At 52.2% G+C, this 115,343-nt stretch carries 102 protein-coding genes, 5 pseudogenes and 2 riboswitches (2 of these 109 cut by a window edge); of the genes and pseudogenes, 41 read left to right on the top strand and 66 right to left on the bottom strand.

What is annotated here, in order from left to right; all coding sequences use genetic code 11:
• The 12 genes from MYS68_RS10950 to MYS68_RS10895 form a co-directional block, all read left to right on the top strand.
• Positions 1–416 carry the 3' end of an ATP-grasp domain-containing protein gene (locus MYS68_RS10950; RefSeq protein WP_248925873.1) on the top strand. It extends 844 nt beyond the left edge of the window, so the window shows 416 of its 1,260 coding nt (coding positions 845–1,260); its start codon lies off the left edge, out of view; the stop codon is at positions 414–416.
• Positions 413–1,261: a Rossmann-like domain-containing protein gene (locus MYS68_RS10945; RefSeq protein ID WP_248925872.1), complete on the top strand. Its 849-nt coding sequence runs from the start codon at positions 413–415 to the stop codon at positions 1,259–1,261. Before MYS68_RS10950 ends, MYS68_RS10945 begins: the two co-directional genes overlap by 4 nt.
• A complete protein-coding gene (locus MYS68_RS10940) occupies positions 1,246–2,052 on the top strand; it encodes a class I SAM-dependent methyltransferase (protein WP_248925871.1) in 807 nt (268 codons plus the stop codon). The genes MYS68_RS10945 and MYS68_RS10940 overlap by 16 nt, the downstream gene beginning before the upstream one ends.
• Before the next feature lie 35 nt (positions 2,053–2,087).
• Entirely contained in the window at positions 2,088–3,227 is a 1,140-nt protein-coding gene (locus MYS68_RS10935) for a cysteine synthase family protein (RefSeq protein WP_248925870.1), read from the top strand.
• A gap of 22 nt (positions 3,228–3,249) precedes the next feature.
• Positions 3,250–4,440, top strand: coding sequence for a staphylopine family metallophore export MFS transporter CntE (gene cntE, locus MYS68_RS10930; protein WP_248925869.1), 1,191 nt, complete (start codon positions 3,250–3,252; stop codon positions 4,438–4,440).
• Positions 4,441–4,515: 75 nt separating this feature from the next.
• Complete coding sequence (locus MYS68_RS10925; RefSeq protein WP_248925868.1) at positions 4,516–5,208, top strand: class I SAM-dependent methyltransferase; 693 nt, start codon at positions 4,516–4,518, stop codon at positions 5,206–5,208.
• A gap of 33 nt (positions 5,209–5,241) precedes the next feature.
• Positions 5,242–6,867, top strand: coding sequence for a nickel ABC transporter substrate-binding protein (gene nikA / locus MYS68_RS10920; protein WP_248925867.1), 1,626 nt, complete (start codon positions 5,242–5,244; stop codon positions 6,865–6,867).
• Between the two features lie 11 nt (positions 6,868–6,878).
• Positions 6,879–7,826 carry a nickel/cobalt ABC transporter permease gene (opp1B, locus tag MYS68_RS10915; RefSeq protein WP_248925866.1) on the top strand — a complete coding sequence of 316 codons (948 nt, stop codon included), beginning with the start codon at positions 6,879–6,881 and terminating at the stop codon, positions 7,824–7,826.
• Positions 7,823–8,668, top strand: a complete 846-nt coding sequence (locus MYS68_RS10910) for an ABC transporter permease (RefSeq protein WP_248925865.1) — start codon at positions 7,823–7,825, stop codon at positions 8,666–8,668. Before opp1B ends, MYS68_RS10910 begins: the two co-directional genes overlap by 4 nt.
• A gap of 6 nt (positions 8,669–8,674) precedes the next feature.
• On the top strand, positions 8,675–9,472 hold the full coding sequence (locus MYS68_RS10905; protein ID WP_248925864.1) for an ABC transporter ATP-binding protein: 798 nt from the start codon (positions 8,675–8,677) through the stop codon (positions 9,470–9,472).
• A gap of 17 nt (positions 9,473–9,489) precedes the next feature.
• Positions 9,490–10,338, top strand: coding sequence for an ABC transporter ATP-binding protein (locus MYS68_RS10900; RefSeq protein WP_248925863.1), 849 nt, complete (start codon positions 9,490–9,492; stop codon positions 10,336–10,338).
• A 71-nt stretch (positions 10,339–10,409) separates the two neighbouring features.
• Complete coding sequence (locus tag MYS68_RS10895) at positions 10,410–10,916, top strand: GNAT family N-acetyltransferase (protein ID WP_248925862.1); 507 nt, start codon at positions 10,410–10,412, stop codon at positions 10,914–10,916.
• Positions 10,917–12,035: 1,119 nt separating this feature from the next.
• Here the strand turns inward: MYS68_RS10895 and MYS68_RS10890 are convergent.
• A complete protein-coding gene (locus tag MYS68_RS10890; RefSeq protein WP_248925861.1) occupies positions 12,036–14,606 on the bottom strand; it encodes a helix-turn-helix domain-containing protein in 2,571 nt (856 codons plus the stop codon).
• A gap of 326 nt (positions 14,607–14,932) precedes the next feature.
• Between MYS68_RS10890 and MYS68_RS10885 the strand changes: the two genes are divergently transcribed.
• The 5 genes and pseudogenes from MYS68_RS10885 (at position 14,933) to nadB (ending at position 18,660) form a co-directional block, all read left to right on the top strand.
• Positions 14,933–15,358 carry an NIPSNAP family protein gene (locus tag MYS68_RS10885; RefSeq protein ID WP_248925860.1) on the top strand — a complete coding sequence of 142 codons (426 nt, stop codon included), beginning with the start codon at positions 14,933–14,935 and terminating at the stop codon, positions 15,356–15,358.
• A 34-nt stretch (positions 15,359–15,392) separates the two neighbouring features.
• Complete coding sequence (locus tag MYS68_RS10880) at positions 15,393–15,674, top strand: NAD(P)H-dependent oxidoreductase (RefSeq protein ID WP_248925859.1); 282 nt, start codon at positions 15,393–15,395, stop codon at positions 15,672–15,674.
• 94 nt (positions 15,675–15,768) lie between these two features.
• Positions 15,769–16,086 carry an NIPSNAP family protein gene (locus tag MYS68_RS10875; protein ID WP_248925858.1) on the top strand — a complete coding sequence of 106 codons (318 nt, stop codon included), beginning with the start codon at positions 15,769–15,771 and terminating at the stop codon, positions 16,084–16,086.
• Between the two features lie 328 nt (positions 16,087–16,414).
• Positions 16,415–17,007, top strand: a pseudogene (locus MYS68_RS39075) (HD domain-containing protein).
• A gap of 39 nt (positions 17,008–17,046) precedes the next feature.
• Entirely contained in the window at positions 17,047–18,660 is a 1,614-nt protein-coding gene (gene nadB, locus MYS68_RS10860) for an L-aspartate oxidase (protein ID WP_248925856.1), read from the top strand.
• Between the two features lie 2 nt (positions 18,661–18,662).
• Here the strand turns inward: nadB and MYS68_RS10855 are convergent, their stop codons facing one another.
• A complete protein-coding gene (locus MYS68_RS10855) occupies positions 18,663–18,848 on the bottom strand; it encodes a hypothetical protein (protein WP_248931158.1) in 186 nt (61 codons plus the stop codon).
• Between MYS68_RS10855 and MYS68_RS10850 the strand changes: the two genes are divergently transcribed.
• The 10 genes and pseudogenes from MYS68_RS10850 (at position 18,801) to MYS68_RS10805 (ending at position 27,293) form a co-directional block, all read left to right on the top strand.
• Positions 18,801–19,142 (top strand): beta/alpha barrel domain-containing protein, encoded by a 342-nt coding sequence (locus MYS68_RS10850; RefSeq protein ID WP_248930875.1) that lies wholly within the window; start codon positions 18,801–18,803, stop codon positions 19,140–19,142. The two genes, MYS68_RS10855 and MYS68_RS10850, sit on opposite strands and share 48 nt — an antisense overlap.
• Positions 19,115–19,425: pseudogene (locus tag MYS68_RS10845) on the top strand (3'-5' exoribonuclease YhaM family protein); the annotation flags it as partial. The gene MYS68_RS10850 and the pseudogene MYS68_RS10845, both read left to right, overlap by 28 nt.
• A 1,039-nt stretch (positions 19,426–20,464) precedes the next feature.
• Positions 20,465–20,862: pseudogene (locus tag MYS68_RS39070) on the top strand (CocE/NonD family hydrolase).
• 256 nt (positions 20,863–21,118) lie between these two features.
• Positions 21,119–21,490: pseudogene (locus MYS68_RS10830) on the top strand (CocE/NonD family hydrolase); the annotation flags it as partial.
• A 295-nt stretch (positions 21,491–21,785) separates the two neighbouring features.
• The gene (locus tag MYS68_RS10825; RefSeq protein WP_248925854.1) at positions 21,786–22,769 is read left to right on the top strand and encodes an aromatic ring-hydroxylating oxygenase subunit alpha; all 984 of its coding nucleotides are present in this window, start codon (positions 21,786–21,788) and stop codon (positions 22,767–22,769) included.
• A 726-nt stretch (positions 22,770–23,495) separates the two neighbouring features.
• Positions 23,496–23,717, top strand: a pseudogene (locus tag MYS68_RS10820) (SF0329 family protein); the annotation flags it as partial.
• A 603-nt stretch (positions 23,718–24,320) separates the two neighbouring features.
• Positions 24,321–24,593 carry a hypothetical protein gene (locus MYS68_RS39065; protein WP_420852109.1) on the top strand — a complete coding sequence of 91 codons (273 nt, stop codon included), beginning with the start codon at positions 24,321–24,323 and terminating at the stop codon, positions 24,591–24,593.
• A 36-nt stretch (positions 24,594–24,629) separates the two neighbouring features.
• Positions 24,630–25,343, top strand: coding sequence for a response regulator transcription factor (locus MYS68_RS10815; protein WP_248925853.1), 714 nt, complete (start codon positions 24,630–24,632; stop codon positions 25,341–25,343).
• Entirely contained in the window at positions 25,340–26,389 is a 1,050-nt protein-coding gene (locus MYS68_RS10810) for a sensor histidine kinase (RefSeq protein ID WP_248925852.1), read from the top strand. Before MYS68_RS10815 ends, MYS68_RS10810 begins: the two co-directional genes overlap by 4 nt.
• 685 nt (positions 26,390–27,074) lie before the next feature.
• Positions 27,075–27,293 carry a hypothetical protein gene (locus MYS68_RS10805; protein ID WP_248925851.1) on the top strand — a complete coding sequence of 73 codons (219 nt, stop codon included), beginning with the start codon at positions 27,075–27,077 and terminating at the stop codon, positions 27,291–27,293.
• A 482-nt stretch (positions 27,294–27,775) separates the two neighbouring features.
• Here MYS68_RS10805 and MYS68_RS10800 read toward each other — a convergent pair whose 3' ends face one another.
• The 7 genes from MYS68_RS10800 to MYS68_RS10770 all read right to left on the bottom strand — a co-directional run bounded on the left by MYS68_RS10800 (position 27,776) and on the right by MYS68_RS10770 (position 36,630).
• On the bottom strand, positions 27,776–29,239 hold the full coding sequence (locus MYS68_RS10800) for a carboxylesterase family protein (RefSeq protein WP_248925850.1): 1,464 nt from the start codon (positions 29,237–29,239) through the stop codon (positions 27,776–27,778).
• A 149-nt stretch (positions 29,240–29,388) separates the two neighbouring features.
• On the bottom strand, positions 29,389–29,985 hold the full coding sequence (locus MYS68_RS10795; protein WP_248925849.1) for a 3'-5' exonuclease: 597 nt from the start codon (positions 29,983–29,985) through the stop codon (positions 29,389–29,391).
• A 55-nt stretch (positions 29,986–30,040) separates the two neighbouring features.
• Positions 30,041–30,883, bottom strand: a complete 843-nt coding sequence (locus MYS68_RS10790) for an SPL family radical SAM protein (protein WP_248925848.1) — start codon at positions 30,881–30,883, stop codon at positions 30,041–30,043.
• A gap of 1,001 nt (positions 30,884–31,884) precedes the next feature.
• Positions 31,885–32,307: a gamma-glutamylcyclotransferase family protein gene (locus tag MYS68_RS10785; protein ID WP_248925847.1), complete on the bottom strand. Its 423-nt coding sequence runs from the start codon at positions 32,305–32,307 to the stop codon at positions 31,885–31,887.
• Positions 32,308–32,351: 44 nt separating this feature from the next.
• Entirely contained in the window at positions 32,352–33,569 is a 1,218-nt protein-coding gene (locus MYS68_RS10780) for an MFS transporter (RefSeq protein ID WP_248925846.1), read from the bottom strand.
• 99 nt (positions 33,570–33,668) lie between these two features.
• Positions 33,669–34,673 (bottom strand): thiamine pyrophosphate-dependent dehydrogenase E1 component subunit alpha, encoded by a 1,005-nt coding sequence (locus MYS68_RS10775; protein ID WP_248930873.1) that lies wholly within the window; start codon positions 34,671–34,673, stop codon positions 33,669–33,671.
• A gap of 131 nt (positions 34,674–34,804) precedes the next feature.
• Positions 34,805–34,897: riboswitch (cyclic di-GMP riboswitch) on the bottom strand.
• Positions 34,898–35,223: 326 nt separating this feature from the next.
• Positions 35,224–36,630, bottom strand: coding sequence for an S-layer homology domain-containing protein (locus MYS68_RS10770; protein WP_248925845.1), 1,407 nt, complete (start codon positions 36,628–36,630; stop codon positions 35,224–35,226).
• A 399-nt stretch (positions 36,631–37,029) separates the two neighbouring features.
• Between MYS68_RS10770 and MYS68_RS10765 the strand changes: the two genes are divergently transcribed.
• Positions 37,030–37,662, top strand: a complete 633-nt coding sequence (locus MYS68_RS10765; RefSeq protein ID WP_248925844.1) for a hypothetical protein — start codon at positions 37,030–37,032, stop codon at positions 37,660–37,662.
• A gap of 109 nt (positions 37,663–37,771) precedes the next feature.
• On the opposite strand, the gene MYS68_RS10760 is transcribed toward MYS68_RS10765, so the two are convergent.
• From MYS68_RS10760 to MYS68_RS10705, 12 genes are all read right to left on the bottom strand, one after another.
• Positions 37,772–38,056, bottom strand: a complete 285-nt coding sequence (locus MYS68_RS10760; RefSeq protein WP_248925843.1) for a hypothetical protein — start codon at positions 38,054–38,056, stop codon at positions 37,772–37,774.
• Between the two features lie 153 nt (positions 38,057–38,209).
• Positions 38,210–39,715: a response regulator transcription factor gene (locus tag MYS68_RS38820; protein ID WP_248925842.1), complete on the bottom strand. Its 1,506-nt coding sequence runs from the start codon at positions 39,713–39,715 to the stop codon at positions 38,210–38,212.
• Positions 39,712–41,472, bottom strand: coding sequence for a cache domain-containing sensor histidine kinase (locus tag MYS68_RS10750; RefSeq protein WP_248925841.1), 1,761 nt, complete (start codon positions 41,470–41,472; stop codon positions 39,712–39,714). The genes MYS68_RS38820 and MYS68_RS10750 overlap by 4 nt, the downstream gene beginning before the upstream one ends.
• A gap of 45 nt (positions 41,473–41,517) precedes the next feature.
• Entirely contained in the window at positions 41,518–42,333 is an 816-nt protein-coding gene (locus MYS68_RS10745) for a carbohydrate ABC transporter permease (protein WP_248925840.1), read from the bottom strand.
• The gene (locus MYS68_RS10740) at positions 42,330–43,181 is read right to left on the bottom strand and encodes a carbohydrate ABC transporter permease (RefSeq protein WP_248930872.1); all 852 of its coding nucleotides are present in this window, start codon (positions 43,179–43,181) and stop codon (positions 42,330–42,332) included. The genes MYS68_RS10745 and MYS68_RS10740 overlap by 4 nt, the downstream gene beginning before the upstream one ends.
• Positions 43,182–43,303: 122 nt before the next feature.
• Entirely contained in the window at positions 43,304–44,623 is a 1,320-nt protein-coding gene (locus tag MYS68_RS10735; RefSeq protein ID WP_248925839.1) for an ABC transporter substrate-binding protein, read from the bottom strand.
• Positions 44,624–44,848: 225 nt separating this feature from the next.
• Positions 44,849–45,613 (bottom strand): SDR family NAD(P)-dependent oxidoreductase, encoded by a 765-nt coding sequence (locus MYS68_RS10730; protein WP_248925838.1) that lies wholly within the window; start codon positions 45,611–45,613, stop codon positions 44,849–44,851.
• A 47-nt stretch (positions 45,614–45,660) separates the two neighbouring features.
• Positions 45,661–47,166 (bottom strand): tripartite tricarboxylate transporter permease, encoded by a 1,506-nt coding sequence (locus MYS68_RS10725; protein WP_248925837.1) that lies wholly within the window; start codon positions 47,164–47,166, stop codon positions 45,661–45,663.
• Positions 47,167–47,172: 6 nt separating this feature from the next.
• Entirely contained in the window at positions 47,173–47,637 is a 465-nt protein-coding gene (locus tag MYS68_RS10720; RefSeq protein ID WP_248925836.1) for a tripartite tricarboxylate transporter TctB family protein, read from the bottom strand.
• Between the two features lie 25 nt (positions 47,638–47,662).
• On the bottom strand, positions 47,663–48,673 hold the full coding sequence (locus MYS68_RS10715) for a tripartite tricarboxylate transporter substrate binding protein (RefSeq protein ID WP_248925835.1): 1,011 nt from the start codon (positions 48,671–48,673) through the stop codon (positions 47,663–47,665).
• A 243-nt stretch (positions 48,674–48,916) separates the two neighbouring features.
• Positions 48,917–51,193: an AraC family transcriptional regulator gene (locus tag MYS68_RS10710; protein ID WP_248925834.1), complete on the bottom strand. Its 2,277-nt coding sequence runs from the start codon at positions 51,191–51,193 to the stop codon at positions 48,917–48,919.
• A gap of 93 nt (positions 51,194–51,286) precedes the next feature.
• Positions 51,287–51,739 carry a DinB family protein gene (locus MYS68_RS10705; protein WP_248925833.1) on the bottom strand — a complete coding sequence of 151 codons (453 nt, stop codon included), beginning with the start codon at positions 51,737–51,739 and terminating at the stop codon, positions 51,287–51,289.
• Between the two features lie 335 nt (positions 51,740–52,074).
• Here MYS68_RS10705 and MYS68_RS10700 point away from each other — a divergent pair, with 335 nt between their 5' ends.
• On the top strand, positions 52,075–52,377 hold the full coding sequence (locus tag MYS68_RS10700) for an alpha/beta fold hydrolase (RefSeq protein WP_420852108.1): 303 nt from the start codon (positions 52,075–52,077) through the stop codon (positions 52,375–52,377).
• A gap of 893 nt (positions 52,378–53,270) precedes the next feature.
• On the opposite strand, the gene MYS68_RS10695 is transcribed toward MYS68_RS10700, so the two are convergent.
• The 6 genes from MYS68_RS10695 to MYS68_RS10670 form a co-directional block, all read right to left on the bottom strand.
• Positions 53,271–54,902: a sensor histidine kinase gene (locus tag MYS68_RS10695; protein ID WP_248925832.1), complete on the bottom strand. Its 1,632-nt coding sequence runs from the start codon at positions 54,900–54,902 to the stop codon at positions 53,271–53,273.
• On the bottom strand, positions 54,899–55,597 hold the full coding sequence (locus tag MYS68_RS10690; protein ID WP_248925831.1) for a response regulator transcription factor: 699 nt from the start codon (positions 55,595–55,597) through the stop codon (positions 54,899–54,901). Before MYS68_RS10690 ends, MYS68_RS10695 begins: the two co-directional genes overlap by 4 nt.
• 16 nt (positions 55,598–55,613) lie before the next feature.
• Entirely contained in the window at positions 55,614–56,324 is a 711-nt protein-coding gene (locus MYS68_RS10685; RefSeq protein WP_248925830.1) for a hypothetical protein, read from the bottom strand.
• Between the two features lie 228 nt (positions 56,325–56,552).
• Positions 56,553–58,826, bottom strand: a complete 2,274-nt coding sequence (locus MYS68_RS10680; RefSeq protein ID WP_248925829.1) for an ATP-binding cassette domain-containing protein — start codon at positions 58,824–58,826, stop codon at positions 56,553–56,555.
• A gap of 152 nt (positions 58,827–58,978) precedes the next feature.
• Complete coding sequence (locus MYS68_RS10675) at positions 58,979–59,377, bottom strand: SRPBCC family protein (RefSeq protein ID WP_248925828.1); 399 nt, start codon at positions 59,375–59,377, stop codon at positions 58,979–58,981.
• Positions 59,374–59,703 (bottom strand): ArsR/SmtB family transcription factor, encoded by a 330-nt coding sequence (locus MYS68_RS10670; protein WP_248925827.1) that lies wholly within the window; start codon positions 59,701–59,703, stop codon positions 59,374–59,376. The genes MYS68_RS10675 and MYS68_RS10670 overlap by 4 nt, the downstream gene beginning before the upstream one ends.
• Before the next feature lie 262 nt (positions 59,704–59,965).
• Between MYS68_RS10670 and MYS68_RS10665 the strand changes: the two genes are divergently transcribed.
• Entirely contained in the window at positions 59,966–60,616 is a 651-nt protein-coding gene (locus tag MYS68_RS10665) for an SOS response-associated peptidase (RefSeq protein WP_248925826.1), read from the top strand.
• A gap of 63 nt (positions 60,617–60,679) precedes the next feature.
• On the opposite strand, the gene MYS68_RS10660 is transcribed toward MYS68_RS10665, so the two are convergent.
• Positions 60,680–61,396 (bottom strand): hypothetical protein, encoded by a 717-nt coding sequence (locus MYS68_RS10660; RefSeq protein WP_248925825.1) that lies wholly within the window; start codon positions 61,394–61,396, stop codon positions 60,680–60,682.
• A 194-nt stretch (positions 61,397–61,590) separates the two neighbouring features.
• Between MYS68_RS10660 and xerS the strand changes: the two genes are divergently transcribed.
• Together xerS and MYS68_RS10650 are read left to right on the top strand one after the other, a co-directional pair.
• The gene (gene xerS, locus MYS68_RS10655) at positions 61,591–62,673 is read left to right on the top strand and encodes a tyrosine recombinase XerS (RefSeq protein WP_248925824.1); all 1,083 of its coding nucleotides are present in this window, start codon (positions 61,591–61,593) and stop codon (positions 62,671–62,673) included.
• A gap of 293 nt (positions 62,674–62,966) precedes the next feature.
• Positions 62,967–64,739: an ABC transporter ATP-binding protein gene (locus MYS68_RS10650; RefSeq protein ID WP_248925823.1), complete on the top strand. Its 1,773-nt coding sequence runs from the start codon at positions 62,967–62,969 to the stop codon at positions 64,737–64,739.
• A gap of 271 nt (positions 64,740–65,010) precedes the next feature.
• Here MYS68_RS10650 and MYS68_RS10645 read toward each other — a convergent pair whose 3' ends face one another.
• The 18 genes from MYS68_RS10645 to MYS68_RS10560 all read right to left on the bottom strand — a co-directional run bounded on the left by MYS68_RS10645 (position 65,011) and on the right by MYS68_RS10560 (position 83,369).
• Positions 65,011–65,889 (bottom strand): aldo/keto reductase, encoded by an 879-nt coding sequence (locus MYS68_RS10645; protein WP_248925822.1) that lies wholly within the window; start codon positions 65,887–65,889, stop codon positions 65,011–65,013.
• 21 nt (positions 65,890–65,910) lie between these two features.
• Positions 65,911–66,894: an aldo/keto reductase gene (locus tag MYS68_RS10640; RefSeq protein WP_248925821.1), complete on the bottom strand. Its 984-nt coding sequence runs from the start codon at positions 66,892–66,894 to the stop codon at positions 65,911–65,913.
• A 635-nt stretch (positions 66,895–67,529) separates the two neighbouring features.
• A complete protein-coding gene (locus MYS68_RS10635) occupies positions 67,530–68,762 on the bottom strand; it encodes a pyridoxal-phosphate-dependent aminotransferase family protein (protein WP_248925820.1) in 1,233 nt (410 codons plus the stop codon).
• Positions 68,759–70,126: an allantoate deiminase gene (gene allC, locus MYS68_RS10630; RefSeq protein ID WP_248925819.1), complete on the bottom strand. Its 1,368-nt coding sequence runs from the start codon at positions 70,124–70,126 to the stop codon at positions 68,759–68,761. The genes MYS68_RS10635 and allC overlap by 4 nt, the downstream gene beginning before the upstream one ends.
• Positions 70,127–70,151: 25 nt before the next feature.
• A complete protein-coding gene (locus tag MYS68_RS10625; protein WP_248925818.1) occupies positions 70,152–71,510 on the bottom strand; it encodes an allantoinase in 1,359 nt (452 codons plus the stop codon).
• Between the two features lie 65 nt (positions 71,511–71,575).
• Complete coding sequence (gene uraH, locus MYS68_RS10620; RefSeq protein WP_248925817.1) at positions 71,576–71,935, bottom strand: hydroxyisourate hydrolase; 360 nt, start codon at positions 71,933–71,935, stop codon at positions 71,576–71,578.
• Entirely contained in the window at positions 71,932–72,909 is a 978-nt protein-coding gene (gene pucL / locus MYS68_RS10615) for a factor-independent urate hydroxylase (RefSeq protein ID WP_248930871.1), read from the bottom strand. The genes uraH and pucL overlap by 4 nt, the downstream gene beginning before the upstream one ends.
• 5 nt (positions 72,910–72,914) lie before the next feature.
• Positions 72,915–73,448 (bottom strand): 2-oxo-4-hydroxy-4-carboxy-5-ureidoimidazoline decarboxylase, encoded by a 534-nt coding sequence (gene uraD / locus MYS68_RS10610; RefSeq protein WP_248925816.1) that lies wholly within the window; start codon positions 73,446–73,448, stop codon positions 72,915–72,917.
• Between the two features lie 225 nt (positions 73,449–73,673).
• Entirely contained in the window at positions 73,674–74,819 is a 1,146-nt protein-coding gene (locus MYS68_RS10605; protein ID WP_248925815.1) for an MFS transporter, read from the bottom strand.
• A 48-nt stretch (positions 74,820–74,867) separates the two neighbouring features.
• Positions 74,868–75,446, bottom strand: a complete 579-nt coding sequence (locus MYS68_RS10600) for a PadR family transcriptional regulator (RefSeq protein WP_248925814.1) — start codon at positions 75,444–75,446, stop codon at positions 74,868–74,870.
• Between the two features lie 142 nt (positions 75,447–75,588).
• On the bottom strand, positions 75,589–77,130 hold the full coding sequence (locus MYS68_RS10595) for an MDR family MFS transporter (protein ID WP_248925813.1): 1,542 nt from the start codon (positions 77,128–77,130) through the stop codon (positions 75,589–75,591).
• 31 nt (positions 77,131–77,161) lie between these two features.
• Positions 77,162–77,833 carry a polymer-forming cytoskeletal protein gene (locus tag MYS68_RS10590; protein WP_248925812.1) on the bottom strand — a complete coding sequence of 224 codons (672 nt, stop codon included), beginning with the start codon at positions 77,831–77,833 and terminating at the stop codon, positions 77,162–77,164.
• 16 nt (positions 77,834–77,849) lie between these two features.
• Positions 77,850–78,530 (bottom strand): hypothetical protein, encoded by a 681-nt coding sequence (locus MYS68_RS10585; RefSeq protein ID WP_248925811.1) that lies wholly within the window; start codon positions 78,528–78,530, stop codon positions 77,850–77,852.
• Between the two features lie 12 nt (positions 78,531–78,542).
• Positions 78,543–79,166 (bottom strand): YhbD family protein, encoded by a 624-nt coding sequence (locus tag MYS68_RS10580; RefSeq protein WP_248925810.1) that lies wholly within the window; start codon positions 79,164–79,166, stop codon positions 78,543–78,545.
• A gap of 86 nt (positions 79,167–79,252) precedes the next feature.
• Positions 79,253–80,605, bottom strand: coding sequence for an FAD-dependent oxidoreductase (locus MYS68_RS10575; protein WP_248925809.1), 1,353 nt, complete (start codon positions 80,603–80,605; stop codon positions 79,253–79,255).
• 53 nt (positions 80,606–80,658) lie between these two features.
• Positions 80,659–81,273: a PadR family transcriptional regulator gene (locus tag MYS68_RS10570; protein WP_248925808.1), complete on the bottom strand. Its 615-nt coding sequence runs from the start codon at positions 81,271–81,273 to the stop codon at positions 80,659–80,661.
• A gap of 61 nt (positions 81,274–81,334) precedes the next feature.
• Complete coding sequence (locus MYS68_RS10565; RefSeq protein ID WP_248925807.1) at positions 81,335–81,844, bottom strand: ADP-heptose synthase; 510 nt, start codon at positions 81,842–81,844, stop codon at positions 81,335–81,337.
• Positions 81,845–81,938: 94 nt separating this feature from the next.
• Complete coding sequence (locus tag MYS68_RS10560) at positions 81,939–83,369, bottom strand: NAD(P)/FAD-dependent oxidoreductase (RefSeq protein ID WP_248925806.1); 1,431 nt, start codon at positions 83,367–83,369, stop codon at positions 81,939–81,941.
• A 52-nt stretch (positions 83,370–83,421) separates the two neighbouring features.
• Positions 83,422–83,520, bottom strand: a riboswitch (purine riboswitch).
• A 275-nt stretch (positions 83,521–83,795) separates the two neighbouring features.
• Between MYS68_RS10560 and MYS68_RS10555 the strand changes: the two genes are divergently transcribed.
• Entirely contained in the window at positions 83,796–84,293 is a 498-nt protein-coding gene (locus MYS68_RS10555; RefSeq protein ID WP_248925805.1) for a hypothetical protein, read from the top strand.
• Between the two features lie 720 nt (positions 84,294–85,013).
• On the opposite strand, the gene MYS68_RS10550 is transcribed toward MYS68_RS10555, so the two are convergent.
• The 8 genes from MYS68_RS10550 to MYS68_RS10515 all read right to left on the bottom strand — a co-directional run bounded on the left by MYS68_RS10550 (position 85,014) and on the right by MYS68_RS10515 (position 94,561).
• Positions 85,014–85,313 carry a hypothetical protein gene (locus MYS68_RS10550; protein ID WP_248925804.1) on the bottom strand — a complete coding sequence of 100 codons (300 nt, stop codon included), beginning with the start codon at positions 85,311–85,313 and terminating at the stop codon, positions 85,014–85,016.
• A gap of 27 nt (positions 85,314–85,340) precedes the next feature.
• On the bottom strand, positions 85,341–87,647 hold the full coding sequence (locus MYS68_RS10545) for a thiamine pyrophosphate-dependent enzyme (RefSeq protein ID WP_248925803.1): 2,307 nt from the start codon (positions 87,645–87,647) through the stop codon (positions 85,341–85,343).
• Between the two features lie 38 nt (positions 87,648–87,685).
• Complete coding sequence (locus MYS68_RS10540) at positions 87,686–88,696, bottom strand: 2-oxoacid:acceptor oxidoreductase family protein (RefSeq protein WP_248925802.1); 1,011 nt, start codon at positions 88,694–88,696, stop codon at positions 87,686–87,688.
• Between the two features lie 159 nt (positions 88,697–88,855).
• The gene (locus MYS68_RS10535) at positions 88,856–91,003 is read right to left on the bottom strand and encodes a DNA topoisomerase III (protein ID WP_248925801.1); all 2,148 of its coding nucleotides are present in this window, start codon (positions 91,001–91,003) and stop codon (positions 88,856–88,858) included.
• 154 nt (positions 91,004–91,157) lie between these two features.
• Entirely contained in the window at positions 91,158–91,640 is a 483-nt protein-coding gene (locus MYS68_RS10530) for a hypothetical protein (RefSeq protein WP_248925800.1), read from the bottom strand.
• Between the two features lie 29 nt (positions 91,641–91,669).
• On the bottom strand, positions 91,670–91,990 hold the full coding sequence (locus tag MYS68_RS10525; protein ID WP_248925799.1) for a putative quinol monooxygenase: 321 nt from the start codon (positions 91,988–91,990) through the stop codon (positions 91,670–91,672).
• 6 nt (positions 91,991–91,996) lie between these two features.
• Positions 91,997–92,986, bottom strand: a complete 990-nt coding sequence (locus MYS68_RS10520) for a helix-turn-helix transcriptional regulator (protein WP_248925798.1) — start codon at positions 92,984–92,986, stop codon at positions 91,997–91,999.
• A 204-nt stretch (positions 92,987–93,190) separates the two neighbouring features.
• Positions 93,191–94,561 carry a dipeptidase gene (locus MYS68_RS10515; protein WP_248925797.1) on the bottom strand — a complete coding sequence of 457 codons (1,371 nt, stop codon included), beginning with the start codon at positions 94,559–94,561 and terminating at the stop codon, positions 93,191–93,193.
• A 304-nt stretch (positions 94,562–94,865) separates the two neighbouring features.
• Here MYS68_RS10515 and MYS68_RS10510 point away from each other — a divergent pair, with 304 nt between their 5' ends.
• A complete protein-coding gene (locus tag MYS68_RS10510; protein ID WP_248925796.1) occupies positions 94,866–95,384 on the top strand; it encodes a TlpA family protein disulfide reductase in 519 nt (172 codons plus the stop codon).
• Positions 95,385–95,388: 4 nt separating this feature from the next.
• Here MYS68_RS10510 and MYS68_RS10505 read toward each other — a convergent pair whose 3' ends face one another.
• Genes MYS68_RS10505 through MYS68_RS10490 form a run of 4 tightly spaced genes read right to left on the bottom strand, consistent with a single transcriptional unit; the run spans position 95,389 to position 100,372 of the window.
• Positions 95,389–96,612, bottom strand: a complete 1,224-nt coding sequence (locus MYS68_RS10505; RefSeq protein WP_248930870.1) for an ABC transporter permease — start codon at positions 96,610–96,612, stop codon at positions 95,389–95,391.
• Positions 96,584–97,309: an ABC transporter ATP-binding protein gene (locus MYS68_RS10500; RefSeq protein ID WP_248925795.1), complete on the bottom strand. Its 726-nt coding sequence runs from the start codon at positions 97,307–97,309 to the stop codon at positions 96,584–96,586. Before MYS68_RS10500 ends, MYS68_RS10505 begins: the two co-directional genes overlap by 29 nt.
• Positions 97,309–98,280: a hypothetical protein gene (locus MYS68_RS10495; protein ID WP_248925794.1), complete on the bottom strand. Its 972-nt coding sequence runs from the start codon at positions 98,278–98,280 to the stop codon at positions 97,309–97,311. The genes MYS68_RS10500 and MYS68_RS10495 overlap by 1 nt, the downstream gene beginning before the upstream one ends.
• A 40-nt stretch (positions 98,281–98,320) precedes the next feature.
• A complete protein-coding gene (locus MYS68_RS10490; RefSeq protein ID WP_248925793.1) occupies positions 98,321–100,372 on the bottom strand; it encodes an alkaline phosphatase in 2,052 nt (683 codons plus the stop codon).
• 63 nt (positions 100,373–100,435) lie between these two features.
• Here MYS68_RS10490 and MYS68_RS10485 point away from each other — a divergent pair, with 63 nt between their 5' ends.
• The 4 genes from MYS68_RS10485 to MYS68_RS10470 all read left to right on the top strand — a co-directional run bounded on the left by MYS68_RS10485 (position 100,436) and on the right by MYS68_RS10470 (position 104,415).
• Positions 100,436–101,581: a type III polyketide synthase gene (locus tag MYS68_RS10485; RefSeq protein ID WP_338043565.1), complete on the top strand. Its 1,146-nt coding sequence runs from the start codon at positions 100,436–100,438 to the stop codon at positions 101,579–101,581.
• Positions 101,582–101,651: 70 nt separating this feature from the next.
• Positions 101,652–102,179 carry an isoprenylcysteine carboxyl methyltransferase family protein gene (locus MYS68_RS10480; RefSeq protein ID WP_248925791.1) on the top strand — a complete coding sequence of 176 codons (528 nt, stop codon included), beginning with the start codon at positions 101,652–101,654 and terminating at the stop codon, positions 102,177–102,179.
• On the top strand, positions 102,176–103,996 hold the full coding sequence (locus MYS68_RS10475; protein WP_248925790.1) for an acyl-CoA mutase large subunit family protein: 1,821 nt from the start codon (positions 102,176–102,178) through the stop codon (positions 103,994–103,996). Before MYS68_RS10480 ends, MYS68_RS10475 begins: the two co-directional genes overlap by 4 nt.
• Entirely contained in the window at positions 103,981–104,415 is a 435-nt protein-coding gene (locus MYS68_RS10470) for a cobalamin B12-binding domain-containing protein (RefSeq protein WP_338043564.1), read from the top strand. Before MYS68_RS10475 ends, MYS68_RS10470 begins: the two co-directional genes overlap by 16 nt.
• Here the strand turns inward: MYS68_RS10470 and MYS68_RS10465 are convergent.
• From MYS68_RS10465 to MYS68_RS10445, 5 genes are all read right to left on the bottom strand, one after another.
• Positions 104,363–104,845, bottom strand: a complete 483-nt coding sequence (locus MYS68_RS10465; protein ID WP_248930869.1) for a C40 family peptidase — start codon at positions 104,843–104,845, stop codon at positions 104,363–104,365. The genes MYS68_RS10470 and MYS68_RS10465 overlap by 53 nt on opposite strands.
• Before the next feature lie 158 nt (positions 104,846–105,003).
• The gene (locus MYS68_RS10460; protein ID WP_248925789.1) at positions 105,004–106,383 is read right to left on the bottom strand and encodes an ATP-binding protein; all 1,380 of its coding nucleotides are present in this window, start codon (positions 106,381–106,383) and stop codon (positions 105,004–105,006) included.
• 15 nt (positions 106,384–106,398) lie between these two features.
• Positions 106,399–107,085, bottom strand: a complete 687-nt coding sequence (locus MYS68_RS10455) for a response regulator transcription factor (RefSeq protein ID WP_248925788.1) — start codon at positions 107,083–107,085, stop codon at positions 106,399–106,401.
• Positions 107,086–107,317: 232 nt separating this feature from the next.
• Positions 107,318–107,632, bottom strand: coding sequence for a type II toxin-antitoxin system RelE/ParE family toxin (locus MYS68_RS10450; RefSeq protein ID WP_248925787.1), 315 nt, complete (start codon positions 107,630–107,632; stop codon positions 107,318–107,320).
• Positions 107,629–107,892 carry a type II toxin-antitoxin system Phd/YefM family antitoxin gene (locus MYS68_RS10445; protein WP_248925786.1) on the bottom strand — a complete coding sequence of 88 codons (264 nt, stop codon included), beginning with the start codon at positions 107,890–107,892 and terminating at the stop codon, positions 107,629–107,631. Before MYS68_RS10445 ends, MYS68_RS10450 begins: the two co-directional genes overlap by 4 nt.
• 379 nt (positions 107,893–108,271) lie before the next feature.
• On the opposite strand from MYS68_RS10445, the gene MYS68_RS10440 reads away from it, so the two are divergent.
• From MYS68_RS10440 to MYS68_RS10430, 3 genes are all read left to right on the top strand, one after another.
• Positions 108,272–110,023 (top strand): ABC transporter ATP-binding protein, encoded by a 1,752-nt coding sequence (locus tag MYS68_RS10440; protein ID WP_248925785.1) that lies wholly within the window; start codon positions 108,272–108,274, stop codon positions 110,021–110,023.
• 43 nt (positions 110,024–110,066) lie between these two features.
• Positions 110,067–111,848, top strand: a complete 1,782-nt coding sequence (locus MYS68_RS10435; protein WP_248925784.1) for an ABC transporter ATP-binding protein — start codon at positions 110,067–110,069, stop codon at positions 111,846–111,848.
• A gap of 213 nt (positions 111,849–112,061) precedes the next feature.
• The gene (locus tag MYS68_RS10430; RefSeq protein WP_248925783.1) at positions 112,062–112,757 is read left to right on the top strand and encodes a GntR family transcriptional regulator; all 696 of its coding nucleotides are present in this window, start codon (positions 112,062–112,064) and stop codon (positions 112,755–112,757) included.
• Between the two features lie 40 nt (positions 112,758–112,797).
• On the opposite strand, the gene MYS68_RS10425 is transcribed toward MYS68_RS10430, so the two are convergent.
• The 3 genes in view from MYS68_RS10425 to MYS68_RS10415 are tightly spaced (each overlapping or abutting the next) and all read right to left on the bottom strand, a layout consistent with a single transcriptional unit that may run on beyond the window.
• Complete coding sequence (locus tag MYS68_RS10425) at positions 112,798–113,970, bottom strand: Ger(x)C family spore germination protein (RefSeq protein ID WP_248925782.1); 1,173 nt, start codon at positions 113,968–113,970, stop codon at positions 112,798–112,800.
• Positions 113,957–115,057, bottom strand: a complete 1,101-nt coding sequence (locus tag MYS68_RS10420) for a GerAB/ArcD/ProY family transporter (RefSeq protein WP_248925781.1) — start codon at positions 115,055–115,057, stop codon at positions 113,957–113,959. Before MYS68_RS10420 ends, MYS68_RS10425 begins: the two co-directional genes overlap by 14 nt.
• A protein-coding gene (locus tag MYS68_RS10415) for a spore germination protein (protein ID WP_420852212.1) crosses the window boundary here: on the bottom strand, positions 115,054–115,343 show its 3' end. 1,261 nt of this gene lie beyond the right edge of the window; the window shows 290 of its 1,551 coding nt (coding positions 1,262–1,551); the start codon falls outside the window, past its right edge — the gene reads right to left on this strand; it ends in the stop codon at positions 115,054–115,056. Before MYS68_RS10415 ends, MYS68_RS10420 begins: the two co-directional genes overlap by 4 nt.

Here is a 115,343-nt window from a genome sequence, read left to right as displayed (position 1 = left end):
CGCGTATCGTTGAAATTAATCCTAGAACCGCCGGAAACTATATCGTTGAGCTTATCGAGCGGGTGACCGGCATCAATCTGCTTGAAACCTTTGTCGATCTCTCGTTAGCGCGCAAACCTGTCATCGAAGCTAAAGATTGCGGTATTACCAGCGCCGCCGTCATGTTCCTCGTTCCGCCTCAAGGCGGCACCATTGCTCGGGTTCGAGGGAGAGAAACGCTCGAGTCGGACGCCCATATCGCCCGTTATAAGTTGGAAAATTGCGAAGGCAAATATGTTGCGCGCCCCATAGATAATGCCTGCTACTTAGGCCACGTCATTACGGAAGATAAGAAAGGGCATAACGCCAGAGCTTATGCGGAAGAAGCGGTCGGACGCATTGTTCTTGAGTTCGAGCCCAGCGAGGTGGCCCGATGAAGCCAATCCAAATATCAAGTCTGAATTCCGTCGCTGAATTGCGGCAAGCCATACTGGAAGGTCGGCTTGGCCCTAAGCCGGAAAGCTTGACGGTTACGGGTTCATCTTATATTTATCAAACCACTCAATTCCCGTCTTCTACAACGAAATATCACAACTACTATTTGCTATTGAGAGTGGAAGCCTCCTTCGGCGCCTGTTCGCATACACCCGACCAGTTGAATATGGAAGCGGCGGCGCAATTATCGGGGCTGCCGCTCGATGCGGTGCTGACGGATCAACGACTGCCCGTGCAAATAGCAGCGATGGACGCTTATCTGGGCGCCGTCTATCCGCATCAAGAGCACTGCTCCATGGCGGTGGAAATTTCTGCAGGAACTCCGATCCATAAAGCCAAGCAGCGTGACGCGCTGATTGCGGAAATCGCGGATATCCAAGCCGGGCAAAAAGTAGCTTTAATCGGAGTCGTCAATCCTTTGGTCGAAGCCATCAAGCAGCATGGGGCCGTTTGTTTGCCATGCGATTTGCAGCTGAAGGAAACCCAATGGGGCGAACCCGTTGAGAGGGATATGAATGTCGTCCTGGATGACGCGGATCTTGTCATTTGTACGGGCATGACGTTAAGCAACGGGACATTCGATCACATTTTAACAAAGGTCAGGGAAAGAGAGATTCCGTTAACCGTCTATGCACAAACGGGAAGCGCGATTATTGCTCGATTTATCCGTCAAGGGGTGACTTCGCTTGTAGCGGAACCATTCCCTTTTACCCAGTTTAGCGCGGCCGCTTCACAGCTCTATCGCTACACAAGCGGAAAGGAGCATGTTTCATGTCCATCGAATTAAAGCTGGATACGGATAACCTCCTGCATACGAATCCTTCGCTTTATGTTGCCTTTTATGGAGAGCAGGACCTGAGCATGGCGCATTTCATACATAAGTTATTTTCCGAATACAAGGTTGGGAAGAAGATACTGGATATCGGCTCGGGAACAGGCCGGGATGTCGCCTATCTGAACAGCGTGGGCTACGAAACCGCCGGTTTGGATCAATCGGAGGAAATGCTCTCGTGGGCGAGAGAGCGTTATCCCGGATTACCCTTTATTTATGGCGATCAATCCGACTTTTCTCTACATCAGCAGTTCGATGCCCTTTATTGCGTAGGCAGCACTTTCTTATACAACTTCACCAATGAAGCGGTGCTCTCCAGCTTGCGCTGTTTCCGTAATCATCTTCACCAAGGGGGCCTGCTGTATCTGGATATGCGAAATGCCGCCTTCTTCCTTACGAAAGAGGGACAGCGCTGGCTGACGGAAGAGCTGGTTGAACAGAGAACCGTGAATGAGAACACGTCGGTTACGCTTCAGACCAGGTTCAGCATCGATCCGGCGAACCAAATACTTCATCGGGACTATTGCTGGACGATAACCGGCTTTAAGCCGGTCAAAGAGCATCTAAGGCATCGGCTGTTATTCCCGCAGGAGCTCATCCATTATCTTACGGCCTGCGGTTTCCGGGTTGTCCAGCTTTTCGATCACCCGTCCCCGCATACTCAAACCTATGAGTGGAACGAGCCGCTGACCTTCCGTCAAGACATGCTGGGCAGACGCATGCAGGTTATTGCGCAAGCTATATAGCGGGCGGGAGCCCGGGGTAGAGGAGGAGAGAGCTTATGATATCCAGTATTTTGGAAACCATCGGCAACACGCCTCTAATCACGATACCTAACAGCAACAAGGCAGACGAGGGCCAAGTGTTGTTCAAATACGAGCGGTTCAATCCCGGAGGGAGCATCAAGGACCGCGCGGCGATGCATATCATCAATGAAGCCGAGCGGAGAGGTTTGCTGAAGCCCGGTGGCACCATTATTGAGTCTTCCAGCGGCAATTTTGGAATTTCCCTTGCCATGATAGGCGCAGCGAAAGGCTACCGCGTCATCATCCTGGTTGATCCGAAGACGACGAGCAGCAATCTGGCACTGCTCAAATGCTTTGGTGCGGAAGTCATAGTGGTCACGGAAAAAGACGACTGCGGCAGCTATCATAAAACGAGAATCTCGCTCGCCAACAAGCTTGCCAAGGAGATCGAAAACGCGTATCGCCCGGATCAATGCTTTAATCTTCTTAACAGCGAGGCGCATTATAAAAGCACGGCGCGTGAAATCATGAATGCCTGCTCCAATAAAATTGCAGTTTTTATTACCGCAGTTAGCACAGGGGGACAGCTAGGAGGGATATCCAGGTATCTCAAGACGTTCGCGCCTCAGGTGAAAGTCATTGGCGTGGATGCCGTAGGCTCCGGCATATTTGGCGGCCATGCGGATTCTTATCGAATACCCGGCATCGGTCTGGGTTGGACGCCGGTTAATCTGAATATGGAATACATCGATTGCGCTTATAAAATAACGGATGAGCAGGCGTTCGTCACGGCTCGGGCATTTGCCCGAAACGAAGGCATCCTCATGGGTCCCTCCAGCGGAGCCTGTGCACTGGTCGCCCTCAAGGTTGCCCAAGAGCTTACGCCAGAGGATCGTATTGTTTGCATGGTTTCGGATGGAGGGGATCGCTACATCCAAACTCTTTTCAACGATGAGTGGATGGAGCAGCAAGGCTTCAAGACCTCGATTGACTTGGAAACGCTGCGTGAGATGGCGCAGCAACTGCAGCCTTGGAGCGAATGCCCTGCGAATGTTGCCAATTACAGATCGGATTTGGCTTATACGCTGGATGTTCCGGAATCTACGCTGCGCATGAACGAGGAGATACTTGCCCAGAGCTATTTCTTTCAAGAAAGCTCCCTTATTATCGATTAAACTTGCAGGGGGTTGTCTGCATTTGAGTGTTTACCGAGCCACTTCGTGGCCTTTTCTTCGACTTTATGCGCTCGCCTTTCTATTTTTCAGCGCCAATTCGGTCTTGAATGTGATCGTGCCGCTCCGGAGCGAGGCATTGGGAGCCAGCAATACGATGATTGGTTTGATTATGGGCACTTATATGCTAACCTGTATGTTTTTTCGCCCATGGGCAGGTCATTTCGTACATAAGTACGGTGCTGTTCGGGTGCTGCGTATTCTGCTGCTTGTTAACGGGCTAGCTCTTTTGTTATATACGTTCACCGAACTGGAAGGCTTCTTTATTGCCCGGCTTATGCAAGGTGTTTCCACCGCTTTCTTCTCCATGGCACTGCAGATGGGAATCATCGATTCGCTCCCGGAGGAGGAGCGTTCCCAGGGAGTATCCTTATATTCCCTCTTCACGTATATGCCTACCATCGTAGGGCCCTTGATCGCCCTGGGGATTTGGGAATGGGGAGGAATGAAGGGCTTCACGGCAACGATGATCGTTATTACGGCAATGACAGGTTTGTTCGGCTACACTATGGCCGCGCAGCTCCCCTCCGGGAGGAGGGAAGAGGAGCAAGCCGGAACAGGGATGCTGGAAGCGCTCCGCCGGATTGCGGATCATCCTTCGCTGGTCGTTTGCAGCTTGTTAATGCTCGTAGCGTCCGTCGTTTTCGGGGCGGTATCGGTTTTTATTCCGCTGTATGCGAGTCAGGTTGAATACGGCAACGCCGGCATCTTTTTAATGATTCAAGCGGGAGTTATTGTTGGTTCGCGGTTTGTACTGCGCAAGCGAATTCCTTCGGATGGAAAATGGCATACCCGATTCATCGTCGGCATTTTGCTGCTGGCTGCTGCCGCATCGATGCTGCTTTCTTTATCGGCGTCCATGGGACAGGTGATTTTATATGCAGCAGCCGTCCTGATGGGAATCGCCCAAGCTTTGTTATACCCGACATTGATGACCTACTTGACCTTTGTGCTTCCCTCGGCCTCGCGAAACATCCGGATCGGTTTGTTCATCGCATCGGCGGATCTCGGCATTTCCTTGGGGGGCTTGACAGCAGGAGTCATTGCGGATCAAATATCTTACTCTGCGATGTACGCGGTGTGCTCGGGGCTTGTTGCGGTTGCCGCATGTGCGGCCGTCGTTTATAACCGGCGTATCCATCAAGCTGCGGCGTAGCAAAAAGTAATGGATCGTTTTTCACGTCTTTATATCGTAATACTTACAAATAATTCCGAAAGGCAGGAAAAGCATATGAGTGAAAATCAGCTATACGATGTATGGTGGACGGAGAAAGAGGTCGGCGAGCAGCTCATGGAGGATGATCATCAGGCTCATTGGCGGAAGGTGCTCGGTTACGTGGAGGAGGAGGATCTGCGGAATTGCGAGGTCCTCGATTTCGGATGCAATCAAGGAGGCTTCCTTCGCTTTCTGTACGGACAAAGACCTTTCAAGAACGGCATCGGCATCGATCTGGCACGCCGTTCGGTAGATATCGCCAATGAAAGAAAGGGCAGCCTGCCGATTCAATACGAAGCTACTTCGACCCCTGAGCAGTATCGCAGCCGGTTTGATCTGGCCATCAGCATATCGGTTATCTATTTGATCTCGGATCTCAAGGAGCATGCCTGGAAAATCCGGCAAGCTCTTAAGCCGGGCGGCGTGTACTATGCCACCTATTCGGACTACTCAGGCAATCCGAGCCTGCCCTCCATGCGCGAGAAAATCAATCGCCATGGCGCTCTGTCGATGAATGAGCATACGCTCGATGACATTGCCGGCGCTTTCCTGGGGCAAGGCTTTCAGGTCGGGATCCGCAGAATGCAGCCCCATGGCTACATCGCACTGTCCGATAAAGAGCGGTGGTTTGGGAGTTTTGCCGACAAGATGCTGTACGAGTACGAGCAGGCGTACATTTTCCGTTTGACGGCCCCTGCTGAAAAATAAACTGTTTACCGGTTGTGAGAGGAGATTTCTAACATGTTTGCAGTTCCGAAGAACAAATATTTGCTGCATTTCACCTTAGCTGTTGCCTTTGCACTGTCCGGATGCTCGTCCACCGGTTCTGATTCCAGCTCCAAAGATCAAGCTGCGCAAGGAACCGTGGAGAAGTCCGTCACGATAGCATGGAACACAGATGTCGGAACGCTGAATCCGCATCTATACGCTCCAAGCCAAATGTTCGCGCAGGCGATGGTGTATGAGCCGCTCGTCGACTATGTCGAAGGGGGAAAAATCGCCCCCCGCTTGGCTGAGAAATGGGAGGTTTCACCGGACGGCCTCAGCTACACGTTCCATCTTCGCCAAGATGTCGTCTTCTCCGACGGCTCAAAGTTTAAAGCAGACAACGTCAAGAGGAATTTCGACGCTATTATGGCCAACAAGGAGCGTCATTCCTGGATGGGGGTCGTGCCTGTCCTGGAGAAGACGGAGAAACTCGATGATTATACGGTAAGACTGGTCCTCAGCAAGCCTTATTATCCTCTGCTTCAAGAGCTCGCTTTCGTTCGGCCTTTCCGGATTCTTGCGGACGCCGGTTTCCCGGACAGCGGCAAAACGTCGGAAACGATCGCGAAGCCGATCGGTACCGGTCCGTGGGTGCTCAGCGAATACAAAAAAGACGAATACGCGGTATTCCGCCGCAACGACAATTATTGGGGGCCGAAGCCGAAGCTGAGCTCGGTGAAGGTACGCATCATCCCCGATCCGGAGACGATCGTCACCGCGTTCGAGAAGAATGAACTGGACATGATTGTAGGCAGCGGCATCATCAGCATGGACAGCTTCAAATATTTAAAACAGTCGGGCAAGTATGCCACGGGAACTTCCGAACCGCTTACCACACGCACCTTCGTCATGAACAGCGTCAAGGCTCCGACATCCGAATTGGCTGTTCGACAAGCCATCCAGCACGGCATCGATAAGGAAAAGATGGTGAACAGTGTCACGTTAGGGCTGGAGAAAAAAGCCGATTCGGTGATGGCACGCAATTTTCCTTATTCGAACATCGACCTGAAAGCTTTTGAATATGATCCGAAGAAGGCGGAGCGATTGCTGGAGGAAGCCGGATGGAAGCTTCCTTCCGGGAAAACCGTGCGCGAGAAGGACGGTAAGCCGCTTTCGCTTGACCTCGTCTACGTCAGCACGGACGCCGTCCAGAAGCCGTTAGCCGAAATCATTCAAGCTGAGCTTGCCAAAATCGGTATCCAGGTTCAGGCCAAGGGCGAGGAGCTGATGGTCGGCAACGGCCGTTTGAAGACCGGCGATTATCATTTGAATTTTTGGAATACATACGGAGTGCCGCTCGATCCTCACAACTTTGTAACGTCAAGCACCCAAGCCAAAACCGGTATTCATGAAGCGCTCCTGGGAGTGCCGGCGAAGCCGCAGATCGATGCTTTGGGCAAAGAAGCGCTCAGCAGCACCGACGAGAAGAAACGCCAGGAGTTGTATACCCAATTTCTGACGAGTATTCATGAGAGCGCCGTGTTTTATCCGATTTCTTACGATACGGTGGTCGCTATCCATAATAAGAAACTGAGCGGGCTCAAGTTTGGAGCGACAAAGTACGATTTTCCGTTTCAGCAGCTCGACATCGTCCCTTGATGGATCGGCAGATGATCATCTACATTTGCAAACGGCTTCTTGGGCTTCCGCTTATCTTTCTCGGCATTTCTCTGCTCGCTTTTATTCTCGTCCGGCTCGTTCCCGTGGAGCCGGCCGAGGTCGTTCTGCGAATGTCCAACATTCCGCCCACCGAGGAAGCGATCGCCTCGATGCGTCAGGAGCTCGGCACCGATCGGCCTCTCCCGGTTCAGTATGCCGCTTGGCTATGGAAAGCGCTGCAATTCGATTTCGGCAAGTCCTTCGTCGGCAAGAAGCCGGTATGGGATGACATTCAAGAGAAGTTCCCTTCGACTCTACTGCTGGCAGGATCGGCCATCTTATTGTCGCTGCTCGTCAGTCTGCCGCTTGGTGTACTGACTGCCATCTTCAAGGGCGGGTGGATCGATCACTTGAGCCGCGTGCTATCGCTCATTGGCACTTCGATGCCTCGTTATTGGCTGGCCTTTCTGCTCGTTTATGCGTTCTCGGTGAAGCTGGACTGGTTTCCGATCCAGGGAAGGGGCAGCTGGCAGCACCTCGTGCTTCCAACAGTTACATTGTCGGTAGCCAACATCGCAATGTTCTCGCGCCTGCTCCGCTCCACGATGCTGGAGAACATGAAGGAAGATTACGTCCTCTACGCACGGGTTCGAGGACTTCGCGAGACGGAGATTGTGCTTCGCCACGTTCTGCCGAATTCCTTGCTCCCGCTGATCACTTCGGTCGGAGTCAGCTTCGGTCATTTGCTCGGCGGAACGGTGATCGTGGAGCAAATTTTCAGCTGGCCCGGACTTGGAAGGTTTCTTATTGAATCGATACTAAACCGGGATTATCCGGTTATTCAGTGTTATGTGCTGCTCATGGCCGTCGTGTTTGTCCTTACGAATCTGGCGGCCGACGTGTTCAGCCGGATGCTTGATCCCCGGCTGCAGCAGAAGGAAGGGGCTAACGGAGGATGAATACTTTAACCGCCCACCGATATGTCATTCGGCGAAAACGGCATGTTTCCGTCGTGATCGGATGCAGTCTGATCCTTTTGATTATTGCGGCAGCCGGTGCTGCGGCGCCTTGGATCGTGCCGAACGATCCGAATCAGATTGACCTGATGAACAAATTCGCCTCTTTTTCGGCCCGGTATCCTTTAGGAACCGATCACTTGGGCCGGTGCACGTTCTCCCGGCTGCTGATGGGAATACGCACCTCACTTTCCATCTCGGTGATGGCGATGGCGTCAACCATACTGATCGGCGCGCTCGCGGGCACGATAACGGCCCTCAAGGGAGGCAGGCTCGACGCCGTTTTTATGAGGATCTGCGATATCCTGCTGGCGTTCCCTACTCTTGTACTCGCCTTCGCCATATTGGGCATTCTCGGTCCCGGGACGGGGAATCTCATTCTTGCGTTGGTGCTCTCCCAGTGGGTCTACTATTCGCGAATGGTGCGAAGCATGGTGCTGAAAGTGAAGCTTAAGCTTTATTATCAATCGGCAAAGGTTGCCGGTACGAGGCGATGGACTCTTATCTGGCGTCACGTGCTTCCCGGCATATCGGCGCAGCTCCTCGTTCTCGCCACTCTCGAGTTCGGCTCGGTCATTCTTGAGGTTACCGGGTTGTCATTCCTGGGCCTGGGCGTGCAGGCTCCCACCGCGGAATGGGGGATGATGATGAACGAAGCGCGCCAGCACCTGCGCCAGCATCCCGAGCTGATGTGGCTTCCCGGTATGGCGGTTACCCTTGTGGTCGGCTGCAGTAATGTACTCGGGGAGACGTTAAGAGATTATTTCGATCCGAAGGAGCAGTAATATTTTATGAGCAATCCACTACATGAATCGATCCTTTCGGTATCCGATCTTTCCGTCGATCTTCGGGCAGAAACCGGGACTATACGGATTTTGGACGGCATCGATTTGCGCGTCCGATCCGGTTCCGTTTTGGGCATTGTGGGGGAGAGCGGAAGCGGCAAGTCGATGACCTGCATGGCTTGCATGGGGCTATTGCCTACGGGTGCTGCGATTGCAAGCGGCAGCATCTCGCTCGCAGGGCGCGAATTGCTCGCGCTCTCCTTGGAGGAGCGCCGTCTGCTTCGCGGAACCCGGTTATCGATGATCATGCAAAATCCAATGGCTTCGTTTAATCCGATTCGAACGGTCGGCGAGCATTTCACGGAAACGATCCGGGCACATGCCTCCATCGGACGCAATGATGCCAGGGAGCAGGCCGTAGATTGCCTGAAGCGGATTGGCCTGCCCCGACCAGCCGAGCTGATGAAGATGTACCCATATCAGCTGAGCGGGGGAATGCTTCAGCGCGTCATGATCGCGATAGCCCTATCGGCGAGCCCGGACGTCCTCTTCGCGGATGAGCCGACAACCGCGCTCGATCTGGCCAGCCAGCGCCATGTCCTCGGCGAGCTGGAGCAGCTGTGCAGATCGGAGGGAACAGCGCTTGTCATTGTCACTCACGACCTCGGGGTGATCGCCGAGCTGGCTGACGAGGTCTCAGTCATGTTTCAGGGCCGGATCGTTGAGTCGTCCGAGGTTTTCCAGCTATTTGACCGTCCGCAGCATCCTTACACGAAGGTGCTGCTTGAGAAGCAAATCGGGTGAGGGGAAGGGGGTAGAGGATGAAGCTATTGGATGTAACGAATCTAAGCAAATCTTACGTGAAGGAACGCAGACTATGGGGAGCTTCGCAACGGTTCACGGCGCTGCAGCGGGCATCGTTCAGCCTGGAGCCCGGAGAGTGCCTGGGCATCGTCGGAGAAAGCGGATCCGGTAAAAGCACGCTCGGCAAGCTCATTCTCGGGCTGGAGCAGCCGGACGAAGGTGCCATCCGGTTTCAAGGGGCGGATTGGCTGAACGGCGCCTCGGGTGTGAGATACAAGCTGCGCCGCGACCTGCAGGCCGTGTTCCAAAACAGCGGCGATGCGCTGAACCCGAGAATGACGGCCAGGCAAATCGTGGCCGAGCCGCTGCTGAATTACGAGCGCTTGACCAAGAGGGAGATTGAACGAGCCTGCCTGGATGGACTTGAAGCGGTAGGGCTGAGTGCGGCGGATGCAGACAAGCTGCCGCATCAATTCAGCGGGGGACAGCAGCAGCGGCTTTGCATCGCCCGCGCCTTGGCGCTCCGCCCCAAGCTGATCGTGCTGGACGAGGCCGTGAGCAGCCTCGACCGGATGCTGCAGACTCAAATCCTGGAGCTTCTTCGCCGGTTAAGGTCGGAACACAAGCTTTCGTATATATTCATCTCGCATGATCTCAAGGCCACCCGCTATTTGGCGGATCGTCTTATCGTGATGGATCGGGGAGAAATCGTCGAGCGATTGGATCGCATTTCGAATATTGGTTCCTTGTCCCATCCGGCATCAAAAAGGTTGCTGGAAGCGCAGCTGCCGGAGCATCCGTCCGGGCGAAAGCGAATTGCGGAGAACGACCAGAACCTTCAATATCGGGAAGCGATACCCATTTGAATTTAATTGCATCTCAATTCATCAATTCTTCAGTTGCCGAAAATGAACTCGAATGAAAGGAGATATGACGTTTGATCGATACAGTCTCATATCGCATACTGCCCGCAACATTGGCCCACGTGGAGGATATAGCGGCTTTCGTTCTTCCGACGATGGAAAAATTATATCCTCCGGGAGCTTTTAACCCAGACCCGGACGATTTGAAACGATTCGCAGAAGTCTATGTGAAGCCGCCGGATGCGTGCTTTTATGTAGCTCGCGATAACGGCGGCACCATCATCGGCACAGCAGCCGTCCGACCCTATGACCGCCGGTTCCCCTTCATGAATGAAATCTTCGGCTCCCGTGCCGTATGCGAGGTGACCAAGGTATATATCGACGTCCATCTGCGAAGACAGGGAGTCGGCTCCGCTCTGTATCGCACAGTGGAGTCCTTTGCACGGCAAGCGGGCTACGAAATGTCTTATCTGCACACGTCCACCTATTTGCCGGGAGGTTTTCCGTTCTGGGTATCCCGCGGGTATCAGATATGCTACGATGAAACGGATCTGGTCAAGCATTTGAGCAAACTTCTATAAACAAATCTATTATCGGCTTGAGTTTAAGGGAATGTTGAGCCCCAGATCAGAAAATTGCTTAAAGTTATGTTACAGTCGCAACGGTTTGCCGTGCGTGAAGCTGCGTCCGGAGAAGAAGGCGTATTGGCGAGGATCTATTATCCATAGCTCCCGATATCACCGGAATGGATGTCTGCTGCGTATCAGAGACTCGTTCAGAGTACCAATTATCGTGTTTACAGCTAAGGATCGGGAAGAAGATAAGTAGCTGTGCTGATGATTTCGTGACCAAACCATTCAGCATGGGGGAGCTTGTTACTAAATTTGCGCAGCGCTTAGGCATGTGGCAAAATCCGTAAATGAGCCTTTTTTTCAATTAGACGTGAAAGCTTGCTAGTATCACATAGAACTGCTTCGTCCAGGGAAATAGGAGACCAAAGTCATTATTCCCTTTTTTCAAGGGCTTAGCGGTGGTCATTAGGTGTTTTCAAAACGTAGATGATAGCTACTCCTACTGTGGAGTTGTATTATTATGTCTCGAATAGCATGGTTTACGAGACAAACTGAATATAACAAATACAAGCAGCTCCCCGATGTAAGCTGCTTGTTACGGTGTTAGCGTTCGAGCTTGGGACGGTAGGCAGAAGCTGCCGGGGCGGTCGCTGCGGTCAGCGGAAGAGTGACCAACCTGAGGCACATTCGCGGCAATCGCAAGAACGCCTCGAGCACGGAGCGCGAACCCACAGCGACGGCTACACGGAGTGTGAACCAAATGCGCAATCGGGAGCAATCTACCGAAGTGGATGCGATGAATGGGTTGTCGGGCGGACCCGGCTGCGTGGCCAGACGGATCATACCGTCGTTCATGACAGCGAGTAACGTCGAAGTACGAATCAACAGACGAATGCTCGGAGCGTAGAGGAGCTGGTAAACCGGCGCAATCTATTCATGTATCCGAGCAGCAGAATATCCAGGATACGACGAACCGGAAATCCGTCACGAACTAGTCCAAAACCAGTCCAATGAGCGGTCGGCTTCCGATGTAACGAACCGGCGCACGGCCGCGAATTAAGTGAACGAGCAGAACGTGAGCGAAACGGTGAATCGCAAATCGGCAACAAATCAAGCGAGGGAGCCCCCCTATACCTCCAACGCATAAGAAACGGCCTGCTCTCTCGTCATTCCTCTTCCAATCGCAATGGCCTCGTTAAACGGCTCATCGCCGCATTCTAGTCTGCAGGTTCGTTTCGCCTGTTCGTAAATCAATTGAAACTGGGGCTGAGCCGCGGAGCCAAGCTTCGCTCGTAATTTCTCGGAGACTCCGATAAGCGTAGCGGCCGCCCGGTATTCTTCCAGCCCGCACAACGAGCTTACAAGTCCCTCGACTCCTCGATCGAGGAACCACGTTCCCTGATACGTTTGACAGATGGCGATGCTTCTCTTAAAGAGTGCCAACGCCTCTCTGGGCTTCCGCCGGTTTAAAGCAATATATCCCAATGCCCGCAGAGGTCCCGACAACTCCAAATCGTCTTTTACTTTCTCGAATAGCATGGCACTTTCGACCAGCAAGGGTTCAGCCCGTTCCCAAAGCTGTTGCACCACCAGAATGTTGCTCAGAGAGCTTAAGGATGACGCGAGGCTCCAATCGTCACCTGAATCCCTGGCATGAAGCACGCTTTCTTCCGCTAGTCGGATCGCTTCGTCTGCTAAGCCCGAACGCGATGCCAGCTGAGCCAGCATGCGAAGCTGAGATGCCAGGAGCGCCGGATGTCCGAGCTTGCGAGCTTCATCCGCGCTTTGTCTGGCCAAATCTTCGGCTTTCTCGACATCTCCCATGACCCATAACAACACGCTAAGACCATGCTTCGCTTTAACCACGTGTTCTTGAACGGAAGCTTGGCTGTGCTTCGTCAGAGCCGTTTGAAGCTGCGCGGATCCTTCCTGCAAAGTTCCTTCATGCAGCCAGTAATAATAGAGGCAGGATGCCATTCGTATTGCAGCTCCCACCTCCCGCGGATGATCGCAGGCTATTCGCAGCGCGGAGCGAATGTTGGCGTATTCCCGCCGAATCGCAACGAATGCGGCATCCCGGTCTCGACTGCGAAATCCCCGTTCCGCTCTCTCTACGAACCGACAGTAGTACTCGACGAAGCGACGGATCATCCGTTCGCGTTCCTCATCGGTGGAGTGCCGCTCCCATTGTTCGCATCCAAATTGTTTAATTGCCTCGATCATCGCATATCTGCGTCTAGGTCCGCTGCTTGACGAATCAACAGATAGAAACGATTTATTGTATAGGCTAGCAACCAAGTTCAAGGATTCCTGACGATCGAACTGTCCGAGGGAAGGGTTTGATTCTTCATCCGTGCATATATGTTCGACCGCTTCTAGCTCAAATCCCCCGGTAAAAGCACTCAGCTTCCGCAGCAGCTGCCGCTCTTGCTCCGTAAGCAGGGCGAAGCTCCATTCCAGGGTGGCCCGAAGCGATTGATGACGGGGGGCGGCCGTTCTCTTCCCAGCCGTAAGGACGGCGAACATATCGGACAGCCGCTCGTCGATTTGCTCGATGCTAAGCACGTTCGTCCGGGCGGCAGCCAGCTCTATGGACAGCGGGATGCCCTCCAGGCGTTTGCAGATCCGTCCGACGATCTTCACGTCCTCTTCCGTAACGCGGAATGTGGGTGATACGGCGCTCGCGCGCTCGATAAACAGCTGAACGGACTCGAAGGAAAGAATGGCATCATGACCTATATGATCCCGCAGCTCGTTATCCGTGGGGAAAGTGAGCGGCGGAATCCTCCATACGCGCTCCAAGCCGATGTTCAAAGGCTCCTGGCTGGTAGCCAAAATGTCGACCCTAGGGGAGGCCGACAACAATCGCTCGATGAGAGAAGAACAGAAATCGATCAAGTGCTCGCAGTTGTCGAATACGAGAAGCATGCATTTGTTCCGGATATGGTCGAGCAAGCACTCGATGAGCGGCCTTTCCTTCTGTTCCTTGACGTCCAATACCGACGTGATGGTTCTCAGCGCCGAGAGCGTATCCATCGCCGATGCGAGCTCGAACAGCCAGACGCCGTCGGGATAAGAAAGACAGGCGTCTGAGGCGACCTTATACGCCAGACGCGTCTTGCCGCTTCCCCCGGGACCCGCAAGCGTGACGAGAGGGGAGTCGGCAAGCCATTGCCGAATCTCCCCGATCTGTTCGAGGCGGCCGATAAACGAGGACATTCTGCTTGGTAGATTCGTTGTCCCGTATGGCGAGGCTGCATTTCGCGGCGATTCATCGGTCCTGTGAACCGGCGAACCTTCCGATCGGATTCCGGAGTGAACGTTAGAAACGCTACCTGCAGAAGCATCCGCGAGAATCGCCTCGAACCATTGTTCGTCAAAGAGGGGATACATCCGGTTATTTCCTGACCTGTCGTCATGGAATCGACGGACTGTCTCCCACAGTAACTGAGCCTCCGCGCGCTCGGAACCGCGAAGAAATTTTTGTTCAACTACAAAGAGTTGAATCAGCAATTGCAGATTATGAGCACTGGGCAGCCGTTCACCATTTTCCCACTGCTGAATCGTCCTGGTCTCCACCCCGATCCGCTTGGACAAATCAATCTGCCGCAGCTTCGCCTTTCCGGCCGGGCCCGGTCTCTGCCGCAGTTTGCGAATCATCTCTTCCGGCCATACCCTTTCCGTTTGATTACCCGCCATTTATTCTCCTCCCGATAACACGAACTTACACGAACTCTTCGTACGAACTCGCCTGCATTCTCAGCATAAACGTTATCGTGCTAAGATTCAATCATACCGAACATGCCGGATAAGCGTGATCTTTTTCCTCGGAATCGCGGCCATGGGCATTATCTCTGATCGAGATTTTGGACCGCCATATCGGCGATTTGGAGGAACAGATGGACCGGATTCGGGCCTATCGTGACGGCAATACAAGTAGGTAAACGAAATGTTTGAATAAGCGACGATCAGCAGAAAATCTGGAGACGTCTATAGAAGTGAATCCGTACGAGGAGGTGAGAACAATGTTATACGAACTGCGAATCTATCATATTCATCCCGGCAAGATGAAGGCGATCCAGGACCGGTTCCGTGACCACACCATTGATTTGTTCGCGAAGCACGGCATGAACGTGACGCAGTTCTGGGAAGACTGGGACGAAGGCGAGAATCGGCTGTATTATCTGGTCGAGCATGAAGATATGAACATGCGCAACCTGAACTACGATCGTTTCCGCAACGATCCGGAGTGGTTGGAGATTAGACGGATCTCCGAGCTTGACGGTCCGCTCGTGGAGAAGCTGGAAAGCCTATTTATGAAGAACGCGGCCTTTTTTACTATCAAGTATATGAATTCAACCAGGAATGGCGCATACCGGCATGAAAACAATAGTGATCGTAACACACCCAAACATCGAGTAGTCAAATTGGAATCAAGCCTGGCTGAATGAACTGCACAAGCATAAGGACATTACGGTCCATGAGTTGTATAAGGAATACGTGACGCGGGAGCAACGACTGATCGAAGACCATGACCGGATTATTTTCCAATATCCGCTTTATTGGTACAGCACGCCGCCGCTGTTCAAGAAATGGTTCGATTCCGTCTTGCTCTACGGCTGGGCGTACGGACCGGACGGTTCGAAGACGGCGGGCAAAGAAATCGGCGTCGCCATCTCGACGTACGGCACACACGAGTCGTATCAGCCGACCGGATCCAATCGCTTCACGCTGGAAGAAATTCTGCGGCCTTACGCGGTGAAGTAGGATTAAGAATAATTCATAATGTTATATCACACTTATGTTGATAGGCAATGATCAACGAAAAAGCTCTACGATTTACAGAAAGCGAGGGATGGGCATGCTTTACGAGTTGCGCATTTATACCATGCATGAGGGGAGAATGGAAGCGATTCTGCAACGTTTCCGCCAGCATACACTTGGTATTTTCGAGCGGTTGGAAATGAAGGTGTACGATTTCTGGATCGATCAGACGGGGCTTCCAAAGTTATATTACGTGATGGAATATAAGGATATGGAGGAACGGCAACGGCTGTGGGGGGCGTTTCTACAAGACCCGGAATGGATCGAGGTGAAACGCAGATCCGAGGAAAGCGGGCCCATAATTGAGAAGATTGAAGGAATATTTATGAATCGGGCCGATTTTTTTATACGATAGCGCGTTTGGCACTTGCCCCTCAACGGGACAATACAGGAACGGAGTTTACAGCCTAGCCGGCGGGCTCCGTTTTTGAGTTAGGGAGTCGTCTCCCGTCGAATGAGAATTACTGTCACTTATACTACGTGTCCCTTATATTTATGAGTGAAGTTAGAATCGACACGATAATAAGAAAATACCAACATATGGTATAATGAGTGATAGTACCAGTTCATGAAAGAATAATTTTGTCGATCGAAAATACTGGAATAAGGGAGAGCAGTATATGAGTTACCAATAATCGAACGGAATCTATCCCTTTAAGAATTGAATAATAGGTGGTAGCTAAATGGATATTGAAAGGCTTAATAAACAAATAGAGTTTATTGTAGAAATTGACAAAGTGAAACAAATACTTAGGAACACGATTCTAATGGATGCTTCAAGGAGAGAGAATGATGCTGAACATACATGGCATATGGCTGTAGGAGCTATGATATTGTCTGAATATGCCAATGAAAGTAATTTGGATATGTTAAAGGTCTTTAAGATGATTTTGCTCCATGATATTGTGGAAATTGATGCTGGAGATACATTTGCTTATGGTAATGTGAACTGGCAGGAAACAGCTGAAAAAGAAAAAAAGCCGAAGAAAGAATATTTGGAATATTACCAAATGACCAAGCTAATCAGTTAAAGGAAATCTGGAATGAATATGAAGAAGCAGAAACTCCTGAAGCAAAATTTGTCCAAGCAATGGACAGCTTTATGCCTATCCTCCATAACTATAGAACTAGTGGCCTACAATGGAAAAAGTTAGGTGTCACAAGAGAAAAAGTATTATCAAGAAATAGAAGAATTGAGAACGGTTCTGCCCTCCTGTGGAGTTATATTGAAAATATTGTTAATGATGCGGTTGAGAAGGGTTTTTTGGAGCCTTAGAATATGTAATTCCCAATTGAACTAAAAGGTGTGGTTGCGATGTTTCCTCGGTATTTGGTCGATTTCGATTTGCAGCGGCTTCCCCGCGTCCGGACGGATGTCATCGTCATCGGAGCCGGGATCGCAGGACTGTTCACCGCGATTAAGGTTAGCGATACGAAGAAAGTAATCATGATTACGAAGAAATCTCTGCTCGACAGCAATACCCGTTATTCGCAGGGAGGTATCGCGGCGGTCATCTCCGACGAAGATTCGCCGGAGTATCATATGCAGGACACCTTGGTGGCGGGTGCGGGACTTTGCGACGAACAAGCGGTCAATGTGCTCGTGCATGAGGGCCCCGACGGCGTCAAGGACCTGATTCGAATGGGGACGCAGTTCGACATCGAGAATGGCGAGCTGGCGCTGACCAAAGAAGGCGCTCACAGCCATCGCCGCATTTTGCATGCACATGGGGATGCGACGGGTGCAGAGATTGTGCGTTCGCTGTCGGAACGGACAAAACAGGATCCGAACATCGAGCTGTGGGACGACCATTATGTTATCGACTTGATTACTCAGGACGGGGAGTGCTGCGGGGCGCTCGTGCAGAAGCCGGACGGGCAGCGCGTGTTCGTGGAAGCGGATGCGACGATTCTATGTTCCGGAGGAGCAGGCCAACTGTACCGTTATACGACGAATCCCGAAATCGCCACAGGGGACGGCATCGCCATCGCGCTTCGCGCTGGTGCGGAAATCCGGGACGTCGAGTTCATTCAGTTCCATCCGACGGCATTGTGTTACCCAGGCGCACCGCGCTTTCTCATTTCCGAGGCTGTCCGTGGGGAAGGAGCGATTCTGCGGAACATCAAAGGCGAGCGATTTATGGATAAATATCATCCGCAGCTGGAGTTGGCCCCCCGCGATGTCGTCGCCCGCGCGGTCTTAACCGAGATGGAAGAAACAAAGGTCTCGTTCGTTTACATCGATATTACGCATGAAACCGAAGAACTGATCAAGCACCGGTTTCCTACAATCTACGAATTTTGCCTGCTCTACGGGCTTGATTTGACTACGGACTGGATTCCGGTCGCTCCTGCGGCGCATTATATGATGGGCGGCGTGAAAACGGACCTGCACGGGGAAACAGCCGTCAAGCGTCTGTTTGCTTGTGGCGAAGTATCCTCGACAGGCGTTCACGGCGCCAATCGGCTGGCGAGCAACTCGTTGTCGGAAGCGATCGTCTTCGGCCGCCGCATCATCGAACGGATCGCCGAGCTGCCGCCGCTGAACCGTACGCCGAGTGAATTGCAGGTTGCGGTTCACCGGAAGGAGTCGCCGCAGCAAGCGGTCGTCGAGAAAAAGCTCAAGCTGCAGAAAGTCATGCTTCGTCAAGCGGGTATGAAGCGCGACGCCGCCGGGCTGCAAAGAGGGCTGGACGAGCTCGAGCGGCAGTCGGCCTTCTTCGAATATGCTTTGATTAAGCGCGAGGAGTATGAATTTGCCAATTTGCTCATCTGTGCAATGCTAACTACGAAAGCGGCGCTGCTGCGCCGGGAAAGCCGCGGCGGCCATTTCCGCGAGGATTATCCGCAGCGAAGCGACGCCTGGGTGAAGCATATCGTCTACCGGCTGGAAGAAGGCCATTTGGAGGAGTGCATTCAAGATGCTTGAGATCAACCGCGAACGATCGAAACGCAGCATTGCGGAATGGCAGGAGGAAGACTTCGGAACGGCGATATTACGACCATGACGATCATTCCGGTGGACCGTCCGGCGAAATTCATGTCAAAGAAGACGGGCTGGTTGCCGGCTTGCCGGTAGCCGAGCTCGTATTCGGCGTCGTAGATCCCGCTTTTCATTTATCAGCTCTCGTTCAAGAAGGAGCGGCTGTCCGGAAGGGTACGATGGTAGCCGAAATGGTGGGCTCCGCCCGCAGCATTTTGCTTGGGGAGAGACTCGCCCTCAATTTGAAACAGCGCTTGTCCGGCATCGCCGCAAGAAAACAATGCTTGGCGAAGATAAATGTTTGTCTCCTATACAGGGAACAGACAGAAGAAACTAACATGTTTTTCTTATTCAACGGTGTGTTCTCAAATTCCTTGCTATCTAAATATCGGAACCAAGCGGGAGGATGCTGGGGCATATTTCGATAGCGGCAAACTGGATTATTGAAGCTGCTATGGTTTTGGGTATGGATACTTCGTGTGAGAAATCGTTTTACTCCAACACCTGGTTCTTTCGCATCACAATCTCGGGGAATGGGGTAGCCTAGTACAGCCACAAATACCTGAGGCTATAGCACTGCATTATATTGATACGATGGATGCAAAGCTTCAGGTTGTTGAGGATGCATTAGATTCGACGCCTGATTCGGAAGAATGGACACAGCCACTTCGGATCATTGAGAATAAACAAATTTACCGGATGAGAAAGTAATTCCAGCTGCGGTGGGATCAATACCTTGTAACTCTTGAAACTGATTAAATTAAAGTCACCTATAATCGGGTGTCTTTTTTAGTTCAGCAGGATCTCGATAAGCAGCTGAAAAATAAATTCGGGAAGAGCATTGCAAAGCTAACTTTGTATCTGATCAAGAGCAACTATGCCCAGCTGATGGATGTCGGGTGACAAGAACTTTATCCCATTCCCGAAATTGACAAGAATTTTTATCTCATTCCCGACGGATCACGACGGTGGCCGGCCGGAAAAGATCGGCTATCGTCGTTGCGCTAACTGGCAGTTTTTATTGAATAAGTTGTAAATTTAACATTTTAAAGTAAGATCATTTCTTTGTAATGAGAAATGGAGGTTTGTGATCGTACGCAAGCGGTGATTTTTGCCATTCAAAACGGTCTAGTCGGTATAACACCGTCCGCTCCTACGACAAGCTTACCTTCCGACAAAGGATAAATGGCAAGCGCTTCTTCTACGGTCAAGTTCATGGCGATCCCCCCCATCTCATAAAAATCGGATCTCGATTATTATCGTATAAATATAACACACAACAGTAAACAACGTGACATATTCGGGTATTTTTTAGATTGTAAACCAATGAAAACGATTCGCATTTGTTTTATAATCCAATTACATGTTATCTTAGTTTACATCATTTCGGATCGGTTATATGATTTGGAGGAAAGTTGACAACACAATTAAGGATGATTCAGAAATGAAGGGGAAGCTTATTCGGGTCTTAGGGTTTTCACTGATCGCTTTCTAATGGCGTTCATGGCTGCTTGCGGCGGCGGCTCCAGCCAGCCGGTGGCCAATTCCGGCGCTCCGGCTGAGGCCCGAAACAGGAAGCGGCGAAAGATAAGCCATACAAAGGTGAAAAGCTGGTCGTCGGGATTTGGGGCGGCGGCCATGTCGATGTGATAACGAAAAACGTGCAGTGAAAAAAAATGCGAGAGGGTGATAGTGATGGCTGCCGAGCGATTTGCCGGAGTTATCCTTGAATGTGACCGGGCCTTGCGCCATGCGCGACGGTACTGTACACTACGCCGATATTTACCGTCCGGACGAAAACGGGATATATCCCGTTCTGCTGATGCGGCAGCCTTACGGCAAAAAGATCGCCTCAACGGTCACTTATGCGCATCCCATCTGGTATGTGCAGCGGGGTTACGTCTTCGTCATTCAGGACGTTCACGGCAGAGGGGCGTCGGAGGGAAGTTCGAACCGTTCGTGCGGGAATTGGAAGATGAATACGACACGATCGAGTGGGCGGCGGGCCTTCCGTACAGCAGCGGACGCGCCGGCATGTACGGCTTCTCCTATCAGGGCTTCACCCAGTGGGCGGCAGCCTCCGAAAATCCGCCTCACCTGGCGGGATCGCTCCCGGGATGTGCGGTGCCGATCTGTACCGCGGCATGATTTACCCACAGGGCCGGTTTGCGATATGGGAGCATTTGCCCTAGGCTTACCAGCTGGCCAGGGATACGGCGAGGAAGCAGGGCGGCGACCCGAGACGGAAGAATCTTGTACGCTTGTAAGTCGAAAGGCCCCCGACGATCTGCTCTTACATATGCCGGTCAGCGACAGACATACGGTATTGGCCCGATATTTTCCGGCTTACCAAGAATGGTGCGAGCATCCGGAGTACGACCAATATTAGGAAAAGCGCAATTGGCTTCCGAAGCTTGCGGATAATCCTGTTCCGGAGCTGCACATCGGCGGCTGGTACGACCCGTTCCTGATGGGCACGTCTGAAACGTTCGATGCGCTGCGGCGAGCCCAGACGGTTCACCGGTTACTGATCGGGCCGTGGGATCATATACCGTGGGGGTGCCGGGTCGGCAGCATCGATCACGGTCGGGGCGCCGACGGGAACATCCATCTCAAGCAGGTGCATTGGTTCGATTATTGGCTCAAGGACAAAGGGATGCGGGTGCCCCGGACGCAGCACAGGTCGAATACTTCGAGCTGGGAAGTAACTGGTGGCGGTCGATCGGTCCGATCTCCCCTTTCCGGGGCGGTTCGGAGGAAAGCCGCTGGTATATAACCGGATCATGATGCGGATGCGGAAGGTAAGGCTGATGAAAAAAATTCAAATTTTAGCGTTGGCGAAATGGACTATACATCTACCGTTATGCAGCCTTTTATTTATGAAGGTGACGCAGCCACGCATGGCATTGGCTATTTAGCGCCGGAAAGATGGGAAACGTTGGCCAAACAACTTACGGATATCGGCGTTTTGAAAACGATGCCTGTTGTGACGAAAGCTTATACCACAGAATTTTTCCCTGGTAAACTAAAGTAGGACAAAGCGAAAACAAACAAATGTAGGGGGAATGAAAATGTCAATCGAAATAGTTCGTGACCCGGTATTGACTCATGAATGGCATGGGGTATACAAAGCGGATGATTTAAAAGATAAACCGGTTCAGGTTAACATCATGGGGGAACTGATCGTTTTATTCCGTACGAAGAATGGTGTCCATGCATTCAAGGATTTATGTGTTCACAGAGGATCGGCATTATCGCTCGGAACGGTAGAAAATGACACGATAGTATGTCCCTATCACGGCTGGTCCTATGATTCGGAAGGTAAATGTGTATGCATACCCTCACAGTCAAAAGATAAAAAAATACCCGATCGGGCAAAAGCTTTACCCTATTCATGCCGGGAAGATTACGGATTAATTTGGGTTAATATTGGCGAACCTTCATCTTTCCCTATGTTTCATGAGTATGATGACTCCAACTTCCGTTCCACCGTAAGTGGACCATACACGGTACAAGCTGCCGCTCCTAGAATCATCGAGAATTTTCTCGATTTCGCTCATCTGATGTGGGTCCACAACGGTATTTTGGGAGAAAAAGAGTTTTCAGAAATTCCGGCATACAAGGTAAATGAAACCGAGCATGGCCTTGAAACTGAAGAAGTAAAAATTTATCAAGCAAATGCACAGTGGGGAGGAGAGGCAACAAGTATCTATGTAAAATCTGCATTACGTCCTACTACAGCAAAACTTCGGAAGACAAATGCGGACTCGGGGGATGTAGTTGCCATTCTGATTAATACCGTTCCGATTAAACCGAATTTGACCCTGGTTCATATGGTAACCTCCAGGGATTTCAGCAAGGATGAAGCTACCGACCGGGCATTCCTTGAAAATAATGCCTTAGTCTTCGGACAGGACGTGGCCATCCTAGAAAATCAGAAACCTGAAGAATTGCCTTTGGATTTGCAAGCTGAGTTGAATCATCCTTCTGACCAGATGTCCATCTCCTATCGCCGCTGGCTTCGAGAGTTGGGCGTACAATTCGGTATTGCATAGAATGTAATAAACCACATAGCGCTTGATAGATAAAGGAATGAGGTATCGCGGGCTGGGGAGATTATCCTTCCCAGTCTTGTCAACTGTCGCATGTAAGCCTATGCAATGAGGTCAGGTTCCTTGTAAAGCTTCTCAAGCCTAATCAGCCATATGACATAATTCAGATGAATTAATACAAAAGCCGGCAATCCCATTGCTCCAATCAGCTCTGAGTGTAGTCAAAACCGGCGGACAATTGCTGACGCTTGGCGTAAGCGAGAGGCCGATGCCGATTATTCCGGCGGTGTATCATTAATAACTTCTGCGGCCCATGTCGGGTGACAAGAACATTATCTCATTAAATACCGCGTAAATCGCGGCTTTTTGGTTTTATGGGATAAAGTTCTTGTCAAAATTCAATGACAAGAACTTTATCCCATTCCCGACGAAGATTACATAACATCGTAGTGACGAAGAATTACGCTTAAAAGCTTATTGCGATCAGTTTCCTTTAATTAAGCATTTGAACCGAATGCCGGGATAGTTCGATGTCAATGTGGAATTAAACGGATATTTGATGGAGGAAGGACTGCCGCGCTAGGATCGAGAATCCATTACGATCTCGAACATAGAGGAGGGAGGATTGGGTTTAAGTTTGCTTTTTGATCGATGTGCTGGTTATTGTAATATGGATAATAGAACGAGTGCCTCAATAGGTATTTTATAATATAAACATAGGAGGATGAAATGGCCTGGAGCAAATTGAAGCAACATCTGGAGAGTTTTCTCTGTCCTGCGTTATATGGAAGGGTCGAGTACCTTTCAACCAGCTACCGCTATTTACCAGATAAAGCAGGACTTTGTTATATTGCTGTAGACAAAAAGAACGTACTCAATATGAGTGATACCTTAATCAGATGGTATCAGACGGAGTTGGAAATTAAGAATGATTCAGATACCCAGATTCCTAAGGTTTTAAAGATGATAACCGCCAATTGTCGGTTATTTAATTGTCGATATTTGTGGGTTGATCAGATAAGGATATAAGTTCTTGTCTTTTAAGGATATATGTTCTTGTCGTCCGACAATATATGAGAAGTCAATGGCAATAAGGATTTAACGGGATTCACATACATATGTACAAAAAACCAGTTTATTCATTCATTTACTTCAGAAAAGGCAACAAATGCTTGCAATCTGCCTCCTCGCTCTGTATCATTTCAATTTCCGCCGCCGTCACAACATGGACTTAACGAAGATTTAACATCTCCTATCGTACAATGAAACTATCCGGATCGAAGAAGGAGGCGACAACATGAACCCCATTATTTATTGCGTAGGTGCTGTGATTGTGCTGGTTGCAGGAATTATTTATTTCGTTCGCAAGAAAAGGTCATAAAGGACATGCTCTAGACTAGTGAATTCAATCAAAGATCTACCGGACATGTTGCCAGAGAGCTTTGGCAATTCTATTCAACCTATAGAACAAGAAGCTCGTTGTGAATTTAAGAAGGCAATTAACATCAATTTAACAACGGAGTTGTATAGTACACATGAAGGGAGTTATTTACAATGGAGCGTCAAGTAGTGCAGCAGAAGCGCAAAGGTATTTTCTGGGTTGCAGTTTCATTTCTCATATGTCCGTGCCACTTGCCATTTACCCTAACTTTGGGACTCAGCTTGCTTGGGGGTTCGGCAATGGGCGTAATACTCCGGGAGCATCTTGTCCTCGCTGGCGTGGTGGTGACGCTTGTCTGGGGGGGAGGAACCTGGTACGGATTCCGCAAGCTTCGTACAGCGACCTGTAGCATCCCTGTTAAGAAGTCATCCAGCATGCTAAAATAGAAATAACATTCAAATTGCTCGACAAGGGGGGTGGGGATGATACGGATTTTGCTGGTAGAGGATGAAGTGGATATGGCGCATGCGCTGGCCAAGGGCTTGCGTCGGGAAGGGTATGCAGTGGATATCGCAGAGGATGGCGCGGCAGGGTGGGAGATGGCGGAAGCGAATCGCTACAATCTTGTGCTGCTGGATCTTAATCTTCCTGTTATGGATGGCGTCGAGGTCTGCAAGAGACTCCGACAATCACAACCCCGTCTTTCTATCGTCATGTTAACTGCTCGTCACGGGTCGCATAACATTATCAATGGGCTTGACGTAGGGGCAGACGATTATATCAGAAAGCCCTTTCATTACCATGAGTTGCTGGCCCGGATTCGCGTGCAACTACGGCGGGAAACTCCACTTAAGGTTTCTCGCCTTGCTTATCGGGATCTGTTACTGGACTCGGCTGCTCGAACTGTCATGCAAGCGGGGAGGTACTTGCCGCTGACCCGCAAGGAATTTGCGATCTTGGAATATATGTTATTGAACGCAGAGGCAACGATATCAGCGGAAACTTTACTTGAGCACATCTGGGATGCCCATGCTGACCCGTTTACTACGACCGTACGTGTTCATATAAATTCATTACGCCGGAAGCTTGCCACCGGAATACTTGCCGATCATACGGAACCCTATATAATAACGGTTCAAGGTGAGGGATATCGTCTGCATTCGGGGGCTCATGTAGAGGCGGTGTGCTTCGAATGAAGAGATACCGCCTCTCTTTGCGTACTCGATTAGCGCTCTACACCACCTCCGTTCTTATGATGCTATGTTTGATTTTTGCCGGCTTGCTTGCTATCTTTTCTCACTCCACCCCGATCTTGTCGAACATGCTGTTCAGCTTTGCTTTCACTGTAATTGCGGGGATGGTTAGCTCGTATTGGGTCTCAGGGCTTGCTTTAAGACCTGTTCGCGAAATGAGCGAAGCAGTTGCCGGAATCGATAGCCGCACCCTTCATACCCGGTTACGTTTGGAAGAATGGGAAGAAGAACTGCGCGACCTCGGCCTGTCATTCAACTCCATGCTGGATCGGTTAGAGGCTGCATTCCGTCAACAGAGCCGATTCATTAGCGATGCGTCGCACGAGTTGCGCACTCCGTTGGCCATACTGAGAACGCAGCTGGATGTGCTTGTTCTATCTCCGGATGATCCTGCAGATAGGGAAGACTTCCGACTTGCTGCGGATCGCATGTTAAGCCGTCTGGAATCGCTTGTTGAGGACTTGCTTCTTTTGTCCGACGGCAGATATGCCCCGGGAGATGACGAGACTTTCGATTTGCGGCAGTTGCTGCATGATATCATAGTGGAAATTAAACCGATCTCACGAACGCTTGGGGTTTCTATACGGCTGGAAGTCCTTTTGCAACAACCTACGGACAACGTGGTCGGCAGTCGACATCTATGGTTCCATGTTTTTCATAATGTGATCGAGAATGCAGTTCGCTACAACCGACAGGGCGGTGACGTCAACATTCTTTTAACTTCGGAGGCCGAGAACTTGGTAGTACGTGTGAAGGACACGGGCATAGGCATTCGTGCTCACCAGAGAGATCTCATTTTTGAACGGTTTTATCGAGTAGAATCGTCGCGTAATCGCAACCAAGGCGGCTCGGGGCTCGGACTCTCCATCGCGAGGCATCTGGCCGAGATGATGGGTGGGCAACTGGAGTTAGAACACACCGACGAAAACGGGAGCAGATTCAGAATAACACTTAGATCATTTGCTAGGCCAGAACAAGTTACAACTTAGCAGCATTACATGAAAAAAGAAAATAAATGAAGATTTATTAATTCAACGCACAAAATTGTGTAGTTGTTTCCTCCGACGTACACAAAAGAAGAACAACCCCATGTAGACGATTTCATTCTTACATGGGGTTGTTCTTCTTTTTGTAAATGAAAATCGGATGGACTTATTTTTTTTTGATCCATAAAAAACACATATATAGTGTGTAACAATATATAATGTCCAAGTGTCGGGTGACAAGAACATTATCTCATTAAATGTCACGTAAACCGCGGATTTTTTTATTTATGGGATAAGGTTCTTGTCAAATTTCAATGACAAGAACTTTATCCCATTCCCGATTTTGACAAGAACATTACCCCATTCCCGAGATCACTTTGAAGGGAAGGAGGTTACCTAGCACAAGGCATTCTGATTGAATTATCGGGCAGAGTGGTGGAACGGGTATTATTATCGCTCTCTAAAGTGATCCAGACGGTAAACCGTAAGATCGTAAGATTCAACCTGGAAATGGATTTACTTCATTGCTGAGAGACATATTTATTCAGGAGTCTTGACCAGTTACAGAATCACTTAACCAGTGAAGCCTATTTTGTAGAGATGTTCGGGGCGCAAAGTCGAGTGTGTTATAGAATGATAATGATATTGTTAAGCTATATCTTTTGCAATTGCAATATGGAAGAATTAGATGACAGAAATCGAGGCTAAAGAAATTGCTTTGAAATTCATAAGCAACCATACTTCAGAGCATTATACATTACATTTTATTAGCATTAACAGGTCTCCTCGTAATCCATATCACTGGTCTGCTGCCTTTGAAGTAAGACCTACAAATGGAGGAATGCTGGAGGGACCAATATTTGTAATAATAGATGAAAAAAGTTCTGAGGCTTGGTTTTTTGGTTAATTAAATAATTATTGAAGACATTACTTAATTTCCCTTGATTGGCTTCGTGCCTTTCAAGGTTTTTTTCTATGGTGGGGGGCTACCAAGTGCCGAATGAATCCATCATTCAACCAATAACACATCTAACCCTTGTAATACCCGTATAAAGATTTCTCCATTTCGGTTGTACGCACATCAAATGCTTTAATTTTATACCCTAATAACGCTATTCCAATACATCTACTGACTGCTGACTACTGGGAGGACTGGTCGGTTTGAACTAAGATGTGTAGATGTCAAAAGACAAGAATATGTAGTCATTAGAATCCGCGTAAATCGCGTTTTTTTTATTTATAGATATATATTCCTGTCCAAATCGAAGGATAAGAATATATATCCTTTACCGAAATGGACAAGAACAAACATCCTTAACCGATCAAGCGGGGCCGGGGCAGCACGTGAGAGTTGGATCGGTGCGCGACCCCGTGCGCGTAAGGGGCAGTTCAGGGCCGTTCAATGCCCGCGAAGATGCGCAGGACTTCGGCCGCATGGGCGGTGGGGTCGAATGGTGGGTTGCCAATCCCATGTGTGATAGGTTCCGTGGTTACGGAATTCCAAAGCCGTTCGTGTTTCCCTGCGGCAAAGTCGATGAGGGCGTCGCGGACGAAGGTGTCCCGGATCGCTTGTTCGTCGCTATGTCGGGGGCGTTGCTGGCCAACGATGCCGTACATCTCCGTGCCGTGTACCGCTGGTGCACCCTCGACAGGGCCAACGGAGAGCAGGTGAGCGTTGCCGCCTGCAGCGGCGTGGGCGAGTGCCGCACGGGCGGCGGGCAGGGTATAGATGTAGTCGGTCAAGAGCGCCCCGCGTACTTCGACCGGAGTACGTCCGTTGACGTCGTAGGCGGCGACGATATCCCGAGCACGGCTTCGAGGGATCCGAGACTTCGTTACCAGTTCGTCAACAAGGTTGTCGATGCTGCCCGGGTCGAACTGCTTGGTATCGTTAATAACCCACCAGTCTACCTCGTTCGTCGCCGTGCTAAAGAGAATGTCAACATCGCGCTGACGCCCGGATTCGAGAACTCGCAGCGGTGTGTCGATGAGAACACCACCGGTCTGAGAGTGATCGTTCACAATGCCAATCGTCGTGTTGTCGATGCCGTTTCGGTCGCCGATGTCACGTGGGCCAACCTTGAAGAGCGTCTCAGAGAGGAGCTTTCCATCCAGGGTGAGCAGTTGTTCGGGATCGTCAGCGATGCCAAGTTCGGTGAGAAACTTGTTCGCTAGTTCTTCAGCCCACCAGGCCGGAACGATCCGAGAGGCGCCGCCGGAGAACGCAGCGAGGCGATGGTAGAGTCCGTCAGCTGCCGGCGCTGCGAGGAGCGCTATCGAGGAGAACGCCCCAGCGCTGTGGCCGGTGACGGTGACGTTCTGAGGGTCGCCACCGAAACGAGCGATGTTCTCCTGTACCCATCTTAGTGCGGTGATGATGTCCTGTAGGCCGAGGTTGGTGGCGTCCGCGAACACTCCACCGTATTGGGAGAGGGAGAGCCAACCGAAGGGACCGAGCCGGTAGTTCAGGGACACCCCAATGGCGCGGCCGGTCGCGGCGAGACCTGAGGCGTTCGAGGTGGTCTGGGTGTTCGCGCCGCGTTCGAAGCCGCCACCGTAGATGTAGACGACCACGGGGAGCGGTTCGTCGCCAGCGTCTTCGGGTGCCCAGACGTTAAGGTTCAGGCAGTCCTCGCTGAATCCGTTGTCGGCCTCCAACCAGCTATTGTCGCCGGGTTGCAGCGGGGCGGGTCCCTTCTGGTCGTACGGCAGGGCCGGGTTGAACGGCAGCAAAATGGGTCGGCGGAAGCGTTCTGCACTGGCGTAGGGGATGCCCAGCCAGGAGCGGACCGCTTGGCCAGCGGCATCGGTCATATGTTCGGTGCTTCCGTTGAGGGTATGGTCAGGTTTCATTTGTAATAGTCCTTTCATAGTTAAGATGATATGATCATTTTAAGTCATTGTTTATAATAATAAAAGGTGAAATCAAGACTATAACTGACATATTTCGGACATTTCAATCAGCCCATCGGCCTTGGATTGAAGTTGGCATTGCCAACTACCTATTTTTGATTTATTTTATATTTCCTGAAAGGCGTATACCCACCTGAATACAGTGATCCCGCTTGAAATCCCAGGGATTTCGCAAAAAGCAGCGGATCACATTCCTTTTGCTGTTCCATTAAATTTAACATAATTTGGGCACATGCCCGGGCATCATCGAGCGCGTTATGGTGATTTAGACGAATTCCGAAATAGTGAGAAATAATGTTTAATTTGTGGGAGGATAGCTCTTGTAGCAGCTTTTTCCCAATTCTGTACGTACATAAATATTGTATCTCTGGATAGCTTTTTTCAGCGGCATCTAAACAATACCTCAGCACGCTTATATCAAAAACAGCATTATGTGCAATAATAATTTCTCCGGATATTAGTGGTTCAATGGTTGTCCATAGTTCTCCAAATATAGGTTGCTTGTCAACCGTGGAAGGTGTAATACCATGGATGGCCATATTCATTCGATTAAAGGGCTGTTGTGGATCAATTAGCCATTCATATTCACCAGTTACAATCCCATCCCTAACTTGAACTAAACCCAGAGAGCACGCACTCGATCGGTTTAAGTTTGCGGTTTCAAAATCAATTGCTGTAAAATTCAAAAGTTCATTCTCCTTTATCTTCCTAATACCTTAAAAGTAGGATAAAACCCGCCTATTAAAATACTTTTCCTTTTAAGGGATAAACCTTATCTGAAGAAATAAATATCATTTCTTCCGGAAAAAACTTTTTAAAATACTTTTCCACTCTAAGATGAATATCCATTTGATACCATCCGGACAACCCGTTCTCTTTAAACAAAAATGGCATGCCTAAGCGCTCAGAACGTTTCCCCCTTGTTCCATCTCCAATGTTAAGTGTGTCGATGTAGATCCGATCAACGATGGACTCCAGTGTTTTAGGAAAATCGGGTGTGAATGGAAGTACAGGCGAAATGGAAGCTTGGGTAGCGATTCCTACGTTATTCATTTCTTTTAATGCCTTCAAGCGTAACTTAATACCTGGAGCATGGGGAGCGAACAATCGTTTCATATCTTCCCGATCTGTTTCTATAGTCATAGAGACAAGGACCTCGCATTTTTGATTTAGTTCAAGTAATAGGTTAAGATCCCTTACTACAAGAGGACTCCGTGTTTGTATCTGAAGGAAATCTGGAGGGTATTTGACCATTTCCTCTAAAATAGAGCGTGTTAGCTCTGTCTTCCGTTCCAGTGGTTGATAGGGATCTGTTGCAGTAGACATAAAAAGATTAATGGACTTATTTCTCCGGCGGAGATTGACCATCTCATTCCGATATTTGTCGGCCGCATTTGTTTTGATGCTTACCCATTCTCCCCATGGAGTATCACTGTACTTCTGAATAGGCATTTCTCTAACGTAGCAATACCTACATCCAAATGCACAACCACTATAAGGATTTAATGAATGTGTGAAACCAACACTTGAATCTCCTTGCATTTCAGTTAAGATTTTTTTTGCTGTTATGCTATTAACCCGCATGTTATCCTTCCTTATTTTGGGCAATGATCTCACATTAGGATTTCATGTTACTTCTAGCCACTACCTGTTTTGTTTCGTTCCAATATTATGATATGATCATTTTAGGTCATTTGTCAGCTTTTCTGAAGGCAAAAACGGGAAATTTAATGATATTTTACGGACATTTCAATTCATCAAATACTTTTAAAGGAGGTTCGTGTAATCGTTCATTCATTCAATCAGGAAAATAATATAAGACCTCTTAAATATAAACCCGTGCTTTCTTACCCATACGATCTGGAGATTTTTAGTGTATCTTCTCTCAAAGAGCGAACACCAGAGGAACGTATGAAAATTACTTATCGTTATGAATTTTATATGCTCATTTGTGTCACGGAAGGAAATGATCTTCACGATATGGTAAAACATAGTTTTGACCTGACGAAACCCAAACGTAAAGTGAAGAAATAATACCGCAACGTCCTGCTCAGATAAAGGCACTTGGTAAGCGTCATAATATAATGGAAATTTATTGGAGTTGATTTCTTGATGAATAATGAATGAAAGAAAGATACTTATTAAGTAAGCAACGGGAGCTATTCTTGCATCGTTTAACTCGGAACTTGAACATGATACATTAGAAGTCGCTATTTTAGCGGCTTTTTGTTTTATCTGTAGGAGTGTTACCGCGCGAAAGATATCGTCCGCGAAACAAGTGCCTTACTTGAGGCGGTAGAGTAGAAGAAAGAATGATTTGTGTGCAGTAACATAAAACTCCGAACTTTGTGCCGCGTGACAACCATGATTGATTTTCATACATCTGTACAAAATACGGGTTTTGTGAAATAGTATTAATAAGCTCTGTTTGTATGACTCCTCGGTAGAGTTTGCAATTGCGTGTTATAAAACGCAAAAAGTTCGTATTTTCAGGTTCCCAACGAAACCCTGAAATACGAACTTGATATCAAATCAGTAGCATTATGACTGAGTTATCACATGGCATAAAGTTAGGAGTATTATGTTTACTGTACACTAATCGTTTCACATTTAAATACGCCTCGCTGCCGCTCCACGCTTCGCCACGAGCCGGTCGCGATTTCCGGGAAGCAACTCGGATCGTGCCTTACATATACATATACCCAGCCTTCACGATTTCCGTCGATATCAACGATGCGCATGCGCTCGTATTCGTTTCGCGGGTCCCCCGGTGCATAAAAGTTCTCCAACTGATCCAACGCCGGCAGCCCGGCTTCGCTTACAGTCATCCATTCACCCACGATAACGCCATCAGCGTGGCTCTCGGACAGCATTAGCGCAGGGTACGGTCCGACATTGTACAGCGTCCCTCGGACAACGCCCGGCTCAACAGCTATTAGATAAGGAGCGACAATATGATGGTTAGCTTCCCCTTTTAACAACGTGCCATAAACAAATAGTCTAATCATGGCCCAATCCCCTTTCTTGAAATACAAATTGGTTGACGGAGAAGTCAAGCCTCCGCCGCATTGCGATCCTTTGGAAGCAGTAAGGCAAACACACCCAGCAATGGAAGGAAGGCGCACAGCTGCATAACGAATTCAATACCTCTCGCATCGGCGACCCAGCCGAGCACGCCTGAGCCAAGACCGCCGAGACCGAACGCCAAACCAAAAAACAGTCCGGAGATGAGACCGACATTACCCGGAAGCATCTCTTGCGCATAGACGACAATGATTGAAAAAGCCGATGAAAGAACGAACCCGGCGCAGATGACGAGCACACCGGAACCGAACAAGTTTGCATACGGCATCAGAAGACAGAACGGCGCAGCTCCAAAAATGGAAAGGAATATGACGTTCCGGCGGCCATATCGATCTGCAATCGGTCCTCCAAGCAGCATTCCGATCGCAGACGCGAACAAAAACATGAATAAAAGCAATTGCGCATGCGCAATCGACAAACCGAAGTTATGAATCAAATAAAACGAATAGTAGCTAGTTATGCTGGAAATATATACATACTTAGAAAAAAGTAAGAGCACAAGGAGCGCAATCGCCCAAGCGATCCGGTTCCGTGACAATGTTGCGGTGCGGTTTGCACGGGGTGCCCCGCTCTTCGTACTGGCGTGCTTCGTCATGTTGGCACGGTACCAGCCTGCTACGTAAACCTGGATCACAATGCCGGCCGATGCCGCAATTGTAAACCAGATGACACCAAACTGCCCCAAAGGGACGAATAATACCGCCGTCATAATCGGGCCAAGTGAGTTGCCGATCGTTCCTCCTACTTGAAATATCGATTGCGCGAGTCCGCGTCTGTTCCCGGCGGCCATGTGAGCAACACGGGAAGACTCCGGGTGAAATACGGCAGATCCGATCCCGATGGCGATAACAGCGAGCAAAATGGCGCCGAGGCTCGATGCCATGGACAGTGCAACGATACCGGACAATGTGAAAATGACCCCTATAGGCAATATACTGGGCCGGGGATGAGCATCCGCCAATTTCCCGACCATCGGTTGTAGCAGCGAAGCGGTCATACTCATGCAAAAGGCGATCAGCCCGATCTGCTTATACGTCAAATGCAGCGACTCTTTCAAAATCGGAAAAAGCGCCGAAACGGTCGACTGCATCGTGTCATTCAATAAATGCACGATACTGATGGCGATCAGAATCGGGAAAGCGGTCGGCGCTACAGCAGGTACCGATTTCGATTGAATGATAGACATAAATTCACCCCTCTCCACAGGAATTCTACATTGTCAGCAGAACAAAATTTAGACAATTCGTTCAACTCCTTCCTTCAATGACGGACATATTCCGTCCTCCTATTCTGCATAAACATGGTCCAGGGTGCTTTCTGGGATAGGATTTGGGGCATGTTCGGCATAATCCAAGGCCTCATCGACTTCTTTCACGATTTGGTCAAGCATTTTGTTCTCAGTTCGTTCATCCAGTAATCCGATTTCCTTCAGATAATACTTAAAGATGATAAGTGAATCTTGCTTCTTGATCTCTTCCACTTCTTCACAAGAATGATAAGTCCGATCGTCGTCTTCGCTTGTATGAGGAGCCAAACGGTGATGGACTGCCTCGATTAGCGTTGGTCCTTCGCCGCATCTGGCTCTGTCGACCGCATTTTTCGTAACCTTGTATACTTCCAGGGGATCATTTCCGTTCACACGGAATACGGGAAATCCATACCCTGTCACCCTATCGGCGATACTTTCACTTGTCACTTGCTTCGAATAAGGATGTGAAATGGCATTTTTGTTATTCTCGCAGAAGAAAATGACCGGCAGCTTGTGCATACCTGCAAAGTTGACTACCTCGTGAAATTCACCTTGATTGCAAGCCCCCTCTCCTAAAGCGGTTAATGCAACGAAATTTTCACCCTGCAAACGCCCTGTTAATGCCATACGAGCAGCGTACGGGGCGACGACATTGGAGGTTGTAAGCTTATGATATTTTCTGCTGCCGTAACTTCCGGGCATTTGCCTGCCGCCACTATTCGGATCACCGGCCCTTGCGAACGCTTCCAACAATAATTCCCTGGCTGTCATTCCGAAAACAATGGCCATCCCCATATCCCGATAATAAGGACACAAATAATCTTTCCTGCTATCCAGCGCATACGCAGCTCCAACCTGTGCCGCTTCATGGCCCTGGCACGATACTGGAAATTGGATTTTTCCCGCCCGATGAAGAAGCCACATCTGCTCGTCGACTTTTCGCGCTAACATCATATCACGGTACATGTAAAGAACCTGCTGATCTGATAAACCCAGTGAACGATGTCGACTCGCAATCTCCAGGCTTACATCATTTCTCATCATGACTGAGTCCTCCTCCCCATTAATAAACCCCAATGCTTCGGTCTACCGAAGGAAACGCTTTTTGGGAATGCCAAATAACCTCCTATCTTATCGGAATAAATATGAATAAGACGGAGGTTTCCGTCGTATTCGGCAACTGGCTGGCATCATGGAATATTTGTTCCACCTTAGCCCCTGTAGCTTTGCGTCCCCGTTTTTCAACTGGTTTGCCATTGTCGTACGGTTTATTTAATTGTCGATTTCTACATTTTAGCACTACATCTAAAATCTACTCTTTTCTTTCGTGAAAATCGATAGGCACTAAGACCTGAAATAATTAATGGATAATTTATTTAATTCGCCAGATTACGACAACTTTATTTCTCAGAGCATGACTGAAAAGTTGGTGCTGAGTGTGTATGAGCCTCCCCATAAAGTCACTTAAAATATAAAGTTGTAAACAGTTATGCTGTCTTTCAACCCTAAAAATAAAAACATCTGCCCAACATATTCGTGGACAGATGTCATGATTAGAATTCGACATGTAATTTATTCGAAGAATTACGTTTTACTTACTACTTGGGAATCTTTCTACCACTGCTTTTACATTGTTGACGATTTCAGCTGCATCCGTTTGGGACAATTCATCCTTTGGTTTAAACAGGTTTTCATCAGATAATTTAACGATTCCCAAAGAAGCCGCTAATTGAACGTAACTCTTATTCGAACTATCCACTTTATCCAAATCTTTGATGTCGATTACTACCGGCTTAATCATAGGCAGCTTTCCACTCGACTTGAGCGTTTGAACGAGCAAGCTTACGAACGATTCGCGAGTCATTATCGCATTTGGATCAACTTTAATTGCAATATCTGAGCCAGCAAGATCGAGAGCTTTCGAAATCAATTGCGCCCCTTCCCCGTAAGAAACGGCAACGGATGGCTTCTGATGAGCCTTAAGATATTCGGAAGCTTTCCCGATAATTTCGGTGGCGACAGTTCGTGTTAATTCGCCTTTCGGATTTATTGTTCCTTCGTCGGAAAGATTAATGAAGCCTAACACGATGGCCAATTGAACGGATCCCGAATATTCGACGTCGATTTGGTCATTATCCTTGATGTCAATCGGTTGAATGTTAATCATCGGCAGTTTCCCGCTTGTTTTGAGCGTTTGCATGAGCAGGTTAATAAACGACTCGCGGGTCATTTTCGCATCAGGATCGATTTTTATTTGGATGTCGGTGCCATCTTTGCCCAGCAGCTCCGCAATGAGTTTCACTCCTTGGGAGGCAGTCATGATCTCCGACGCGGAATTGTTGGAATGAGCTTTCAAATACTGAATGGCATTGAAGATTTCTTCAGCTGCTTGTTCGCGGGTCATAATTTGTTTCGGATTGAATGTACCGTCTGCATTCAACTTGACAATGCCATAGGAAAGGGCTCTCTGGATGGAGCCCGAATACTCTTCGCTCACTTGGTCTTTGTCTTTCATGTCGACTAAGACCGGCTTAATCATCGGTAAATGACCTATTCTCTCTATTGCCCGAATGAGTTGATGTGTGAATTCTTCTTTATTTTTCGATTGGTTGGGATCGAGGGATTTCGGCAAGTCGAGATTGTGGACGGCGGCCGTTATGAATGAGGCTGCATACCAGGCCTTATCGTCCGCATTTGTGAAATAGTCTGTTGCTTTCAGTTCTTTCTCGAATCTTACCGCATCAAGGTTCAATCCGAGTGTGGATACAAAGAGTTGAACGCTTTGAGCTTCAGTAAGGGGCGCATTTGGCGCGAACAGACCTGGTGCAACTCCTGAGATAATACCGCTTTGTTGAAGAGAGATGATTTTATCTTTTGCTGCAACATTGGTTAAGTCGGTGAAATCCGTAGACGAAGCGGCGAAGCTGTGCCCAACAAAAGCAAGCGACATGACGGCTGTAGCAACTGTAAGATTGACCATTTTAAAAACTTTTTTCATATTGTCCACCTCGTGTCGTGTTAGTTGTTTCACAAATTGTGATTGATACAAACACTAAACGGACTAAGGTTGGATAAGGTTGCATGTTAGCTATTTCGATTGATGGTCCGTCGCATCTGACGTTCCGCCCATTTTTCGCAATTTTGTTTATTCATCGTGCACCTTCATTTGTTTACGTAATAAATATTATGTTAATAATAAAGCTTGTCTATCCTCTTGAACTGCCTTGCGATCTTGGGTAGTAATCCGTCTCGCCACTCTTATTCCCTATCCTTTTACAAAAATAAACGGAACTTTTTTAAGAGGACAGGGATTATCAGTCTAATGTCGAATAATTCGATAATGAGAGCGGATTAACCTAACGGGCAGTATGATAAGAGTGATGGAGGGAGAAATGTTATGAGTGCATTAGAAAAACTACCTGAACCGGAAAGCTTAAAAAAGCTAATGGCTGTTCAAGCAGCTCTAAATACAATTCTTTGTGAGACTGAATGGCTTCGCTATCATAGCGTTGTTCAAGAATGGAATAAAGGCGTTTGCATGGCAAAAATAAATAATGGAGCAGGTGATCATGTTATTATTTTATTTTCCGCTGAAGGCACCATCATAAAGGGATTTGATCATGAATCCATACTAAGTCCATATGCACAAGACGAACATAAGGTATGGCCAGGGATTTATGATAACGTTCCGATCGAAATATTGCCACTACTTGAACATGAAGGAATTGAAAAAGAAGCTGTGACTTTTTGTATATGGCGTAAAAATAGTGATTCTAGCTGGCAGCAGGGAAAAGTTAAAATGCCAAGAGGAGCTAATGATGGTTCAGATTTTTTGATAGGAGCGATTTACCAAACACCGGAGGATTTCGTGCAATTTGCGAAAGATTATTTTGAATTAGCGCTGCCAGTTGATGTTGTTGAAAAAGTTTATGAGGGCGTCCCTATAACGGTGGAGATGATTCAAATGCTAAATCCCAACTGTGATGCAGAAGAAGTTTATCGGGAGTTAAAATCATTGAGGTTAATTTAGCGAAAAACAGATTGAACTAACGGAATCGATAGTTCAATCTCCAACCAAGACCAGGCTGCCGACATGGATCGGCAGCCTAGCTCCGTCTTTGAGCATTGACGCAACCCATCTACTTTGCCCCGGGTGACAGCGACGCCGGTACTCCCCCATCCTCCCTGTCTTCGTGTCCGGATAAACTTTCCACTTGTATCAAAGCAAGATCTAAATCGAACATTTTGGATATGCCCCTTGCACAAATCAAAGCTTCTTCCAAGGTTTCCCACGGATCTACAAAACCTTTGGCTTTCGTGTCGTCGTTATATAAACCCTCAACCTCTATGTAATATTGGTTATCGGCTCCCTTGTAAATCCTTATGCTGCTCAGACACTTTAGATTGTAAAAAGATATCCTCAAGACGAATACCTCCTGTAACCGGCGTTGTTTAAGGGTAACAATGCATAGATATTTATTATACATATCTCTGCTGAACAATCTCTGAACAAAATTCCAATGTAAGGGTTTTCGTAAATTCCAATAAAATAAGCGCTCTACTATGAGCGCTTAATGTCAACCGGTATGATTGCCTAAGTTTTTCTTAAAATCCGACGGATAAACGCCGTTCGTATCCTTGAACAGCTTCGTAAAATGCCTCGAGCTGTAATACCCGACCTTTTCCGCAACCTGCTGAACCTGCAGTCCCGTCTCGGCGAGCAATTCCTTGGCCTTATACATCCTCAATCGCGTCAAGTATTTGACAAAGGTGCAGCCGGTCTTTTTATGAAACAACGAGCTCAAGTAATTCGGGGTCACATTCAGCTCCCCGGCGATTTGGCCGATCCCGATATCTTCCATATAATGCTTTTCGATATAGGCTATGGCTCGCTCGACCAGGTCCCCCCCACCCGGCTCCGTTCCGGTCATCCGAAGGAGGGTTTGTTCGCCGAACTGCCGCAGCTCGCCGGCAAGCTTTTGCCGGGACAAGGGACTGGAGACGGAGGCGGAAAGCGCGGCGCCGAGAAAATCGCGGATCGCTTGAACATGATGGTCCCGAAGCTGAATTTTATTCAACAAGGCTTCCAGTTCATCGACTGTCTTGTGGTAATTCACGTAAAGCTTGTCGTTAAAATGCTGCGCAAGCAGTATCAGCAGCCTGCCAAGCACGGCGAAATCCGTTTCTGTCAAAGAGGATAGCTCGCGCGCGGACCACATTCGGCGAATGCCGTAAAGAGGTCTGAGCGACGCGCAGCTTTGCAGCTGCTTAAGCTCGTCGACGAGCGACAGAAAACCGGAGCACTCGCCGGTTAGAAACGCGGTAACGGCCGACTGCTTCGATTGAAACTGCGCCAAATTTTCGATCAAGCTCTGAAAGCAGTGCGCCAGTCTATCTTTGTGCCCGGCATTTTTGGCGGCATCCCACGCTCCGATCACTGAAAGCTCTCCGCCCGGCAGCGAAACAATCGCCACCCTCATTCCGCACGTAAAATGCTTTCCAAGCTCATCCCGCAAGACAGAGCCGAGCTCCCGCTGCAAATCGGCCAGGCGGGAAGCCGGACAGCAGCTGTCGATATAAAACACCATGCCTTGAAAATGCCCTTGGTAAAACAAGCTGTCGCCGCTTCCCCTCTCGACGTCAGGAGCTGTCAGCTCATGTATCATGGAGAACAGGTTGTATTCAAACTGGCGGTTTAACATCCGTTCGGATTCCGCATGATCCTGATAAATCCGATATAATGACGACTCAAGCTCCCGAGGGTCAACCGGCTTGAGCAAATATTCGGATGCCCCGAGCTTCACTGCTTTTTGTGCATATTCAAAATCGGAAAAGCCGCTGAGAATAAGCCATTTGGTTAGCGGCGAACATTCCTTCCCGCGCTGAATGGCCGTCAAACCGTCCATCACCGGCATGCGGATATCCACGATGGCGATGTCCGGCAATTCGGCAGCGACAAGTGCGACCAATTCCTCCCCGGTTGCGGCCTCACCGGCAACGTGCCAGGAGGCGCCCATTTCCGAGATCATGCTGACAAGGCTCGCGCGTATGAGGCTCTCGTCATCGGCAATGACGATATTCACAGTGGGCTCACATCCTTCCACGGAATGATGATCGAGGCGGTCGTGCCTTGGCCGATCGCGCTGTCGATGCGAAACATGCCGCGGCCGTATGCCAGCTTCAAACGCTCGCGCACGTTGCTGAGACCTACGCTTTCCCCGCCCGCAGCGGCATCGAATCCGGCTCCGTCATCGGCAACTTGAATCTCCAACACTTCCTCTTCCAATGAATCCACTGAATGATCGAACCTCCTGAACCGTCTGCTTGCGGCAACCGTCAAGGTGCAGGGCCGGAACAAAGGTTCGATGCCGTGAATGATCGCGTTTTCAACAAGCGGCTGCAGCAGCAGTTTCGGCAGCTTGATCTCCTCCAGGCCGGCCTCAAGCTCGATCCGAAACTGCAGCCTCTCTTGAAACCGGATGCGCTGAAGCTCGCAATATTTGGCAATGAAGTCGAGCTCATCCCGAAGCAGGGACCAGTCGTTATGTCCCAAAATGTAACGGAGCAAGCCGCTTAACGACAAGATGGCTTTTTCCAGCAGCTGGCTCTGCCCCGTCCGGTTGAGGCCGATAAAGCCGCTTAACGTATTGTACAGAAAATGGGGCTGGATTTGCGATTGAAGCGCGCGGTAATCGGCCACCCGTTGTCCGAGAACGGCCTTGTATTCCCGGTCGATCAGCTCTTCCAGCTGAGCGATCATCGTGTTGAGGCTTGCCCCGAGCTGGGCGATTTCGTCATGTCCGCGCGCCCGATAACGGCTCGTCAGATCCCCGCGCTGCACTTTTTTCATCACGTGAATCATTTGTTTGAATGGAGTAACAATCCAGTGCGATACGGTGAAAAACAGCAGCAGCGCAATAAGCAGCCCGCCTGCGGCAAACAGCAGCCCTACCCAATAGATCCACGAGAGCTGGGCGCGGATGACCGAATCGGGAAACAGCACCGCGATGCTCCAATTCGAACGGCTGATCGTTTTTTTCACGACACTGTAGGTTTCTCCCCCGCTTGTCACTTTCTCCCCTTGTGCGGCCAGCTTGGCGAGAACATCGGAAGACAGCGGATAGTTGGAATAAAGCAGATTATGATGATCGTCCATGACCGCCACGATCGAGCGGTTGTCAAAACGGACGCCGTTGATCATTTTGGCCAGCAAAATCGTATCTGCATCCGCCATGATAACCGCGAGCGGCTTCTGCGAGTCGGGGTCCTTGATAAGACGCGCGACGGAAAAAACCTCACGCTGCAGCGATGTGCTGATGTAATCCTGAACATGCGCGCTAATGAATGCAACGTTTCCGTCGCTTTCCACGGCTTTACGGTACCAAATCTGCCGGGAGAACGCGAAGTCCGGAGTCGACTCCGTCGTACCTGAAGGAGACGTAACGTAAACCGAGCCGTCGAAGGGCAGCAAAATAACGCCTAAAATATCTTTACGGGTGTTATTCAGGAATTTGGGCAGCGTATACGCAAGTGCGATTTCCGCCTGCATTTTGGAGTAGGCGCTGGCCTCGGCGTATTGGCGGCTTGCTTTGAGTTTAAGCGCCGCCATGACGTCGTTGTTCAAATACGGCGCGATCGTCATGCGGTCCAAATCGTCCAAATACGTCTCAATATTGTAAGTGAGCGCCGTCAGCGTATTATCGGTCAGGGCTTTCGCCTGCTTCGCAATGATCGAGCTGTAATAATCGGGAAGCTTCATAACAATGAGGGCTACCGGAAAAACAATCGTTGCCAGGAACAGCAAGGTCAGCCTGAAGCGGATCGAGTGCAGCCATTTCATACCCGGACGTCCTCTCCCTGAAGCGATGGTATGGTATAGTCCATTTTATCCTTTAACCGCTCCCGAAGACAATCCGTGAATAAAATAACGCTGCAAAAAGAGATAGACCGCCGAAATGGGAATCGCCGCCATAAAAGAGCCGGCTGCGACCCAGCCGATATTGTTGTTGTATTGTCCGAAAAAGCTCGCCAGCGCCACCGTCACCGTACGCATCGAAGGCTGCTGCAGGAAAAACACCGAAAACTGGTAATCGTTCCATATCGCCACACCGCTTAAGATGATGACCGTTGCGGTGATAGGCTTCAGCAGCGGCAGCAAAATCCGGTAAAACAAGCCGAGCCGTCCGGCTCCGTCGATCATCGCCGCTTCGTCGAGCTCGCGCGGGATCGTGCCGATGAATCCGGTGTACAAAAAGATCGTCATCGGCAAATTAAACGTCACATGCAGCAAAATGATGCCCCAAAAATGGTTCATCGCGCCGATATCCACCATCAGTTTATACAGCGGCACCAATATCGTCAGCGGCGGTACGATAAGCGCCGATATGAACAGCGTATAGATGAATTTGTTCCACGGCGTTCGGTGGCGGGATAACGGATACGCGGCGACCGATCCGAGGATGACGATCAGCAGGACGGCAAACCCCGTCACCGTTGCATTATTGATAAACGCGGTGCCTAAATTCGCTTCCCGGAACGCGTTCGTAAAGTTATCGGTGTACCAATACCCGGGCATAATCCATTTTGAACTGGGGTCGTCCGCCGCTTTCATCGAGGTGGTGATCAAAATGTAAAACGGCAGCACGTGTATGAGACAAATGATCAACGCCGCGGCATTTAACCACACCCGTTTGCGCATCATGACGTCACCTCCCGGCGCCGCAAATACATCAGGGCGAATATGCTGACGACCGAAATGATCGCGAACATCAAATTGCCGATCGAAGCCGCGTAACCGGCATCCTGCCGGCCAAAGTACAGCTGGTACATGAGCGTGGAGAGAGACGCCGACGCGTAGCCCGGACCGCTGTTCGTCAGCGCGGTAATCACGTCGAACAGCTTCAGCCCGCCGATCAGATTAAGCACCATGCTGACCGTAAAGGAAGGCGCAAGCAGCGGCCAGGTGACATGGCAAAATCTCGCATAAGATCCGGCTCCGTCAATCGTTGCAGCCTCGTAATAATCTCTCGGGATCGACTGCAATCCCGCCAAAAATATGACCATCGCAATGCCGAGGTATTGGTACGTATTGACAAACGTAATGATCCAGACGTTGAGATCCGAATCTCCGAGCAAATTGGCGGGTTTCTCCTGAAACAGCAGCAAAATATCGTTGATCGCCCCGCCCTGGTATTGGAAAAAGAAATACCAAATATATCCCATTATTAGCGGGCTGATGATGACCGGCAAATAGACGATTGTCCGCGTAAGCCCGCGGGTTGCCAAGCTTCGGTTTAAAAACAGCGCGTAAGCCAACCCGACGATATTTTGCAGGATCGTACTGCCGATGCCGTATATAAACGTATTCCAAATAACTTTGCCGATGTCGGGGTCGGTGGTCATTCTTTCGTAGTTCGCGAAGCCGATCCATTTGTATTCCTGGGAATACCCGTCCCAATTCGTAAAAGAAATTTGTATCCCCTTCAGAAAGGGGTAAAAAATAAACAGCGCAAACAAAATGAGCGCCGGCGCATAGAGCAGATTCAGCATGGCCGGCGAATGGAACAGGCGGCGGACACCGCTCTTCGTCCGTCCGGCCGATGGCAGCTCTGCCGCAGCCATTTCTGTCTTCGTCAAGGTAACGGTCTCCTCCTCCCTATCGTCATCGGGGGTTATTTATTTCTTAGTCTCTCGACTTCCTGCTTCATTTTCTCGGAATACTGCTTCGGCGAGACGTTGCCGGCGAGCAGCGACGTGCCGGTTTTGCACATCACGTCCCACATGCCGTTAGGCAAGTACACGCGGTCAAAGTACGGGAATACGCGGATGCCGGAATATTTGTCGTAATACGGGGTGAATTCGTGTTTTGCCGTCACACCTTTGAGTCCCGGGGGCAGCTTGGTCACATTCGCGAACTTCGCCATATTTTCCGGCTTCGCGAAAAACGCGATCAGTTTCTTGGATTCCTCCAAATGCTTGCTGTCCTTCCATGCGCCCATCGTGTAACGCTCTCCGCCCGAGAAGTTAGGTGCATCGCCGGCCACCATCGCCGGGACAGGCATGAAGCCGATCTGCAGATCCGGTTTGATCTTGTGCACTTCGTCCGCGAACGACGGGCCGAGCAAGGTGAACGCAACTTTGCCTTGTGCGAACTGCTTCGGCAAATCGCTGTATTTGGCCGTAAGCACGTCTTTATTGATATAGCCCTTCTTCTGCATCTCCAGAAGCTTTTCCGGAAGCGGCGTCCATTTGTTCCAATCCATTTTGTTGTCGAGCAAATTTTGCGCTTCATTTTGCTGCGGGCTGATCAGGAGCGACGTCGCGAAATAATCGAAAAACTGCCCGATCATCCAATCGTCAACGCCGGAAAAATAAAACGGAGTCACTTCGCCTTTGCTTTCGTTTTTGATTTTCTCGGCGGCCGCCATCAGCTCGTCGAACGTTTTCGGCGGCTCGATGTTATACGATTTCAGCAGATCCTCGTTATAGGTGAGACCGTCTTTCGCCTCGCTCATGACGAGCGCATGCACCTTGCCGTTTTTGTCGGTTACGACGTTTTTGATCGTGTCGGTCATCTGGGAGACCCATGGCTGATCCTTCAGATCGGCCAAATATTTGCCGTAGCGAATAATCGCCCAGCCATGAGTATCGAAAATGTCCGGCAAATCGTTCGCCGCCATTTTCACCTTGAGAATATTTTCATATTCGGAGCCTGGGAACTGCAGATCGACCTCGAGATTCGGATTTTCCTTGGTGAAATCGGCCGCAATTTGCTTGTACACCTCTTGAACCGGCTTGTCGCTGGTCGAGCCGTATACGGTGATTCTCGTTTTGTCGCCGCCTCCGCTTGAGTTCCCACCGCTGCCGGGATTGCCGGCCGGAGCCGGACTGTTCGTCGCCGCCGCGCCTCCCCCCTGCCGTTCCGAACACCCCATCAATCCCAGGGATAAAGCGAAAATGATGGCGAACATGCTTAAAGCCGTTTTTCTCATCTTGTCAATTGACCTCCTCTAAGGTAACGGTTATGATTACGTCATTATCGTAGCAATTTTGGTTGCGCTTACATATGTAGCAAATCTACGATGGCCGCGCTCATTTTTAATATCCGCGACTATGTCCCGGTGCCCTCATCTTAAAGAAAATGCGCGCGCGCATCAAGTGCAAAAGAAAAAAACGCCAAGCCGCATGGTCGCGACTTCGCGTTTTTTTTCGATTCGTTACCGCATATAGGCGCCGCCGTTAATTTCGATCGTTTCTCCGGTAATAAAACCGGAAAGCGACGATGCGAGGAACAACACGGCGCCCGCCACATCCGCCGGCTCCCCTTGGCGGCCGAGCGGCGTGCCGGCTATCGCCGCCTGCCGTCCCTCCTCCGAGGTTAGCTGCGCATGGAAGCGGGTACTGCCGATAAAACCGGGCGAAACGCAGTTGACGAGCACGCCGTAAGGAGCGGCCTCTTTGGCCAATCCTTTCGTATAGGCGATGACGGCCGCTTTGCTTGCCGCATATATGCTGGCGCCCGGCCCTCCCCCATGATGGGCGGCAACGGAAGACATATTTACGATGCGGCCGCTTCTCTGGGCGAACATGCCGGGCAGCACCGCTTTGGACATAAATACGGTGCTTTTCAGATTCAGATCGATGACCCGGCTATAAAGCGATTCGGTCATTTCCGCGTTGGCCAATCTCTCAAGCATATGCCCCGCATTATTTATCAAAATGTCGATCGTGCCCATCTCCGAACCGATCTGCTTCACCAGCACGGCGATTTGCTCCGCGGAAGTAACATCGCCTTGAAAAGCCTGCGCTATGCCGCCTGCCTGCCTGATTCGGCTCACCACATCTTCCGCTTTCTCGCGGCTGCTGTTATAATTGACGGCCACTTTGGCACCGGCCTCGGCCAATACTTGCGCAATGCCCGCGCCTATGCCCGAACTGGCACCCGTTACAAGCGCCACTTTTCCCGATAAATCGATTTGCATGTTCAGATCACTCCTCCGCAAATGTTCGTTTTGTTTCTACTAACGAGCTACAGCTCCACGTCGGCGGAATACCCCCGGCCTTTTTTTCTGAAGCCCGATATGGTGCCGAAGAGCAGGATCACAATTGCCAGACCCAGTATCATTCCGGATATCGGCCTCTCGAACAGCCTCAGAAATGAACCGTCCAGAAGTTTTAACGATTGCAGAAGCGAGCTCTCCATCATTTTGCCAAGCACAAAGGTCAGCACGATCGGAGCCATCGGAATATCCGTTTTTTTCATCAAATAACCCAATATGCCGAAAACGAGCATAACTCCGACGTCAAACAAGCTGTTGTTCGCGGTATACGCCCCTACGACGGAGATGACCAGGATGAGCGGATAAAGCAGCTTCGGCGGGATCATCGCAATGCGGGCCCACCAACCGGCCATCGGCAAATTCATAAACAGCAAGGCGATATTGCCGACGAACATGCTTGCCACAACGCCCCATACGAATACCGGATTATTTTCGAACAAGGTAGGTCCCGGTGTTAAACCGTGCATCATGAACGCACCCAAAATGATGGCGATTGTCGGCGAACTCGGAATGCCCAGTGTAAAAAGCGGAATTAATGCCCCGCCGCAATAGGAATTGTTGGCCGTCTCCGGACCGGCTACCCCTTCGAGCGCACCTTTGCCGAACCGGGACGGGTCTTTGGCCAGCTTTTTTTCCAGTGAGTAGGAAAGAAGCGCGGGGATGACGGAATTCGTGCCGGGAATGAGGCCGATGATAAAACCCAGGACCGTTCCCCGTCCGATCGCCTTCATGCTGGGACCCCACTCCTCCTTGCGCGGCAGCATTCCCTGCAGCTTGGGAGGTTTTTCGGAGGAAGCCATATTCTCAATTCCGATCAAAATTTCCGATAAGCCGAACAAGCCCATAGCGACAATGACAAAATCGATTCCGCTCATGAGGTTGGGAATGTCGAAAGTGAAACGCAGCGTACCCGACATCGGATCGATGCCGATCATCGCCAGATTCAGGCCAAGCAGCGCGGATAATAAGCCGCGAACGATCGATTTGCCCATCAGCCCGATGACGCTGGACAAACCCAGCACCATCAAGGCGAAAAATTCCGGCGGACCGAAGCGGAGCGCCCATTCGGCAAGCGGCGGCCCGATGAACACAAGTCCGAGAATGGAAACCGTGCCCCCGATAAAAGAGCCGAGACCGGCGATGCCTAATGCCGCCCCCGCCCGTCCCTGTTTGGCCAGCGGGTTACCGTCCAGGCATGTAACGACCGATGCCGCTTCGCCCGGCGTATTGATCAGCACCGAGGTGATCGTTCCCCCGTACATCGCTCCGTAATAGATGCCGCAAAGCATGATGATCGCGGAAACCGGTTCCATGCCGAAGGTGATCGGCAGCAGCACCGCGACTCCGGTCGTCGGACCGAGGCCCGGAAGCACGCCGACCAGCATGCCGATCGATACGCCGATAAGGCAGTACAGCAAATTCCATCCGCTTAAAGCGGTTGCAAATCCTTGTGCAATCACATCAAAGTCCGGCATGCGTCATCACCCGATCCAATCCCATATTTGGCCGCCCGGCAGCGGCACTTCAAGCCATTCGCTGAAGGTGAAATAAATCAGCAAGCATGCCGACAAGGCGATGGCCACAGCACGCGGCCACAGGTAAGAACGTATCAAAAGCAAAGTCACCATCAAACTTCCGGATATAATAAAACCGAGCAAATCCAGCGTCAAAATAAAGATGGCAACGGAAACAAGCACCATCAGAACGTGGAGCAAGTCCTTTCCTTTGGGCATCGCCATCGACCAAACGATAGGTCGGCGGATCGAGCCGAGCATGTACAGGATGGAAACGATAAGCAGCGACCCGCTTAGCCATCTCGGAAACAAGCCCGGTCCCGGACCCAAATTGCTATAATAATCAAGCTCCCACGATTGCCAAAAGATCATGGCCGACCACGCCATCACGACAAGCGACATATAAAAGCCCAAATTTTGCTTCCAACTCATGAAAATGACCTCCGGCGGAATGGAACTATTTTTTGGACAGGCCAAGTTCAGGAATGAGCTTGCCGAATTTATCGTGGTTTTCCTTCAAATATTGGCCAAAGCTTTTGCTGTCCTTGGCAACGATGGTGAGCTCGTTCTTTTTCATAAATTCTTTAAATTCGGCATCCTCCATTCCTTTCATAAAAGCATCGGAGAGCAGCTGCACGATCTCATCCGGAGTATCCTTCGGAACGCCGAGTCCTCTCCACGTCCCGATATAGCTGAATTCGATGCCGGTCTCTTCCTTTAGCGTCTTGACACCCGCCAGCACCTCGGCCGGCTTGTCGTCCAGCACGGCGAGCGCTCGCAGCTTGCCCGACTCCACTTGGGATTTCACCTCGGGCGGGCTGACCGGCACCGCATCCACATGGCCTCCGAGCAGTGCTGAGATCGCAGGCGCCGCTCCTTCAAACGGGATGTGGTTATATTTTGTCCCGGTGCCTTTCTCCAAAGCGGCGGCGGCCAAATGCCAGATCGCCCCCGTCCCGGAGTTCCCCAGCTTGAGCTGCCCCGGATTCGCTTTTGCATAGTCCAGAAACTCTTTCATCGTTTTCCACTGGCTGTCGGAACGTACCGTGATCGCTGCCGGCTCGTAGTTCATCATTGCGATCGGTTTGAAGTTTTGGTACGTAATCGGCGACAAACCGAGGTGCGACAAAGTTGTAAGCTCCACCGTAATCACCGTTACCGTGTAGCCGTCGTTTTTCGCATTCGAGCCTTCCGTCATTCCGACCGAGCCGCCGCCGCCCGTTTTATTGACGACTGTAATCGGCTGCTTCAAAATTTTTTCCGCTGATTTGGCCAGCGCCCTCGCCGTCGTATCGGTGCCTCCGCCGGCTGCGAACGGAACGATCAAGCTGATCGGCTTTGTCGGAAAGTCGATTTTTTTACCCCCCTGCGTTCCGGTTGTTTGCGCCTTTCCGCCGCATGCGGTGAGTACGGTCAACCCCGCAATAACCGTCATGGCGAGTGCTGCATTCCACTTCCACCTGCTCATACCTCTACCTCTCTTCTCCAAGTATTCGTTTGAAAGTCGGACCGTTTGCCCGCTCGCAGCGCTCCAAGCTGCAAGATCAGTCTATGGCTGTCAGACGCTCCCGGCAATCTGCCGTTTTTACAGCAAATCGGCAAATACGCCAAAAGCGCTTGTTTTTGGCCGATCTGCAAACTTTTAGTTCGATCTGCATGCTTGTGCATGCCGGAAAAGCAAAAAAATTGGGGACAAGCCCCAATTTTTGGATTAATACGGTTTGCTGATCTCCCGGAATTTGCCGGGCGTCATTCCCTTCACCTTACGGAAGCTTCGGATAAAGCTCGTTTCGTTCTGGTAGCCGACGTGCATCGCGATGTCCGCTATTTTACGTTCCGTTTCGATCAGCAGGCGGCAAGCTTCCTCAATGCGCAGGTTGGTCAAATACTCGTACACCGAAAAACCGGTTTCCTGTTTAAATATGCTGCTGACGGACGAGGTGCTCATCTGGATCGAATCGGCGATGTGCTGCAATCCGATATTTTCACTCAGACGTTCTCTCATGTATTGAATCATTCGCTGCACAATCGAGTGTTCCTTGCGGTTCAGCCGGTTTTTGAGCGCGGTCGCTGTGTGAACCGATACATCAAGAAGGAGTGCGGTGAGATCCTCAAGATCCATCATTTTCAGCTGATGGGACGTATAATCCTCCAGAGCGGCCGGCTTTAAGAGATCGTGTGTTTGGCTAAGCTCCGCCAGCAATTCTATCCACCCGTCGGCAAAGGAATAAACCGAATCCGGGGAATGGCGCATTTCCAAAACCGCTTCGGACCATCGTTTGATGCTTTCGGCAAGTTCCTGAGATTCGCCCGACTCCGCGCAGCCGAGCCATTCGCGTTTTACCTTTTCCGCTTGCGCCTCGGTAAAATCTTTATGCTGCATAACGGGATGGGCGCAGATGGTTTTCCCGAAGCCCGCATATAAGCGGTAAGCCAAAGCGGCTGCGGCTTCGGAATAAGAGCGGTGCAGCCCGGAAATCGACGGGACCGGCGTTCCAAGGCCCGCGGAAAGCTGCATGTGCAAATATTTTCGGGACATTTCAATGACTTTATCGAACTGGGCCTGTGCGGACTGTATAGAATCCGGCTGGCTTCGTTTCGGCTGCACGATCAAAAGCAGGTTCTCTTTGTCAAGAGTGATGCCGATGGAGTTCCAATCGGGCTCGAAAATTTCATGAATGAGATTGTTCAGCGCATATTTCAGAAGAAGCTGGTCTTCTTCGCTGAATTCAGCCGACCAAGCCTTGTAACGGTTAATTGAAACGATGGCCGCGGTCAGCGGCGCTTCGGTCCATTCCTGGAAATATCTTTGCCATTTGAATTGAATTTCTTTGGCCCCTATGCGGTGAAACAACACATCCTGGACATACTTGGCGCGAATTTCCGGCAGACTCTCCCTGCTGATCGCGGAGTTCAAGTCAAACTCCCTGATCAGCTTATGAATGTACTGCTCAATATCATGTAAATCTCCCGGCGCATGCGACTTCCCATCCTGCCCGATCAGCTCGCGTATTCTTTTGACCGGACGGGAGGCCGTGAAGCTGTAATAATAAATGGCTACGCACCCGATCACAATCGAGAGAAGCGAAAGCATAACGATGATGTTGCGCACCAGCCGAGCGTTCTTGAGCAAATCCTCCAAAGATATTAACGAAACCCAGCGCCAGCCCGTCATATCGGAAAACGCCTGGTTGGCCAGGTACACCGTCTTCCCCAGCTTCACTTCCTTAAAAGGCTGAATATCGATGGCTTCGATCACCTTGTGCATGTCCGTCTCGGTAACAGGCAAATTGGTTTTCGGATAAATCAGTTCCCCGTCCAGGTTGAAGATATACTGGGGTGCGTTTAACTGGGTATGGATGCTCGTAAACAGCCGGTCGTAATCGATATTCAAAACGACAAGCCCGACGAGCTTATCTTCGAAGCGGATCGGACGGTACAACGAAATCAGGTCTATCCTGGCAGGTGACGCTTCGGATCCGTCTCCGGTCGACCTTTTTTTGATCAGCAACGGTTTTTTCTCCATATCCTTTATCCACGCAAGCCAGCTTTGATCATTGATCTCCTCGAACGCTTGCTCCTGCCCCGCTTTCGAAGAAATGACCTTATGATTTGTCAAATCAGCTACATAGACCGAGTGAATATCCTCTTCGAAAGCGCTTGCTTTCAAGTAAGACAGAAGGCTTGCCGCAACCTCCGGCTTCCGTTCGCCGGAAGATGAAACGAAGTCTGCGACCAGCGGGTGGAAAGAAAGCTGTACCGCCTTATGATCGTAATTACGGAAAGCCCGGTTCGTTACATCCAAATTGATTCGCAAAAGCTCTGCGTTAGGCTGGTTTAATTCTTTGTCCAGCTTGTTGCGGTAATCGTAATATAAAAAAAGGCTCGCCGAGGAAATGAACGTGGAAATCAGCAAGGTGAGCAGGAAAATGAGCCTGATTTGTTTGTTGGTGAATAAAAGCTTTGCGTTGAACTCTCTTTGCAGCATATGCAGTGTCCCTTCTGCCGTCGAGTAAACGGATGGAATGCATCGTTCACATCCTTCGGCCAAAACTTTCGACACAATGGGACAAATTTCCTTCTATCTGACATAAGTAATAAAATCGACGTTTACCGGCTCCTCGCCTTTGGCACGCAGCAAGGAATTGATTTGTCCCCGGTGATATTGTCCGTGCAGAGCCAGATGCGTCAAAATATCGCGGATGGAGGTCGTATACTGCCTTCCCGTTTGATTTCTGTATGTAATCGTATCATTCACATTGGCATCCGTGACGGTTGCGAGATAAGCGTTAAAATCTTCATGGTTGCGGCTGACCAGCTCCGAACAGGCGGAAATATCGAGCTCCGGCCATATCGGAATATGCGAGCTGTCTTTACCTTGCAGTCGGGTGAACCATACCCGCTCCGAATGAAGAATATGGGCGAACAGCTTGATCGCCTTCTCGTGTTCCTTCGGCTCCACGCTCCGCAAGCCTTCGAGAATGCGCAAATTAGCCCAATGAATATGGTCGAACATCTTTTGAATTACGTCCATTCATCATGCACCTCCGCCAAATTATGCAGCCAAGCAATCCTTTCCCCCTATTCTACATAAAATCGGGGCTGTTACAAGAAGAAAAATGTAGACATAACAAATAATATGTAAACATATTACGGGAGGCGACGTATCCATCCTTTCGGGCAAATGGGGGTACCGCCAGCCAATTAACGTAAAACTCACGCTAATACAGTTTTTACCAAAATAAAAGTCGGTAATCCTTAGCGCATGAAGATCAATTGTACTTCGTGCATAGCCCATTTTCGGACGTTTTGGTGCAGTAATGCAACGCAATTCAGCGCCTTCTGATACAGTACGTGAGGAGAAATAAGATGAGTACGTTTGTCTTGGTTCACGGTGCATGGCACGGTGCATGGTGTTGGGAAGAAGTATTACTTGCATTGAAGGAACACGGGCATAAGGTGATCGCGCTTGATTTGCCTGGACACGGTTCAAATGACACCTTTTCTTCTGACGTTACGCTTAAAGATTATACTGACACCGTATGTAATGTATTGGATAATGAATCCGAATCTGTAATTATGGTTGGACACAGTAGTGGCGGAATTGTGATAACTCAAGCCGCAGATTTCTACAGGATTTCAAAGAGAAATGTATTCTGCGACGCCGTGTAAGAAGGTCATATCTATGGATACAGATCACTCGCCGTTTTTCTCACAACCAGAGACTTTAGTGTCACATTTACTTGATTTAGAATCGACTGAAATCTAAATTCCGTTGACCTTCATTAGTTGAATAAATCCACGATCATAAAATGTATTAGCTTTCGTTTTTATCATTAAATTGCCATCACAAATTGCTTAACGTACGAAATCCGCGTTTGGTTGGCGGGAGCCCTTTTTGTATTCAGCTATCGTATCCGTCGTATCATGAGGTCAACCAGCATTTGCTGGTTGACCACTTTTCTTTCTGGGTGGATGAACGGTAACCAGGACAGAACGAGCGTATCCGTGGGAGACATTTATCCCGTAGCTAAAACTGTTCGCCCCCTACTTGTATATTCCACAGTGTCCTTATCCATCCTAAAGGATCAAGAATAAGCAAAAGATGCCGAAAATTCCTTAGCGTAAGGATTTCGGCATTTTTCATGGTAAATAATGTCATATCGTGGGTTTTACGTCATTCAGCTGGCGGTACCCCAAATGGTTAGATAAGCAACAATATGTGCTGCTTCAAAAAAATAAGGCAATCGCCTTTTTGAAAATAATAAAAAGAGAACGCCGAATGAAAAGGACATTCTCTTGGATATTCTTGCCTTATGCGTTTTTGATTTTCGCCTTTGCTTTTCACAACGCAGCTTGGCCTACAGTCTTTAGTTTTCGCGAGTCCGAGGCGCTCCCCCCTGCTCCACGCATCCTCGCAAAAAAAGTGCAGCGTGTCGGGCATAGGTTTTTTTACGCGAAGGTAAAAAATCCATGCCCGACAGACGCGACCCTAGCAGCGAGCATGACCTCCCAGCGGGCGGGTCCAGGGCGCCTGAGCGCCTGGGGTCCCCCTTTAGGGGGATTTAGGGGGTGCCCCTCAAATAATATACCACTTCCCCCTCTTCATTGACGGCGCTCACCGACATCCGATGATGCTCGGCAATTTGCCGGACGATGGCAAGACCAAGCCCGAATTGTCCGTCCTTTCCGGTTTTGAACGGTTCGAACAAGCTTTCGGCCGTTTCCTCATCGAGGGAGGGTCCGTCGTTGGCGATGCGGATAACGGGACTTGCAGCAAAATGCTCCGCGCCGGATTCGGACGTCAGCGAAGCGGAGATGCAAATGCGCGATTGTGCATACCTTAGCTGGTTGTCGAGCATATTTTCGAAAGCGACAATCCACTGCTCGCGGTCTCCGCTCAATTGAATCGAATCGTCCATCGACAGCTCCCATTCGATCTCCGGGCGACGGTAACGGAGCCGTTCGATCACGTCTTCGACGATCGGCTTCACCGGAAACGGTTCGAAGTTTTTAACCCGGGAGGAGAGGTAGTTCCATTTGTTAAGCAGAAGCAAATCGCGGATGCGCTTTTCAAGGCGTGCCGCTTCCTTCATCATGATGTTCAGGCTCTCCTGCAGCGTTCCTTTAGGAAAAATGCCGTCCTGGATCGATTGCGCGTAACTGCGTATGACCATAACGGGAGTTTTCAGTTCATGGGATATATTTTGCAAAAAGAACTGCTGCGCTTTATCCTGGCGAAGCAGCCTTTGCCGCATCGTTTCGATCGCCTGGGCGAGACGGCCGATCTCGTCCTTACGGCGGGTTTCGAGCGGCTCGTGCCAATCGCGTTCCGCAAGCCGCCCCACATGGCGTTCCATCTGAACGAGCGGCCGCGTCAAATAGCGGGCCAGCGCGATGCAGGGAAGCAGGCTGACCGCTATTACCCCGACCATCAGCACGAGCAGCCGCGCGAACATCGACATCACCAGGTCGTTTCGGTAATTGCCCCAGGCGTAGGAGACAAGATAATTCGGTTTTCCGTCGAGCATTTCTTTTTTGATGACGTAAAGCAGATTTTGATCGTTCACGCTCAGCGAATATTTTTCGAGAGGTGCGGCCTGCTCCTGCGCATTTTTTTCTATCGCTTCCATAAACGCTTCGGGGGGCTCATTGGTCATTCCCTTCGCCGGCAAACCGGGCTCGTTGTCGCCATTGATGACAAAATGCTGTACCACAGGAACGGCGGGTTGCGCCTTGCTGACAAGGATTCCCTTGCCGGCAGCCAACGGCCGGGGAATTTTTTGCTCGATAATCGCCGATTCGGCATCGCCATTTTGGGGCATGAACTGGACGACCATGCGCGTTACAGGTTCCTTTTCCGCATCGGCGGAATTGGTTTCGGACTCGCCGGAAACACTCGCCGGTCCCGCTTCCAGTGGAAATGCGGTCTTTGCAGCAGGCTTGACGGCGATTTCCGAAGGCACGTCGGGTTGGATGACGGGTTTACTCTCTACTGCCATGACCGAAAGTGGGCTTGCTTTTCCCAGCAGCTTTACGTTAGCCTGCGAGTCCACCAAAATATCGTACAGCTGCTCGGTAAAAAAGCTCTTCAGCATCCAGGGGAGCAGCAAGGAAACCAGCATAAAAACGAGCAGCGTCAGCGCGGCGAACAACCCCCAAAGTTTGACGGCAAGCGGCCATTGTCCGATTCTCATGTTTTCACCATCCTGTACCCGTAACCATAAACGGTTTCCAGCCTGATATCCGGCAGCTTGCGCCGGACTCTGCGCACCATGTCGTCCACGACGCGGTCCGAGCCGAAATAATCGATGCCCCACACCGCGTTCAGCACCTGCTCCCGCATGAGCAGCTGCCCGGCGTTTGCGGCAAAATAAAGCAGCAGGTCGAACTCTCTGGAGGTGAGGTCCACCGTCCGGCCTTGCTCGTCTTGTACGGTTCTGGCCTGTTCGTCTATGATATATGGCGGCACGATCAAACGCGGTCGAACGTTTACGGCCAGATTCGAATCCGCATCAATGTTTTTTCCGTACACCCGTCCGAGCAGCTTGCCGACACGAACGACAAGCTCCCTGGGCAAAAACGGTTTGGAGACATAATCGTCGCTGCCCATCTCCAGCCCAACGATCCGGTCGATATCGGCGTCTCTGGCGGAAATGAAAATGACCGGCATGAATGGCCGGTCCGCTTTAATCTCGCGAAGAAGCTGGAAACCGTCTATTCCGCCGGGAAGCATGATATCGAGGACCCACAAATCCGGGCGTTCGGCAATGGCGGCGCGCGCCGATGCGCCGTCGCCGAACGTTCGGACCTGCCAGCTCTCCTTGCTCATATAAGCGGCCAAAAGGCCGCTCAAATGCTCTTCATCCTCCACCAAAAATATGCGGTACATCCGGTTTCCTCCCAAGTTATGGATTTGTTTTGTCTGCTTGTTCTTCTGCCACTTTCAGCTTCTCCTGAATTTCTTTTTGCTTCTGGGTCTCCTGTCGATAGTCGTTGAGCAGATCGGGCAGCAGCGCGCGGATGGCATCGGCGTCTCCCGCTTCTACCGCTTCTCCCAGCTTGATTTGTCGCTGAATGTGTGCAGGCAGTTCCTTCATTTCCGATTTACCGTCCACATCAGTTGCCTTTTGAACCTTGATGATTTGCGGAATATCCCCGCCCTCATTTTTATCGGGAATTTTGATTATCTGTTTTTCAGACGCTTCAGCATCAGCCGGGTTGACCTCATCAGCTTTGTCCTTCGCTTCTCCGACAATGACGCCAGTGCCCGAGCCCTGGATCCTTATAGTCTTAGACGCCTTTAATTTCGGAAAGGTTTCTTCCACCTGCTTACGTTCTTCCAAAGCGGCATTCCATGCTCCCGACTGATCGGGCGCGTATGCGCCTACGAGAAGCTTCCAATAATTGCGCGCATGCGCAGGGTTAGCGAGCAGCCCATCGTTCATCACGTTTGCGTAAACGATCGGCTTTTGCGCCGGAACGGCTTGCACCGCCGAGGTCTCCTTGGATGCAGTTGCGCCTTCCGTTTCAGCTGCGGCCAGGCTGCCGGTCGAAAGCAGCATCATGGCGGCAAGTGCTCCGATCGGAGCGAGTCGTTTCATTGTTTTTGGATTCATGGATCATCAATCTCCCTTCGAGTTATATGTTCAGGTTCGCTGGGTCAGCGTCCCTATGGCATTAAATATATAAAACGATTATGGACACGTTATCGCCGGATTGTGGGAAAATATGTGATCTACGTCTATGGACGCAAAAAAGCCTTAACCTGCAGCAGCAAGTTAAGGCGAATAAAGGAACTCCCGGAAACCCGGGGTCCTTTTCGCATATGACGAATCCGTGCATGACTACACTGGATTTGAAGTATTCATCAAATATTTTCCCGTGATCGACTGCTCCGCGTGGATGATCTGTGCGGGTGTGCCCTCGAACACCACTTGACCGCCCCTGCTCCCTCCGTCCGGTCCCATGTCGATGATCCAATCCGCTTGGCTGATCACATCGAGGTTGTGCTCGATGACGATCACCGTATTGCCGGCATCCACGAGGCGGTTCATGATCTCCATAAGATGTCCGATATCCGACATATGCAGGCCGGTCGTCGGCTCGTCCATCACGTAGATGCTGCCGTTCTTATGCAGCTCGCTTGCCAGCTTGATGCGCTGGCATTCCCCGCCCGAGAGCGTGCTGAGCGGTTGGCCGAGTGTAATATAGTTCAGCCCCACATCGCTCATCGCCTGGAGCTTGCGCACAACCTCCTTGAGCTGAAAAAAATCCAACGCCTGCTCCACAGTCATCTCGAGCACTTCCGCAATGGACTTGCCGTTCAACTTGTACGCGAGGACCTCTTCCTTGAACCGTTTGCCTCCGCATACTTCGCATGGCAGCTTCACACTTTCGAGAAATGCAAGGTCCGTATACACAACCCCCAGTCCCTGACAGTTCTCGCACGCCCCCTTGGAGTTGAAGCTGAACAACCCTTGATTCACCTTGTTCGCGGAAGCAAACGCCTTGCGTATATCATCCATAATGCCCGTATAGGTCGCGGGATTCGAACGTGTCGACACGCCTACCGCCGATTGGTCGATGACGATCGCATCTGGATGCCGGCTGAGGAATACTTCGTTAATCAGCGTACTTTTGCCCGAACCGGCGACACCCGTAACTACCGTGAGCACTCCGGTTGGAATATCCACACTTACGTTCCGCAAGTTATGCAGTGTGGCATTCTCGATGGACAGCTTACCGGACGGCTTCCTGCAATCGTGCTTCAGCTGAAGCGGCCGCTTCATGTGGGTGCCTGTCAGTGTATCTGATTCCAGCAGGCCTTGGAAGCTTCCTTCATACACGATGGTACCGCCGCGGCTTCCGGCGTGAGGTCCGACGTCGACGATATGATCCGCCACCTTGATCACATCGGGATCATGCTCGACGACAATCACGGTATTGCCTTTGTCGCGCAGCTTTTGAAGCAATTCGTTTAACCGGTGAACGTCTCGGGGGTGCAATCCGACGCTGGGTTCATCGAAGATGTAAGTGACATCCACCAGACTGCCGCTCAGGTGCTTTACCATCTTGACGCGCTGTGACTCGCCTCCGGACAATGTATCCGTCTCGCGGTCGAGCGTCAAGTAGTCAAGTCCGATATCCACCAGATGCTGCAGCCGCTCCGTCAGCGACTTGACCGCCGGCGCGGCGATCGCGTCGTCAATCTCCCGAATGACGCGGATGAGCTGCCCAACCTCCATGGAGGACATCTCCGCAATATTGAGCCCATTGATCCTGCAGCCCAGCGCGGCTTGATTGAGTCTCGCGCCGCGGCAGCTGGAGCAGGGACCTTCGGAGATGTATGGCGCAACCGCTTTTTGTGTGCGCTCGGACTTTGACTTCAGATCCTGCTTGATGTATTTGTTGGTGAACTTCTCGATGACGCCTTCCACCGTAATATTCATTGCCTTGCCTGCGAAATCCATCTGCACTTTCCTTGCCTTGCCGTACAGCAGCTGCTCCAGCTCTTCCTCCGAATAATCACTAAGTTTCTTATCGGGATCAAAGGAACCTGACTGCACCACCATGTTCCATTCCCAACCATTCACCGAATAGTCCGGCAGCATAATGGCCCCTTCATTAAGCGACTTTGACATGTCCACCGCCTTGCTCATGTCAACGCCCAGCCTGCGTCCGATCCCGTTGCACTCGGGACACATGCCTTGCGGATCGTTAAATGAGAACATGTGGGCTTGTCCGACATAAGGCCGGCCCACTCGGGAGAAGAGAAGACGGAGAATGGGAGAGATATCGGTAATCGTGCCCAACGTGGAATGGGAACCGCCGCCCAGCCGCTTTTGATCCACAATAACAGCCATGCTCAAATTCTCGATCGCATCTGTATCCGGCTGCGGAATGCGTGGCAGGAAAGTGCGGACGAACATGCTGAAATTTTCATTCAGCAGACGCTGGGATTCCGCGGCGATGGTATCGAAAACGATCGATGACTTGCCGGAACCGGATACTCCGGTGAAAATCACGATCTTCCGTTTTGGAATGCACAAGGATACGTTCTTGAGATTGTTTTCCCTCGCACCCGAGATTACGATATACTCCCGATTAGATTCGCTCATGCTTACCATCCTTCCGCTGGTGTTATTTCTACTTATATTTTCACATTGAAGATCATCCGAATCAACATAAACCGGCTGCATACAGTTTGCAGCCGGTTTATGTTGATCCAGGTCAGGCACGGTTCAATTAACATATGCAGTATCGAAAGCGGTTATTGTTCCAACAACTTTTCAAGCTCGCCGCACCAATTGGTCCAGCCATACTTAGCTCCTCCGAGAGCTTGAGCGTTTGAGATTCCGGTTTGTTCGAGATGAAGGTTAACCTTTCCGTCACCTAAATCCTGCAGCGTCCAGGTGACCGTGTGCTTCTCATCCCCGGTGCCCCAAGTATAGGACAACCGGTTGGGTGCTTCCACGATAAGCACTTCGCCTTCAACAATGCCATCCCAATATTCGGTTGGCTGCGCGCGAAACTGAAAACGGTGTCCTACGATGGGCTTAAAATCATTTTCCATGGTCCATTTGGCAAGCTTGCTTGAATCGGTTAAAGCGGACCAAAGCTTCTCCATTGATGTCGTGTACTGAAAATCCAAAGTTAATGTTAAACTCATTTTTCCTCCTCCTCCAATAGCTCGTTTAATCGCAGCATATTTGTACTCCAGAACTTGCTGTAGAAAGCCACCCAATCTTGAATTTCTCTAAGTGGAGAGGCGTTTAACCTGAATAGCGTTTCTCTGCCGACTTTTCGGTCAAGTACCAATCCGGCTTCTTTAAGAATGCTCAAATGTTTGGATACCGCGGTCCGGCCCATTGGAAGCTGTGCCGTCAATTCATGAAGCGGTGTCTCCCCCGCCTCTGCCAACAGACGAATCAGCCGGCGCCTGGTTGGGTCTGCAATCGCGTCAAACACATCCCGAAAATGGTTGTTTTCGTTCATAACACCCCCTCCTATATATAGGTTTACCAAGGGGCAGCCGTAATTTCACGACCTGCTAAAGTATGCGGCACTGCGAACGAAGCGCCCACGGGCGGGAATTCCCAATCAGTCACTATTTGGTGTCGATTTGATTATATGCCACCACTTGGTGTCGTGTCAACGCAATTATCTTACGATCACCTCATGTTTTTTTATCCCCTCTACATCATTTTGGCCGAAATGGAAAACAATAACTAAAAATCATGATGTGGTGGTGGCGTGGATGTGCAATTCGATTTCTATCGGGGCAGACGTTCGGCAGTTGACCGAGCAGTTTCGCATCGATAACGTGTTGTTTTATTCGGCAGGCCGGCGGGAAATCAGCCCTACCGAGTCGCTTTCGGCGATCCTCGTCCGTAAAAACGAACGTCAGCTCGACGAATTTCGCTGGGGGCTGATGCCGTTTTGGGCGAAAGACTCCGTATGGCTCGACAGCCGGGCGATCCTGGAGAAGCGGGCGTTTCAGCGCATTTTGAAAAAGCAGCGATGTGTCATCCCCAGCAGCGGATTTTATATTACGCAAACCGAGAACAAGCGGACCGTACGGGTCAAGCTGACGATGCGCGGCGGAACGTTCGGCATCGCCGGGCTTTACGACGTATGGCGCTCATCTTCCGGCGACGAGCTTCGCACCTGTACGATGCTGATGACCGAAGCCAATCCGCTCGTCGCGCCGTACATGAACCGGATGCCGGCTATTCTGGGGCCGGAGGAGGTGGAGCTTTGGCTCGCTCAGGAGCTAAAAGAGCCGCTCGAGCTGCAGGCGCTGCTGAAGCCGATGGATGATCGCCGGATGCTGTCCCAAGCGGTCGCTTCGACGAACGGCAAATTTTCCGATGCCGATTTCGACATGCCCCACCCCGAGCTGGCATGACACGACGATAAAAAATGGAGCAACGCGGAACAATTTCCGTCTGCTCCATTTTTCTTTCTGCAATCAGCGATCAGGCTGAAGAAACGAGAACGCCCCGTTCCGCCATTCATAGCGGTCTTCCCGGTGTTTTCCCGTTGCATTGTCATATACGGGCACGACAAAAGCATCTTTCGAAGTCATTGGAAATGAGGCCGCATAAGAACGGTCCGAACTCATCAGCTCAGCTACCCCTCGCACCGGCAGCGGAGCGATTCCGTCCGGCTTGACCGTAAACAGCCGGTATGCGTATAAATTGCTCGATGCGTATTGGCCGATGGCGAAGTCAAGGGCTCCATCATTGTTGTAATCCACAAATGGGATCTCAAATTTCTTATGAAAGCGGAGCGGCGTTTCGCCGAAGGCATCGTTCAGACTGAGCGAAGAATCGGCTTTTCCTTGCGCATCAATGAGCTCGAGCAGAAACTTCCCTTCCCACTGCCAGCCTTGAAACGGTCCGGGCTCCTTCTCTTCCCGGTATACGCCTTCCGTCATGCGAACCAGCAGCGTAAAACCCCGAAGATCGCGGCTCTCCTCCAGTTTGTTTTCAGACAAAATATACGTATCCGGTTTGTCCTGCGATGGCGCAGAGGCAGGCGCCATGGCGGAACTTGGCGCCGCGCTTTCCGAAGAGATTGCGGAATTCGAAGCCATTTCCCGTATGGCCAGATTGTCGTTTTCGCAGCCGGATGGCAAAAAGATCAGCAGGATTATAAATGTAACGTTAAACACCAGCGTCTTCATATCGTCCCTCCCTCGAAGTCTTCGTTTGTAATATATGACGGCGGCAAGCCGCCATAGTTGCAATCGTCACTGCAGCGAAATGCAATATGTTCGGACAGATGGTATGATATTGTTGAGGCCGGTTTTTTTTGCCTTTTTTATCAAGATTACATAACAATAATTATGTTAACTATTTGCTGGACGAGGTGCTTTCCATGAACGTCATTAAAGTCAAAGACCGCCAGGAGCTGGAAAAAAGATTGCCCTCCATGCCGTGGTATGTGGAAAAGTTCATCAATTACAAGCTGCCGGATCTGTCCCCGTCCTCGCTGCTCGAATACGTGCGGGATTATGATACGTTTTTCTCCTGGCTGCTTGCCGAGGGACTAACTGAGGCGTCCGTGATCCGGGACATCCCGATCACCGATTTGGAGCGGCTGCATATGGACAGCATCGACAACTTCAAGATGTTCCTATCCACCCGCAAGGAAAACGCGAACACCCGAACGACGATTTCGCGCAAGCTCTCTTCCCTGCGTTCGCTGTTCCATTATTTGAGCCAAATTGCCGAGGACGAAAACTTTTATCCGCTGCTAAAGCGCAACGTGATGGCCAAAGTGGAGATCAAGCGAACGCATAAGCCTAAGGATTCCGCCGCCAAGCTGGAGGGCAAGCTGCTGCAAGAGGAAGAAATTGCCGAATTTATCCATTATATCAAAAACGGCTATCCGCAGGACGTGGCCAGCAACAAGCAGGCGCTGTATTCGTACGAGCTCAACAAGGTACGGGACGCCTGCATCGTCAGCCTTGTGCTCAATTCCGGCTTGCGCGTATCGGAAGTGGTGAATTTGAACATCGACGACGTGGACATCAAGAAAAAACTCGCCTACGTTTACCGCAAAGGGAAAAACGACGACACTTTCAAAACTCCGGTCTATTTCCGGCAGGAAGCCATCGACGATATTCAGCAGTATTTGCTGCTGCGGCAAAGCCGGTACCGTCCGGCAAAACGGGAAAAAGCGCTGTTTCTCGCGATCGCCAACGGCAAACATGAAGGCGAACGGATGACCAAACGCGCTATTCAGGAGATGGTCGTCAAATACGCCAAACGGTTCGGCAAGCCGTATTTGTCGGTGCACAAGCTGCGGCACTCCTTTGCGACCGATTATTATTTACGCAACGATTTGTACAAGACGCAAGAACAGCTCGGTCATGCTTCTCCGGAAACAACGCAAATTTACGCTCATTTGACGGACAAAACGATGTCCGAAGCGATTGACCACCGCAATCCTTCTTAAACCAGCGACACGTATAAACGCCAAATACGCCGTTCCCCTCCGTGGGTACGGCGTTTTGCATTTAGCGAATTCGGATGATTTCATTTTTTTACTTATAATGGAAAGTTGGCGGATGAACTGATTATAATAAAATGTTACATATTACGAACGGTGTTCCGATGTTACCATAAAATCAATAAAACTTTGGAGGGGATTCCACATGAGAACAAATGCAATAACAGTGATGATGGGCGATATGTCGGCGGAAGAAAATACCGTGTTGTTTCAAAGAATCGTTCACTGGAGGCATATTCGTGGAAAAACTGAAAAAGTTTACAGGTTACTACAAGCCTTATAAAAAAGCGCTCATTGCGGATTTGTTTTTTGCTTCGCTGGCATCGGCAATCGTGCTCGCTTATCCGATGCTGATTAACCAAATTACGGAAAAAGCAATAAGCGAGCATGGCATCGACACACCGCTCGTGTTAAAAATGATCGGCATTTTTTTATTCCTGATGATCGTGGAATATGCCAGCAACTTCTATACGGACTATTTCGGTCATGCGATGGGGGCCGACATGGAAGCCGATATGAGAACCGATCTGTTCGGTCACGTCCAAAAGCTGTCTTTCAGCTACCACGACAATACGCGCACCGGGCAGCTGATGTCGCGTATCACAAGCGATTTGTTCGATATTTCGGAGCTTGCGCACCACGGACCCGAAGATATCATGATTTCCTTGGTCCGAATCGTCGGTTCGTTTTGTATATTGGTCAATATCAACGGGTCTCTGACGCTGACCATTTTTTTGATCCTGCCGTTTATGTTTGCTTTTGCTTACCGCTACAGCATTAAAGTGAAAAACGCGCTGAAAAAAAACAAGGAACTCATCGCAGATGTCAACGCGCAGATCGAAGACAGCCTTTCCGGGATCAGAGTCGTCCAGTCGTTCGCAAACGAACATATTGAAATGGAAAAATTCAGGAGCAGCAACCGGCGGTTTCTGGAAAGCCGGAAACGCGGCTATTTGGCGGAGGCGCTTTTTTTCAACGGCTTGACCGGATTTATCTCGTTCATGACCGTTTCAGTCGTCATCGTGGGCGCCCTGCTGATCAGCTATAACCGTCTGGCGCTGACCGAGCTAATCACATTTCTGCTTTATATCGGCACGCTCATCGATCCGGTGAAAAGGCTCGTGAACTTCACGCAAAATTTACAAAACGGGGTCGCCGGCTTCGAGCGGTTTATGGAACTGATGGCCATCCGGCCGGACATTACGGACGTCCCGGATGCCGCAGAGCTCCACGGCGTCAAAGGCAAGGTGGAGTTTAAGGGCGTAAGCTTCCAGTATGCCGGTGACGCGAGTTACGTTTTAAGCAATATCAACATAACGGCAAATCCCGGCGAATACATTGCGCTTGTCGGGTCGTCCGGAGCCGGGAAAACGACGCTTTGCAGCTTGATTCCGCGTTTTTACGAAACCAGTGAAGGCACAATCAAAATTGACGGGACGGATATCAAACATGTCAAGCTGAGGTCGCTGCGCAGCCATATCGGAATCGTCCAGCAGGACGTGTATTTGTTCTCCGGTACGGTCAAGGAGAATATCCGGTACGGAAAGCCGGGAGCAACCGATGCGGAAATCGTCGAAGCCGCCAAACATGCGAATGCGCATGAATTTATTATGTCGCTTCCGGGCGGATACGACGCTCAGATCGGGCAGCGCGGCGTAAAGTTATCCGGAGGCCAGAAGCAGCGCATCAGCATTGCCAGAGTGTTTTTGAAAAACCCTTCGATTTTGATTTTCGACGAAGCGACATCCGCCCTGGACACCGAAAGCGAACGCGTCGTGCAGGAAAGCTTTGAAAAGCTCGCCCGAAATCGCACGACCTTCGTCATTGCGCACAGGCTGTCAACCATCCGGAATGCGGACCGCATTATCGTGCTTTCGGAGCAGGGTATTGCCGAGGAAGGCACGCATGCGGAGCTTCTTAAGAAAAACGGGATTTACGCCAGGTTCTATAACATGCAGTTTGAGCAGACTCCCTTGGCGACGCATCCGCCTCGGAACACTTCGCGGGGATAAAGCGTAGTAAAGACGCTAAGCAGCGGCGGCACGCTGATCTTAGCGTCTTTTTGAGTTTTGGAGCTGCAAGGTCCCTCAATCTAAGAAATACCGATCCCTCTCTCCTTTTCGGCCCACCCTCTTTGCGCTCCGGCAAAAATCGTTCCGCCGGTAGCGATCAAAATCGCTCCGGTTAACACAAAACCGCCATCGAATAGCTGGAGCTGCAGAGCAGCACGCCGATCCATAAAATCCAGATCGTTTTTTCCAAGGTTCCATGAATAGCGCGATTCTAGGCGATCGATGTCGGCGAGCCGAACGGGCTTTCGTACGAATCGAGGCTGCTTAAAATTTGCGTATATTCATCCTTGCCCATCTCGCCCAAACGGTTCACCGCGCTGACGATTTTCGGCAGCAGATGAATGTCTCCGGCGCTGGCGAAGCCGGCCACGCCTTCGAAGGATAACACGAAATGGACGCAGGCGTCGATGATCTTTTGCTCGTCGAACGGTTCGTACCACGTCGCGTAGCGGCGTTCCTGATGTTCCGCCCAAGGGCCTTTGGCAATCGCTTTGATTACGCGCAGCGCCACTTGCCGACGGCGGGTTTCCTCCAGCAGCTCGTCGAATGACGCCCGGTATTCGGGGATCGAATACAGCCGGTAGTTGAGCGGACAAAGCACGGTCTCGAACGGAAACCGGCGAAGCGCTTCCAGATGCGTCGCCGGCGCCAAATGGCCGTGGCCGGTGATGCCGATCGCCCCTATGATGCCTTCCTCTTTCGCCTCGATGGCGGCTTCCAGCGCTCCGCCGCTTCCCGTGCATTTATCGAGCTCTTCGATCGTTCCGACAGCATGGAGCTGGAGCAGATCCACACGGTCGACCTGAAGCCGCTCCAGCGAGCGGTATATTTGCTCCTTCGCTTTGTCTTTCGTCCGCTCTCCGGTTTTGGTCGCAAGAAACAGCTTGTTATGATATTTCTTCATGAGCGGCCCCATTCTCAGCTCCGCATCGCCGTAGCTGGCCGCCGTATCGAAATGGTTGATGCCGCTTTCCAGTGCGAATTCGATCGAGCGGTCCGCCTCTTCCTGCGTCACCTGGCCGAGCTTGGCCGCTCCGAACATCACGACGGAGCTGTAATGATTCAAACGCCCTAGCTTGCGTGTTTGCATGTCAACTTCCTCCCCGCTTCATTATTCCGCTTGTGAAATGCCGCACAGCTTGTCGATTTCCGCCAGCTCTTCGTCGGTCAGCTTCTGCTCCGCATAAGGCAGTGCATCCATAATATGCTGCGGCTTCGATGCGCCGAGAATAGCCGATGAAATGACGGGACTGTTCAGCACCCACGCGAGCGCAAACTGCGCCAAGGTGCAGTCTCGCCTTTCGGCAAACGGCTTCAGCTTATCCACCAGCTCGAAGTTGTCCGTCTGCGCCATCAGCGACTGCAGCCGCTTCTCTCCGGCGGCGGCACGGGTGCCTTCCGGAGGCGCTTCGCCGAGCCGGTATTTGCCGGTCAGCATCCCTCTGCCGAGCGGGCTGTACACGATGACGCCGACTTGCTCGGACCGGCAAAACGGCAGCAGCTCCTGCTCGATCTGGCGCGCGATCAGGCTGTACTGCGGTTGAACGCTTTCAAATCGTTCCAGACCCTGCAGGGCGCTGATGCCATGAGCTTTGGCGATCTGCCAGGCGCTGAAGTTCGAGCAGCCGATGTAGCGCACTTTGCCCTGCCGCACCAGGTCGTCCAGCGCGCGAAGCGTCTCCTCAAGAGGTGTATTTTCATCGAAGCGGTGTACCTGGTACAAGTCGATGTAATCGGTATCAAGACGTTTCAGACTGTTTTCCACGGCGCGCATAATATGATAGCGGCTTTGTCCCGCATCGTTAGGACCGCTGCCTACGCGGCCGTGAACCTTGGTGGCGAGGATGATGCGGTCTCTTTTCCCTTTAAGCCATCGTCCCAAAATCGTTTCCGATTCTCCGGATAGCGACGGGTCGCCGATATCCATTCCTCTGCCGTATACATCGGCGGTATCAAACAGCGTAATGCCTGCGTCCAGAGCGGTATCGAGCACCTGAAACGACATCTTCTCGTCGATCCAGCGGCCGAACGCCATGCAGCCCAGACTGATTTCCGACACTTTCAAGCCGGTGCGGCCTAACTTGCGATGATTCATAGCGGACTCACTCCTTCATAAAATGCTTCGCCCATGGGCGCATCCTCTTTTATTATAGTACGTCCGGCGCGCCGCCGAAATTAGTGAAATGTTTGAGAGAAGCTTACCTTTAGGTAAGTGGGGGTTGAAGTTGGTTTCCGTACTGGCGAAACATATAGATTTAGTCTGGATTGCTTGATATGGCGGAAGATTCGTGTGGAAAAAAAGTTGATACCTACAAAAAGTAAAACAGCCGCCAACCAAGACCTGCAAAATAAAGTCTCAGACTGCGGCTGTGTTTTGACAACCATAATGATTCGATTATGATGTAATTTTATTTAACGCCAGTTCATTCGTTAATTTGTGTGATTTTTCAAATACACTAGTTGGATCTGACGCAAAAAGAAAATTTATATCTAATTTTTCATATATATTTTTCGATTATACCATCATTAGGTATGAATGTATTTGATTTTTCATGTAAATTGGTCCGTTTTACGATCACTGCGTAACTTGTATACGACTTTTCATACAGAAACCACACGTAGAATCGTCGTTAAAATCAAATCCGGAACCGGAAATTCTGTTTGCTGCATTCGCGGTCTGTGCATGTAACGGGCAACAGCGGCACGGATGTCTGTTTTAGAGTAAATTGCTTATACGGTTTCCCTTCCATATACGGACAATGCCGATTGCACCGCTTCGCCCGCGGGCACGCGGTGGCCGTGATGGAGCAGCACGGCTTCAAGCGCTCCGAGTACGTGAAGCACGTTTTTTTTGCTGCAGCTGTAGCCCATCGTGCCGATGCGCCAAATCTTCCCTTTAAGCGGCCCGAACGAGCCGGCGATCTCGATGCCAAAGTCGTGCAGCAGCATCGAACGGACCGACTCCCCGTCCACATCGTCCGGGATGTTCACACAGGTGACCATCGGCATTTTGCAGGACGTATCTCCGAAGAGGCTGAGCCCCATTGCGGAAAGTCCCGTCACGAGAGCCTGCTCGTGCTGCATGTGACGGGCGAACCGACGCTCCAATCCTTCTTCGAGCACGAGCCTCAGCCCTTCGCGCAGCGCATACAGCATGGACGTCGCTTCCGTATGGTGGTTCAGTCTGGCGGGGCTCCAGTAATCCTGCAGCTGGCTCAGGTCAAAATAGTTGCTGCGGATAAAATCGTCCTGAGGCCGCCCTGCCGCCGGTTCGCGCAAGCCGCGCTCGATGCGCTTGCGCTTCTCCACCTGTACCGCCGCGCGGTCGTTGTACGTGATCGGCGCCATGCCGGCCGGCACGGAAAGGCATTTTTGCGTGCCGCCGATAACCGCGTCGAGCATCCATTCGTCGGCGGCGACATTCATCCCGCCGATCGTAGCGACCGCATCGACGGCGATCAGGACGTCCAGCTCGCGGCAGGCGCGGCCGATTTCGGCGAGCGGCTGCACGCAGCCGGTCGACGTTTCGCCGTGTACGATCGCGACAAGCCGCGGCCGCACCTGCTTGATCCGGCGGATTACGTCGTCCGGCTCGAACACGTGGCCCCATTCCTGCTCCATCGTCGCCACTTCAGCCCCGAGCCGCTCGGCGATTTCGACGAGCAAATGGCCGAAACGGCCGTAGATCGGCACAAGCACGCGGTCTCCCGGACGAATAAGTCCGGTCAGCACCGCCTCGATGCCTGAGCGCGACGTGCCGTCGATCGGGTAAGCCCAGCGGTTTTGCGTGCGGAACAAAGCTCTCAGCATGTCCATCGTCTCATTCATAAGACCGGTAAATTCCGGGTCGAATTGGCCGAGTATCGGCATCGACATCGCCCGCAGCACGCGCGGGTCCACCTCCACCGGACCCGGCGTCATGATGGTGCGCGGCGAAGGGGATAAATCCCGGTATATTTTCATATGGCTGCTTCCCCCTCATACGCGAGCATATACAGCAAATCGGCCAGCACGACGATGCCGGCCGCCAAATCGTTCTCACTCGTAAATTCATGCGGGGAATGGCTGATTCCGTTGTAGCTCGGGACGAACACCATCGCTGCCGGGCATATCGCGGAAACGATCTGCGCATCGTGCCCGGCTCCGCTGTACATCGACCTGTACGGCAGTCCGCGGGAAATGCACAGCTTGCCGAGAAGAGCGGTCAGCTTGGCGCTCATCGGCACCGGCGCGGCGCTCATCCACTCTTCGCCATCCACCGTCACCCCATACCGGGCGGCGATTTGTTCGAAGCGTTCCCGCATGCTGCGGCAAAACAGCATGAGCGCTTCCGCTTCGGCATGGCGAATGTCGACGGTAAACGAGGCGGCGCCCGGAACGACATTGGCGACCCCCGGGGAGGCTTCCAGCTTGCCGACGGTGGCGACAAGCGGATCTCCCGCCTGCAGCGCCGCTTCCCTCACGTACAGCGCCATCTCGCAGGCAGCGCTCAGCGCGTCCTTGCGGTAGCTCATCGGCGTTGTGCCGGCATGGTTCGCCTCCCCCTTCACGTGAAACGTGAAGCGCTTTTGACCGACGATGCCTTGAACGATGCCGATCGTTTTGCGCTCGCGCTCCAGCACGGCGCCCTGCTCGATGTGAAGCTCGATAAAAGCGCGAACATCGCTGCGCCGGCTTGGGCGGTAACGCTTTAAACCAAACCCCGCGCCGTTCATCGCGTCTGCAAGCGTTACGCCTTCCGCGTCAACGATATCCGGCGTCTTTCGGGTATCATAAAGGCCGGTGACGTTGCCGGAGCCCCAAAAGGTGAGCGGAAAGCGGCTGCCTTCCTCCTCCGCAAACGAAACGACCTCGAGCGTGCGCCGCGGCGGTCCGTACTTTCGCTGCAAATACGAGACGGCGATCAATGCGCCGACAACGCCGTAAGCGCCGTCGTAAAGCCCGCCCCGGCGTACCGTATCGATATGCGAGCCGGTCAAAATAACGCCGCGATCGAGCGGATCGGTCCCTTCAAGCCGCCCAAACAAATTACCGGCGTCGTCGTAATATGGCCTCAGCCCGCAGCCGTTCATCCATTCCTCCAGCGCCGCTTGCGCATTTTGCCAAGCCGGTGAATAAAGCAGTCGGCTCGTCCCCCCTTCGGGATCGGCGCCAAACTGCCCCAAACGGTTCAGCAGCGCCGTCGCCTGCCTGGCGAACAACCGCTCGGGCGGACTGCCATCAGTTCCTGCTTCATCTTCCGAATCGAGCGCGAGTAGCTCCTCCAGCGGCGGATCTTGTTTGCCCAGCAGGCGAGCGGATATGCGATCGGCATCATTTGTCGTCATTGTCTTACCGCTCCCTTCCTGTTTTCTATACAGGTATCCAACTCCCTGTCCCGCTCGCCACCTCTCCGCTGCCCGCATCGTATACCCGCTGTCCGCGGCTGTACGTCGCTGCGACCCGGCAGCCAAGCTGCCTGCCGACGTACGGACTGCATTTGTGGCGCTGCTTCAGCATCTCCTCCGCGAGCGTATACGGGCTGCGCAGATCGAGCAGCGCCAAATCGGCATCGGCGCCTGGCGCGATCTCGCCTTTGCGCGGATGCAGCCCGAACCGCCGAGCCGGGTTCAGCGCCAGCATTTGCGCGATTCCAGGCAGCGGCAGCCCCCGCTTCAAGTGGCCTTCATCCACCATCAGCTCGAGTGAGCTCTGAGCGCCGGCAATGCCGCCCCACGCCTCAAAGGCGCTGCCCCGCCGCTTCAGCTCGGGCGGGCAGGGCGAATGATCCGAAGCGATCATGTCGATGCGCCCGTCGATCACTTTTTGCCAAAGCCGGTCCTGGTCGGCCTTCGTCCGCAGCGGCGGCGCACACTTCGCGAGTGTGCCGAGCCGCTCGAAATCGTCCTCGCACAAGGTCAAATAATGCGGACACGTTTCCACCGTCACCGGTATCCCTTGGCGCTTGGCCTCTTCGATGATATCCACCGCCTCGGCCGAGCTGATGTGGACAAAATGCAGCGGACACCCGGTTTTCGCAGCAAGCTCTAAAGCTTTCCCGACCGCCGCACATTCAGCGGCGATCGGGCGGGAAGCGGCGTAATCGCGCATCCCGGTGCGACCTTCCGCCACAGCTGCAGCGGATAAACGGGAGACCATCGTCTCGTCTTCGGCATGCAGCGCCAGCACGCGGCCCAAGGCGGCGATGTGGCGCATGCCTTCGTACAGCGTGGCGTCATCGATGCGCTCGAAGCGCCCTTCCCCGTCGCCTCCGGGCTCCGACATAAAAGCTTTGAAGCCGATAACTCCCGACCGGGCCAGCGACTCCAGATCATCCAAATGGCCGGGCATAAGTCCGCCCCATAACACAAAATCGACGGTCGAGCCGGCTGCCCTTGCCGCTTCCAGTTTCCTGTACAGCGCATCGGTCGATACCGTCGGCGGCAGTCCGTTCAGCGGCATATCCGCGTACGTCGTGCAGCCTCCGGCGGCGAGCGCCGCAGATCCGCCGGCAAATCCTTCCCAATGTCCCATCCCGGGTTCGTTGAAATGAACGTGCACGTCAACCATGCCGGGCATAATATGAAGGCCGGACGCATCGATGCGTTTAGCTGCGGATTCGGAAATTTGAGGCTGAAGCAGCGCGATCTTACCGTCCTTTATTCCGATATCGATCCGCGCGACCTCGTCTTTCAGCACGACGCTGCCGCCGGACAGGATCAAATCAAGCATGCGGGCCACCTCCTGAATGCTTTGCCCTGCTACAGATGTTTCGTTTGCGATGGATTCGTCTGAATCTAGCTCCCCCGGTAAGTGCTGTACCCGCCGGGGGCGACAAGCAGCGGAACGTGGTAGTGCTCCGTCGGATCTGCGATGACAAAGCGTATCGGCACCTGATCCAGAAACGGCGGCTCCGCCAGCCGGACACCGCGCGAGCGAAAGTAATCGGCGACATAGAAAACGAGCTCGTACTCCCCTGCAGCCATCTCCTCCGACTCAAGCAGCGGACCTTTCAAACGCCCGTCTCCGCCCGTCACCTCTTCGCGCATCAACGTGCGTCGGCCCGCTTTTTCGAGGTGCAGCAGCTGCAGCCGCATGCCGGGAGCGGGTCCGCCGGCGGAGAGGTCCAGCACATGGGTCGTCAGCCGCCCGCTCATGACAGCCTCGTTGCCGCAGCTTCCCCTTTGGCGGCAGCGCCCGCCAAATCCCGCTGCGTCATCGAGAAGCCCTGGAAGCCGTATGGCGGCCGCGATTCCGTATACACGGCGGCCTCCTCGTCCGGCGCCTGAGACATGACGGTCTCCCACGTGCGATTGTTCGACTCGAAGCTCACTTCCGCTAGCTGCGGGAAGCGCTCCAAAATCCGCAGCCCGATATGATAGATGAGACTTTGAATCGAAGCGCTGCTCAGCTCGTGGAACACAGTCTGGGCAATATCGCGAATTTGCTCCGCAGCGACGTACATGTCTCCGCCTGCATCGAGCGCATTCTCCGCATTCTCATACGTCCAATTTATGTTCAAAAAAATAAACAACGGCCGATCGGACGTTTCCGGCAGCGTCGTATATTCGTCGCGGACGAAGCCTGCGAAAGAGCTGCCCTTCAGCTTGATCAGCTGCAAATCGGAGATCGTCCCCCGCAGGCTCCTTACGATGTTTCCTTCCGGCGCCCGCTCGACGTCGACCTCGAACGTGCCGTGATCGTTATGCGAACGGCGGTAAACAAGACCGCTTTCGGCGAAGGTCCCGCCCGTTTGCGAAACTTGTACACCGTCAAACGGGATGCGGTCCGCGATCAAATGCACGCCCGTCATTTGCGGATAACGGTCCAAAAACTTGCAGGCGATAAAATAGAGAAACGATTCCACCGTGCTGCCTTTAAAGTCGGCCGCATGGCGCAAAATGAAATTTTTCATCGAATCGGTGGCGACCACCATCGTATTGTCCGCTTCCGTAAAGGAAGGCAAAAAAGCATCCCCCCTGACGGCGATTTTTACATTTAAAGCGAAAATGGCGTTTTCGTTTCCGGCAAAGCTGGATTCCGGGATCGGTTTGACGCGCAGCGGTTTGGCGTAAGTGCGGTAAACGAGCACATCTCCTTTGCCGTAATACATGGTGCGGTTGTTTGTCATCGGATTCACAGGGATCCCTCCTCGTTAATATCGGCGGCAATCGTATCGGCCAGGCGGAAACGGGCGATTTTGGCGATCTCGCTCAGCGCTTTCCGGCGTTCTTCCTCCGGACTCGAACCGAGTCTTTGCAGCATGGAGGCCATAATTTCCCCCTTGTTCCGCCCGCGAACGGCCATGATAAAAGGAAAGCCGAATTTCGCAGTATATTCGCGATTGCACGCGGTGAAGCGCTCATATTCCTCGCCGCTGAGTCCGGTGAGGCCGGCTTGGTGCTGCTCGCTGACGGAGGCGGCGCTCATTTGCAGCTTGCTGGCCAAATCGGGATGAGCCCGAATAAGCGCCAGCTGCTCCTCGTCCGAAGCCAGCTCCACGGTTTCCGTCATCCTGGCATGCAGGTGTTCCATATCGGCGAACGGGCGATGACCGTAACAGCGCTCCGCGACCCAAGGCGAGTGCTCGAAAATCCATCCTAATGCGGAAACGAACGAATCCGGCTTCATCCCATTGATTTGCTCGATCGTATATTTTGGCGATTCCACAGATCATCCCTCCATTCCCGCGATGGTTGTTATTCGTTGTTCTAACTATAGGTTAAATTTCATTTTAACGTCAATAAATATGACATACAATTGTGCATCATCACAAATTAGCCGGATTATTTTGTGCCTTCTTCGCCGAATAACTGATAAATGTTATATAATATGACATTGTAAACATTAAAAAAAGCCGGACCCTTAGTCCGGCTTATGTATCATTTGCACTATTTACGCTTTTGCGCGCACCGCTAACATCTGTCTTACAAATGCCGCAAAAATCAATAACGAAACAACGACCGACACGCTGCTGACCGTAAACAAAGCCTGATATCCCGTATGCTGGGAAACCCAGCCCAGCACAATGGAGCCAAGTCCGATGCCGAGGTCAAAAGCGGTCATGAAGGAAGCGTTGGCGACCCCCTTCTTTTCCGGGTGGGCCAGCCGCAAGTTCGCCGCGGATAAAGCAGGCTGCGCCGAGCCAAACCCGATGCCGTATAAAATCGCCGAGCAGACGACGCCAAGCAGCCCTTGCGAAACGCTTAATACGAGAAGCGCCGCCGCCGTCACGACAAGCGAAGGAACGATGACGGCCGTTTCGCCGTACCGGTCCGAAAGCTTACCCGCTACAGGCCGGATGACGGTGAGCGCCACTGCGTATACCGTAAAGAAAATGCCGGAATTCACCTGGATCGATTGGGCGAACAGCGGTACGAAAGTCGTGATCCCGCCATAAGCGCAGGCAAGAAAAAAGATCGACACCGTAACGGAAAGCAGCGATTTATCGAAAAAAACCATCCGTTTTGCCGCTCCGCCCGGTTGAAACGGGATTTTCGCCACAAACGCCATCAGCAGCGCGGCTGCCGCTAAAATCGCCCCGGACAGAAACAGCCCGTGGAACGAGTAACTTTGCTGTATCCAGATACCCAGCATCGGCCCGACCGCCATCGCCAGCGTCATCGCCATGCCGTACCAACCCATCCCCTCTCCCCTGCGGGAGACGGGGATAATATCGGTGATCGCCGTCCCGACGGCCGTTGTCGAAACGGCCCAACTCATGCCGTGAATAATCCGCAGCACGATCAAAATCGCAATGCCGCCCACCCAGCTGTACGTATACATCGATAAGATAAATAAAACGAGTCCCGCCAAAATAAACGGCCTGCGGCCGTAACGGTCAAGCAGCCCCCCGACGATCGGACGAAAAACGACGGCAGCCAGCGTAAACGTGCCAACCACGAATCCGATCTGCGCTTCGCCGCCTCCCAACTGTTTAATATACAGAGGAAACGTCGGAAGCAAAAAGTAAAACCCGGTAAACAGGAAAAACATCCCCAGCGTCATTTGAATAAACGGCTTCGTCCATAAACGTTCCACTTGCATTCCTCCCGAATTGAAATAAGCAGTTGCCTGTCTCGGCCAAAGTTAACGGCTCTTACCGCCGTTTTCCTGAGGATCCGGCGGATCGCCGCCGCTCTTGATCCGTTCGATCTCCTCCGTCAACCAGGCGATGTCCGCCAAAGCGACATGCTTGCGATGCTCCAGCATACGCATAACATAAATAAGGATATGCTCGTCGTTGTGTTTTTTGGAAAACATTTGCAGGAGCGAATTGACGTACTTCAGATTATACCGGACATACTCCATGTATTGTTCCAGGCAGGCGATTTGTATGTCCTTCGGAACATATCTGAACAATGCCATCTTCAGGTGAAAAATGAGCTCCGTATCCAGGTTATGTTCGAGCGGGCTCAAAATCAGCACATGAAATCGTTCGCGCCCGGCATCCGTAATCGAGTATATTTTCCGCGGCCTGCCTCCCTGCTGCTCCTCTTCCAGCCGAAGTGTGATCCAGCCGTTCTCCGCCATTCTGGAGAGCAGCGGATACAGCGTTCCCGAGCTGATTTGCCGGATCGGACCGACCGTATGCTTCAGTCTCTCCTGCAGCAAATAACCGTGTTTGTCCCCGGACATAAGCTGGCCCAACACAAAGAGTTCGTACATTTTCAACCTCCTGTCATATGTCTTATCGATATGTCGTCACGATAGATTATATGTCGTCGCGACATAAAAAGCAATAAGCCGGCATCCAAAGCATTAAGCTTAGGATACCGGCTTATCGTTTTTTTTGTAGAGTGAGAAGCCATTATTGCCCGCCGCTCCATTCCGCTTTTGCTCCCGCCGGTTTGCCTGTTTGGTTCTTAACCGGAAACGTCATCCGGGCATCCCCCATAAACAGGACCGCGACGAAGGCGAGCACGGCCGGAATAAGCGCCCACAGAAACATGGTCGTGATGGAGGACGACAAAAATTGGACAATGTGATCCATCATTTCCTTCGGAATCGCCGCCCTTTTCTCGGGAGAAAGCAGCTCGCGCGTACTGCCGAACGATTCGCCGGCCGCTCCTCCGAACGCGCCGCCCAGCTTGCTTGCCAGCAGGTTCCGCTGGACGATTCCGAACACCGTTAGTCCCAATGTCATGCCAAGCGAACGGACGAACGCCATCGTTGAATTCGCCGAACCTCTTTGGCGCATGTCGAAGCTGTGTATGCCCGCCATCCCGAGCACCGAGAACGAAAAGCCGACGCCAAAACCGGCGACGATCATGTAAACGGTGAGCAGCCACTTCGGGGTTTCCGGAGTGATCGTACTGAGCAGCAGTGTGCCGCAAATAAATACAATTGCAGAGAATATCATAATATTTCTGAAAGATGTTTTTGATGATAAAATACCTCCGATTTGCGACGCCACCACCGAACTTAACGTCATCGGCAGCAGAACGAGGCCTGAATTGGTCGCCGTCCCTCCCGTTACGCCCTGTACGTAAATCGGGATATACATCGAGAAGGTGATGAAGCCCGCGCCGTAAAACAGACTTGTCAGCGTGCTTGCCGCAAACAGACGCTTGCGGAACATCGCATAGGAAATAATCGGTTCCTCCGCTTTTGTTTCCGCGTACAGGAACACCGCCAATAGCAAGGCTGCTGCTGCAAACAATCCGATGATAAATGAGGAGTTCCATGCATACTGCTGCCCTCCTAGCTCAAGCGCGAACATAAGGCAAACGACCGAGCCGACGAGCGTCCCCGCCCCCCACCAATCGATCCGCTGCTTGGAGTGTTCCATCGATTCATGATAGAAAAAGATAATCAAAGCGAGCGCAATTAGACCGATAGGAAGGTTGATGTAAAAAATCCAGCGCCACTGCATATAGTCCGTGATATATGCGCCGAGCAGCGGGCCGAGCAAGCTCGACGCCCCGAAAACCGCTCCGAACATGCCGCCCATACCGCCCCGTTTTTGCGGAGGGACGACATCAAACATGATCGTAAAGGCGATCGGCATCAAAGCACCGCCGCCAATCCCCTGGATGGCGCGATAAATGCTCAATTCGACAATATTCTGCGCCGTACCGCATAAAACGGAGCCGAGCAAAAACAGGGAGATGCCCAGTACAAAAAATCGTTTCCTTCCGTACATATCCGAAAGCTTGCCGAACACCGGCATTGCGGCCATCTCGGCTACGAGATAAGCGGAAGTCACCCAAACGAACTTGTCGAGACCCCCGAGTTCGGCAACGATCGTACCCATTGCAGTTGCAACGATCGTGTTATCGATCGCCGCCGCGAAAATCCCAAGCAGCAGCCCGGCAATGACAAGACCTAATTTGTTTTGTGGCAGTGCCATCGTAATTTTTCTCCTTTTCAATAAATGGAAATTATACTTTTTCTTCCTGCAGAACGATCGAAGTTCCGTCTTTTTGCAAGCTGATCCGGTACTCCACATGCCCGATATGGCATCCCGGTCCGATAACCACCTTGTTCCCTCTGACGATATCCGCCTTCGTATGCTCCAAATACAAATCGTCCCCTTCGATCGTCTCCGCCGTAAGTCCTGAAGGGCCTTCGCCGGTGAACCACATCTTCACCGCCAGCCATTTTTTAAGGCGAACGGTGATGCGCCCGCCACCGACTTCCTTGGCGCGGCATGGTCCGAACGGATTGATGTTGACCTCATCGGCATTTAACAGACCATTGATCTCAAAAGCTCCGTTCGCAAGGAACCGGTCTGCCTCGCAAGTCCCTTCCGCCTGCAGCATTCCGTCCAGCTTGACCGTTTTTCCGCGCACGGCCCCTTTCACCTGAAGTTGTCCGACGACCCGCAGCTCACCGCCCTGTAAATCTCCGTCAATGGAAGCATCGCCAAGCAGCCGGTACCGCTCGGCTTGAACCGCCCCCTTCACGGAACAATTCCCCGTACAGTGAAACGACTCGCATTCCACCGATCCTAGCACATGACCTTCGCCCATAATGGCGACTTGCTGAAAAACGCCGCCTGAGACCGATCCCACACCCGTAATTTTCATCTTTCTATTTGCAGTCTGCACCATTGCCATTTCCTCCCGTTCAGCCTTTGATTTGCTTGTTTACTTTAGCCCCCGTCTGCACGAGCAGCTCCGTACGGTACTCCACACGTTCGATCCGGCAGCCGGGTCCGATCACAATGCGGTTGCCGCGAACGACATTGGCGGTCGTATGTTCCAAATGAATGTCGTCTCCTTCGATCGTCCCCGCTTTTAACCGGTTGTCCCAAGAAGGAGCAATCCATTTAAGCAGCCCGCTCCATCGGTTTTTCTTCAATTTTTTCACACGGATCAATTCTCCGCCGATTTCTTTCGCCTGCCCGCGTCCGTACAATCCGATATCGATCGTTCCGGCATTAAGCAGACCGTCAATGGCAAACCCTCCTTCGACGGCGAACCGTTCCGCTTCACAATCGCCGTTTACGTTAATCATCCCATTTAGTCGGATATCGTCTCCCAGCAAACAGCCATTCAGGTTTGAAATCCCTTCAATGAGGACCGACTTTGCGGTTACGCTGCCCTCCCCGGTCATTCTGCCCTTCATCTCAAAACGGGAAGCCACCAGATTCCCTCTGATCGTACCCATCCCGTTTAACTTGAACGTTTCGCACATAAGGTCGCCATCGACCTTGCCGACTCCTTCGATCGTCACCGAGCGGTATTTGCCGCCGGATGCGTTCGCCATGCCATTCAAATTCAAATCCGGATAATCCGACGCATTCATCGGCCATGCCTCCTAAAACAGCTTTATTTTTAACTCCTCCATACATTCCGAAATGGATAACCTCGCCACGACTTTCACGCCGCTCTCAAAATACAGCTCGCCCGGGACGGACTGCAGCGCGAAGGCGGATACGCCCATTTTGCGAAAGAAAACGAGATCGCATGGTTTGCCCTGGAATTTCCCGAGATGTTCGCGAATCGTACCCAGCAGCAGCTCTCCTTCTTCGAGGCTCATCTCCCCGGCTTGCAGCAGCTTGTCGATCACATAAAAATGCAGCATCTGATCGAACGTAAACGGCGCGTCATCCCATTGCTTGCTTGCGTACCGGTCCATCACAATTTTCGAAACAATGTTACGTTTAATAATCTCATCTTTTCGCAAACTGAAGTCATACAAATGAGGCGATAATTTATCGGCCAGCTCATCCAACGACAAGTCTTCCTTCAAGTTGATGATTTTTTCAATACGGGCCAAGATCAGCTCTTTCGGAAAAAACGTCTCCTGCCCGGTAAATGTGGACTTCCGGATGAACCAATCTTCCGGAATCAGCTGCTTCCGCTTCCAGCGGTACAGCTGGCCGTACGAGATGCCCGTCAGCTCAAGCAGTTCTTTTTTGGAAATCAATTCACGTTCCATATTATCTCCTCCGTGATTAACGTAACATAACACTGTTACGTTGTAAAGAGGCGTTAAGCCGTCACAAGAGTAAATCTTGCGTTTTGTCAGTCGGATGACTCCCGATTCGCTCCGCGGGAATGGCTTAAGTTCGCCGCCATTTTCTTTTTTAGCGGCGGAAGATGATTAACCATGCGCATCCCTGTTCTCATGCATGCCAGCGCAATGCGTCCTACTACCGGTTTATGCATGACCGTGTTGTCATCCATTTGTTTTCTGGAATCGATGACCGCCTCGAAGCCATACTTGATCATTTCAGTCTCGTATTCGCGGAGAGCCTGTATCAACGATTTTCCCCCGCCGCGGGCTTCGATCAATTTGCGGCAAAGCGATGCGGCATCCCGCAAAGCCGTATTCGCCCCGATTCCCCTGCCTGGCGTCATCGTATGAATGGCGTCGCCGAGTAATGTGACGGAGCTCGTCGGCCAAGGCTCGATGGGCACAGAGGTGCGAATGTTTACCGTGAAAATGGTGGTCGGATCGGATAAACTGAACATTTTGCGAAGCTTCGGATCCCAGCTCTCCGTCATCCCGAGCACCATCCGTTTCAGCTGTTCCCCGTCCTTGATCTCCAGCGGATTGGCCGGAAAGCTGCGGCGGGACGCCCAAAATCCCCACATGATGTAATCCCGGGTGTTGTCGTACAGCAGACCGGGCCACCTGGAGAGCAGCTCAGCATCGTTGCCGCCTATGCCGTTTTTAACGCCGCCGTGGTCCCATTTGAACTCCATCGCGTGCAAAATACATCCGTACGCTTTCGGCGCCATAATCATCGTGATGCCGTTGAACACTTTATGCGTCAGCAGCGATTTGGTTTCTTCGGTTATCGGCAGCTTGCCCCCGATGCTTATAATACCCGTCTCCTCCAATTTGGCGTGCGGCAAAAGCTGTTTGCGGACGGGCGAATTGGAGCCGTCCGCACCGACCAGGAGGTTGCCGGAGGCGCTGGTGCCGTCTTCGAAAAATGCGGTAACCGTGCCATCCTCGTTTTGCTCGTAGCGGGTAAACTTTTTATCAAAATGGACGATGTCTTCAAGTCCTGTCAGCAGTACCTGCCTCAGCGTCATCCGGCTGACCGACTTTTCTTCATTTACCGGGTCGTGTCCGGTTTCCAGCTCCAGGCTCAGCACTTCCGAGTATCGTTCGGTGAGCATATTGAAAAATTTGGGCGCCCGCGCACAGGTTGCGACGAAAATGTCAAACAGCTCGGACGGAAGGCATTCCTTCAAAGCGCGGCTCCCGTCGGGGCTGATCCCGACGCGGTAACCTTGAAGCCCGCCTGTGCGGGTCCGATCTCTTTCGTAAACTTCCACCTGGATGCCTGCTTTTTTCAGGCCGTGTGCGAGACATAACCCGCCGGTGCCGGCGCCGATGATCAACACTTTGAACTGATCTTTCATAGTAAATCTTTCTCCTCTCCATGAATGAAGTAACCGCAGCAGGCAGCTGCCATTCAACCGTTTTTTAAGCGGTTCGAAACTTCTTCGAGCCATTCCTTGCTCCAGCTCAGCGCCCCGGTCCGAAGATCGCCAACAAGGGAGCGCACCCAGTCGAGCTCTGCCACAGTAATAGCCCGTTTGTATTCCACCTCCAAAAAAAACAATCTTGGTATAATGTCTTGATGTGTGACAAATACTTCATCCAGACGGGACAATTCCTTTGTCAAGGCTTCCATTCTTTTTTCAAGCTGCTGCAAAGCATCCTCGCTGGTAAGAGCAGCAATAGTCGAGAGAGCCGCGGGAAACTCCGGAAATTCCTCCTGGGGCGTGGAAAGCATCTCCCTCACCCAAATTTGAAGTGTGGATTGGCCTTCTTCCGTTGCCTCATAGATCGTCCGGTCCGGTTTTCCCTCTTCCCGGGAAGTTTCCCGAACGGAAATAAGTCCGTCCCGCAGCAGGCGTTCGATCGTTTGGTAAATACTCGTACGTTGGCGTACGTTAATGACTTCATCCTTTCCTCGTTCTTTGATCAGCTGCTGCATGCGGTAAGGGTGCATCGGCTCTTCAACAAGAAGGGCGAGTATTGCCATAGCTAAAGGGGAACGTTGAGATTTTTTAATGTTCTTCATAGTCATAATAATACTATTCATAATATGACTATGTCAATAGGCAAAAAAAATCCCAGTTCTTTTACAAGAACTGAGAATCTTCCTCCAATGCAAATTCAAAATCTTCAATGTCGAACACCTGAACCGGTATCGCCGCTTCGATCACTTTGTCGGTAAACTCGAGCTGATCGGTCAGGACCGGTATTTGTTCCTTAAGCGCCGTCAAAATCAGCTCGGTTTCGATCGGATCGATCGCCTCTCCGTATTCGGCGTTGTCAATCGCGTTCACCACAATAAACGATACTTTATCGTTAATCGGGAGCGGCGGACTTTCCCGCCAAGGCGCAGCCAGTGCGCGCTCCAGCTTTTTCTTGTTAAACGATTCTTCGAAAAAAGCGATCAATTCGCCGATTTTTTGCTTGACATGAGCATCATCTCCCGGATTCGGCATGACCGGGTCGTTATGCTGCTTCATTTCGTACAATTCCATGATCGTGGAATAAGGGATTACGTATTCCACGTCCGTAGGCGGAATGAGCAGTTGCCCGTATATCGTCACCATTACGGCTTCAATCACAAATCGCCGAGGCATCGAAGCGCCCCTCCTCTTTCGCAATGTCTAGATTCTTCTAGTATCATAATACCACAAGAGGGTCGTGTCCACTCTTTTTGTGAAAATCCGCCAATTACATCCGCTCGATTACGTTTCTTGCGATCCACACACCCGCGGCTCCGGCTTGTGCGAGACCTCTTGTAATTCCGGCTCCGTCACCGCCGCAGAACAGACCGGCAATCTCGGTTTCGAACGACGCAGACAGCTTCGGCCGTGCCGAATAGAACTTCGATTCCACTCCGTAAAAAAGCGTATGTTCCGAAGCGATACCCGGCGTCACTTTATCCAGCGCCTCCACCATCTCGATCAAACTTTTCATCGTATTGTAGGGCAGCACAAGCCCGAGATCCCCCGGAACCGCTTCATGCAGCGTCGGCTCGAGAAAACCTTCCTTGATCCGATCCGCCGTAGACCGTCGTCCCCGCATAATATCTCCGAACTTTTGAACGATCACACCGCCGCCAGATAAGTCATTCGCTCTTTTGCATATTTCTCTTGCATATTCGTTCGGTTTATCGAAAGGTTCGGTAAATTTATGCGATACGAGCAGGGCAAAATTCGTATTGCGCGAGCCGAGCGCCGGGTCCTTGTATGAATGGCCGTTCGCAGCCATGACGCCGCTGTGGTTTTCCACGACGACGTGGCCGGACGGATTGCTGCAAAACGTGCGGACCCGCGTACCGACCGATGTATTAAAAATGAACTTGCCTTCGTACAAATGTTCGTTGATTTCGCGCATGACGACATCGGACGTTTCCACCCGCACGCCGACGTCGACCTGGTTATTGTACATTTTCAGCCGCCGCTTCTTCAGAATGCCCGTCAGCCACGCCGATCCGTCGCGCCCCGGGGCGATCATGACGAAATCGCTAAAGTGCACGTCTCCGCTTTTCAGTTGGATTCCCTTTATCTTGTGTCCGTCCTTCGTTCGCTCGGTCACGATGTCTTCCACTTCCGCTTTGAACGTCATGTCGATACGGGTCTTCAAATATTCATAGATCGATTGCAAAATCTGCAGGTTCTGCTCCGTGCCGAGATGCCGCACCTGGGCGCGCAGCAGCTTCAAGCCTGCCGCATAACCGCGCTGCTCGATATTTTTAATCGCGTCTGTCGTCGGATCTGTGATTGATTCCGTCGCTCCATGCTGCAGATTAATGCGGTCCACGTAGTGGATCAGCTCCAGCACCTTGGAAGGTGCGATATAATCGGTCATCCAGCCGCCGAATTCGGTGGTGATGTTGAATTTGCCGTCGCTGTATGCTCCCGCCCCGCCGAAGCCGCTCGTAATCGAACAGGCCGGCAAGCAGCCGGCAAATTCCTTTTTCCCTGCCGGAGGTGGACACAGCTTGATCTTTTCCTCTAAAATCGGGCAGCTTCGGCTGTAAATATCATGCCCTTTATCGATCAGCAGCACCTTGGCGTTCGGCTGTTTCAGCGTCATCTCGTAGCAGGCAAAAATACCCGCAGGCCCTGCACCCACTACAATCAAATCGTAATTGCTCATGATCGTTCCTCCGTTTCTATTCTCGGACGCAAAAAATCCCGGCTCCGGCAGGTACACGAATGCACCTGTTCGTAGCCAGGAATTTACGGCTCCTTGTAGAAACCCCCAGACCGTATCTCGGGGATATACGAACAAACGGAAAGCGCTATGATTTCAAGTCCTTCTCGATCATACACGAACCTAAAACCGTTGTCAATGGGTCAACGTTCGGATTTATGCAATTTACATTGCGGATTAATGTATTCTAATTCCAATATCGCTCCGTTTGACGAATGTTTCTTTTTTGTCATTCGGCGCATACGGAACGCGGTTTGATGCGGCGGCTGCACCAAATTACGCTTTCGAAAAATTGTTCGAGCCGATGCTTTTTTTCACGTTGGAAATATGCTACATTAATGCCAAGTCTTCAAAAAGGGGAAAACGACGATGAAAAGCACGATGTACAGCAATGTTTTCGAAACGCTGGAAAAAGCGGTTTCGGAAGAGCAGTTGGCCGAACTTCAGCAGACGATAAATGAAGGCGGTTACTCGGCCTTTTATCAGCTTCAAGAAGGGTTTCACGAGAAGGTCAAAAACTTCGTCGACGAAGACGGTCCGGAAGTTCAGCAATTGATCGAAAAAGCGAGAAAGCTGTTTCCGGAGCCGAAAAAATTCAGCCCTTCGTGGCAATCTTTGTGGGATGAGCTGGCAGAAACGACCCGCCTTAAAATTCGCGTTTTCCAAACGATTCCGAAGGCGGACCGCGACGGCGAGTGGCAAATCGTGATGGATAACCCTGTAGCCGTCCAGGATATCGTCTGTTACCCGGGGCTGGAGTTTATGGATGCCGCTTACATGTTCGGTTATTTCCGCCCCAAGCTGGAGAAAAACGAATATATTCGGCTGCAGAAAATTCAGAATGTGATTATGGAGTTCGGAGATTGAGGGGGAGTTTCCCCCTTTCCCCCCACACATCGTAAAGCAATATTCTCTATTAAAAGTTATTTCTCTCCTTCTTCGTACCGCCCTTCCCTAAAGGCGTTTCCCTCCGCTAAAACGTTTCCCTCCCCTAAATCCCCTCCTGAGGAGGGGACCCCAGGCGCTGCGCCCTGGACCCGCCCCTACGGAGCGACTTCGGTGCCTCGGGCCCGCGATTGTCCTTTCCTCGCTTTGCTTCGCAAAGCATTGGACGGACACGCTCTACTGCGGCGTGGTGATGATGGAGGTTCGTCTTGCCTCTCACCTGCTCCACCATCGCTCCATTTGCAGCATATCAACTGCAAACCACTTTGCTCGCGATTTAGACCAATCTCACTCCCCTATCCCTATCCATGCGTTATTTTGTATGATTTTTCGTATACAATTGTTAGGACTAATGCAAAAAGAATAAATCTATTTGATTTTTCATACATAATATTCGGCTTTACCGTCCTACGGGCAATATGTATATGATTTTTTATATATATTGTTCTGTGTATACAAAACTTAGGGGAGCTTATATACGATTTTTCATATATAATCCGTACGCAAAGTTGCGCGACATAATGAAATCATTAAACACGAACCGGTTGGGACATCCTCCACACAAAGCCATAACATAAACAAAACAAAGGAGTGCTCCGCTTAGTAGGAGGCACTCCTTGTCTTTTTTATAGTTGAAAAAAATTAGGTTTGAACTGGTCTGGGACCGGCGACAATTTGGCCTTCATCCGTGATCGAGACGATCAGGTCGGGGTTGTTTTTGGTCTTGACGTTGCACAGCTTCATCCGGTTCTCTTCCAACGGGACGACAGCCCATTGATCGGCATCGGCGATGCCCTGCTCCGCCAAAAAAGCCGGGCGCTCCGAAAGCGCCGCGTCTTCTTCTTCCCAATACTTCACACCGTAATAGACCAGATTGTAGTGGTTTTTTAGCAGACAAGTGTAGATTTGATTCGTCGTTTTATGCTTCAGCACGTAAGGCACCGCATCTGCTCCTTTGCAAGCGCCGGCTTACAGGTAAGGATTCTCGTGCTTTGCTTTCAGCACGTTCCAGCGACGCTCGACTTCTTCCTCGAACGCTTTATAGGAAGCGTCGTATTCCGGACGGGTCATATGTTTCGTTTTGCCCATCATCTTCAGCCAATCGGACAAAGGCACCTTCTTGCCTTTTTCTTCCGGATTGTACGTGATCGTCGTAACGCCGCGTTCGATCTCGTACAGCGGGAAGAAGCAGGAGTCTACGGCCGTGCCGATAATGGTCGAGCCGTCTTTATCCTCAGACAACCAGTTTAACGGGCATGTGATCAAAATTTTGCCGTAAACGAGACCGACGTTTTGCGCGTAATATTGAGCTTTAGCCGCTTTTTTCACGAGGTCCTGAGGGTTCGCTTCGGAACCGGTGAACACATACGGGATGTTGGTTGCAGCCATAATTTGAGCCGTATCTTTATGGTGGAACACTTTACCGCCTTGCGCTTTGCCTACGTTCGACGTGGACGTTCTGTGACCCATCGGCGTGGAATAAGACAGCTGGGCACCTGTGTTCATGTAACCTTCGTTATCGTATTCGAGGATGATCATCTTATGGTTGCGGAGAGCCGCGCCGATAGCCGGGCCCATACCAATGTCCATACCGCCGTCGCCGGTGATCATCACGAAAGTGAAATCGTCTTTCAGCCCAAGATGATCGAGCTCGCCCCTGCGCTTGCGCTCCCAGAACATTTCCACGACGCCGGACAGCGTGGCCGCGCCGTTTTGGAACAAGTTGTGGATGTAAGTCGCTTTATGGGCCGAGTACGGATAACCGGTCGTCACGACCATCGCGCAGCCGGTTTGGAACAATGCGACGATGTCGCCTTCGATCCCTTTGAAGAACAGCTCGAGGCCGGAGAAAATACCGCAGCCCGGGCATGCTCCGTGGCCGGGAGCAATCCGCTTCGGTTTCTTCGTGAGTGAGCGGAGCGGCGGGATTTTCACGTTGACTTTACCGGTAGCTTCGTCCGGAGTGACGGTAATCAGACCGGTTTTGAGATCCTCATATTTCATCGGCTCCAGCACGCGCTTAGGCGCTTTGCTCGGGTCGCCCGGAGTATGGCCGTGATAATCGAACGGCTTCTCCACTTTGCCGGCTTTCAGTGCATCCAAAGCGTACTGGAACATTTGATGGCCGTCTTCCGCATAAAAGTCTTTACCGCCGAGACCGTAAATCCGGCTTTCCACCAGGATATCTTTGACGCCATATGTGAACAGTGCAGCTTTGATCTCAATCGTCATGTTGCCGCCATGACCGCCATAAGAGTCGGCGCGATCGCCGATCGTGACCGCCTTGACGTTACGCAGCGCTTCGGCGATCTCTTTGGCCGGGAACGGACGAATCATGTTCGGAGCGATCGAACCGGCTTTAATACCCTTCTCGCGAAGCTGGTCGACGACATCTTTAATGATTTCCGACGACGAGTTCATCAGAAATACCGCGACTTCCGCGTCTTCCATGCGGTACAGGTCGAGAATCGGATAATCGCGGCCGGTCAGCTCGAAATATTCTTTGCGGATCCGGTCGTATACGTCAGCGGCGCGATACATCGCCATCGACTGCTGATAGCAGTTGTTGATGTAGTCCGGCTCATTCATGTAAGGGCCGACCGTGATCGGATTTTCGCGGTCGAGAACGTGTGCAAAACCGGCAGGAGGCAGCTCGCCTATGAATTTATGCACATCTTCGCGGTGCGTAAACGTCATGACGCGGCGCTTCTGGTGCGAAGTGAAGTAACCGTCGGAGGCGACAAGCACCGGCAGACGGACTTCGGGATCTTCCGCCAGCTTGATCGCCATGATGTTCATGTCGTAAACGGCTTGCGGATCGCGGCACATCAGGATAGGCCAACCCGTATTCAGCGCAAAATACAAGTCCGAATGGTCGCCATGGATATCGAGCGGACCGGAAACGGAACGGCATACCAGGTTCATGACCATCGGGAAACGGGTACCGGACTGCACCGGCATTTGCTCGAGCATGTAGAGGTAACCGTTTGCACTCGTCGCGTTGAATACGCGGCCGCCGGCTGTGGAAGCGCCGTAACAAACGCCGGCGGAGCCATGCTCGCCGTCTGCCGGAATCAGCTTGATGTCGTGCTGTCCGTTTGCCTTCATCAAATCGAGAAACTGAGCCACCTCGGTGGAAGGTGAAATCGGGAAGTAACCCATCACATGGTAGTTGATTTGGTGAGCCGCATAGGCCGCCATTTCGTTGCCGGATTCGTAGACGATGCGTTGCTCGACCTTGCCTTGCGGCAGCTCTTTTTTCACATCAATCGCCAACTGTGTCTCCACCCTTCTTTAGTAGGAATGAATTTTATTTAAGCGTTAGCTGCCAAATTAAAGCGGTGCGGAACCCGATGCTGTTCGCCGTAGCCTTCCACTTCGACAAGGTTTGACAGCGCTTCCGTCGGGCATGCTTGTACGCACTTCAAGCAGCCTTTGCAGTATTGGTAATCGATGCCTTGCAGAAACATTTGCGGACGGCCTTTTTTATCGGGCTGCTCTTCCCACACGAAACAGAAATCCGGACAAACGTTATCGCAGGCTGCGCAGTGAATGCATTTCTCGTCGTCGAAACCAGGCATCATTCCCGCACGGGAAATGCTCAAATCCTTGAGAATGCTGTTGCCCGGATTCGTGATCATGCCGCCGATCGGCTGCGTTTCGTAACCGAGCATCGGCGTGTCGTGACGGACAAAAGCAGGCATTTGCTGGCCTTCGTTTAAGGAGAACGTCTGGAATTGCACCTCGTTGTAGCCTCTTTCGAACGTATTGAGCGCCGGCTGAACCGCTTGCGGATATTTCTTCTCCAGCGATTTGCGGATAACGCCTTTCATATATTCGGCATCGAGGAACGAGCATAGACGGAACAAACCTCCGAGCATTGCCATGTTGACTCGATTCTTCTCTTCCATCGCGATGCCGGTAGCGTCGACGACCGCGATCGTGCCGCCCAAAAGTTTCATGTTTTCCTTTAGTTGCTCAGGTGTTTTCTTGGAATTGACGAGCACAATCGAATCCTCATAAATGCCGCTGATGACATTGACCGTTTTCGACAAGTTTTCATGGAAAACGCCTACAACATGAGGTCGTTCAACGGGGGAGGTGTCACGAATGTTGGTGGCCAGGTCGCAAAAGCGGATGTGCGCTTTAACGGGAGATCCTTTCTTCTCCGAGCCGTACGATGAAAAGCTGACCCCGTTCAAATTGACGCCCATGATACCGGCTTCCGCCAGCATTTTGCCGGCCAGATTCGCTCCAAGCCCCCCAATGGATTCAAGGCGAATTTCGAAGAATCCGAGTTCGTTTGTTTTTGGCAATGTAACCAATGTAATGGCTCCTTTCCATCATGTGGCTCAGGTCCACTTTCGTAATGAACAAAATGGACAAAAAGAACTAATTTACTATATTCTAAATTGATCGACAAAATCCTCTTTCCGGAAAAAATTTTTCCTTGAAAAAGAGGGGGACGGAAAAACCGCCCCGCGTCAGTCGTTTTGGCCTTTGGACAGCGCCGCCTTGAGCGCGTCCGCGAGGCTGTTCGTCGGCTCAGCCTGCTCGCTGTATTTGCGCAGAAGCGATGCCTGCTCCCGCTTGTTCATTCGTCCGGACGATTCGCCAAGCGACTCGACGATGTTGCAGGGCCGGCATTGAAAATATTTTCCGGCCTTGCCCGTATGAATTTCCATCCTTTTATGGCACTGCGGGCAGCGTCTGCCGGAAAGCGGTGCTTCCGTCGCCCTGCGGTAACCGCATTCGCTGCCGGAGCAGACAAGCATTTTGCCGCGCTTGCCCTTGCGCTCCATGAGCGGCTTGCCGCATTCGGGACAGCGCGAGCTGGTCAGGTTATGCGGCCGGTACTGGGCCTCGCTCCGCTTCACTTCGCCAACAAGCCGGACGGTCTGCTCGCGGATGCCTGAGAGAAACTTGTTTTTGTCGCCCTGCCCTTTCGCAATCCGTTCCAGCTCGCGTTCCCATTCGGCGGTAAGCTCGGGCGACCGCAGCTCGCTTGCGACGAGCTCGATCAGCTGCTGGCCCTTGAGCGTCGGGACGAGGCGGTTTTGTTGACGCTCGATCGTCTCGCTGGAGAGCAATTTCTCAATGATATCCGCGCGAGTAGCCGGCGTGCCGAGATGGTGCTTCTCCATCTGAGTAAGCAGCGTCGCTTCGGTGAAACGCGCCGGCGGCTTCGTTTTATGCTCGGCGAGCCGGCACAGCTTGAGCGGCAAGCTTTCGCCTTCCTTCAGCTCCGGCAGCAGCTGACCGGCCGGTTCGCGCTCCTCTTCTTCATCATATGCATCCGCATCGCCGGAGAAGCCGGCACCCGTGCCGTAAACCTCGCGCCAGCCGGCAACTTTTTGCACGCGGCCCTTCGCATGAAACTTTTCTCCCGCAGCCTCCAACACAACGCTCGTTTCATCATATTGATATGCCGGATAAAACAGCGCGATGAATCGGCGCACGATCAAATCGTACAGCTTCCTCTCTTCGTTCGACAGCGCGCCGAGGTTCACATACTGCTCGGTCGGAATAATTGCGTGGTGATCGGTCACCTTGCTGTCGTCGACAATCCGCTTGGTGATGTTCAGCGCTTTTCTCAGCAATGGCTTGGCGAGCGGCGCATATGGACCGACGGCGATGCTTTCCAGCCGGCCTTTCAGCGTTGGCACCATATCGCTGGACAAATACCGCGAATCGGTGCGCGGGTACGTTACGAGCTTATGCTGCTCGTACAGGCGCTGCAGCACCGAAGACGTCATTTTTGCGGAAAAGCCGAGCCGCTGGTTGGCGTCCCGCTGCAGCTCGGTCAAATCGTACGCTAGCGGCTGCGGCTCGTTTTTGGCCGACGTCTTGAGCCGCACGACCTTGGCGGAAGCGGCTGCCTTGAGCTTATCGTGCAGCTTCTCCGCCTGCGCCTTGTCAAAGATGCGGCCATCCTGCTGCTCCCCGGCGCGCCACATCGCCTGAAATGTGCCGAAGTCGGCAATGGCCGTCCAATACGGCACCGGCTGAAACGCGCGGATCTGCCGTTCCCGCTCCATCAGCATGGCAAGCGTCGGCGTCTGCACACGGCCGGCTGACAGCTGCGCGTTATATTTGCTGGTCAGCGCCCGCGTCACGTTGAGGCCGATCAGCCAGTCCGCCTCCGCGCGGCATACGGCCGATGCATACAGGTTGTCGTAATCTTTGCCGGGCTTAAGCTGAGCAAAGCCCTCCTTGATCGCCTTATCGGTTTGCGACGATATCCACAGCCGCTTGAACGGTTTCTTCCATTTGACCAGCTCCATGATCCAGCGGGCGACAAGCTCCCCTTCCCTCCCGGCGTCGGTCGCGATGACGAGCTCGGCCAGATCGTTTCTTTTGCATAAGTCGGCGATTGCCCGGAATTGGTGATTCGTTTCACGGATGACCTTCAGATTCATTTTGGCGGGAAGCATCGGCAGATCGTCGAGGTTCCACGTTTTGTACTTCGGGTCGTAGTCCTCGGGTTCGGCAAGTTCGACCAAATGGCCGAGCGCCCAGGTCACGACATATTTCGACCCTTCGAAGTAGCTTTTTTGTTTTTGATTGCAGCCGAGCACCCGCGCCAATTCCTTGGCGACGCTCGGTTTTTCGGCGAGTACTAACGATTTCATAGCTTGCTCCTTAATGTGATCGATGTATGTTCACCGAACATCATACCACAGCAGATAGTATAAAATGAATGATTTGGCAATGATGTGCTTCAAATCACATTGCAAGACAAAAAAAGCGGGCCGTCTGCGCAGACGTTGCCCGCTTTGCTTCAATTCACATGTTGTCCCAGTTCCAGATCGCATATTGCGCTGCCTTGTCCAGCTCGAATCCGCATAACTTCAGGTTAAGCAGCAAATTGCCGCGATGATGGCTTTCGTGGGCGATCAAATAGCTGATGCTTGTGACAAGCCCTTTTTTAAAACCGCGGTATTCGATGTCCCCGTGTGCACAACGCCCGATAAACTCCGCGATATGTTCCCCGGAAACGGTCAAACAATCCGTCAGCAGCGCTTTACCAAGGCGATCGCTCATGCTCAGCTTCCGCAGGCCCTCCGCGAGAGCCGGATGCCACTTGTTCAGCTTGTCGCACCTCATGTTGTGGATGTGGGCGAGCTGTTTGGCCGGAGTGCCTCCCCCGCGTTTGGATATAGATAGATCCAGGCCTTCTTCGCCGATTTTTTCGAGGAGGAACAGGTTGATGCGGTTGTTTGTGTACCAAGTTTCTATCAATTGCTCCAGCCATTTTGTTTCAAGCAAAAAACGTCCCTCCCTGAACACACTGTCATTTACGGGGTTTGCAGCCGATCAATACCGATGCCTCCGACGGGACGAATCTTGATCGGATGGACGCCGGCAACAAGGGGCATGCAGCGCCGGATGGTCGCCAAAACAGCTTCGTTTTTAAGCGAAGCTGCATGCGACTCCGCATCCCTCCACATCTCCGTCACCCATACGTCATTCGGATCGTCCTCCGCTTCGTTGATGACATAGAGCAAGCACCCTTCCATCGCTTCCTTCTGCTTCGTCGCTTCCAGCAAATGTTGCACGAGCTCGTCCCGTTTTCCTTCATGAGCCGTCAATTTTCCGAACATGGCGAATAAACTCATCATTTATCATCCTTTTCTCAAAAAAATTTCGGATTTCATCGCTGCGTAATGTGCGGCGATTTCCGCGCTGACTTCGGCCATTCTGCCGACAAGACATTCAGGTTCGAGAATGGTGAGCGATCTGCCATAAGGGAGCAGAAAGTACGGAACATAGGTTTGCAAGGAAGGTAGCCCCAACTTGAATAAAGCTTGTTCCGCTTGCCTCTCGAGAAGCGCATGGCCAAACAGCCAGTGCTGGCATAACAGATCGAGCGCTTCCTTGGGCCCTTCAATTCTTACATCGACAAGAGCTTCCGAGGCGAATGACTCCGGGAGCAAATTCTGCATCAAAAATGACTTGGCGGAAAAGTCCGCCGGCCGCTCGAAATGGCGGTCGACACGGTCCAACCGTACAATGCGGTCCGCACGAAAGCTCCGCACCTCCTGCCTAAGCCGGCAAAAGCCGACGGTGTACCAGCTCCCCTTCCAAAAAACGATCCCGTATGGATCGAATCCGCGGGTGCTCGGCGCGCCCCTTCCCTTGTCATACTCCATTTCCACCGACTGGCCGCGCGCCGCGGATTTCTCCAAAAGCTGCAGCACTTCCTGCAGTTTCCCGTCAACAGGCGGGTGAATGACGGAGAGGCCTTCGCTGTGCCGCTCGATGTGATCGAGCTGATCCTCGTTCGTGTACCGCTTCAGCTTTTCGACCGCACGATTCAGCGCCTCCGGAAACGGATAGCCGGCTTCGCTGGCGAATGTCGAAGCATGTACGAGCGCTTTCTGCTCCTCCATATCGAACAGCAGCGGCGATTCCGCGAAACGGCCGAGAATCCTGTAGCCGCCGCCCGGCCCCGAATCGGCGATGATCGGCACCCCGCTGGCACACAGCGAATCGATGCAGCGGTATACGGAGCGAATGTGGATATCCAGTTCATTCGCAAGCTGCTGCGCGGTCATTTTCCTGCCCGAACGAAGCAGCCACAGAATGGACAACATGTTATCGGACTTGGACATACCCTCATCTACCGTCCTTTTTTTGGAGCTTTCCGACGCTGTCTGTAACAAGTATAAACCAAAACCACTGACAAATACGGTCAGTGATTAAGGCGCCCAAGCGTAGATGTTGTCAGGTTAAGCGGGACCATGTTCTAACTCGCGATTGCCCGGTTTCTTTTCTGTTAACAGAGGCGATGGCGTTAATGCGTGTCTCAACAGCCTTCATCGGCGAGCAATTTCCTGCAAATAACTGCAGACAGTGACGATCCCCTTATCGAAATTGTCGAGATGAAAATGCTCGTTCGGCGCATGCAGGTTTTCATCGGGCAGGCCGAAGTTCATCATGACGACCGGTGCACCGAGCAGCCGGTAAAACGCTTCGACGATCGGAATCGAGCCGCCGCCGCGCACATAAACCGGCTCCGCTCCGAAGCCTTCCGCGTAGGCCCGTGCGGACGCCCGAATGTACGGATCGTCCGGCGATACGAGAAACGGTTTGCCTTTGACGCCAGGCGTCACCTGTACCGTCACTCCCGGCGGCTTCCGTTCGTCGATATGCTTCTGAATCAAGGCGAGAATTTCGTCGGGGTCTTGGCCGTCAACAAGCCTGCAAGAGATTTTGGCTGCGGCCGACGTCGGCACGATCGGCTTGATCCCTTCGCCTTGGTAACCGCCGGAAATGGAGTTGATTTCCAGCGTCGGTCTCGCTGTGGTCCGTTCGAGGAACGAATAGCCCTTTTCACCGAACAGCTCCTCGACTCCGAGATCTTTCCTCACCTGCTCTTCGTCATGACGCAGCTCGTCAAACCTCGTTTTATCTTCCGGGGATAGCGGATTCACCTTGTCGTAAAAACCGTCGATCGTAATGCGTCCGTCGCTGTCTTTCATAGATGCGAGCAGCTCTACGAGCGCGTGTATCGGGTTTTGCACGCCGCCGCCGTATAGGCCGGAATGAAGGTCGTGCTTCGGCCCCTTCAACTCCACCGAAAAGCCGCAAAGCCCGCGCAGTCCATACAGCACGGAGGGCCGTGCACGGTCATGCATCGGCCCGTCGGAAATGACGACGGCATCCGCCTGAAGCCGCTCCGCTTCGCGTTCCAGAAAAGCGTGCAAATGCCGGCTGGCGATCTCTTCCTCGCCTTCGATGCACAACTTGACGTTGACGGGGAGCTTCCCGTGGACGGCGAGCAGCGCTTCCAGCGCTTTTATATGTATGAACAGCTGACCTTTGTCGTCGGTGGCGCCGCGCGCGTAAATTTTGCCGTCGCGCACATCCGGCTCGAACGCCGGGGTATCCCAAGCGTCGTCGGGATCGGACGGCTGGACGTCGTAATGCCCGTAAATCAGCACGGTCGGTTGCCCCGGCGCATGCAGCCAATCGGCATAAACGACGGGATTGCCCCCGGTCGGCAGCGCCTGGGCATTATCCATTCCCGCCTGGCGCAGCGATGCAATGAGCCAATCCACAGCATGGCCGATGTGCTCCTGATGCTCCGATCCGACGCTGACGCTCGGAATCCGCAAAAATTGCTTCAACTGCTCGATCTGCTCGTCGCGATGCGATGCAAGATACGATTTCAATTCGCTATTCATGGAAAAGTATCCCCTTTCGTCCGTAATTAACGATATTAATACCCATCATACCACAATTTAGAAAACAGCCCCAGCAGCGGTCCCCGCCGGTGAATGCCGGGCCTCAAAGCGGGCTTGCATCGGAAAAGAGCTGCGATAGATCGATTCTGCACCGCGATTACCGTCAAATTTGCTATGCAAAAATATATACGCCGGGCCTCGAACAATCGAAACCCGGCGTTTTCGCAAAAGTTAATATCCCGAAAATATATGAATTGTAAAATATTCAAAGGCCGCATTTCCTAAAAGAGGAGTTCCACAACATATGAAGAAACTGGGGACACAAGCTACGCTCATCTGCATGGCGATCATTCTGCTGATCCTGTCCGTTCGCCCCCCCTCTTCCGAACCAAGACAGCCGGTCAAGCCCGGTTACCCGATGCCCTCCGTAAACCTGCCGTCGCTGGACGGAAAAAACGTTGCACTGAACGCCTCGCAGCGCAAACCACTGCTCATCTACTTTTGGGCCAGCTGGTGCGAGCCGTGCCGTGCGGAAACGCCGGATCTCATCGCCTTTTACGAGCGGCATAAAGGAGATATCGGCGTATATGCCGTTAATGTGACGTCCAAGGACGAGCCGGACTCGGTCCGTTCCTTTGTCCGCCAGTACAACGTGCGTTTTCCGGTTTTGCTCGATGAACGCGGCGAGGCGGCGGAGCAATTCCGCATCGTTTCAATTCCGACGACGTATTGGATCGACGCACAAGGCATTATTGCGGACCGGTTCATCGGCCAGCTTACCCCGCAAAAGCTTGAGGAGAAGCTCCGTTCCCTCCGGCGATAAGCTGTTATACCGCGTGAAGATATTTGGCCGCTTCCGTTCGGTATGCGCTGATCGCTGGAGCAACTCCTGCGGCAAGCCCTAGCGCGCACACAGCCGCATTGACGGCGATCAGCCCGCCGGAAAGCTCAACCGGTACGGAGATCGAAATGTGCGAGCCGATATATTGCGCCATCCCCCATGCAAACCCGTACCCCGCAGCCGTTCCGATGACGCAGCCGAGCGCCGAAACCATAGCCGATTCGAACAAAACGATGGATACGACCCCTCCCCGGCTTGCTCCGATCGCCCGCAGAATCGCCACCGTACGTCTTCTCTCGATCGTCGATCCGTACATGGCGAGCAGGATGGTCAGTCCGGCCATGCCCAAGACGACATAGCTAAGGTAGCTCAATATTTGCTCTCCGCTGCCCATCATATCGAAAATTTTCGCGATCACCTGACCCGGAAATACGGCTTGGGCTTCCTTATCCTTATTGATCTCCTGGTACATTCTCATCAGGTCCGAGTAGCTTTTGGGCTTGACTAGCGCCGCCGTTACTCCCCGCGACTCGTCGTGATCGTCCGCCTCCGCCGCGCCCTCGTGATGCTCCTCATGCTCGTGGCTGATCCAGTAGCTGTCCATGCTGACGTAAATGCCTTGATCGGCCGGCGCATTTACGCTGTGAAGTATGCCCACGACCGTGAACGGATTTTCCTTATGTTCTTCCCCGCCTTCTGCGATCCGCGCCACGCCGTGTCCCGAGACGAACTTGTCTCCGATCTTAAGACCGGTTTCTTTAGCCGTTTTTGCGCCGATGACCGCTTCGAACGGACGTTCGAACAGCCTGCCCGCAGCGAGCTGAAAATAAGGCGGATCGGCGGGCCTTCCTTTGAGTGAAAAAAAATCCCGGCTCGTGCCGACCAGCCTGAAACCTCTGTAGTTGTCTCCCAGAGCAAAAGGCACGGTCAGCGTAACCCGAGGGTCGTTTTCAAGCTTATGGTAATAATCGAGCGAAATGTTGGCAAGCGGATTATCCATCAAAAAAATGGTGTTGAAAACGAGCTGATTGGCGCTCCCTTTCGAGCCGACGATCATCCCGAACGGCTCGCTCGCCTTGACGATACCCGAGCGGATTCCGCCGGAAATCATCATGATGCTCAGCGTCATGGCAACGCCGACGGTTACCACGAGGATGGTGATCAGCGTTTGAACGCGCCGGTTAACGAGATTGAGCCAAGCCATGCGCATGAGCGACACGATTTTGCACCCCGCTTTTTCCGGTGAATGATAGATCACGGATATTTATGGTTTTGTCGAGCTGTCCGGCCAGCTCCGGATCGTGCGTGCACATTAGCAGAGCGGTTCCACCGGAGCGGCAAGCATCCACAAGCAAGGAAAACACCTGCGCGGCATTATCCGCATCGAGGCTTGCCGTCGGTTCGTCGGCCAGCACAAGCGCCGGGCTGTTGGCTAAAGCTCTTGCGATCGATACGCGCTGCTGCTCGCCGCCGCTCAGCTGCGACGGCTTATGATCCAGCCGGTGGCCGAGTCCCACCTGAGCGAGCAGCTCCGCGGCGCGTTCCTTTTGCTCCTTGCGGGGAACGACATTCCCGAACTTCATCGCCGCCAGGACGTTATCGAGCGCAGAAAAACCGGACAGCAAGTTGAAGCTTTGAAACACGTAGCCGATATGCTGAGCCCGAAATCGGTCAAGCTCGGCTTCCTTCATCCCATGGACAGGTTTATCGAGCAGGCGGATGCTTCCGCTCGTCGGACGAAACAATCCGGCGATAAGATGCAGCAAGGTGCTTTTTCCCGAACCGCTCGGACCGACCAGCGCGGCTTTCTCTCCCCGTTGCATTTCAAAATAATCTACGCTGACGACCTCAATCCGCTCGCTTGCCGAAATTGCAAATGATTTCGTTACTTTATCCAGCACGAGCATTACTTCAGCACCTCCACTTTGTCCGCGTTGATGCGGATCAAGCTGACGAAACCGGTCTCCTCGTCGGTCTGCGATCCGACGCTGAGCGTGCCCGTCACTTTAACCTGATGCTCCGTCGGCGTTACGTCCTTGCCATTGGGCATAAAAACGACGACGATATCCGTCGGCCAATCGGCGTCCGTAGAGCAGAACGGGCAGATCGTAAGCGCCACCTTGGTCAGCACGAAAAAATGGACCTTGGCGGTCAGCGGAGGTGCCATAAAACCGACCATCTCCACCTTTTTACCGTTCAGGTTGTTGATTTTATCGGATATTTTCACGCCGCGCACCGTGATCTCGGAATACAGATCCTGAAACGTGATCTTCGGCACCTTTTTGGCGTCCGTGGCGATGTTAACGGCCGGCTTCTCTTTAGACGCGGCCTCTTCCGCCGTTTTGACCGCGGAGCCGGAAGGATCGTCGGGAGCCGCTTCCGCTTTGGGCTCAGCCTTCTGTGCCGCCGCAATCGGAGCGGATTGGACCGGCGCATTGGCGGGGTCCGGTTTGGCGACCGTTTCCGAATTGGCTGCTGCAGTGCCTTGCGGCGCCTCAGGCTGCGGATTGGGTGATGCCGCCTTCGTCTCGGCAGCGACTTCGCGTGAAGCCGCCGGGCTGGCGGAAGGGCGCGCAACGTCCGGTGTACCGGCGGGTGCGGTTGCGCCGGCATCGCCGGTTTTTCCGGTATCGGCCGGTTTCGTTTCCGCAGGTTGATTCTGCAACTCCGGCTTGGAAGCCTGTTCGTTCCGATTCCCTTGACTCGCCGATGCCGATGGCGTCACCTCTTTGCCGGATGCGGAATTTGCCGCTTTAACGGACAAATCAACCGCCCCCTCCAAAACGGGAGGAGACGGTTGACCGCATCCGGGAACAAGCATAATGAAAGCCATCGTGCCGGCAAGCAAGGAGGTCATCGCGCGTTTTGAGTAAACCATGCTTTGACTCCCCCCCATTTTGCTGTAAAACCGGCTAGTATTACTTGGAAAGCACATCCAGCATCGAGCTGCCGGAGACGTACGTCGTGCCGTTTTCAAATTTGAAATCAAGGCTGACATCTTTTCCGTTTTTCGACGCCTTGCCGCTGGAAAGGTTCAGCTTGATCGGGCTGCCGTTAATATCTGCCGTAATTTCGCGGGCTGCCGCGTCGAATTTGACGGAACCGCCCATCATGTTGACGAAGCTTGCGAGCGGAATCCAGTTTTTCCCGTCGTTTTTCGCATCCGTCAAATTCAAGCCGAGGGCGTTAACCATGCCGTAGAACACTTCCGTATTGTCGAGCGTGCCTTTGAAATAGTTCGCACCCGGTCCGTATGCCATCAGCGGAACATCGTCGGCCGTGTGGACGCCTTGGCTCTCCACGAGCGGATTCACCGTGCCCGGATGGAGGAAACGGTCGCGGTTCGGATCTTCCGGATCGGCCAATTTCGCCGGATTCGCTACATAAACGCCGTCTTTGTTTTTCACGGTCGGAGAAGTCGGCACCGGATCGAACTTGTAATCTTCGTAATAATCCGGGTGGGATCCGAACACGACCGCCAGCTTGCGGTCAGCATCCGGATTGTCCGGGAAGCCGTCGCCGTCACCGTCTACATAAGTCGGGAATTTCGACTCCTCGTATGTGCGGAACGCCTCTCTGCCCGATTTGCCGTCGCCTTCCCAGTACGTTCCCGCTACGCTGACGGAATGAGAATGGTCGGCGGTGACGACGATCAAGGTGTCCCCGTTCTTTTCCGCAAAACGTTTGGCCACCCCGATCGCTTTATCCATTTCGATCGTATCGTAAGCGGCGCGCTCCCAATCGAGCGGGTGCAGCTGCTTGTCGATGCTGGCGCCTTCGACCATCAGGAAGAACCCTTTGTCGTTTTTGCTGAGCACGTCGATCGCCTTCTGCGTCATATCCCACAGGTTCGGCTGGTCGGTAAACGACTTCAGCTCCGCCTGATTGCCCGTGGACCGGTCGTAATATACGCTCATATCGCCCGTATGGAACAAGCCGAGCAGCTTGTCGGGAGTACCCGTCGCTTTCAGCTGGGTTGCGTTTTCCACGACGAAGTATCCGCTTTTCTCAAACATGTCGAACAGGTTTTTGTCGTCTTTGCGCTTGGAGCCTGCGGTCGATTTCGGCAGGAAATAAGCCGAGCCCCCGCCCAAGATGACTTCCGGCTGCAGCTTGTAGAGCATTTCGGCAATTTCCGGCTTGTCCGCGCGGCGGCGGGTATGCGATACGACCGCTGCCGGAGTCGCGTCTTCGATTTCGGACGTCGAAACGACGCCAACCGACATGCCGCGGCTGCGCTTCAGCATTTCCGCGAGCGTCTCCACCTTCGGATCGTCCAGCGAGCTTTCGGTATTGTCGGGATAAATGCCGAGCCCGTTGACCGCCGATTTATGGCCCGTGTTATAGGCGCTGGCGCTGTTCGCCGAGTCGGTGACGAGCGAATCCATGCCCGATGTTGTGACGACGGCGCGTTGGTCGAATTTATCCATCTCGAGCAGTCCGTTGTATTTCCCTTCGGTCAGCCCTTTGGACATGATCCGGGACATCGTAACATCCGGAAATGCCATGCCGTCGCCGACGAAGAGAATGACGTTTTTCGCTTTCTTGCCGCCCTGCTCCGCAAGTACGACGTCGTATTTGACGGTTTTCGACATGCCGTCCGCTTTGACGGTTACTTCATAAGAGCCTGCATCCTTGATCGAGACGTCGCGGACCGTAAACTCCTGGCTTTTGTCCGTTTCGGTTTTCGTCAGCGGCTTGCCGAAAAATTTCTCCGCATCCTGACCGTTCACTGAAATGCTGACGGATGACGGCTTGGCGGCCAGATTGTTCAGCTCGACGCGAAAATCGAACACACTGCCCGCCAAAAATTTCGCCCGGTCGATCGGAGCGATGTAAATCGAAGCTTGTCCGTTTTCCTCGGCGGCGTACGCCTGGTTTGCGCCGCCAGGCAAAACGACGGCCTCGCCCGCGAGCAGCGATGCGGTGAGCGCTACGCTGGTCAGCACTTTAAATACCGGTTTTCTCATCTCGAATGAGCACCTCCATATGTATTAAGACCCTCTCAATATACTAAAATTTTGTAAATTTACTTGTTTAATAATGTTAAGTTATTTTTAAGATTGCAGAATATTTTTCCAAAAAGAACCCACAATAACGTCAATACATCTTCAGAGGTGAATGCGGTGGCTTATGTCGTTTCGGTCGGCACCGCCGTGCCGTCCTACCGCTTGTCAAAAGAAGAGGCCCGCGCCACGGTGCGGCGGTTGTTCGGGGGCGCCTACGAGCATTTGGACCGGCTGCTCTCGATCTTCGACAACAGCGGCATCGATGAACGTTATTCGTGCGTGCCTGCGGAGTGGTTTGAAACGAAGCATTCCGTAGAGGAAAAACACCGGCTTTACGTGCAAAACGCGATCGATCTGGCGGAACGGGCTATCCGGGAATGCATGGAATCGGCCGGAACGGATGTTTCCCGGATCGATCACTTGATCTTTGTCTCGACTACCGGGACGGTAACGCCGAGCATCGACGCTTATTTGTACAACCGCCTTCCGTTTCGGCGGGATGTGAAAAGAACCCCGGTTTGGGGGCTCGGCTGCGCCGGAGGAGCCGCGGGGCTGGCGCGCGCGTACGAATACGTTTCGGCGTTTCCCGATCACATGTGTCTCGTCGTCAGCGTCGAGCTGTGCGGGCTGACGTTCATTGCCGACGATCGGTCGAAAAGCAACCTCGTCGCCACCTCCCTGTTCGCCGACGGAGCCGCGGCCGCGCTTGTTGCAGGAAGCGCATGCAGGAGCTCGCGCGGTCCGCGCATTGCCGCGGCGAAAAGCACGATATGGCCGGACACGCTCGATGTGATGGGCTGGGATGTGACAAACGACGGGCTCAAGGTCGTTTTCTCGCGGGATATTCCGACGCTGATCCATCAGGAAATGTACGGGAACGTAAGCGAGTTTTTACAGCAGCACGGCATCTCCGTCGAAACCATCGACCGCTACGTGCTTCATCCCGGCGGCATGAAGGTGCTGCGTGCGTATGAGGAAGCGCTTGGTCTCGCGGATGACCGGCTCGGCTACTCGCGCAGCGTGCTGCGGCGATACGGGAACATGTCGTCGGCCACCGTCTTTTTCGTGCTGAAGGAAGCGATGGCGGACAGATCGGAAGCAAGCCGCGGGCTTGTCGGCGCGCTCGGGCCCGGCTTCAGCTCGGAGCTGCTGCTGCTGGAGTGGTCATAGCGGGAGTGTTTATATAAACCGATGATGTCATCCCCTTCGGGAACATGAACAGGTTTGGGAGGAATCAGCGATGCATACGTTTTTTGCCGTCATCTTCACGGCCGTCGTGCTGCAAAGGGTTGCCGAGCTTCGGCTGGCGCGCCGAAACGGCGAGCGCGTCAAAGAGCTTGGCGGTTATGAGGTCGGTGCGGGGCATTATAAGTATATCGTGATGCTGCATGCCGCCTTTTTTGCCGGTCTCGCAGCGGAGGTGCTGCTTGGAGGCGCCTCGATGCCGGAATGGTGGTGGCTCCCCTTCTCGCTGTTCGTCGCGGCACAAGAGCTGCGTATTTGGTGCATCCGCAGTCTCGGCATGTATTGGAACACGCGCATCTGGGTCGTGCCGGATATGGAGCCGGTCAGGCGGGGGCCATACCGGCATTTCCGTCATCCGAACTACATCGTTGTAACGCTCGAGCTCGTCCTTTTGCCGCTGACGTTCGGCGCACTTCGCACCGCGGCGTTCATTGCGCTCGCCAATGCGCTCGTACTGCGCCAGCGCATCGCCGCCGAAGAAGCAGCGATCGCAGCAGTCGTTCGCGGGAGGAATGTCCAATGACGGGCCGGGCGCGGCTGCGGGGAGCTGCCGATGGTTTGACGACGGAGGCGGCAGGTGCGGTTCGCGGAAATCCGTCGGACGATTCCGCTCGCAGCGGTGCGGATCCGACCAACGACGACGTCGGCTACGAACCCGAACGCGCCCTCAGCTTCGCCGCTGCCGACAATGCTGCAGACCGGATCGGCTGCCCGGGGGAATATCCGTATACCCGGGGTATATACCCGAATATGTATAAGGACAAGCTGTGGACGATGCGGCAGTACGCCGGTTTCGGATCAGCCGAGGAGACGAACCGCCGGCTGCATTATTTGCTGCGGCACGGCCAAACCGGCCTGTCCCTCGCCTTCGACCTGCCGACGCAGCTCGGGCTGGACGCGGATCATCCGCTCGCCTGCGGCGAAGTCGGCAAGGCCGGCGTATCGGTCAGCTCGCTGGCGGACATGGAGACGCTGCTCGCCGGTCTTCCGCTCGGCGAAGTGAGCCTGTCGATGACGATCAACGCTACGGCCCCCATCCTGCTTGCGATGGTGCTGGCTGTCGCGGAAAAGCAGGGCGTGCCGCGGGAGAAGCTTGGCGGGACCGTGCAGAACGACATCCTGAAGGAATATGTCGCGCGCGGGACATACATTTTCCCGCCGCAGCCGTCGATGCGCCTCGCGGTGGACCTGATCGCCTACTGCGAGGCCTATCTGCCGCGCTGGAACCCGATCAGCGTCAGCGGCTACCATCTGCGCGAAGCGGGCGCCACCGCCGCGCAGGAAATCGGCTTCGCGCTCGCGCATGCGGCCGCTTACGTCCAGGCCGCATGCGGGCGCGGCCTGGACGTCGACGCGTTCGCGCCGCGCGTCTCGTTTTTCTTCGCCGCCGGCCTGCACCTCTTCGAGGAGGCGGCGAAGTTTCGCGCCGCGCGGCGGCTGTGGGCGCGGCTGATGAAGCAGCGATTCGGCGCCCGCTCGCCGAAATCGATGCAGCTGCGCGTGCACGCACAGACGAGCGGCTCGCAGTTGACGGCGCAGCAGCCGGAAAACAACGCCGCGCGCGTTACGCTGCAGGCGCTCGGCGCCGTGCTAGGCGGCACGCAGAGCCTGCATGCCAACGCGCTCGACGAAGCGCTCGGGCTGCCGACGGAGGAGACGGCCCGCATCGCGCTGCGAACGCAGCAGATCATCGCGTATGAGAGCGGAGTCACGGACAGTGCCGATCCGCTCGCCGGCTCCCGGTACGTCGAAGAGTTGACGGACCGGCTCGAGCGGGAGGCGCAGGAGTACATGGCGGAAATCGAGCGGACCGGAGGCGTGTTCGAAGCGCTCCGCGCCGGTTATATGCAGCGGCTTATCCGTGAAGCGTCGTACCGGCACCAGCTTGATGTCGACGCGAAGCGGCGCATCGTCGTCGGCGTCAACGGGTTTGCCGAACTTCGCGAAGAGAGGCTATCGCCTTCACCGTTGTTCGGGTACATAACCGACGCGCTCTCCCCTGCTCCGCACGGCCATCCTACGCATTGCGAAAACCGAACAGAGCGGCCGGAGTCAGGCCCGCATTATCGAGCGAGGCAACATGTTTCAGGTATCGTGCAGCATAAGCGGCCGCAAATGCCGCTTCCGGAACGCCTTGCCGAACTTCGCCGCCGTCGCGACAACGTCAAAACGGCAGCCTTGCTGGATCAACTCCAGCAGGCCGCCGTGCGGGACGACAATCTGATGCCGTATATATTGGACTGCGTGAAAGCGTACGCGACTGTCGGCGAGATATGCGACAGACTCCGCTGCGTTTTCGGCGAATACGAGGAGGAGCTTTTCCCATGGACCCACGAATAACCGTGCTGATCGCCAAGCCCGGACTGGACGGCCATACGCGCGGAGCGCTGGTCGTCGCCCAGGCGCTGCGCGATGCCGGGATGAACGTCGTTTATTCCGGCATCCGCAAGACGCCGGAACAAATCGTACAGCTCGCCATCCGCAAGCAGGTTGACATCATAGGCTTATCGTGCTTGTCCGGCGCTCATCTGGAGCATTTCCCCGAAGTGGTTCGGCTGCTGCGCGAAAAGCAGTTGCCGATTCCGGTCATCGGCGGGGGCGTCATTCCGCACGAACATATCCCTCACCTGCTTGCAGCCGGCATTTCCGCGATATTTACATCCGGAACTCCGCTGCAGACGATCGTGAGTTATATCCGCGATACCGTTACAGTACACGGCGGGCAGTCGTATAATTGTTTTTCCACCAGCCCTGGTTAAGATCCGAAATCATAACGCCCGGGCCACCCCACGTATGAATGAATTTGCCGTTCCCGATATAAATGCCGACGTGGTGAATCGGCGAATAGAAAAATACGAGATCTCCCGGCATCAAATTGCTTTTCGGCACATACTGTCCTGCACGGGACTGCTCTTGCGACGATCTCGGCAGGTTAATGCCGTTATAATGAAAAGCGGTCCAAGTGAACGAGGAGCAGTCAAACGTACGTGTCGAGCCGATCGGCGAACCGAATCTATACGGTGTTCCGATAAATCTTTTTGCCGTCGAAATTACGCCCTGGGCTTGTGACGACGAATAGGCGTAAGCGCTATGCGTCGGCAATGCCATGCTACCGGAGAACAGGATTGCAGCTCCGAGTCCTGCGGTCATCAGCTTTTTTGCCCATTGTTTCGCGTTCCACATGTTCATCATCAGTAAAACCTCCCATTGTAAGCGTGATTTTTGGCTGTTCAATTGCCTTGACCACACTATAACACAATAAAAAATTCCACTATTTTCCTGTAGTCGTGCGAACACTTGACAGAACGCGGTTTAACCCATTTTATTAGAAAACAATGAGAATTATCTCATGATTTGCTCCTTGTAAACGTTTCACTCCGCTTCGGAAGCTTGACGCGGATCGTCGTGCCGACCCCTTCCTCGCTCAGCGCATCAATGCTTCCGTGGTGCAAATCGACTATACGTTTGGCGATGGACAACCCCAGCCCGCTGCCCCCGGTTTTTCGCCCGCGAGCCTTGTCCACGCGGTAAAACCGTTCGAAAATATGCGGCAATTCGTCTTCGGGAATGCCGATCCCGCGGTCTTTCACCTTCAACAGGACGTAGCTCGGCCGATCTTCCAATGAAAGCTCGATGTCATCGGAGCTGTATTTGATTGCATTGTCGAGCAAAATAACAAGCAGCTGGCGAATTTGTTCCGGGTCGGCATAGACGGCCGCATCGTCCCCTTCGCAAAGCAAGCTGATATTTCGATGAAACGTCACCTTAAACGAATCGATCGTCTGGCGGATCAGCGGGATAAGCGGCGTTTCCTGGCGATTCGGCTCCGCTTCGCGTTCCGATTCCGCAAGGCGAAGCAAGGAGCTGGTCAGCGTTTTCAGCCGTTTCGTCTCCGTTTTGATCGCCTCAAGCGCTTCCTCGCGAATGCTCGGGTCGTCCCCGCCCCATCTGCTCAGCAAGCTGACATAACTTTCGATAACGGTCAGCGGCGTGCGCAGCTCATGCGAGGCGTCTCCGACGAACTGCCTTTGCCTGCGGTCGTTTTCTTCAAGACGGTCGATCATCTCGTTAAAGGTCATGCCGAGTCTGCCCAATTCGTCCTGTTTCATCGTCAGCTCCGGGCTCAGCTTGGCAAAGGAACCTTTTTTCTGGATCGTCTGCATCGTCGAGAACAGCTCGCGGATCGGTCGGAAAATAAAGCGGGTATAAAAAAAGCCGCCTACGACGGAAAACAGCAATATCCCGATCGAAGTAAGCGTGAGCGCGGTGACAAGCACACTTAAATAATCGTTTAATACGTTTAACGACTTGCCGATTTCAAGCTGGCCGACCTGCTCTTTTTTGCTGTAAATCGGCACCTGGATAAAAATCGCGCGAAATCCGTTGTACCGTTTGCTCACCCAGTAATAATCGGTGCGAAACACGGGCGGATGCTGCAGCAAATTTTCGTCGCTGAAGGAAACGGTTCTCACGGTATTATCGCGGTCAATGATACGAATCAGCGTATTCGGCTCGAGAAATTCATCGAGCAGCTTCGGATCGTCCCAATTTTTCGGGGAATGAATGTCCGGATCGCGCAAAATAATTTGCGCTTTGTTCCAGACAAGCCGATTTTCGCTAAGCGTTGACATCCGTACAAAAAAGAAATAGATGAACAGGTTAAACAAGGCGACGAGAAGTACGATCCAAATGCTGGTGAGCATGATGAGACGCGTTTTTAAACTCATAATGAACGCTCCCCGTTACACATCGGCATCGATGTAATAGCCGACGCCCCGCGAAGTTTGGATCAGCTTGGTCGGCCGCCCTTTGTCCACCTTTTGCCGCAAATACCGGATGTATACGTCGACAATATTCGTATCCCCGACGAAATCGTAACCCCAAACGTCCGAAATGATTTGATCCCGCGAACAAACTTCCCCGTTATGCTTGACAAGATAAAGAAGAAGATCGAACTCCTTGGGAGTCAGGTCGACCTGCTCCCCGTAACGCGTCACTTTTCTCGCCTTCGTATCGATGGTCAGGTCGTCGACTTTCAGTACGGGTTCCTCGTTTACGCGCGGTTTCGATATAGTAAGCAAATTGCGGATCCGGGCGAGCAGCTCTTCAATCACAAAAGGCTTGGTGACGTAATCGTTTGCCCCTTGGCCGAAGCCGCTTACCACATCGGGGGTCGTTCCGCGTGCGGTCAGCATGATGATCGGTACGTAGTTGTCGGCTTGGCGGATTCGGCGAAGCACTTCCATACCGTTCAGCTCCGGCAGCATGACGTCGAGCAGGATCAGATCCCACGATTCGCCCAGCGCCAATTCGACCCCGGTTCTCCCGTCATAAGCGACACCCGTTTCATAACCTTCATGTTCGAGCTCGAGCTTCAGCACCCGGGCGATATGCTCTTCGTCTTCGATCAGCAAAATGCGTTCGTCCATAGCCGCTCCCTGCCTGCCTTATCTTTACGATAGTTTTTCCTTGAGGCGGCTTCCTATGCGCTGACACATTTTTCGGCAATGCTCCATATTTCGCTAAAAGAGATCGATTCGGGGCATTTTCCCGCGACTTTTGCGGTTGCCCGGGAAATGGTTCGTTTATTCCGCCATAACGCAAAAAAAGCCTCTCGTCCGATCAAGGACGAAAGGCTTATCTTCTGCGGTACCAACTTTTTTATAAAAACATATTCCATTCTCGTTTGCCATATAAGATTCGAGTAACAACAATCGAATCGTTACTTTCAGATATAACATAGAAAACAATGTAATTACCAACCGGCAGCATTCTGATACCTTGAGAAGCTAACTTCTCATCTTTAACTAATGGGTATCTATAAGGGAATTGCTCCAATTCAAATATTGCTTCTCCGATTCCAGAGATCATGTTCTCTGCTGTCAATGGTTCCTTCAATTCAAGCGCAATATATTCAGCAATTCCCCGTATATCAAATTCGGCTGGTTCAGATATGGCGATATTATAGATTTTCACTTTACAAAATCCTTTTGAATGTCATGAAGCGCTTCGCGAAAAGATCTTACCCTCTTTTCTTTAACAGCATCCATACCTTCATCAAGCAATTTGTATAATTCAAATTTGCCGACCAGCTTCTCATACGTCTCAATACTCATAACAGCCAAATCGCCTTGACCGTTTTTCGTAATGTAAACAGGTTCTGCATATTTATGGCAAAAATCAGATATTTCATTATATTTGTTCCTCAAATCCGAACTTGGTCTAATGGTAGGCATTTTATCACCTCGCATTTATTATATCGGTATTATATCAAAATAACGATATAACCTCAACCATTCCGGACTGCCATATCTGTTGAAAGTTCGCATAGAAACAGAGAATAAGAGAATAATGGCGAATAAAATAAATCTGATTTAATATTAGTCAAATTTATAATTAATGTCATTAATTATTATTTTGATTAACTAAAATAATAAAGCTATTCTGCATAGTTCAAGTATAATCGTAATCACCATTGACCCTACGGCCGTGTTCGTCTAAAGTAACAAAGGGATGCCCAAAATTTGCCGGAATCAAATGATGTGTTCCACCGTACACCTGAGTAATACCTTTAATAAACATACTGCTACCGCCCTCTGAAAGGAGCCCCTCTATATGAAACGAAAAATTCCGATACAGGAGTATGTATTGCTTCTCAGAAGCTATCTTACGGCCCAATGGAAAAACATGCTGTGGCTTATGGTTTTACTCCTCGCCGGAATCGGAATGCAGCTCGTCAATCCGCAAATTATCCGTTATTTCATCGATACGGCGAAAGCGCAAAGCGATACGAACCTGCTCATCTATGCGGCCGCGCTATTTATTGGTGTCTCCCTATTGCACCAGGGCGTCACCGTACTTGCCACCTATATCGGAGAGAACATCGGATGGATTGCAACCAACAAGCTTCGCGGCGATGTTGCCTCCCACGTCCTCAGGCTCGACATGTCATTCCATAAATCAAATACGTCCGGAGCGATTATCGAAAAGGTTGACGGTGATATCAACAATTTGGCGAACTTCTTTTCCAACTTTGCGGTATCGCTGCTCAGCAATTTGCTGCTCGTGGCCGGCATTCTCGTGCTGATGTTCCGCGAAGATTGGATTATCGGCGCGGGGATGCTGCTATTCGTCGTATTTGCGATGTTTGCAATCCAGTACATCCGCCAATTTGCGGTCCCCCATTGGGGGAGGCTGCGCCAAATGAGCAGCGATTTTTACGGCTTTTTGGGCGAACATCTGGAAGGAACCGAGGATACGCGCGCCAATGGCGCTACGGGTTTCGTCATGCACCGTTTTCATCTTATGCTGCGAAAATGGCTGCCGCTGCGCATTCGCGCGTTTTTCGGCTGGGCGTCGATGTGGATCGTCACCTTGGTCGTATTTACGATCGGCAACGCAATCGCTTTCGCTTTGACCGCTTATTTATGGAAGAAAGGCACGATCACGCTGGGCACCGTCTACATGGTGTTTTATTATACCGAACTAATGGCAAAGCCGATAGAGAAAATCCGTACGCAAATGGAAGATTTGCAAAAAGCAGATGCAAGCATCATCCGGATTCGCGAGCTTTTGCAAACCGAATCGGCGATTAAGGACGGTCCCGGGACTCCCCTTCCCCCCGGCGCGTTGTCGGTCCGTTTCGATCGGGTCACCTTCGGCTATGAAGCGGACTCTACGACGCTGCAGGAAATCGACTTCGAGCTGCAGCGAGGAAAGGTGCTCGGTCTGCTCGGACGAACCGGCAGCGGCAAGACTACGCTGGCGCGGCTGCTGCTCCGCTTCTACGACCCGCAGCAGGGACGCATCCTGCTCGGGGGCACCGACATCCGTGAAGCGAAGCTTGCGGATCTGCGCGGCAAAGTCGGACTTGTCACGCAAAACATCGAGCTGTTTCAGGGCACACTGCGTGACAACCTGACGTTTTTCGATGAAAGCGTGCCGGATAACTTCATCGTGCAGGTGCTGGAGGAGCTCGGCATGGGCCGCTGGCTCGGCTCTTTGCCGCTCGGACTGGACACGCCGCTCGAATCCGGAGGCGGCGGCTTGTCCGCCGGAGAGGCGCAGCTGATCTCGTTTGCCCGCGTGTTTCTCGCTGATCCCGGCCTAGTCATATTGGACGAAGCGTCGTCAAGGCTGGACCCGGCTACCGAGCAAAAGATCGAATCGGCTACAGCCAAGCTGCTGAAAGACCGGACCTGCATCATCATCGCTCACAGGCTGGCCACGATTCAAAAGGCCGATCACATCCTTATTCTCGATAACGGCCGAATCGCCGAGTTCGGAGAACGGGCCCGTCTGGCCGCAGATCCGGGCTCGCGATACAGCCGCACGCTGGAAATCGGCCTGGAGGAGATGCTCGCATGACCATTAAGAAACGTTCCTTTCGGAGAAAGGAGGCAGATCGCCGATGAGCACGTTTACATTTTTAATCCGGATGATCTCTTATCGTCCCTTGTTATATTGGCTGAACGCCACGGCTTGGTCGCTTATTTATCTTGCCCCCATTTTGCCGGGGCTCGTAACCAAGCGCTTTTTCGATACATTGTCGGGCGATGCCCCTGCGACCCTTAGCGTCTGGACGCTCATTGCGCTGCTGCTCGCTTCCGCTCTCGTCCGCGTTGTGCTGATCATTTTCGGCTTTCTGACGGATGTGAACTTTCGGCAAAGGATTGGCGGACTGCTTCGCCGCAACTTGCTCAGCCATGTTTTGAAAAAGCCCGGCGCGCGGGCGATTCCGGGGTCCCCCGGCGAAGCGATCAGCAGCTTCCGCGACGACGTCGATCAAGCGGAGGAAACGGTCAGCTGGTCCGTTGACTCGTTCGGCATGACGGTGTTTGCCGTCGTTTCGTTCTTCATCCTAATCCGCATTCACGCGGGACTGACCGTTTGGGTGTTCGTTCCGCTCGTCGTCGTCGTGACCGTCGCCCAACTGGCCACCGCCCTGCTGCAAAAATACCGCGCCGCCAGCCGCAAAGCGACGGCGCAGGTGACCGGGGCGATCAGCGAAATGTTCAGCGCAGTCCAGTCGATCCAGGTCGCCGGCGCAGAAGATCGCGTCATCTCCCGGTTCCGCAGCCTCAACGACAACCGGCGCCAGGCGATGCTGAAGGATGCGCTGCTGACGCAAATGCTGGACTCGGTGTTCTCCAATACGGTGAATATCGGCACCGGGCTCATTTTGCTGCTCGCCGCCCACGCGATGCGTGACGGCAGTTTTACGGTGGGCGACTTCGCGCTTTTTGTCTATTATTTAAACTTCGTCACCCAATTTATCCAAAATTTCGGGAAATTTTTAACCTACTATAAGCAGTGTCAAGTTTCCAAAGAGCGATTGATCACTCTGCTGCAGGGGGACGATCCACACAAGCTGCTCGAGCCTCACCCGCTCTATCTGCGCGGCGATATTCCGCCGCCCGAAAAGTTCCAGCCGGGAGCGGATGCTCTGCCCGCACAGGCCGATGCTCAGCCGCTGTCGCTGCTGGAAGCAAGCGGGCTCACGTACAGGTACCCGGAAACGGGCCGCGGCATCGAAGACATTCGTTTGCGGATAACGCCCGGCTCGTTCACGGTGATCACCGGCCGCATCGGGTCGGGTAAGACGACGCTCGTGCGCGCACTGCTGGGCCTGCTGCCGAAGGACAGCGGCGAGATCCTTTGGAACGGCGGGCCGGTCGCCGACCCCGGCACCTTCTTCACGCCGCCGCGGAGCGCTTATACGCCGCAAATTCCCCGGCTGTACAGCGACACGCTGCGCGAAAACATTTTGCTCGGGCTAGAGGCCCCGCCCGAGCGACTTGACGCCGCGGTCCGCTCCGCAGTGCTGGAGGCGGACCTGGCGCAGCTGCCGCACGGCCTCGAAACCGTAATCGGGCCGCGCGGCGTCAAGCTGTCGGGCGGCCAGGCGCAGCGCACGGCCGCCGCTCGGATGTTCGTACGGGACGCGCAGATGCTCGTCTTCGACGATTTGTCCAGCGCGCTCGACGTCGATACCGAGCGCAAGCTGTGGGAGCGGCTCGCGGAGCAGCGCAGCGCGGCCTGCGTCGTTGTGTCGCACCGCAAGGCGGCGTTTACGCGGGCGGATCACATCGTCGTGCTGAAGGACGGCCGCATCGAAGCGGAAGGCACGCTGGACGAATTGCTCGCGTCAAGCGAAGAGATGCGCCGCCTGTGGCACCGTGAAGCCGATTGAGCCGACTGATCGGCAAACGGCTCCCTCCCCCAGCTATCCTGCAGAAAGCGAAAGCGGCAACGTATGCCTTACCGCACGCGTTGCCGCATCGCTGTTCACGCTCTACCCTTCTGCCTCACTCCGTCCGGATCATCGATTTCTTGCTGTTTGCTATTGACTGGCATACAAGTATACGAAATACTAGAAGTAAACGATTTGCATGGAGGGATTGCTTTGCTTCAACCGAACGCTTCCAGAAAAACATTATCCGAGCTCGCTTACGAGCATTTGCGCGAAGCGATCATCCATTTGCGGCTGGAGCCCGGCCAAATGGTGTATGAAGCGGAAATTTCCGAAGGGCTCGGCATGAGCCGGACGCCGATTCGCGAAGCGTTCCGCATGCTGCTCACCGAGGAGCTGATCGAAGTGCTGCCGCAGCGGGGCGGCCGTATTTCGCTCATTTCCGAGCAAAAGGTCGAGGAGGCCCGCTTCGTCCGACACAGCCTCGAGTCAAGCGCCATGCGCAAAGCGGCCGGCAGCTGGAATCCGGATGACAGCCGTCACGCCGAGCTGCTCCGGCAAATCCGCGTTACCATCGCCGAGCAAAAGCAGGCAACCCGCGATGGGGATATGATCGCTTTTCTTCAGGCGGACGAGCGGTTTCACCGATTGCTGCTCAGCTTATCCGGCAATGCGACGCTCATATCCGTCGTCTCCAGTATGCGCGGCCATCTGAACCGGCTCCGCCTGCTCTCGCTGAGTGAATTAAACGACGGCGAGCGGCTGATTGCCGAACACGAATCGCTGATTCGCGCGGTGACAAGCCGAGACGAACAAGCCGCGGAAGAAGCGCTGGAGCACCATCTGGGCAAGCTGAACGAAGAGCTGCCTGTGATCAAAGCGAAATACGGACATTATTTTCGTCCCTGAGCTCTGAGCCCGGAACCCGTCCGGGTCGACCTGCTGCGGTTCAGCCCGCTTCCCGGGCATCGTCGGCAGCTTTGCTGCCGCGGTTTCCGTAGTCGCGGATTTTTACGCGAACCTGAATGTCGACCGGCATAGCGCTGAAGCTCGTCTCCCAGTTTTCCTTCATATCTTTCCAAAGCTTGGGCGAATGAATGCTCAATTTTTTGCCGAACCCGACGACGTCCACGTTGAACTCTTTTTGGGTTTTATGAATTGCCGCTTCGGTCAGCTGTTTAATCGTTTCCTCGGTCGCCTTTTCCGACTGCTTGATAAAATGATTGTCGAACGCATTTCCGGGTATGCGCCAATCCTCGCGGAGTTTTCCTTCCGATTCGATCGATAAGGTAAATGAGATTTGATCTCCGCTGACAACCGGAACGATGCTGCTGCGGACTTTGCGAAACTCATAGACGAAAGGCTTCCCGCCCTCTTGCCCCGGAACTTTGACGATCCCCGAGTTTTTCTTGTTTTCCTCCAGTATGAAACCGAGCCCCTCCGTCTCTTTTTCCGATAACGAACCGATCATTTTACCTGTGTCTCCTTTAATGACGGCCGCTCCGGTTATTCTAGCCCCCACGTTCGGGACCATTTCGGTTTCTTGAACGATAAAACTTGTCTTCGAAGTCAGTTTGGCCGACAATTCGCCCAAAATCATTCTCGGCGCCATATCAGCCGAGCGGATGGCCGTATCCGCAAGCTCTGAAAGCTTTAACGCAGGAATGGGTTCGAGCGGAGCCGCCTCTTTAAACATGTCGCTTGCTTTTCCTTTGGATATTATCACCTTGGTCGATCTTCGCGCTTCCGGATTTCGCAGCAAGAAATCGATCATGTTTTTTAGATCGACGGTACGGGCAAGCTCTTCGCTGATCACGATGATTTTCAAATGCTCGTAGGTCGGATACCGCACGCTTCCCTTGGTTAATGTCCGAACGTTATCGAAGACCAGATCGCCGACGCTGTGGACGTTGGCAAAATTGCCCGTCTTCACGGCTCCTTTCTCCGAGGAAGCTTTGGGCAGGGCGAAACAGTGCAGCGAAGCGATCTGCTTGTCTTTCTTGTCGAAGCCTACGCCGAGAACGATGCCGAGCTCCTCGATTTCTTTGCGGTCCCAGCAGCCCGTTAACACAAGCAGTGCGGCAAAGGCGATTGCGGCCAGCCATCGTTTACCCTTTTGCAATGCCGATCCTCCTGATCTTGGCCATGATTAAACAAACGAGCGGAACAAGCCCACCGGGCAATATATCGAAATAACCGATCGATGCGCCTAATTTCATGACGACATTCAGATTTTCGGGAAAAATGGAGACCATGTAAACAAGCGGCAGCAAACCAAGCAAAAAAACGCGGTAATCTTTCTTGAACAGACTGCTCATGCCTTGACAGGCCAAATAATAGTTCGGAACGAAGGATGTGTAATTGGCGATCACCCACATAACGGAAATCAATGCCTCGAAACGATCGAAGAAACCGCCGGGGATATCGATCGTTTTGGCCAAGGACATCAAGGGCCACGTGATAGATTTGGATTCTTCGAATGTCATCGCCCCATAGGTAACGAAGACAACAAGCGCATATAAGGGAATGACCGCCAAAACCCCTATCGTGACGGCTTTCATTGCTTGTTTCGGATCCTTCATAAAAGCGGCGATTACAAGCATGACCTCAAAACCGGTGAAGGAAAGACAAGTGCTCTTAAGACCTTTGATCACAGGTAAAATGCCGTCTCCCAAAATCGGACGTATGTTGTCCAGCCTGAAATCGTTCAGCGCCAGGAAAAGCGTTAATAATAACGAGATCACAAGAACCGGGAAAAACAGCTCGCACAGCCGGGCGATCGGACGAATTCCCCCATCCGCCAAATAAACGCCTATCCATAAGAAGACAAGCATAATTACTTCGATCGGAGTGTTGTCCAGCAAATAAAAACGGATAAGCTCCCCCATCGCGCGTATTTGCCAAGCGGCGATCAGAAAAAAATAAAGGATGAGCAGAAACCCGAGTATTTTCCCAATAGGCTTGCCCCAAATTTGCAGACTGTATTGGAAAAACGTCTGTCCCGGGAAGCGCTGGCTAAGACGCCCTACGACATAGCAAGCGAGCAAAGTAATCAGCCCACCGAGAATGACGGAAATCCAGGCATCCGGCGTTCCGGATGCTTTGCCGGCATCCCGGGGCAGCGTGGTCACTCCCGCGCCGATAATGGTGTTAATGACGATCATCATCGCTTGCACGGATGTAATGGTGTTTTGGACGGATCCGTTCATCCTCGGGGCTCCTTTTGCTTGTGTTGTTTCAAAAACGGCAGAGGCAGGCGGACGAACAAATCCTTCCAGCCTCTTAATCGGTAAGGTCCTATCGGCGAGGTGTACGGAACACCGAAGCTTTGCAGCTTAACGGCGTGAACCGTAATGATAATGACAAATAAAATAATCCCGTAGATGCCGAAGATCCCGGCGGACATCATGGAGAAAAAACGAAGGGTCCGGATCGTAAGTCCCATTTCGTATTGCGCTATGGCAAAGGAACACATCGCCGTCAGCGAGACGACGA

Origin of the sequence: Paenibacillus hamazuiensis, from assembly GCF_023276405.1 — a bacterium.
Lineage (GTDB): Bacteria > Bacillota > Bacilli > Paenibacillales > NBRC-103111 > Paenibacillus_AF > Paenibacillus_AF hamazuiensis.
The sequence above is the reverse complement of the archived record's forward strand: the minus strand, read 5'-3'. Positions and strand labels throughout refer to the sequence as shown.

Coding starts and splice junctions, on each gene's coding strand:
- MYS68_RS10555 (WP_248925805.1), top strand. CDS start 83,796: ATGAAAAGCACGATGTACAGCAATGTTTTCGAAACGCTGGAAAAAGCG.
- MYS68_RS10680 (WP_248925829.1), bottom strand. CDS start 58,826: ATGAGCGAATCTAATCGGGAGTATATCGTAATCTCGGGTGCGAGGGAA.
- MYS68_RS10495 (WP_248925794.1), bottom strand. CDS start 98,280: ATGGTTTACTCAAAACGCGCGATGACCTCCTTGCTTGCCGGCACGATG.
- MYS68_RS10785 (WP_248925847.1), bottom strand. CDS start 32,307: ATGATTAGACTATTTGTTTATGGCACGTTGTTAAAAGGGGAAGCTAAC.
- opp1B (WP_248925866.1), top strand. CDS start 6,879: ATGATCATCTACATTTGCAAACGGCTTCTTGGGCTTCCGCTTATCTTT.
- nadB (WP_248925856.1), top strand. CDS start 17,047: ATGTTTCCTCGGTATTTGGTCGATTTCGATTTGCAGCGGCTTCCCCGC.
- MYS68_RS10600 (WP_248925814.1), bottom strand. CDS start 75,446: ATGTACGAACTCTTTGTGTTGGGCCAGCTTATGTCCGGGGACAAACAC.
- MYS68_RS10740 (WP_248930872.1), bottom strand. CDS start 43,181: ATGCTGAATCTGCTCTATGCGCCGGCGCTCATTTTGTTTGCGCTGTTT.
- MYS68_RS10645 (WP_248925822.1), bottom strand. CDS start 65,889: ATGCAAACACGCAAGCTAGGGCGTTTGAATCATTACAGCTCCGTCGTG.
- MYS68_RS10730 (WP_248925838.1), bottom strand. CDS start 45,613: ATGCAAATCGATTTATCGGGAAAAGTGGCGCTTGTAACGGGTGCCAGT.
- nikA (WP_248925867.1), top strand. CDS start 5,242: ATGTTTGCAGTTCCGAAGAACAAATATTTGCTGCATTTCACCTTAGCT.
- MYS68_RS10565 (WP_248925807.1), bottom strand. CDS start 81,844: ATGCCTCGGCGATTTGTGATTGAAGCCGTAATGGTGACGATATACGGG.
- MYS68_RS10750 (WP_248925841.1), bottom strand. CDS start 41,472: ATGAAATGGCTGCACTCGATCCGCTTCAGGCTGACCTTGCTGTTCCTG.
- MYS68_RS10440 (WP_248925785.1), top strand. CDS start 108,272: ATGAAACGAAAAATTCCGATACAGGAGTATGTATTGCTTCTCAGAAGC.
- MYS68_RS10580 (WP_248925810.1), bottom strand. CDS start 79,166: ATGGAACGTGAATTGATTTCCAAAAAAGAACTGCTTGAGCTGACGGGC.
- MYS68_RS10660 (WP_248925825.1), bottom strand. CDS start 61,396: ATGAAGACGCTGGTGTTTAACGTTACATTTATAATCCTGCTGATCTTT.
- MYS68_RS10535 (WP_248925801.1), bottom strand. CDS start 91,003: ATGAAATCGTTAGTACTCGCCGAAAAACCGAGCGTCGCCAAGGAATTG.
- MYS68_RS10465 (WP_248930869.1), bottom strand. CDS start 104,845: ATGAACATGTGGAACGCGAAACAATGGGCAAAAAAGCTGATGACCGCA.
- MYS68_RS10445 (WP_248925786.1), bottom strand. CDS start 107,892: ATGCCTACCATTAGACCAAGTTCGGATTTGAGGAACAAATATAATGAA.
- MYS68_RS10715 (WP_248925835.1), bottom strand. CDS start 48,673: ATGAGCAGGTGGAAGTGGAATGCAGCACTCGCCATGACGGTTATTGCG.
- MYS68_RS10640 (WP_248925821.1), bottom strand. CDS start 66,894: ATGAATCATCGCAAGTTAGGCCGCACCGGCTTGAAAGTGTCGGAAATC.
- MYS68_RS10810 (WP_248925852.1), top strand. CDS start 25,340: ATGAAGAGATACCGCCTCTCTTTGCGTACTCGATTAGCGCTCTACACC.
- MYS68_RS10725 (WP_248925837.1), bottom strand. CDS start 47,166: ATGCCGGACTTTGATGTGATTGCACAAGGATTTGCAACCGCTTTAAGC.
- MYS68_RS10685 (WP_248925830.1), bottom strand. CDS start 56,324: ATGAATCCAAAAACAATGAAACGACTCGCTCCGATCGGAGCACTTGCC.
- MYS68_RS10720 (WP_248925836.1), bottom strand. CDS start 47,637: ATGAGTTGGAAGCAAAATTTGGGCTTTTATATGTCGCTTGTCGTGATG.
- MYS68_RS10885 (WP_248925860.1), top strand. CDS start 14,933: ATGTTATACGAACTGCGAATCTATCATATTCATCCCGGCAAGATGAAG.
- MYS68_RS10455 (WP_248925788.1), bottom strand. CDS start 107,085: ATGGACGAACGCATTTTGCTGATCGAAGACGAAGAGCATATCGCCCGG.
- MYS68_RS39065 (WP_420852109.1), top strand. CDS start 24,321: ATGGAGCGTCAAGTAGTGCAGCAGAAGCGCAAAGGTATTTTCTGGGTT.
- MYS68_RS10480 (WP_248925791.1), top strand. CDS start 101,652: ATGCATACGTTTTTTGCCGTCATCTTCACGGCCGTCGTGCTGCAAAGG.
- MYS68_RS10890 (WP_248925861.1), bottom strand. CDS start 14,606: ATGGCGGGTAATCAAACGGAAAGGGTATGGCCGGAAGAGATGATTCGC.
- MYS68_RS10670 (WP_248925827.1), bottom strand. CDS start 59,703: ATGAACGAAAACAACCATTTTCGGGATGTGTTTGACGCGATTGCAGAC.
- MYS68_RS10935 (WP_248925870.1), top strand. CDS start 2,088: ATGATATCCAGTATTTTGGAAACCATCGGCAACACGCCTCTAATCACG.
- MYS68_RS10905 (WP_248925864.1), top strand. CDS start 8,675: ATGAGCAATCCACTACATGAATCGATCCTTTCGGTATCCGATCTTTCC.
- MYS68_RS10500 (WP_248925795.1), bottom strand. CDS start 97,309: ATGCTCGTGCTGGATAAAGTAACGAAATCATTTGCAATTTCGGCAAGC.
- pucL (WP_248930871.1), bottom strand. CDS start 72,909: ATGACAAACAACCGCACCATGTATTACGGCAAAGGAGATGTGCTCGTT.
- MYS68_RS10525 (WP_248925799.1), bottom strand. CDS start 91,990: ATGAGTTTATTCGCCATGTTCGGAAAATTGACGGCTCATGAAGGAAAA.
- MYS68_RS10735 (WP_248925839.1), bottom strand. CDS start 44,623: ATGAGAAAAACGGCTTTAAGCATGTTCGCCATCATTTTCGCTTTATCC.
- MYS68_RS10585 (WP_248925811.1), bottom strand. CDS start 78,530: ATGAATGCGTCGGATTATCCGGATTTGAATTTGAATGGCATGGCGAAC.
- MYS68_RS10805 (WP_248925851.1), top strand. CDS start 27,075: ATGACAGAAATCGAGGCTAAAGAAATTGCTTTGAAATTCATAAGCAAC.
- MYS68_RS10470 (WP_338043564.1), top strand. CDS start 103,981: ATGGACCCACGAATAACCGTGCTGATCGCCAAGCCCGGACTGGACGGC.
- MYS68_RS10420 (WP_248925781.1), bottom strand. CDS start 115,057: ATGAACGGATCCGTCCAAAACACCATTACATCCGTGCAAGCGATGATG.
- MYS68_RS10595 (WP_248925813.1), bottom strand. CDS start 77,130: ATGGCACTGCCACAAAACAAATTAGGTCTTGTCATTGCCGGGCTGCTG.
- MYS68_RS10945 (WP_248925872.1), top strand. CDS start 413: ATGAAGCCAATCCAAATATCAAGTCTGAATTCCGTCGCTGAATTGCGG.
- MYS68_RS10900 (WP_248925863.1), top strand. CDS start 9,490: ATGAAGCTATTGGATGTAACGAATCTAAGCAAATCTTACGTGAAGGAA.
- MYS68_RS10765 (WP_248925844.1), top strand. CDS start 37,030: ATGAGTGCATTAGAAAAACTACCTGAACCGGAAAGCTTAAAAAAGCTA.
- MYS68_RS10855 (WP_248931158.1), bottom strand. CDS start 18,848: ATGAAAAGCGGGATCTACGACGCCGAATACGAGCTCGGCTACCGGCAA.
- MYS68_RS10625 (WP_248925818.1), bottom strand. CDS start 71,510: ATGCTTGATTTGATCCTGTCCGGCGGCAGCGTCGTGCTGAAAGACGAG.
- uraH (WP_248925817.1), bottom strand. CDS start 71,935: ATGAGCGGGCGGCTGACGACCCATGTGCTGGACCTCTCCGCCGGCGGA.
- MYS68_RS10460 (WP_248925789.1), bottom strand. CDS start 106,383: ATGAGTTTAAAAACGCGTCTCATCATGCTCACCAGCATTTGGATCGTA.
- MYS68_RS10910 (WP_248925865.1), top strand. CDS start 7,823: ATGAATACTTTAACCGCCCACCGATATGTCATTCGGCGAAAACGGCAT.
- MYS68_RS10775 (WP_248930873.1), bottom strand. CDS start 34,673: ATGAGAAATGATGTAAGCCTGGAGATTGCGAGTCGACATCGTTCACTG.
- MYS68_RS10695 (WP_248925832.1), bottom strand. CDS start 54,902: ATGAGAATCGGACAATGGCCGCTTGCCGTCAAACTTTGGGGGTTGTTC.
- MYS68_RS10510 (WP_248925796.1), top strand. CDS start 94,866: ATGAAGAAACTGGGGACACAAGCTACGCTCATCTGCATGGCGATCATT.
- MYS68_RS10815 (WP_248925853.1), top strand. CDS start 24,630: ATGATACGGATTTTGCTGGTAGAGGATGAAGTGGATATGGCGCATGCG.
- MYS68_RS10490 (WP_248925793.1), bottom strand. CDS start 100,372: ATGAGAAAACCGGTATTTAAAGTGCTGACCAGCGTAGCGCTCACCGCA.
- MYS68_RS10770 (WP_248925845.1), bottom strand. CDS start 36,630: ATGAAAAAAGTTTTTAAAATGGTCAATCTTACAGTTGCTACAGCCGTC.
- MYS68_RS10690 (WP_248925831.1), bottom strand. CDS start 55,597: ATGTACCGCATATTTTTGGTGGAGGATGAAGAGCATTTGAGCGGCCTT.
- MYS68_RS10570 (WP_248925808.1), bottom strand. CDS start 81,273: ATGAAGAACATTAAAAAATCTCAACGTTCCCCTTTAGCTATGGCAATA.
- MYS68_RS10575 (WP_248925809.1), bottom strand. CDS start 80,605: ATGAAAGATCAGTTCAAAGTGTTGATCATCGGCGCCGGCACCGGCGGG.
- MYS68_RS10925 (WP_248925868.1), top strand. CDS start 4,516: ATGAGTGAAAATCAGCTATACGATGTATGGTGGACGGAGAAAGAGGTC.
- MYS68_RS10505 (WP_248930870.1), bottom strand. CDS start 96,612: ATGCGCATGGCTTGGCTCAATCTCGTTAACCGGCGCGTTCAAACGCTG.
- MYS68_RS10780 (WP_248925846.1), bottom strand. CDS start 33,569: ATGTCTATCATTCAATCGAAATCGGTACCTGCTGTAGCGCCGACCGCT.
- MYS68_RS10800 (WP_248925850.1), bottom strand. CDS start 29,239: ATGAAACCTGACCATACCCTCAACGGAAGCACCGAACATATGACCGAT.
- xerS (WP_248925824.1), top strand. CDS start 61,591: ATGAACGTCATTAAAGTCAAAGACCGCCAGGAGCTGGAAAAAAGATTG.
- allC (WP_248925819.1), bottom strand. CDS start 70,126: ATGACGACAAATGATGCCGATCGCATATCCGCTCGCCTGCTGGGCAAA.
- MYS68_RS10790 (WP_248925848.1), bottom strand. CDS start 30,883: ATGCGGGTTAATAGCATAACAGCAAAAAAAATCTTAACTGAAATGCAA.
- MYS68_RS10710 (WP_248925834.1), bottom strand. CDS start 51,193: ATGCTGCAAAGAGAGTTCAACGCAAAGCTTTTATTCACCAACAAACAA.
- MYS68_RS10475 (WP_248925790.1), top strand. CDS start 102,176: ATGACGGGCCGGGCGCGGCTGCGGGGAGCTGCCGATGGTTTGACGACG.
- MYS68_RS10700 (WP_420852108.1), top strand. CDS start 52,075: ATGAGTACGTTTGTCTTGGTTCACGGTGCATGGCACGGTGCATGGTGT.
- MYS68_RS10435 (WP_248925784.1), top strand. CDS start 110,067: ATGAGCACGTTTACATTTTTAATCCGGATGATCTCTTATCGTCCCTTG.
- MYS68_RS10665 (WP_248925826.1), top strand. CDS start 59,966: ATGTGCAATTCGATTTCTATCGGGGCAGACGTTCGGCAGTTGACCGAG.
- MYS68_RS10940 (WP_248925871.1), top strand. CDS start 1,246: ATGTCCATCGAATTAAAGCTGGATACGGATAACCTCCTGCATACGAAT.
- MYS68_RS10675 (WP_248925828.1), bottom strand. CDS start 59,377: ATGAGTTTAACATTAACTTTGGATTTTCAGTACACGACATCAATGGAG.
- MYS68_RS10745 (WP_248925840.1), bottom strand. CDS start 42,333: ATGATGCGCAAACGGGTGTGGTTAAATGCCGCGGCGTTGATCATTTGT.
- MYS68_RS10875 (WP_248925858.1), top strand. CDS start 15,769: ATGCTTTACGAGTTGCGCATTTATACCATGCATGAGGGGAGAATGGAA.
- MYS68_RS10825 (WP_248925854.1), top strand. CDS start 21,786: ATGTCAATCGAAATAGTTCGTGACCCGGTATTGACTCATGAATGGCAT.
- MYS68_RS10520 (WP_248925798.1), bottom strand. CDS start 92,986: ATGTCCAAGTCCGATAACATGTTGTCCATTCTGTGGCTGCTTCGTTCG.
- MYS68_RS10590 (WP_248925812.1), bottom strand. CDS start 77,833: ATGGTGCAGACTGCAAATAGAAAGATGAAAATTACGGGTGTGGGATCG.
- MYS68_RS10515 (WP_248925797.1), bottom strand. CDS start 94,561: ATGAATAGCGAATTGAAATCGTATCTTGCATCGCATCGCGACGAGCAG.
- MYS68_RS10635 (WP_248925820.1), bottom strand. CDS start 68,762: ATGAAAATATACCGGGATTTATCCCCTTCGCCGCGCACCATCATGACG.
- MYS68_RS10560 (WP_248925806.1), bottom strand. CDS start 83,369: ATGAGCAATTACGATTTGATTGTAGTGGGTGCAGGGCCTGCGGGTATT.
- MYS68_RS10705 (WP_248925833.1), bottom strand. CDS start 51,739: ATGGACGTAATTCAAAAGATGTTCGACCATATTCATTGGGCTAATTTG.